Origin of the sequence: Acidovorax sp. T1 (assembly GCF_002176815.1) — a bacterium.
GTDB lineage: Bacteria > Pseudomonadota > Gammaproteobacteria > Burkholderiales > Burkholderiaceae_C > Acidovorax.
Genome location: NZ_CP021648.1, coordinates 451,090 through 565,046, shown reverse-complemented (window position 1 = coordinate 565,046; position 113,957 = coordinate 451,090). Strand labels below are relative to the sequence as shown.

Below are 113,957 nucleotides of genomic sequence, written 5' to 3'. Positions count from 1 at the left end.
CAAAGCGAGATGCTTACAGGCACTTGGTCGAGAGACAATCGCCGACTGAGCGGACGCACCATAAATCTTAGAGTACAGCAAGCATGTGATTTCCTCACGTGGATGAGTGACAAGGGATTCCGCGCACCGTTCGAAATACCACTCTTCAACATTAAAGTTAAAGGGGCAACCGCGAATAATTCCAAGGGTCACATCCTTAGGGATGTGGCAATACGTGCGGGAAAGGTCCGACAGGACAAAAGGCACCTTCAGATGCCAACAGATAAACAGGTGAAAGATTGGCTGAATTCTATCTACGCGTCCGCGGGCCAAACAATCGGATTAATGTGCGAAACAGTCCTTTGTACAGGATTACGCCGCGAAGAAGTTTCATGTTTCCGCATTGACACTCTACCGCTCGATCCAGACGACTGGCATGTGAATCGACTGGATGCACCAATAAGTGAACAAGCAGTACGCATCAAGATTAAATTTGGCACCAAAGGTCCAAGCTACGGCGTTGATCACGAAGACAAAATAGGCCCCGCGAGGTCAATTTGGATTCCAAAGACAATTGCTGATCGAATGCATATTTATAGAGCTAAACGGCGGCTGCAAGCCCTTCGCATTTTGCTTCGACAGGGACAAACTGCTTCGGAGCAACGAGCTCTTCGTGATGCTTCAGTTCACCTGTTCTTGAACGAGTCGACTGGTTCGCGCATTACTGGCAAAAATCTCTATAGGGCATGGACCAGTGTTCCCCTACCGTTTAAGGGCTGGAGCCCTCACCTTGGGCGCGATTGGTGGGCATGCTCTGTTCTTTGGGAAGAAATTAAAAGGCACGATCACTTTCGCCAGACGAATCCTAACGTTTTGGCGTCAGTGCTTAGTTCTGCAGCCGTGGACATAATCCGATTACGTATTCAACCGCAACTCGGTCATTCACATGAAAGCACCACGCATATCTATCTAACTTGGATAAGCGACATGCTGGGCGTCGGTCTAACTACTACCCAAACCCTCTACGACCCAAATATGACCGATGACTAAAAATTATATTGTTACCCATGGGAATTCGAAACAACAACAAAAACCGCCTTAGCCCAGACGCTACAGGCAAGAACTCTCATGGCCAAGAAATTCCTGTAGCGACCACTTCGATTCAAAGCCCCCTCATTTTCTGGACCAAGGGCCACACAGATAACAGCTCAGTCCTTGTCAATTTAACTGTCTTTGGCACGGGTGAATCATCTCGCCGCGCTTCTGGGAGATGGGCAGGACCTTTTTCCGGCCGCCCTCAGCTCATCCTTGAGCTTGCTCCAATCATTGCCAGCTTCCTAGAGTACCGATCTCCAAGTCTCGTCTCTACATACATAAAATCTCTTCGAGAGTGGTGGCGAGTTTTTGATCTAGTTGAATTGAGAAGCTCAGGGTCTAAAAAATTTATAGTATCTACCGTAGCAGATATTAAGTTCATACACCGACAAACGGCCATAGATGGAGGCATGGCAACAGGCGTATTCGGTGTCTTCGTCCGCGTGGCAAATGCAAGGCTCACAGCAGACGGACTGCCTCAGCTTCATTGGATACGCCCGAGGACCGAACCGAAACCGCGTCACATACCTGCTCCATGGCAGGTCGACAAAATTCGGTTAACACTCAAGGCACGGTGGTTTAAGACTTTAGATACTTGGCAGAGGGCCGACCGGCTAACTTCTGGAGGGAATCCATCCTCTGAAGAGGAACACCGCCTAATTAAAAACTATCGTTTTTTGCAGGATGCTGCAATTGCATACGATCATCCTCGACCCAGCTTTTTCGATGGCGAAAATCCCATCAAGGCTCGTGATTTCCATTCGCAGGAGCTCAATCTAGCAGATATGCTAGCGGGTTTTTATCCGAACGCACAGTCTGTACGAGTTGCCTTCCATCTGTGCCAACTACAAAGCGGTTGGAATGCGGCGGTATTGCTTTCCTTAGATGTAAACGACGATTTAATCGAGCCGCACCCTAAAGACCCCAAGCGATACATTTTACGAGGCTTTAAACATCGTGCTAAAACACACCAGATCTCCGACCCTGATGGCCACCCAAATTCCCCCGTCTATGGCCACCTCAAACTCCCCCACCTGAACTGATCGGGGATAGGGGTTAAACGCCGGCGCCGTCGGCACCTGTTGGCAGGACATTGATCCGGTCTTCCTCGAGGGAAGGCCAAGGAGTGAATGTCTTGAAGTCCAACCAACGCGCCACCATAGAGACACTGCTGGAGCGCAATACATCGCAACGCGAGATCGCCCGCATCACGGGCATCGACCGCAAGACGGTCAGGAGCTATCACCAACGCTGGCTGGAGCAACTGCAGTCAAATTCCCCCGGGGTGGCCACCGGCTCGGCCCAGCAAATTCCCCCACCCTGGCCACCGGCTGCTGTGCCGGTGGCCACCTCCCTGTGCGAACCCTGGCGCGAGTTCATCGAAGCCCAGTTGCGTCTGAAGCGCAACGCCATGGCCATCTTCCAGGACCTGGTCGACCAGCACGGATTTACTGGTCAGTACAACTCGGTCAAACGCTTCTGTGCAAAGCTGCGCCACAAGGAGCCCGAGCAGTTCGACCGCCTGTCCTTTCTGCCTGGGGAGGAGATGCAGGTGGACTACGGCGAGGGCGCGCCCACCCGCGTGCCGGGCAGCGAGCGGTACCGCAAGCCCCGCCTGTTCGTGGCCACGCTGCGCTACTCGCGCGCCAGTTTCCGCTGCGTGGTCTGGAAGTCCAGCCAGCAAATCTGGGCCGAGTTGCACGAGCAGGCTCTGCGGTACTTCGGTGGCTGCCCGCAGTACGTGGTTCTGGACAATCTGAAGGAAGGCGTCTTCAAGCCCGACCTGTACGAGCCCGAACTCAACAAAGTCTACGCCGCCACCCTGGCGCACTATGGCGTGGTGGCCGACCCGGCGCGGGTGCGAGACCCCAACCGCAAGGGCACGGTGGAGCATGCCATTGGCCACACCCAGGCCACGGCCTTGAAGGGCCGGCGCTTTGAGTCCATCGAGGCCCAGAACGAGTTCCTGGCGCACTGGGAGAAGAGCTGGGCAGCCAAGCGCATCCACGGCACCGAGCGGCGCCAGGTGCAGGCCATGTTCGAGGAGGAGCGCAGCCACCTCAAACCTCTGCCGCTCCTGGGCATGCAGTATTTCGAGGAGGCGGTGCGCACCGTCTGCGACGACAGCTGCGTGCGGGTGGATCACAGCAGCTACGCCGCTCGCCCGGCGAACATCGGCTCCAAGATGCTGGTGCGCATCTATGCCCAGCGCATCGAGATCCGCGATCTGCAAACCGGCGCCTTGCTGCGCACCCACGCCAAAGCCGAGCGCCCCGGCACGGTGGTGCTGCCCATGGAGGAGCGGGTATTCAATCCTTCGCGCGAGACCCGTCTGATCCTGCGTCAGGCTGGCGAGATCGGTGAGCACGCCAAACGGCTGTGTGAGCTGCTCTTTGCCATCGAGGGTCGGGTGGGCCAGCGCAAGCTCTGGGGCATCGTCAGCCTGGCCAGGCGATACCCAGCGCACTGCGTCGACACCGCCTGCGCACAGGCCCTGGAGCAGGGGATTTACAGCTACAAGCGCGTGCTGGCTTTGACCGAGGCCATCTTTGCCCAGGCGCTCAACGCCATCGAGACCCAGTCCAGCGGTGCGCCCGCCGGCGGCGGGCGCACGCTGACCCAGCAGCACGAGCTCATCCGCGACGCCGATGAGTACGCCGATCTGTTCGCGCACGCTGCGGCCGTCACAGCCACGAGCACGCTCGAGTCCGCCACGGCGAACACCACCACCAACAACACCAACAACGCACCTGGAATTCAGCCATGAACATGATCGAGATCGAACGCGCGCTGCGCGAGCTGCGTCTGTCCGGCATTGCCGAGACCCTGTCCACCCGCGTGATGCAGGCCCAGGCCGCGCAGGAGCCCTTCCTGGAGACCTTTGGGGCCATGCTGCAAGACGAACTGGACCGCCGGCGCTCGCGTCTGACCGAGCGCCGCTTCAAGCGCTCGGGCCTGGATGAGCGGCCCTCGCTGGCTGACTTCGACTGGCGTTTCAACCCGAAGCTGCCGCGCAGCGCCTGCTTCGAGTTGCATACCCTGAAGTTCATCGGCGAGGGCGCCAATGCGCTGATCATCGGCAAGCCCGGTACCGGCAAGAGCCATGTGGCCAAGGCCGTGGCCTACCAGGCCACGCTGCAGGGATACGACGCGCGTTACCTGGAAGCCGACACCGAGTTTGCTCGCTACGCGTTGGCCAGCGACTCAGAGCGCACCGAGCTGCTCAAGGACTGGGTCTCACCGGACCTGATCATCCTCGATGACCTGTTCCTGGCCAGACGCATCAGCGAGCACGCAGCCGAGGTGCTGCAGGCCATCGTGCACCAGCGCTACAAGCTGCGCCGCTCCATCGTCATCACATCCAACCGCGTGGTGCAGGACTGGGGCAAATATCTGGGCGACGCCACCATGGCCACCACCATCCTGGACCGCCTCATGCACCGCTGCGCAATGCTGGAGTTCGAGGGCAAGAGCTACCGCCTCAAGGAGGCTGCCGCACGCATCGCCATCACGCCCGAGTCGTCATAATCCGACCGTCCTGCCTGGGGGAATTTGGGGTGGCCAAGGGTGGGGGAATTTGACCTGGCCATCGGGGCCGAAGGTCTTTTCAAGACTCAAGGCTCTCCTGGCGGCATCATCAGTGAACTCATTCGACGTACGGAGCCTCTTCGGAACAAACTAAAAAATGAGCTCAATTTGCTTGAGCGCAGAATAAATGAATTAGGTTTTTCTAATAAATCCCCGGAGACCCTTCATAGCCTTCGCCTTCAAACTCAGAAACTTCGTTTAGGTATTGCATCACCTTGGCTTTTTGTCACTCGTCATTCTCAATCTATTCAGTGGCTGAACGAGGCCTCGGCAATCAGCAGTGGAAAATCTGGTGGAAGCACATTTCTTGAAGAATTAGTTCAAGATATAAATCAAATGCAGCCCGAAGACATGAAAATTCACAGAATAAATGGCAGTGATTTTCGAGATGCATTCGCGGCATCCGTATACAGTGGTAGCGGCGGCCTGGTTTTGCATGTCATGAAAGCGCTTGGTCATCGGAGCCTTAAAAGTACTCAAGTATATTTGGACAACAATATTATTAACGAGCAGGCAGACAAGCTGTATAGCAAATTTAGCGACTCGCTCTGGCATGAAATTAAGATTTCAAAAAGAGTTGAACCATCAGTGCTAGCGAAATGGGCACGCGACGGGCAACCAAGCGACGATGAGCGGCTTAGGCTTAATTCGTATCGCATGCTTTTGCGGAGCCGACTTGATATCGGCTGCAAAAATCCCACCCAACCTCCAAAGACCGTTGCTCCAAATTTCACCGCTGACGGAAATACACTTTGCCCCGTTCAACGTTGCACGCTCTGTGAGCATGCGGTTGTCTTTCCAGAAAGTATTCAAGGCCTCGCAAAGCGAGTTGCGGAGCTCCGATATATAAAGAGCAGAATGTCAATTGCATTATTCCTGAATTCGTCCTTCGATGAAGAACTGAATAATACAGAGGAAATTCTTAAGTTCTACGACAGCGAAAAAGCCGATACCGAAATCGAAAAGTGGATTGATCTGATTAGCAAAAACAAGCACCGCGCTATCGAATTTGACGGCCTTTAGATAACTGGAGTAAAGCAAAATGCGATCAGCCAGTAAAAATTCATCTCCTACAAAATTAGCGATGAATTTAGAGCCTTCACTCCTGACCTCTACCTGTGACGATGCATTGAGAGCCACTGATCTCCAAAGCATCCAACATTTGGGCGTATCTGAGATTGTTGAACTGCAATCTATTCTGATGCATGGCAACACCTTCGGAATTTGGGAGACTCCGGCTCATTGGGCACCATTTATTCAAGAGGGTCTCAGAAGAATTGACTTATGGCGACGGATCCTAAGTTATATTCCAGTCGAACATAAAGCTCACTTTAGTTTGTTTTCTAATGCGGATTCCGCAAAAAGATACCAAATTAATAGGGCACAGGGGGGTTATGCATTCGCATTCCAGATACTCATCGGGGCCGTACTGTTTCTTAAAAAATATCTGGTTCTTTGCAGAATCGGGCCATCAGGACTGGGGAATCGTGGGAACGGAGCGCCCCTTGACGTTACAACCCTAATTATAATCGCCTACCAACATTTGCCGGCGTTGCTAGCTGACAGCATCACCCGCCATCTCATAGCAAGTCGAAGTTCCCAGAAATCATTGTTTTTTGGTATCGAATCTTCAAAACCCATAAAATATTTTGAAGGATATACTCCATTCAATCTTCAGACCTTTAGTTCATCTGCGCGAGGATGCCTGCTCACTGAAATTAAGCGAATGAAAAAATTTAGGGATCTCGGCTTTTGGCATGACGCGCCCCTAAGCAAGCCGCATCTGAATAAACCTACCGCTGTAGCAGGATCGGCTGAAAAGGTAGAGGCAGAAAAAATAAGTCACCCTCATTTGCCGCTGCCGGATGATTTTATAGCGCACATGGGAACGTGTAGCCTTTGGCTAACTCAAGAGCTTTCCGGAAGTATTCTTACCGCCGCCGACTTCGTTTATTCGATGTTCTCGAATCTAGAACATGAATTTTCTCAACTGAAAAAGTATCACCAGTATTTGCACCAAGTTGAAAAATTTCTACAGAACTTCAAGTGGACGGATAGTAAGGGTGTTGAAATTGGCAGTCTACCCTTCGAACTATCCCTTTCGAAATTCGGCAGTAATTCACATTTAAAGCGCAAGGAAGTCAGGGTAGATAACGTTTGGCCACCCAGAAACTTCAGCCAATTCATGGGGCTTATGAATACACTGCAGGCCGCCCATTTATTTATCATATCTATGTCAATGGCCGCCAGACGTTCGGAGCTACTGCATCTACAGAGAGATTGCCTAATTCACTCCAAAATGGCCTTTCGTATGCAATTGGCAAGACTTTCAAGCTCGTAGATGCATTCGAAGGTGAGGAGCGTGACTGGGTACTTCCAAATGCCGCCGTAAACGCAATAGAGCGGCAGAGGAAATTAGTTTGCATTGGTGAAAAAATCGGTTCACGCGACGCTCAACCCCCGAGCAAGTCCCCACTTTTTGGAAATCACCTATGGGCTCAACTGGGAACGTCGGCGTCAAGTCGCCGGACAGAGCCATTGATAGATATTAATAAAGCACTTGTAAAGTATGCAAAAGATCTTGGGTTAGAAGCTAACCCAGGAGGCCAGCGAATGCGAAGCCATCGGATCAGAAAAACTATTGCACGGCTTGTCGCTCTAGCGCTGATTGAGGCGCCGAAAATCTTAATGCAGGTTTTTGGGCACAAGTCCATCGAAATGACATTGACGTACATATTGAGCGATGAGAATCTTCGCGCAGATATTGAGGTGGTATCTCGCGAACTTCGAATAATGCGAGCAAAAGAGGCTGTCGAAGCGATGATGGAAGCTGAGGCGAAGGGAAGAGGTTCACTTCAGTTCGGCGGTTACGGAGGTCCGGCAGCTCTCGCACTACAGAGAGCTGTAAACCAAACTACTAAGCGTGCCCGCGAGTCTGGGGTAGATTGGGGCGCTTCAGATGCACTTGAATTAGCAAGCATTCTTACGCTCGGTGGGAAAGCTTGGCAATTGGTGCGCCAAGGAGTGGTTTGCACTAAATTCCCTGGTACCGAATCAGGGCCGTGCAATAAAAGTAAGGGACATCCCGAGCCTGCAAGCTGTAGCTCTTTATGCCATCATCGACTAGAGGAGGGCTTTCTTCGCGAAGATGTGGACGCAAGTATTAGCGCTGCTATTGAAGGCTATAAGTCGTCGGCTTTGTCAAAGGATTTTTTGGTGCAAGCACACTGGGCCGGGCAGATCCGGACAAATATCTCGAGATTTTCAGATCTTCATAATAAATGGATGGAAGATCCCACGGTTCGAGAGATACTACAAGGAAACTTGCAAATGAATTGGATTTCAGATTGAAAAACTTGCAGGCTGATAATCTGTCATTAAGCCAATCGCTTTCCCTGCCAGATGGGAAAGCATCGAGCTTGACAGCTCGACGATCCGGCGAAGTCAAAGATCGCGTGCGTGCCGCGTTAGCCACCATAGAAACTGAACTCGCCGAAAACCACGGAAACTATCCGCATAACAAAGGGCGTATTTCTTTTGCAGAAATAGCAAGACGGGCGAAAATTCACCCAACAACTTTTTATACAGAAAATCAGAAGGATGTTTTCAACTGGGTTAAACAATGGAGATTAGCCAATAAATCGTCTATTTCCGATGATGTTCCAATAGAACGACTAAGTCTAGCGAAGCGAGTTGCCGCTTGGGGAAAATTGTATGCTGGACTTCAACAGTCTCACAGAGACACCGAGCTTGATCTGCAACAGGCACGAGCTGAACTTGTTGATCTGCAGCAGGAACTAAATAGAGCAAATTTGGAGAAAGAACAGTTACTCCACCTACTCGACATTTCCTCTGCGAATAAAATACATCCGATACTTAGCGCGCGCACTCGCAAGCCGTAGAGAAATCACTTTTACCTCCACAATTACGTCAGCAAGCATTTGTTAGGCCGGGCAAGTTGGACTTGCGCTGGGAGGGGCCTGATGACTCCAACGATGACATTGCGAATTAGCGAAGCAAAAAATCGAATTCACCTCAGAATGAGTTAAGTTGGTCGGGCCACTGGTCGGTCGCTGTTTCCGCCACCGTCTCTTTGGCTGCATCCAGCATGGTGTTGACCGGCTCAGCATCTGGGCTCGTGCCAATGGTCTAACTCACCACATGCGATATAGGACGCAGTCTGGGGGACTGGCTTTATTCGAGCCGCAGGCGCATGAACGGTCCGCTTCTTGCAGATTTCCACGCAAACCTAACCCACCGGGGGTGCGGACGAAAACTTGGACTACCAGGAGGTAGTTCATGTATTCCTACGAAGATCGAATCCGAGCCGTTGAGCTCTACATCAAGCTGGGCAAGCGCGTCAGGCCCACCATACGGCAGCTGGGCTATCCGACGAAGAATTCTTTGAAGGGTTGGTACAACGAGTACCAATTCAAGCTCGACTTGTCCGCTGGCTACGCAGGCCGTAAACCGAAGTTCTCGCAGGCGCAGAAGACTGCAGCCATCGAGCACTACCTCACCCATGACCGGTGTATCGCGGCCACCATGAGGGCGCTGGGCTACCCCGGTCGTGGGACGCTTACCAAGTGGGTGCGTGAGGCATTCCCTGAGGCCAGGAGGGCTGTCGTTGGCAGTGTGGGCCAACGAAGGTATCCCGAGTCCTTGAAGCAAGCGGGAGTGATGGAGCTTTGCACTCGGCAGGAAAGTGCGCAGGCAGTGGCTGACAAGCTCGGCGTGTGCCGGCCAACGTTGTACAACTGGAAGAACCAGCTTCTGGGACGTGAGGCACCCGCATCCATGAAACACACCAATCAGTCCCCACGGGCTCAAGAGCGCGACGAGCTCGAGCGCGAGGTTGATGCGTTGCGCCGCGAAGTCAGGCAACTGCGCCTTGAGCAGGACCTCTTGAACAAGGCCAATGAACTGTTAAAAAAAGGCCTGGGCGTCGATCTGCAGCTCCTGTCCAACCGGGAGAAGACACTGCTGATTGACGCCCTCAAGGAGCACTATGACTTGCCAGAGCTCCTTGGACAGTTGGGTCTTGCACGTAGCTCGTACTTCTACCATCGGGCCCGCGCAGCGGTGGGTGACAAGTACCTCCAAGTGCGTCAGTCCATCACCGAGATCTTCGAGTCGAACCACCGTTGCTACGGCTACCGCAGGCTACAGGCCTCGCTGACCAGGCAGCAGGTCAACATCTCGGAGAAGGTGGTGCAGCGGCTGATGAAGCAGGAGCGCCTGGTTGTTCCAATGCACAAGAAGCGCAGATACGCCTCGTACCTGGGGGAGATCAGTCCAGCACCAGAGAACATCATCAACCGCGACTTCCAGGCTGCGGCACCCAATGAGAAGTGGCTCACGGACATCACAGAGTTCCAGATCCCCGCCGGCAAGGTTTACCTGTCGCCGATCATCGATTGCTTCGACGGCATGGTGGTGAGCTGGACCATTGGCACGAGCCCCGACGCTGAGCTGGTCAATACCATGCTGGATGCAGCCATCGAGACGGTGACGGACACCGCTGACCGGCCTGTGGTCCACTCCGACCGCGGCGGCCACTATCGCTGGCCAGGCTGGCTATCAAGAATGAGCGATGCCAACCTCATCCGCTCGATGTCCCGCAAGGCCTGTTCTCCGGACAATGCGGCTTGCGAAGGCTTCTTCGGTCGCCTCAAAAACGAACTGTTCTATCCTCGGGACTGGAAGGGCACGACCATCGAGCAGTTCATTGAAGTGGTCGACTCGTACATCCGCTGGTACAACGAGAAGCGGATCAAGATCTCCCTTGGCTCTCTCAGCCCCATCGAATACCGGGTGAGCCTTGGACTTGCGGCATAAAACCAGTCCAAGTTTTTATCCGCACCCCCACCCTGCCGGTTGAACTTTGACCCGGGGACGGAGGCCGGCATCGTTGATGCTGGCTGTGGACAACTGTAGCGCTTTCCTCCTTTTCACTTGCTTGTTGATGTTCGGTCCCATAGGGCGCGAAGGGCGAAGCCCGCAGCGCCTTGTCCCTGCGTGCGGTTGATCAGGTGAGGTCGTTGGGTGGCGCCTTGGCCTCCTTGAGCTCCTGCTCGCGAGCCCTGATGCGTTTCTTCGAGTTGGCCGTGGCGTGCGTGATGCGGTAGCTGTCGTTGCCCGTCTCCACGATGTGGCAGTGATGCGTGAGCCGGTCCAACAGCGCGGTGGTCATCTTCGGATCTACGAACACGCTGGACCACTCGGCGAAGTCCAGGTTGGTCGTCACCACCACGCTGGTGTGCTCGTAGAGCTTCGACAGCAGATGGAACAGCAGCGCCCCTCCGGCCTGGCTGAAGGGCAGGTACCCCATCTCGTCCAGGACGACCGCATCCAGGCGCAGCATGCTCGCCGCAATGCGACCCGCCTTGCCTTGGGCCTTCTCCTGCTCCAGCGCGTTGACCAGGTCCACCGTCGAGTAGAAGCGCACGCGCTTGCCATGCTGCACGATGCCTGCCACGCCGATGGCCGTCGCAAGATGGCTTTTTCCGGTGCCGGGTCCGCCCACCAACACGACGTTGTGCGCCTCGTCAGTGAAGGCCATCTCGGCCAATTGCGCCACCAGCTTGCGGTCCACCGGGGAGACCTCGAAGTCGAACCCCGCAAGATCCCGATGCACCGGGAACTTGGCCGCGTTCAACTGGTGGCTCACCGATCGCGTGGCGCGCTCTGTCGTCTCGGCGCGCAGCATCTGCTCGACCAGCCAGCGCGATCGCTCCAGCTCGGCATTGTTCTGCTCGATCAGATCGGCCCAGGTCCCGGCCATCCCGTGCAGGCGAAGCGCCTTGAGTTCGGCAATGACGTCACGCATGGCCGGTCTCCTGGATGTCGCGCAGCCGGTCGTAGCGAGCCGTATCGGCGATCGGCGGCGTCAGCACCTGCAGCGAAGTTTGCACGTTGGCCGGCCTCGGCGCAGCGTTCAGACGCGCCAGCACGTTGATGACGTGCTCGACGCTCACGCGCCCCGACGGCGGCGCGCCGTCCAACGCCAACTCCACGGCCACCAGCACCGCCTCCAGTCCCGCCGTCGGCACCAGGGCTAGAACCCGCGCCATCAGGCGGTCGCCGCCGCTCTCGCGCAACAGCCCCCGGCGCAGCCGCTGCAATGATTCCGGCAGATCCGTGAACGGCGCTCCATTGCGCAACGCCCCCGGCTTCCTCTGCACCAACGGAATGTAGTGCTGCCAGTCGTAGAGCGTCTTGCCCTTGTCCGTGAGCCGCTCGTGCTCGGCCACGACCACGTCGCCGGCCACCACCGTTACGCGCGTCGGATACAGGTGCGAACTGACCATCTGCCCGGCCAGCTCGCATGGCACCGAGTAGCGATTGCGCGCCACCGACACCAGGCAGGTGCTGCTCACCCGTGCCACCTCCTCGACGTAGCCGTCGAAGGCGGCGGGCATCGGCATCAACTGCACCCGTTCGTGCTCGAGCACCTCAGCCACGCTGAACTGCTTGTGTTCGGGATGCCTGATCTCCTCCCACAGCGCCCGGCAGCGCTCGCCCAGCCAGGCGTTGAGCTCGTCGAAGCTGGCGAAGCGCCGCTCACGCGCGTCGATCCAGATGCGCCGGCGGCTGTCCTGCACGTTCTTCTCCACCACCCCCTTCTCCCAGCCCGAGGCGACGTTGCAGAAGTCGGGGTCGTACAGATAGTGCGCGCACATCACCGAGAAGCGGGCGTTGACGGTGCGGCCCTTGCCCTTGTGGACCTTGTCCACGGCCGTGCGCATGTTGTCGTAGATCCCGCGACGCGCCACCCCGCCCAGCGCCGCGAAGGACCGGGTGTGGGCATCGAACAGCATCTCGTGCCCCTGGCCCGGATACGCCACAAGGAAGAACGCGCGGCTCGCGCACAGTTTCATGTGCGCAACCTGCAGCTTGCGGTAGATCCCGCCGATCACCAGCGCCTCATCGCTCCAATCGAACTGGAACGCCTCGCCCAGCTCGAAGGCGAGCGGCACGAATGCCTTGCCGACTGCGACACCTCCTTGCTGCGCTCTCCAAGCGCGGATGAAGTCGGTCAGCTGGGTGTAGCCGCCTTCATAGCCGGCCGCCGCAATCTGCTGCAGCAGCGCTCGCGCGGTTCGCCGCTCCTTCCTCGGGCGACGCGCGTCGGCCAACAACGCCATCTTCACCATCTCGACGAACGGCGTCAGCTTCGTCGAGGCCGCTCGGCGCACGTACTTCGGTGGCTGCGCCACCGGCACGCGCAGGTACTTCCTCACCGTGTTGCGCGACAGGCTCGTCGCCCTCGCGATCTCTCGCACCGATTTGTTCTCGCGGTGGTGCATCCGCAGGACCTTGCCAATCATGGCCATGGTGATCAATCCTCATTCCCCCACCGCTTAAAAAAGCAGCAGGGTAGGCTGAACACCCGGGTCAAATTTGAACCGGCACAACCCTCACAAGTGGGTCAAATTTCGGCCGGCGCCAACACCCCAGACCACCGGGATGTCGCCCAGCTGCACGACGCCGAAGATCAGCGCGATCACGGCGCCCAGCGACGCGCTCCAGCCGATGCCCAGGCCTCTGGGCTGCCAGATGACCAGGACGAGCGTGAAGATGAAAATGAGGATGGCCGTCAGCATGGGGGCTGCTCGCACACGGCGCGTTTCTTGTGGGTGCGGAGGATCAGGACGATCATCTTCACCGGCGGGTCCCGATCTCGCGCACTTCATGCTGGATGGCCATGCGCTCCAGCTTGTCCATCGGCAGCGACAGCATGAACTCGATGCGGCGCTTGAGCGTCACCGCCGTGTCCATGAAGGCCCGCCTTTTCTCTTCCTCGGTGCCTTCCACTGCGGCGGGGTCTGGCAGGCCCCAGTGCGCGGTGATCGGCTGGCCGGGCCACACCGGGCACATCTCGCCCGCGGCCTGGTCGCAGACGGTGATCACGAAGTCCATCGGCGCAACGCCCTCCTTGGCGAACTCGTCCCAGCTCTTGCTGCTGTAGCCGCGGTCTTCGATGTGGAGCGTGCGCAGCGTTTCGAGTGCCAGCGGGTTCACGGCGCCCTTGGGATGGCTACCGGCGGAAAAGGCCTTGAACCGGCGGCCGCCCAACTGGTTGAGCAGGCCTTCGGCCAGGATGGAACGCGCGGAGTTGCCGGTGCAGATGAACAGCACGTTGTGGAGGGTGTCGGTCATGATGGTCGGTGGGTTGGTGGAGATCAACAACGAAGGGAGCCGTCCGAGGCCATGCAAGCCTCGCCCTGGCAGCAGTTGTCCGTGAGGTAGCCGAGCAGCGCCTTCATCTGGTCGAAGGCAGCGCGGTAGATGAGATTGCGGCTCTGGCGCTCCTGCGTGACGAGGCCGGCATGCGTCAGCTCCTTGAGGTGGAACGAGAGGCTGGTGTTGGGGACACCGAGGGCTTCGACCAGCGCCCCGGGCGTCATGCCGTCGGTGCCGGCGATCACCAGACTCCGGAAGACCTGCAGCCGCAGGGGTTGGGCAAGCGCGGCCAGCGCACGGACAGCCTCATTTGTTTCCATTATTCAATCATAGTCGAATGATTGAATTTTAGATGACAGCAGCAAGTCGAACTCACCGAAAGCAAGTCCGATGGGGCTTCGTCAGAAGGCCGCGTCAGGAAGACGCGACGGGCGGCGGCGTGGTGGCCAGCGGCAGCTTGCGCCAGCGGCGGTGATGCCAGCTCCACAGCTGCGGATGCTGGCGCACCTGCTGTTCGGTGAGCTGAACCAGGCGCTCGACATCCGACGCCAGTGACCCCTGACCCAACAGCACCGGCGGCTGGATCTCGAAGCGCCAGACCGGCTCGGCCGCCGTCGTGGTCACCGGCAGCAGCGGCGCACGCGCCGCGCGGGCGAGTTGCGCGGGGCCGGCCGGCATGGCGGCGTCCTTGCCCAGGAAGCGCTGCATCAGCCCGGTCTCGGCCTGCTGCACGCCCTGGTCCATCATGACGAAGACGATGCGGCCCTGCTTCAACGCCGAGACCATCTGGGCGTAGGCGCGCAGACCGGTGTTCGCGAGGATGCCTTCGATGCCGTACTGCTCGAGCCCGTTCTGCAGCAGGCCCGCCGACATCATCCGCGCCTCGCGGTAGACCACGCTCACGCCCCAGCCGGCGCGGGCCAGCTTGATGGTAAGCAGCGCCGCATTGCCCATGTGCGTGGCCAGCAGGATCGCGCCGCGCCCGCCGGCCATGGCGGTGCGCAGGTGCGCGAGGCCGTCGACCTCGCAGCGCGCGATGAGCATGTCCTCGTCCTGGCGCTGGTCGAACATCGCCAGGATCTCGAGCACGGCAGTGTTGTTCACGCGGTAGGCCTCGCGCAGCAGCGGCGCGATCGACGGGTCGCCGGGCGGGCGGCCGAGCGCCACGGCCATGTCGTGCGCGATGCGCCGGCGCTGGCGCCAGGCCAGCCGGTACTGCAGCGCGCCCGTCAGTTGGCCGAGCAGGCGCACGCGCTGGAAGCCAGCCACGCGCAGCACCGTGCGCAGGCCGAGGAAGAGCGCGCGACGGCGGGCGCGCCGCAGGCGGCGGCCGAGGTCGACCGGGCGTTCCGCGTCGCTCACAGGAGTACCTTCGTGCTGCGCACTGCGGTGCGAGCTTTCTTGGGGCGGCCCGGCGCGTCGCTCATGCGTCCCCCTCTGGCTCCTGCGGACCGCGCACCAGACTCACCTCTGCATCGGCCAGCCGGTAGATCCGGTCGGCCGCGTCGATCAGCAGGCCCTGATGCGCCACGGCCAGGATGGTCAGGTAGCCCTTGAGGCGCCGCACGGTGTCGATCACCACGGCCTGGGCCTCGGCGTCGAGGCTGCTGGTGGCTTCGTCGAGCACCAGCAGGCTGGGCTTGTGCACCAACGCCCGCGCGATGGCCAGGCGTTGGCGCTGGCCGCCGGACAGGCGCGATCCGCCCTCGCCCACCCGCGTCTGCAGGCCCTCGGGCATGGCGTCGACGAAGTCGAGCGCATCGGCGGCACGCAGGGCATCGCGCAGGTCGGCCTCACTCAGGTCCTGCTCGCCCAGCGCGAGGTTGTAGGCGATGGATTCGTTGACCAGCACCGAGTCCTGCGGCACGTAGCCGATCTGCCGGCGCCAGGGGCGCAGGGCCAGCTCGGGCATCGGCACGCCATCGACGCGCACGCTGCCGGCCTCCGGCTGCAGCAGGCCGACCACCAGGTCGAGCATCGTGGTCTTGCCGGCGCCCGAGGGGCCGACGACAACGGTCAGCTCGCGCGCGTGGATGGTGAAGGACGCGTCCTCGAGCACCAGGCGGCCGTCGCCGTGGCGGAAGCGCACGCCGTCGAACGCGATGCCGTCGGACAGCGTCGCCGTGCGGTCGCCGCCCTTCGGCTCGGCCTGCGCATGCGCGGCGTCGATGCCGTCGATGAGGGCCCAATAGGCGCTCTCGCGCACGACGATCTGCTGGTACGCGCGCTGCGTCTTCGAGAGATAGCTCACCACCCGCGCCAGCAGGAAGAGCATGACCAGCACCGACGCCAGCGGCATCTTCAGCACCACCAGGCTCAGGAAGAAGCCGGTGCCGACCATGATGGCGAGCAGCGGGTCCTGCAGCGCGCTGAGCGCTTCGCGGCTGACCACCTGGCGGCGCAGCGCGCGGCGCAACTGCTTCATCTGGTCCGACAGCAGCGCATCGACGTGGTCTTCGCGCGCCATCGCCTTGAGCGGCTTGGCCGCGGCCAGCTGCGCGCCGATGGCCGACAGCAGCGAGGTCAAGAGCTGCGTCTGGTGCTGACCCGCGCGGCGCGAGCTGCGGATGAGCGTGTGCAGCAGCGTCAGCAGCAGGCCGCCGGCAATCGCCGTGGCCACGCCCGCCTGCCACGAGATCGCCAGCGCGATGCCCATGTAGATCAGCGAATTGAGCAGCATCGCCGCCATCTCGGCGCTGTACTGGAAGGCTTCGGAGGCACGCTGCGCCTCGGTGGCGACCGCGTTCGACAGCCGGCCGACCGACTGCTGCAGGTAATGGCTCCAGCGCGCGCCCATCACCGCGCGGATCAGCGCCAGGCGCAGGTCGGTGGCGATGTGCGCCACCGTGTAGCCGACCTGCTTGTTGGCCACCAGCGTGAGTCCGGCACGCAGCGCGATCAGCGCGATCGCCAGCGTGAGCATGACCGGCGCGGTCGGCTGCAGGCCGAGGACATCGGCGATGCGCGTGGCGACCTGCTCGGGCATGGAGGGCTTGCGGCCCGGATCGTCGGCGGTCGTGAGCGTGAGCATCGACAGCAGCATCGACATGCCGAGGCCGTCGAGCAGCCCCGCGACGAAGACCGCGGCGAGCGCGGCCAGGCTGCGACCGGGATAGGCGCGCACGAAGGCGGCGATCATGGGCACCGCGCCGCGGGCGCGGGCGGCGGTCACGGCGTCGATGGGCTCACCGCTCATGCGGCAAAGAACCGAAGAGAGGGGCCGCGACGGATCACGACCGGGCGCGCCGGGTCGGTGTCGTAGGCCTCGCCGTCGAGCGAATAGCCGCCGAGGCCCGTGATCTCGACCTGCGCACAGCCGCCGCTGAGGAAGCCGTGGGCGGTGTCCATCGCGCGCGAGAAACGCCCCGTGAGCAGGCGCGGCAGCGAGCGGTAGAAGCGGCTGGCATGGCGCGACACGGCCGTCAGGCGCATGCCGCCATCGGCGCGCGTGGCGTAGGGGTCGAACAAACCCTGGCGGTGCTGCAGCGTCGTCGCCAGCAGCAGGTTCACCTTGCCCTCGAAGCGGCCCAGCGGACCGGCATCGATGCGCAATGTCGGACACGACAGCCCCGACCGACCGCGCAACGCGAGAACCACCAGGCGCAGCAGCGACGACAGCGTGCTCAGGTGGCCGGTGCGCAGCGCGCCGTCACCACCGATGCGGTGGGCGTGCGTGCGGCGGATCACGCCGTCGATCAGCGCCGCGCCCACCCACAGGCCGCGGCGTGCCGGTGCCGGCCCCTGCTCGATGCACAGCGTGGCGCGCTCGACGACGGCAGCATCCCAGCGCTTGTCCGCGACGGCCGCCAGGCCGCGCTCGAGCAGGCGCATCGCGTCGATACCCGGTGTCAGGTCGGCGGCCGTCAGGTTGGTGCGGCCGCCGGGCAGCACGAGCAGGTCCGGCATCCAGGCCCCCGTGGGCAGGCTGGCCAGCTGGTCGATGACCGCGCGCACGGTCCCGTCGCCGGCCAGCACCATCACGTGGCGCTGGCGACGGGCCAGGATGGCCTCGACCGCGGCGGTGAGCGATGCGGGCCCGTCGACCACGACCACCTCCGCGCCCTGCGCCTTCGCCACGGCCTGCGCCTGCTCGGCCAGGCCGCGCGAGGCGCGAAAGCTCAGCGGGTTGACGATGAGGCACGGCGGCAGCGCGGCGTTCGCCAGCGACTCGATCACTTCGGAGAGAGGCGTCCCTCCGGGTACGCTGGCGATCAAGATCGGCCGGACCGCGGCAGCCACGCACGCATCGCCGATTGCTCGTGCGGCGTCTGCCGGGCCGACTGCCAGAGCTCGCGCACGGCGGCGAAGAAGCTGTCGCGGTTGGTGATGCGGTACGACGCATCCGCCGGCAGGTTCTGCATCAGGCGGCGATGCGCTTCGTCCATGTTGTGGTACGGCAGCGCCGGGAAGAGATGGTGCAGCGCGTGGTAGCGCAGGCCCACCGGGAAGAAGGCGATGGTCAGCCAGGTCTGGCCGGTGATGTTGATGGATTCCTCGACCTGGCCCGCCAGGTCCATCGGCGTGCCGTCGTTGACGTACCGGTGCGCCGCCAGGTTGCGCACCCAGTTCAGCCCCAGCGTGAAGGCCAGCAGCAGGTAGCCCATGGCCACGTGCTTGAAGCTGATGACGTCGCGCCAGACCAGCACGGCGAGCGCCACGATGTACGCGAAGCACAGCGCCTCGACGATCTTCAGGTGCTTCTCGAAGCGCTTGGGGAAGCGCTCGCTGTAGTACGGGTTGGACACCGCCGCCGACGCGCGCGTCAGCACCCAGTGGCGCAGCCCGCCGTGCAGCCACGACAGCGGCCCCAGCACGCCGAAGCGCACCACCATGAAGAGCGGCAGCAGCGGCGCCTGCGCCAGGTACTTGAGGGTTTCCTTCACTGGCGACGAACCGAGCGGCAGGTATTCGCCGTCCGACGGGGTGCCGAAGCGGCGGTGGTTGTGGTGCTCGATGTGGTTGCTGTACATGATCCACGGCATCAGGAAAGGGATGCCCAGCAACAGGTTCCACGCCCGCTTGAACCACACCATCTGCTGGTTCGGCATGTGGATGATCTCGTGGATGAAGGTGCCCGAGCGGAAGAACAGCAGGCTGGCGACCACGAACGCGGCGATCTGCACGGCGCTCCAGGGCGTCGCCAAGAAATAGACGGCCGTCAACGCCCAGCCGATGCCCGTGCTGAGCAGGAAGTCGGTCCAGTAGATGGCCGGTGAGCGTTCGAACAGGTCGTCGATCAGCGCGCGCGCCTGCCCCCGCCATGCGAAATTTCGTGCAGCCGCTGAGGCGGCGGGAGCCCGTTCAAGGGGGGTGGAGGTGGCAGTCACGGCTCTGCGGAAGGAATCGGGAGGGGGCTAAAGCATACCGGTTGCGGGAAGCCCCCGGCGGGGGCTCCAGTTCCGCAGCGTTCTGCAGGAAAACGGCTATCCGCTCACGTCGGCCAGCGTCATGTCCAGCGGCGCGTCGAAGGGCGGCAGCGTGAGGCGGATGCGCACCGGCAGGAACTGCCGCGCCGGCTCGACCCAGACCTCCGCCCGGGTGTCGTCGGGCTGGCGCAGCACGCGTGTCAGCTTCTGGGTCCGCAGGTTGCCTGCGGGGGTCTTGACCGTCTCGGCACCCGAGGCTTCGAAGATCCAGGTTTCGGCTCGGCCGCGCACGCCCACCACGGGCATCACGACCCGCCCGCCGGCCTTCGCCTTGGCCGGGTCCGCCGTCAGGATGGCCTGCAGTTGTACCAGCCAGCTCACGCGGTCCTGGGCGCCCGGCACCAGCGGGATGTCCGGGGCGGAGCCCGAGAAATCGATTTTCGATTCGCTGCGCACGAAAGTCGCCTCCCGCGCGGACTTGCCCAGGCGTTTCTCCACGTAGCTGCCGGGGGCCACGCCCGCGGCGTCGAAGCCGCCCTGGCTGCCCCAGTTGATGAGCGCCAGGCCGGCGACCGTGCCCTTGAGGTGCGCCTCGTAGGCATCGGCCGTTCGTTTCCAGACGAACTCGCCGCTGCCCCGGATGCCGCCGCGCTGCATCTGGTAGAGCACGGTGAAGGAGCGCGCGATGCGGGTCGGGTAGACCTTGGCCTCGGCGTCGCGCGGCGGCGGCGCACTCGGTTCGGCGGCGAACGCAGTGGATGCGAGCAGGGCCGCCGTGCACAGCCAGAGGCGATGCCGGGAAAAACTCAGGGGAAAGAAGGGCATGGGCGAGAAGGCGGGAAAGATCCCCCCATTCTCGGCGCATCAGCGCAGCACGCCGCGGCGGCGCAAGCGCCAGTAGATGCCCGGCGCCGCCAGCAGCGGATGCCGCCGCTGGAAGGGGGTGGGCTCGATCCTGTAGCCGCTGTGGCGCTCGACCTTCCACGCGACATAGTCGGTGGCGTTGTCGAAGGTCAGCGCCGCCTTCAGCAGCCGCAGCAGGTTCAGCACCGGCCCCAGCCGGCGACGCCTGCGCCAGCGGTGCTCGGCGGTGGTGCGCTCGTCCGGCGCGAGCACGGGTGCCACTTCGCCCGGCGCCGTGGTGAAGGCCAGCCCGCCCTCTTCCCAGGCCAGCGGCAGCAGGCGCGCATAGCGCGGCCCGTCGTGCGCGAGCAGGTCTGCGCCGCGCGTGCTGCGCTCGACCCGCAACTCCGCCGCGTAGGTGCGCGCATAGAGGGCGCGCCAGAAGGCGACCGGCTCGGCGCGCAGCGGCCCGAGCATCGCCGCCCAATGCGCGGCGGCCACCACCGCGTCGCACACCGCATCGCGCATCGTGAGCCGGTCGGCCTCGCTGCGCGCATGAATGCAGGCGCAGGGCTGCGAGAAGCGGGCCCACAGGGTGGTGTCGATGCGCTGCACCGACATCGCCCGCCGGAACTGCGCGACCGTCATCACCGCGTACTTGGCGCGCAGGCTGCGGCCATCGACCGACTCCTCCAGGTAGCCGACGTTCGGCGGCAGCACGCGGTTGGCACAGGCCGCGAGCCACGAGCCCGGCCAGTCGCCGACGCGGTCGACCAGCACGTAGAAGTCGAGCACGCCGTCGAGCGCGCTGTCGCGCAGGGCCGAGCCGTAGAACAGCACGGCGGCCGCCCCGCCTTGCGCGCGCGCGGCCAGCCGCTCGGCCAGCGTGACGACGGCGGGCGACACGGCGCGCCGCAGCTCGTCGTCGATCAGCGCGCGCAGGTCCTCGCTCACGTCGAGGCCGAAAGCCAGGAGCGCAGCGGGCCGCGGCGGCGCGCCACGGCGGCCTGCAGCAGCCGCACGGCATGCACGGCCAGGCAGGCGACGGTCCAGATCGCCACGGCGAGGATGCCGAGGTCGGGACGGCCGAAGGGAAGGGACGCGGTCAGCAGCAGCAGGTTCGGGTTGCGGCGCGCGGTGATGAGCCGGAAGCGGCTGTCGAAGCGCTCCCACACGTGCATCTCGATGCCGAAGCACGCGATGAACAGGCCTTCTTCGAGCCGCTGCAGCACGTAGCCCGCGACGATGGCCGTGAGCGCCAGCGCGGCATGCGTCAGCGGCAGGCCGACGGCCGCCAGCCCGACGATCCAGGCCCACCACCAGAACGGCGGATGGACCAGGTCGATGGAATGGTCGAAGAAGTCGCCGAAGCGCGACGAGTTCAGCGTGACGCGCGCCAGCTTGCCGTCCACCGTGTCGAGGAAGGTCATGCCCCAGGCGGCCGCCAGTCCCCAGCCGTAGTGCCCGGTCCAGAACAGCCACATCGCGGCCAGCACCAGCACCAGGCTGAGCGAGGTCACCTGGTTCGGCGTGATGCCGGCTTCGGCGCACAGCCGCGTGACGTAGCGCGCCGGCCGCGGCCAGGCGTAGAGCGTGACCAGGTCGGTCACGCCCTTGTAGGCGCCGCGGAAGGTGCGCCACTCGATGGCGTCCATGCTTTCCGCGGTCAGCGGGAGCAGGTACGGCGGTTCGCGCTTGCGCAGTTTGTCGTTGTAGCCGTCGGCGATCTGCGCCGGCGAGACGGTGCGTGCGCCGGCCAGCGCTTGCCGCTCGGCCAGCCGCGTCGCGGCTTCGGCGGCCTGCGCAGCCGCGACCGACAGCGCGACCACCTCGCCGTCGCCCTCGCCCGCCCGCAACGCGACGTCGTCCGTCGCACCGGCGAGGCCGCGCACCAGCGCTTCGTCGAAGACCCAATCGGCCCGCAGCAGCACGACACGGTCGGCATCGGCCGGCGTCGCCGCCATGCCGGCCCGCGCGAACTGGCGCTGCAAGCGGGCCTCCGACGTGAGGCCCCAGACACGCAAGGGCGATTGGCCGACGACGATCCCGGCAACGCGCTGGGTGGGCACCTTGTCGGCGCTCATTTGGGCAGCCCGGCACGCGGGGTAAGAAGTTTTGGCATGATCGAAGCGAGTGTCCAGACAGAAAGCAGCGGGCGATTATCGATGAGCGGATTGACCTTGGCCCACGTGTCGGACCTGCACCTTCCCTTCGAGCCGGTGCTCTCGCCACGGCAACGCCTGTCGAAGCGCCAGCTCAGTGCCTGGTCGTGGCAGCGGCGGCGCGCGCTGCACCGCACCGACATCCTCGACGCGCTCGCGCAGGACCTGCGCGCCCATGCGGTCGATCACATCCTGGTCACCGGCGACATCACCAACTTCTCGCTGCCCGGCGAATTCGAGCAGGCGGCGCGCTGGCTCACGGCGCTCGCGCCGCCAGAGCGCATCAGCATCGTCCCGGGCAACCACGACGCCCTGGTGCCCGTGCCGCACGCACAGGGCCTCGGGCTCTGGCAGGGCTGGACTCGCGCCGACGACGGCTGGCCCGTCGTGCACCACCGCGACGGTGTGGCGCTGATCGGGCTGAACTCGGCGCTGCCGACCGCGCCGCTGCTGGCCCGCGGCCGGCTCGGCGACGCGCAGCTCGCGCGCCTCGAACAGCTGCTGATCGCTGAAGGCCAGGCGGGACGGACCCGCATCGTCATGCTGCATCACCCGCCGGCCGCAGGCGCCATCGGCTGGCGCAAGGCCCTGGCCGACGCCCCGGCGCTGCGCGCCGTGCTCAAGCGTGCCGGCGCCGAGCTGGTACTGCATGGCCACGCCCGCGACGCCCGCATGGACGTGGTCGCTGGCCCGTCGCTGCCGATCCCATGCCTCTGCGTGCCCTCGTCGTCGGCCGTGCCGAACCCGAAGGACCAGGGCGCGCTCTGGCACCGGCTGAGACTGATGGACGGCGCCGGTGGCCCCCAGGTCATGGTCGAGGTGCGCCGCTGGTCGACCGAGGCCGAGGCCTTCGTCGCCGACGGCGCCTACGCGCTGGCCCTGCCGCGCGCTCGCTGAAGCGACTCAGGCGAGAATGTCGCCCGCTGAGCACAAGCAACACACGACCCTGGACGACTGCGATGGCCAATGCCACTGAAACGAAATTCGGCGATCCCGCCACACGCCTCGCGCAGACGGACTGCTGGACGCTGCTGCTGCGCCCCAAGCAGCCCACGCTGGGGGCACTGGTGCTGGTGTGCCGGGAGCCGGTCCAGGCCTTCGCCGATGTGAGCGCGAAGGCCTTCGCGGAAATGCAGGGAATGGTCCGCCGCATCGAGGCCGCGCTGCACGAGGTGGTGGGCTACGAACGCATCAACTACCTGATGCTGATGATGGTCGACCCCGACGTGCACTTCCACGTGATCCCGCGCTACGACGGCACGCGCAGCTTCGACGGCGTGGCCTTCCCTGACGCCGGCTGGCCCGGCCCGCCGGCGCTGGACGCGGCCGTCGCGCTCGACGCCGCGATGACCGCCCAACTGAGCGTCGCCCTGCGCGAGGCCCTGCAGCGCACCGCCCCCTGAGAGACTGAGGCATCGTCCCTTGCGCTTTTTCTCGTTCGATCGGCTCGACCGCTACGCGGTGCGCCTGTTCGCCGTGCCGCTCTTCACGGCGCTGGCGACCATGCTGCTGGCGACCATGCTCCAGCGCCTGCTGCGTCTGTTCGACATCGCGGCGTCCACGGGTGCATCGATCGCCAGCGTGCTGTTCCTCGCAGCCGACCTGGTGCCGCACTACCTGGGCCTCGCGCTGCCGGTGGCGTTCACGGCCGCCATCTTCATGGCCGCCGCGCGCATGGGCGACGACAGCGAGCTCGACGCGATGCTCGCCACCGGCCGCTCGATCGCGCGCATCGCGGCGCCCTACTTCATCCTCGCGCTCTTCCTGTGCGTGTTCAATCTCTACCTCTTTGGCCGGCTGCAGCCGCTGGCGCGCTACGACTACCACGTGAAGATGGACGCGGTGCTGCAGACCAACTGGGACGCGAAGATCGAAGAGAACCGCTTCATCGACATCGCCCACGGCTTCAGCTTCAGCGCCGACCGGGTCGAAGACAACGGCCGCCGCTTCACCGGCGTGTTCATGGAACGGCGCCAGAACGGCATCGAAGAGATCACGACCGCCGTGCGCGGCCAGCTCGAAAGCGACCCCGACACGCGCAAGATGCGCCTCAAGCTGGAGGATGGCCTGCGGGTGCGCCAGACGCCCGACGGCGCGATCGCCACCACCCGCTTCGTCGACGGTTACGTGGAAGATTTTTCGAAGACGCGTGCGCCCTACCGCGATCGCGGCGAGACGGCCACCGAACGCACGCTGCCCGAACTCTGGCTGGCCATGTGCAAGACCTGCGACCCCGACTCGGCCGCCGAATTCCACAGCCGGCTGGCACGTGCGCTGCTGCCCCTGCTGCTGCCGCTGCTGGCGCTGCCGCTGGGCATGGCGTCCAAGCGCGGTCGCCGCACGCCGGGCGTGGTCTTCGCGTCGCTGGCCTTGCTGCTGCTCAACCACACGCTCCAGTTCGGCAAGAGCCTGGCCGAGAGCGGCCGCCTGCCCGCTGCATTGGCGGTGTGGACGCCCTTCCTGCTCTTCGCGCTGCTGAGCCTGTGGATCTTCCGCGGCAGCCTCGCCTGGCCCGGCGACAACCCGGTGTCGCGCACCGTCGGCGTGCTGGAGCGCCTGATCGAACGCCTCAAGCCGCGGCGCCTGAGCAACGTGGCGAAGGCCGCGCCATGAACCGCGCGATGGCTTCGTACCTGCGGCGCCGCGTCGGCACGCAGATCCTCGTGCTGCTGCTGGTCATCACCGCGCTGATGCAGGTGCTCGAGCTACTCGACGTGACCACCGACGTGCTCAAGCGCGACCAGGGCTTCATCGGCATCGTCTACTACGGCCTGCTGCGCCTGCCGGCCGAGCTGGTGATGGCCTTGCCGCCCGCGGTGCTGCTCGGCACATTGATGGCGCTGGCCAACATGGCGCGCAACCTCGAGATCGCCACCATGCGCACGGCGGGCCTGAGCATGATGCGGCTGCTCGGCTACCTGCTGCCGCTGGCGGCGGTGCTGGCCGTCGCCCAGTTCGTGCTGTCCGACCATGTCCTGCCGCCGGCCGAGAACGGCCTGAAGGAATGGTGGAGCGCGAGCGCGCCGGCCGACGACACGCCGACCAAGCGCTGGGCGCACACCTCCGGCGGCACCGTGTCCATGGAAAGCACCAGCCCCGATGGCCGGCGGCTGATCGACGTCCGGCTGTATGTCCGCGACGACCGCGGCCTGATCCAGAGCCGACTCACCGCCACCGAGGCGCAATGGGACGGCCAGGTCTGGCGGTTCAAGGGCGTCAACGAATTCGTCTATGGGGACCGGCGCGTCGAACGCATCCAGGTGGCCGAGCGCGCCTGGGACACCAACCTGCGGCCCGAGGACGTGCTGCGGCTCGACGTCGCGCGGCCGAACCTCTCGACCGCCATGCTGGCCGAGGTGATCGCCGGCACGCGCACCGGGACCCAGCCCCACCGTTACTACCAGAGCGTGCTGTACCGTTCGTACGCCGCGCCGCTGGCGATCTTCGTCATGCTGCTGCTGGCGCTGCCGACGGCGGTGTCGCTGCCGCGCGGAACGGGCGGTGGGTCGAGAATGGCGATGGCGCTGATCCTGGGCCTGGGCTTTCTTCTCTGCGACGGGATCGTCGCAGCCCTGGGGCTCGCCGCCCGCTGGCCCCCCCTGGTCATCGCGCTCGCCGCGCCGGCGCTGTTCGCCGCGATCGGCCTCCTGCAACTGAGAGCCTCCGAGCGTCTATGAATCTTTGGATCGACACCACCGGCGCCACCCGCGCCGAACCCCTCTACGGCATCCCGCCGGTCGAGCGCCTGCGGCGCAGCGTGAAGCACCTCGATGCCGGGGTGCAGGTCGTCCTGTCCGGCGTCGACGCCGGGCGCACCGCCTGGCCCGCTGCACGACCCGAGGTCGACACCGCAGCGCTGGGCGCGCGCCTGCGCCAGGCGCTGGCCGGCGGCGCGCTGGTGGCGATCGACGGCGGCAATGCGGTCGACCCGCGGCTGATCGACGTGCTGCTGCGCGGCACGTCCCCGTGCGTCGCCACCCGCGGCGAGGGCGCCGAACGCGCCGTCGTGCTGCGCCTCGAGCCCGCGCTGATCGACGCCATCCCGGCCGACGCACAGACGCTGCGCGAGGTGGCCGACGCCCTGCTGGCCGCAGGCCGTATCGCGCCGTACGACGAGCAGGACTTCCCCGCCTACGTCAACAAGCTGCGGCGCTCTCTGCCCTACTGGATCTACGCGGTGAACGACAAGGCCACGCGCCGCCGGCTCGAGCGCCAGATGTTCTGGGACAACTACAAGGGCTCGACCGACCTGCTCACGCGCTGGGTCTACCCGCCGCTGGTGTGGCCGCTGGTGCGCCTGTGCACCCGTTGGGGCATCCACCCCAACACGGTGACGGTGCTGTCGATCATCCTGACGGTCGTGGCCGTGCCGCTGTTCGCGCGGGGCGACTTCCTGCTGGGCTTCCTGTGCGCCTACGGCATGAGCGTGCTCGACAGCGTCGACGGCAAGATCGCGCGCGTGACGCTCACCGACTCGGCCATCGGCAACGTGCTCGACCATGGCCTGGACATCGTGCACCCGCCCTTCTGGTACTTCGCCTGGGCCTGGGGCCTGGGCGGGCGGTCGATGGACGATCCGCTCTACGCATCGGCCGTCTGGCTGATCGTCTTCTACCTGGGCGACCGCATCGTGCTCGGCGTCGCCAAGGCGCGCCTGGGCTTCGCGCTGCACGCGGCGACCCGGCTGGACGGCCGGGTGCGCAGCTTCATCGCCCGCCGCAACATCACCATGACGATCATGGCGCTCGCGCTGCTGATCGGCGCCGGCCCGGCCGGCTTGTACCTCGTCACCGCCTGGCAAGGGCTGACGTTCGCCTGGCACGGCGTTCGCACGCTCTGGCTCGGCTTCCTCGCACGCAACAAGGCCCGCCCGGCTGTCTGAAGTCTGATGACCACGCTCGAAATCGTTCCGGTGCGCACACCGGCGGAACTGGACCGCTTCATCCAGCTGCCTTCGCGCATCCATGCACGCGACCCGCACTTCGTGCCGCCGCTGATGATGGAGCGGCGCGAGGCGTTGTCGCCGCGCAAGAACCCCTACTTCGCGCATGCCGAAACGCAGTTCTGGCTCGCCCGCAAGGACGGGCGCGACGTCGGCCGCATCAGCGCACAGATCGACAAGCTCGTGAAGGACCCTTCGGTCGGCCACTTCGGGATGATCTGCGCGGAAGACGACGCCGAGGTCTTCGCGGCGCTGTTCAAGGCCGCCGAAGCGTGGCTCGCCGCGCGCGGCAAGACGAAGGTGCTCGGCCCCTTCAACCTGTCGATCAACGAGGAGACGGGCCTGCTGATCGATGGCTTCGATACGCCGCCGATGATGCTGATGGGCCACGACGCCCGCTACGTCGGCGCACGGGTCGAGGCCGAGGGCTACGCGAAGGCGAAGGACACGATCGCCTACCTCTACGACATCGAGCACGAGATGCCCGCCGCCGCGCGCCGCATGATCGGCCCGCGCAAGCCGTCGGCGCTGACGGTGCGCAACCTCGACACCAAGCGCTACCTCGAAGAGTTCGACACGGTCACCGCGATCTTCAACGACGCCTGGTCGCAGAACTGGGGCTTCATCCCGTTCACCGAAGCGGAGATCGCGCACATGGCCAAGAGCCTGAAGATGTTCATCGACCCGACCTGCGTGGCCATCGTCGAACTCAACGGCAAGGCCGTGGGCTTCGGCATCGCCCTGCCCAACCTCAACGAGATGATCGCGGACTTCGGCGGCAAGCTGCTGCCCTTCAATTGGGCCAAGCTGATGCTGCGTCTCAAGCGCGGCACGAAGACGGCGCGCGTGCCGCTGATGGGCATCAGCCGCAGCATCAGCGGCGAACTGGCCGGCGCCATCGCGCCCTTCCTGGCCATCGACACGATGCGACAGGGCCTGCGCGCCAAGGGCGTGAAGCAGGTCGAACTGTCGTGGATCCTGGAGGACAACCGGCCGATGCGGCACATCATCGAGTCTCTCGGCGCCGCCCCGTACAAGACCTACCGCGTGTACGAGAAGACGCTCTCCACCTGACATGGCAGCCCCACTCACCGCGCTGGTGCTGGCCGGCACACGGACCGGCGGCGACCCGCTGGCCGACTACGCCGGCGTGAGCCACAAGGCGCTGATCGAGATCGGTGGCACGACCATGATCGAGCGCGTCGTCGCGGCACTGGTGGCTGCGCCGGCCGTCGGGCGCATCGTGATCGCGATCGACCGACCCGGACTGCTGAACGACCTGCCCGGTCTCCAGCCTGATGTCTGCGGCAAGCCTTGGACGACCATGCCGACGCAGGGAGGCCCGAGCGCCACCGTCGCCGCCGCACTCGCACAAGAAGGCACGCCCCTGCTCGTCACCACGGCCGACCACGCGCTGCTGCAGGCCGCATGGATCGACGAATTCCTCGCCGCCTGCCCGCCCGAGGCCGACGTGGCCGCCGCGCTGGCACCGCGCCAGGCGGTCGAAGCGGCCGCGCCCGCCACGCGGCGCACCTGGCTGCGCTTCTCGGACGACGACTTCTCGGGCTGCAACCTGTTCCTGCTGGCACGGCCGAAGGCGGCCGGCGTGATCGTGTTCTGGGGCGAGATGGAACGTCTGCGCAAGGAGCCGCTGCGCATGATGCAGCGCCTGGGCTGGTGGTTCGCGCTGCGCTATCGGCTGGGCTGGCTCCGTTCGGCGGCAGCGGCCGAGCGGCTGGGCGCGTTGTCCGGCGGTGCGCGGCTCGCGCTGGTGTCGATCCGCGACGGGCGCGCCGCGATCGACGTGGACAAGGCCGCGGACCTGGACCTGGTGCGCCGACTGGTGGCGGCCGAGGGCCCGGGCCTGAATGGCCCGTCCACCTCAGGCGGTCGCTGAAAGCTTCGCTGTCTGCGGCGTCGCGCTGGCGCCGAGCCAGCCGGCAGCCAGGGTCCGGACGTACGTCAGGTCGGCCGGGAAATCGAGTTCGCCCCACTGCAGGCCTTCGATCGAGGCCACGCGGATGTCCGCCCCCGCACCGGCCAGGCGATGGATCGCCGAGAGGTACCACAGGCCCGGGCCTTCGGCGGTACGCATCGTGCGTTCGAGCTCGGCGACGAACAGCGCCGCACCCTCGGCCTCGAAGCGAAGGAAGCCAATCGATTCGCCATTGACCCGATCGGCCGACAAGGTCTTGCCGATGGCGCGCAGGCGATCTCCCTCCACCTCGACCTTCATGTCGTCGGCGTCGTAGCCTGCCTTGCAGTCGATGGTGACCGTGATCGGCGCCGCGGGTGCCGCGAGCAGACGGCGCGCGATCTCGGGCTCGAACAGGGTGTCGCCGTTGAGGATGAGGCAAGGCGCCCGGAGTTCGGACCGGGCCATCCAGCAGCTCGCGAGGTTGTCGGCCAGCTTGTAGAACGGATTGAACAGGGTGCGCACCGTCATGCCGGCCGGCGTGATGCGTTGCAGCGCCTGCTCGACCAGGTCGGAACGGAAGCCGGTCACGACGACCGCTTCGCCGATGCCCGCCTCCATCAGTCCGCGCAGTTGCCATTCGAGCATGCTGCGGCCATTGCCCAGGTCGAGCAGGCACTTCGGGAGTTGTTCGGTCAGCGGCAGCAGGCGGCTGCCTTGGCCGGCGCCGAGGATGAGGGCACGCTCAGGTCTGGACACGTTGGTTCACCAATCAGAAAAGGAAGGACGGTTGGGGGTGGGTCGGCGATGCGGGTCGGGGAATCAGGCCCGATCGATGCACAGGTCGAGTTCGAGCCATGCGCTGGACACCCGTGTCGCGCACCGGTTTCGAAACGCGAGATGCGCCACGTGGGCGCTTCCCATATCGAGCGCCGAAGTCTGCCAGAGTTGGCCGGCGAATGCAGCGTCCTCACCCGCCGGCCGGGTATCGATGTCGCGAAGCTTGTCCAGGCTGTCGGCGCCCGCAGCCTTGGCCACCGCCTCCTTGCGCGTCCAAACCGCACAGAAGCGCCGCGGATCACGACCGGCCCAGGCACGCTCGCCGTCGTTGAGGTAGCGCGGGAAGTCGTCGCCCGTCAGCGTGCCGATCGCCTCGACGTCCACGCCGATCGAGCCGTCGGTCGACACGGCGCAGACGACGCGCCCTTCGCAGTGGGAGATGCTGAAGTCGACCGGCAGATCGAGCGTCGGTCGGCCGCGCGGGGTGTAGCGCAACGACGCGAGCACGGTGCCGCGGTGACCGAACTGCCGAAGCCCTTCGCGCAGCAATCGGCTGGCGATCAGCGAGCGGTGCCGGCTGCGAACGCTGGGCCAGCGGGAGATCTGGATCCGGCGGTCGAGCGGCAATTCGTCCATCCAAGCAGCCTCGAGCGCCGTGGAAAGCACGAAGTCATGGGCAATCAAGACGGAGATGGGCATGGGCGCAGCATTGGCGCGCACATGACATAATCGAAGGCTCACCACCAAGGGTAATTTTGGATTATGGCACAGGGACATTTGGCGCCGGGCCCCGACCAGGGCTACGACCTCGACGCCAATGATGAGACCTTGCCGGTGCTGCAGCAATTGCGTTCACGCTACGGCCCGATCTGTCGCGTTCCGTCGCTGACGCGCCCGGGCGACGGCCTCGTCATCCACGACCCCGACGACATCCGCCGCGTGCTGCTGACCAACCGCGGCAACTACGTCAAGGGCGCGGGCCTGGAGCGTGTGCGCGTGCTCCTCGGCAACGGCCTGATCGTCAGCGACGGTGACCTGTGGGTGCGCCAGCGCCGCATGATCCAACCGGCCTTCCAGGGCCAGGCCACGCGCGGCTTCGCACCGGTGGTGCGGCAGGTCAACGCTGACCTGCTGACGCGCTGGAGCGCGCATGCCGACAGCGGCGAGCCCATCGACCTGACGCACGAGCTCAGCAGCGTCGCGCTCGAGATCGTGCTGCGGGCGCTGTTCAGTGCGGACTTCGACCGACTGGTCGAGACCGAGGGCGGCAGCCCCTTCGACCTGCTGACCGAAGAGAGCCGTCGCGATCTGCAGTTCGCGGCCCGCTTCCGCGGCCTGGCCCGCTTCGTGCGCGCCATCATCGAGACCCGCCGCCTGGAGGCGCGGGTCGAGTCCGACTGGCTCTCGATGCTGATGCAGGCCCGCGACAAGGCCAGCGGCGAGCCGATGCCCGACCGGGCCTTGCTCGACGAGGTCATGACGCTGATCGTCGCCGGCCACGAGACCACCGCCAGCACGCTCAACTGGACCTGGTACCTGCTGGCCCGGCACCCCGAAGCCGAGGCGGCGCTCCACGCCGCCATCGCCAATGCGGCGCCCACCGAAGCCGCGCCGGACCAGGCCTTGGCGACACCCTTCGCATCGGCAGACTACGTCGAACAGGTGCTGCAGGAAGCGCTTCGGCTCTACCCGCCGGTGTGGCTCTTCAGCCGCCGAGCCGTGCAGGACGACACCCTGGGCGGCTACCACGTGCCGGCTGGCACCGACATCTTCATCTGCCCCTACCTGCTGCACCGCGACCCGGCCCAGTGGGAGCGCCCCGAGGCCTTTCATCCCGCACGCTTCATGCCCGATGCGGCCGCGGGCCGGCATCGCTTCGCCTACCTGCCCTTCTCGGCCGGCCCGCGTTTCTGCGTGGGTGCGGGTTTCGCCATGGCGGAGATGGCCACGCACCTGACGATGGTGGCGGAGCGCTTCCGTTTGGTTCCCGTCGGCACCGAGCCGGCCGAAGCCGAGTTCCAGATCAACCTGCGCACGCGCCATCCCCTGCGGATGCGGCTCGTGTCGCGCCGCTGAGCGGCACCTCCTTCATGCGATTCGATACCCTCCACGCCATCCTGCCCGCCACCACGCGCGACGACCGCCAGATCACGCTCATCGAAGGCGACAAGGAGCAGCGCGTGCTGAGCTTCCAGCGGCTGCGCCAGCGCGCGCTCGCCGTGCTCGGGGCACTCCAGCGCCAGTCGATCGCGACCGGCGACACGGTGGTCCTGTGCCTGGCAGACAACGAGCGCTTCCTGGAAATGTTCTGGGCCTGCGTGCTGGGCGGCATCGTGCCGGTGCCGCTCGCGCCCGGCGCCACCGATGCGCACCGCCAGAAGCTGCTGCGTGTGTTCGCGCAGCTCGGCCCGAAGGCGTCGGTCTACATCGACCGCACGTCGCTGGAACGGCTCGACGGCTTCGCCGCGGCACAAGGGCTGGCCGACCAGGCGGCGGCGCTGCGTGCCCGCGCCCTGGTTCCGGGCGGCCTCGACATCGGCGGCGAACCGGGACAGCCCGTGTCGCCGCGTCCGGACGACCTGGCGTTCATCCAGTATTCCTCCGGCTCCACCGGCGAACCCAAGGGCGTGCTGCTGACGCACCGCAACCTGTGCGCCAACATCGCCGCGATCATCGAAGCCGCGGCCTTCTCCGACCGCGACGTGGCGCTCAGCTGGATGCCGCTGTCCCACGACATGGGCCTGATCGGCTTCCACCTGAACATGCTGGCCTGCGGCGCCAGCCACGCGATCATGCGCACCGACCTGTTCGCGCGCCGCCCCCTGCTCTGGCTCGAGCAGGCCAGCCAGCGCCGCGCCACGGTGCTCTGCTCGCCCAACTTCGGCTACCAGCATTACCTGCGGCAGTTCGCGCTCAAGCCGCCACAGGGCTTGGACCTGTCTGCCGTGCGCTTGATCTTCAATGGCGCCGAGCCGATCTCCGCCGAGTTGTGCCGGCGCTTCACCCAGGCCATGGCGCCCCACGGACTCAGGCCGAACGCCATGTTTCCTGTGTACGGGTTGGCCGAAGCCAGCCTGGCGGTCAGCTTTCCGCCCCCCTCGACGCCGCTCGAGACGATCGAACTCGACCGGACAACCCTTCGCGTCGGCGCGCCGGTGCGGGCTGCGGCACCTGGGTCGACGCATGCCATCGAATTCGTCAAGCTCGGCCGCGCCGTGCCCGGATGCGAGCTCGGCATCGTGGGCGACACCGGCGACGGGCTGCCCGAGCAGACGGTCGGCCATGTGCGGATCCGCGGCGACAACGTATCCCACGGCTACTTTCCCGGCGGACGCACCAGCGCCGATTCGGGCGCGAACCCAGGATGGCTGGACACCGGCGATCTGGGTTTGATCCTCGACGGCCAACTCGTGATCACCGGTCGGGCCAAGGACCTGATCATCGTCAACGGCCAGAACTACTACCCGACCGACCTCGAGGAAATCGCCCAACAGGTGCCTGGCATCGAGGCCAACCGCGTGGCGGCGGTCGGTGTGCGCGATGCGATCGAAGGCACCGAGTCGGTGGCCCTCTTCGTGATCCACCGCGGGAATCTGGCGGACTTCGTGCCGAAGGCGCAGGCATTGCGGCGCATCATCGGCCAGAAGACCGACCTGGCGCTGAACAACGTCGTGCCCGTGAGCGCCATTCCGAAGACCACAAGTGGCAAGCTGCAACGCTATGCCCTGGCCGCCGCCTTCGAACAAGGCGAATTCGCTACAATACTCGCGGAATTGGCAGGGTTTATGTCAGCGAACGCTGCGATCGAACCTGCCGAGGCGAAGCCGAAATCCACGGCCCTGCGCCTCAAGGAGATCTGCGAGCCGTTGATTCCAGACCAGCAGATCACGGTCCAAACCAACTTGCTCGAAATCAACCTCAAATCGCTCACCCTGGCGCGTATCCATGAAGCGATCGAGCGCGAATTCCCCCAACGGATCGAAGTCACGGATCTTTTCGATTACCCGACGTTGGTGCAGTTGGCGAAACTTCTGGACGAAACCCAGACCTGATCACTGTGCATAGCATTTATGACAGTTTGACGTTTCCGGATTTTACAATCCCGCGGCGGTCGAGTTTTTTCCATGGGGTGCGCGGCCTGCGGGTAGCCAAAACCGTACAGTATCGTACAGTTCAGTCAAGTTATAGAGTGAAGCAGTGCATGCCCAAAATGTTGTGTTCTAGCGTTCTCCCGAGAGTTCAGGAGCACGGGAAGCGGGAGGGTGCAAGGTGACGCAAGCAATGCTCCTCGGTACGACACCGACGCCGACGGCCAGTGGCATTCCGCTGCGCAGCGCGCTCTTCTCCACCCTGACGGAAGCCCTGGACTATGCCGCGACCGGCGAGACCGGGTTCAATTACTACGATGGCCGCGACAAGCTCTCGGCCGTTCTGCCGTACCGTGAACTGCGTCGCCGCGCCCTGGAGATGTCGCGCCACCTGGCGCCGCTCGGCCGCGGTCAGCGGCTGGCCCTGGTTGCGCAAACGCACCCGGACTTCGCCGTCATGTTCTATGCGTGCCAGTACGCCGGGCTGGTGCCCGTGCCGCTGCCGGCCGCCGTGCACCTGGGCGGCCGCGAGGCGTACGTTCGCCACCTGCGCCAGCTGATGCGCGACTGCCAGGCGGTCGCTGCCTTCGCACCGTCCGAATTCGTCGGCTTCCTGAACGAAGCCAGCGAAGGTTTGCCGCTCGCGCTGTCCGGCACGCTGGACGACTTCCTGGCACTGGACGCCCAGGAAAAGCTGCCGCCACCGCCCGCGCCGACCGACCTGGCCTATCTGCAGTACACCTCGGGCAGCACCCGCTTCCCGCGCGGCACGATGATCACACAGTCCGCGGTCATGGCCAACCTGGGCGCCATCTTCAACCATGGCTTTGCGCTCACCGCGGACGATCGCTTCTGCTCCTGGCTGCCGCACTACCACGACATGGGGCTGGTGGGCATCGTGCTGGGGTGCATGGCCACGCAGCGCTCGGTCGACTACCTGCCGACGCGCGAGTTCGCGATGCGCCCGCGCCTCTGGCTCAAGCTGATCTCGCGCAACCGCTGCACCATCTCTTACAGCCCGCCGTTCGGCTACACGCTGTGCGCACGCCGCCTGCGTCCGGCGGACATCGAGGCGCTCGATCTGTCCTCCTGGCGCATCGCCGGCGTGGGCGCCGAGATGATCCACCCTGATTCCCTGCGCCAGGTGTCGGAGATCCTGGCACCGGCCGGCTTCGACGAACGCGCCTTCCTGCCCAGCTACGGCATGGCGGAATGTGCGCTGGGCGTGAGCTTCGCGCCCGTGGGCAGCGGCTCACGCAGCGACCTCATCGACATCGACAGGTTGTCCCGCACGGGCGAGGCACGTCCGCCGATCGAGGGTGAAGCCGCGGTCAAGGGCAAGGCCTTCATCGACTGCGGCCGGCCACTGCCGGGCTTCGAGGTCGAAGTACGGGGCGACCGGGGCAACGCGCTACCCGAACGCCGGTGCGGCGCCATCTATCTGCGCGGGCCCAGCGTGATGTCGGGCTACTTCGGCAACCCCGAGGCCACGCAAGAGGTGCTGTCGGACGATGGCTGGCTCAACACCGGCGACCTGGGCTACTTCGCCGACGGTTCGCTGTTCGTCACCGGCCGCGCCAAGGACCTGATGATCATCAAGGGCCGCAACATCTGGCCGCAGGACCTCGAATACCTGGCCGAGCAGCAGCCCGAAGTCCGGCCGACCGATGCCTCCGCCTTCACGGTCGTGGACGAGGACGAGAACGAAACCGCAGTGCTGGTCGTGCAGTGCCGGGAAACCGATCCGATCAAGCTGGCCTCGCTGTCGGTGCGCCTGAAGCAGGCCATCAACGCCGAGTTCGGCATCCATTGCCTGATCGAACTGGTGCCGCCGCACACCCTGCCGCGCACCTCGTCGGGCAAGCTGTCGCGCAGCATGGCGCGCAGCGACTTCCTCAAGCGTTGCGGCGAGGAGCCGCAGGTCGGCTTCGTCAAGGACGATGCGCGCGTGCAGACCCAGCACGCGAGCATCGGCCGCGACATTGCCCTGACGACCCCTGATTGAGCCCTCACCCGTGACCGAATTGAATCTGGCAACCATCGAAAGCGCCATCCGCGAAGCACTCGACGCGATCCGTCCCGGCACGGCGAGCCTGGGCGGCAATGCCGACCTGATGCAGGAGGCAGACCTCGACTCGATCGGCGTGATGGACCTCGTCATGGAGATCGAGGACCGTCTGGACCTGTCGATCCCGGTGGAGACGCTGGCCCAGGCGCACACCATCAACGGGCTGCGCGCCGGCATCGCCCAACTGACCGGCGGTGCGGCGTGAGTCTTCTCAACAAGTTCGGCGCGCAGCGCCAGCTCCAGGCGAGCTTGGACGCGATGGGTGGCGTGGCACCGATCGCGACGCCGATGGACGAGATCCATTCAGCCACCTCAGCGACCATCGGGGGGCGCCGCATGGTGCTCGCGGGGACCAACAACTACCTCGGCCTGACCTACGACGCCGCCTGCCGCGCCGCCGCCATCGCGGCCATCGAGACCCAGGGCACCGGCTCCACCGGTTCGCGCATGGCGAGCGGCAACTACGCCGGCCACCGCGCCCTCGAACGTGAACTGGCAGACGCCGTCGGCTGGCCGTCCTGCATCGTTTTTTCCACCGGCTACCAGACCAACCTCGGCGTGATCTCCGCGCTGGCCGACACCGGCGACTACCTGCTGGTGGATGCCGACAGCCATGCCAGCATCCATGACGGCTGCCGTTTGAGCAATGCGACGACCATCCGCTTCCGGCACAACGACCCCGAAAACCTCGACCGCCGCCTGGCGCGGCTGGGCGACGATGCGCATCGCGCGCTGATCGTGGTCGAAGGCGTCTACAGCACGCTGGGCGACCGCGCGCCGTTGCAGGAAATCGCCGAGATCAAACGGCGCTATGGCGCCTGGCTGCTGGTCGACGAAGCGCATTCCTTCGGCGTGTTCGGCGAACGCGGCCTCGGCCTGGCAGAGCAACTGGGCGTGCTCGACGACGTGGACTTCATCGTCGGCACCTTCTCCAAGAGCCTGGGCGGCGTCGGCGGCTTCTGCATCGGCCGGCACGCGGAACTCGAATACGTTCGGATGGTGAGCCGACCGTACATCTTCACGGCCTCGTCGTCGCCGCCCTCGATCGCGGCCACGCGCGAAGCGCTGCGCCAGATGCTGGATGGCCATGCGTTGCGCGAACGACTGTGGCGGCACGCCGAACGCCTCTACGCCGAAGCAACGAAGCTCGGCTACCGGCTGGGCACCACGACGCCCGGCCCGGTCGTGGCCTTGGTCTTCACCGAACGCGCCGAAGCACAGGCCCTGTGGCAGTCGCTGCTGGACAGCGGCATCTACACCAACCTGATGATCCCGCCTGCCACGCCCGCCGGCCTGAGCCTCGTGCGCATCAGCCTCAGCGCGGCGCACAGCGACGACGACATCGGGCAGATCATCGCCGCGCTGGCCAGTGCGCGGCGTTGAGCGCTCACGACGCGCCCCAAATACCCCATCGTCGCTTGGCCGTCGTCGCAACGGCTATCGATGGTACCTTGGAAATTTGGAACTCCGACCGCAGCCATTGAAGGTACGTAGCGGTGACGCTATCGATGCTGGGAGCAGCAGCGCGTAAGACTTGCGCAGTTGATCGCCGCGCCTCGGTGGACTCCAACGCATCCAGTGCCGCGGCGAATTCAGCTTCGTCGTCGGCCCACTGTTCAGCCCCGCAAGCCGTCTCAAGATACCCCGCCTCGCGATTGCAGATCACTGGCGTCCCGCTTCCCTGTGCGTTGGCCAGCTTGACATTGCTCTTCCAATTCCTTGGGGCATAGCCATCGCAGTCACGCAGCGCGACCAAGACGTCCACGTCCGCCACCTCTGTGGGATTGATGACGAACCGCAATCCGCGTGCTGAGCACTGACGTTTGATGATCGGCAGCCAGCGTCCCAGGTACTTCTCCCCGCCTTCATACCCCAGCACTTTCAGCGGCCGGATCGGGTTCTGCCGCAGGCCCGGCCGTGCGTGGTGCGGTAGCGCCAGCACCGGCACGCCAAAGCCCTCGCAGTCCCGAGCCATCGCTCGTGTCGCCGCGACGATCCCCGCAGGCCGGATCGTCTTCACTTCGCCGGCCAGCCACTCCAAGCACCGGTCTTTCTGCCATGCGTTTCCAATGGGCTGAGGCCATGCATCGACCACATCCCAGATCAGCGGGACCTTGGACTGATGGAATCTCTCCAGCAAATCGGTTGTCTGCCGCTTCACGAGCACTGCCAAGTTGTAGGGTGCAAGATCTTTGGCGTTCGGGACCACGGCTGCCCGCAATGTCTGCCCCAGTTGAACGCCCCGGATTTGCCAACTGCCGCTGGCGCCCTTACCGGTCATCAGCAAATGCATGCTGAACTCCCCCATGCAGCACCGACTCGGACGTCGACAGCCATTCGGATTGATTGCGGAAAATGTGGCTCGTGTAGGAGATGTACTACCTTCATGCGGCGCCAGTGTATCCCGGCGGTCGAGTCGGCTCGGGTGACCCGAGATGGATCGTTCTCGGCTAGGGTCGTGCCAGAGGTGAAAATACGGCATGCGCAACGCCGTCTTCATCCACACCAACCCCAAGCAGATCGTCGGCGCCCTGGTGGCGCAGCACGCGTTGCGCAGCCGCAGCGCCGCGCCCGAGCGCTTCGACGTGCGCATCCTCCAGACGACGGACTTCCCGGCCTTCGAACGCTTCGAGGGTCGCCGCTACCTGCGCGAAGGCCAGCAGGTGCCGTGGCGCAACGACGACCTGCAGTCGTTCACGCCGCTGCGCTTCGCCGTGCCCGAGCAGATGGGCTATGCCGGTCGCGCGGTGCTGATCGACCCCGACATCTTCGCGCTCGGCGACATCAACGCGCTGCTCGAGCGCAACATGGGCGGCGCTGCTGTGATGGCGCGGCAGATGGACGGCGATTTCCGCCGCCCGCTGCACTACGCGTCGAGCGTGATGCTGATGGACTGCGCGCGCCTCAAGCACTGGCAGTGGGAAGCGGACTTCGAGCGCACCTTTCGCGGCGAGCGTGATTACCGAGACTGGATGTGGCTGCTGCTCGAGCCGCCCAGCAGCGTCGCGGCACTGGAGCCCGAGTGGAACGACTTCGACCGGCTCACGCCCCAGACCAAGCTGCTGCACAACACCCATCGCCGCACACAGCCGTGGAAGACCGGCCTGCCCTCGGATTTCACGCCGCGCGGCACCACGCTCACCTCGCGCGCCGGCATCTGGCTGCGCAAGCTGACGGGGCGCGGTGCCGGGCGCTACCGCCGGCACCCCGATCCGGCGCAGGAAAAGCTGTTCTTCCGGATGCTGGGCGAATGCCTGGACAACGGCGCGATCGACCGCGCCCTGGTCGACGCCGAGATCGCGCGCGGCCATGTGCGCAGCGATGCGCTGGATTGCGTGGCCCGCGCCTCGCGCGCCACGGCCTGAGCAGGCCCCCCCTGCCCGATCCAGCCGATCAGGGCCGATCGATCAGTGCGTGGATGCGCGCCAGCGTGGCCTCGCGCTCCTGCCGTGCCAACGCGAGCACCTGCCCGCCGCCGTCGAACGCACCGGCGGCGTCCAGCGCAGCGTGCAGCAAGCCCAGGTCGCGCAGCGACGAGAGCAATCCGAGGTCCTGCAGGGCATCGAAGCTGCGCGCCACCAGCGACCCTGGCCGCCGTGCCGCGGCGGCGCGCCAGGCCGTCGCCAGGCGCCAGCGCCAATCCGGTTGCCGTGGCAATGCGAAGGGCGCGACCGGCCGTCCGGTGAGCAGCGCCTCGGTCAGCATCGACGCGCTGTCGGTCGTGACGATGATGCGGTCGGCGCGCTGGCGCAGGGCGGCGTAGGGGTTCTCGCCCTCGCCCCAGCGGACGACATGCGCAGGCACGTCCAGGCACTGGGCCAGCACATCGATTGCAGCGGCTGGCGTCCGCGGGCTGCCGAGCACCCAGGCACTGCCACCTTGCGCTCGCACCTGTGCATTCACGAGGCGCGCCAGGCCAACGGCTGCCGCGTCGTCGAGCACGAAGGGCCGGCTGTCGCCACCGACCATCACCAGCGTCCAGGGCCGCGGCATGCGGGCCGCCTGCGCCTGCCATGCGGACGGCAGGAGCACCTCGCTCGCGGACGGCGGCTGCATGAAGGGCAGGCGATGGCTCAGCACGTTGACGCGCTTGGGCACCGCGTACTGCGGCGTCGTCACGATCAGGTCGAACCACGACAGCGGCGCCCACGGCCGGTTGACGTGGACCAGCTGCGTGCGCCCGCCCGACCGCTGCCGGATCCACCGCGCCGCCGGCACGCTCTTGCGCCCGGCCGCCAGCACCACGCGCGGCCAGGGCGGCTGCAGCACTGCCGCATCTTCGCTGCGCCAACTCAGCCGCGAGGCGCCCAGCAGAACCGGCGGCAGCCCCGCAGCGGTGTTGAAGCGCAAGGGCACGGTGCGGTACGGCACGCCCAAGGCATCGGCGATGGCCAGCAGTTGCTGGTTGTCGCCATGGCGCGCGCCGAGCAGCACCCAGACCGGGACTGCGCCGGAATCGGACGATGTCACCGTCACCCCGGCAACCAGCCGGCCGACCGGTACCAGGCGACCGCATCGGCGAAGCCGGTGTCGATGTCGAACTGCGGCGACCAGCCCTCCGGCCGCGCGAGTTCGGCCGGCGAAACGCCCCAATCCGCATGGCGCAGCTCGCGCAGCTTCTGCGAATTGAGCATGGCCGCCGAGCCGCCGAGGCGCGCCACATCGCCGACCCATGCGATGCCACGCAGCAGCCCTTGCGGCGCCTGCAGGAAGCGCGGCGTCGGGTTGCCGACCGCCCGCGCCGCGGCACCGAGCAGTTCGTCCCAGCGATAGCCCGCTGGCTGGCCATCCGCCGCCGCCAGCACCTGGCCCTGCGGCGTCGACGCGACGAGCATGACGATCAGCCGGGCCACGTCGCGCACGTGGATCAGCGCGGCGCGCGCGTCCGGCCCGCCGAGCAGGGGCACGCGCGGCCAGCGGGCAACCTGGAAGAAGCGCAGCGTTTCGCGGTCCCCCGGGCCGTAGACAGCCGGTGGGCGCAGCACGGTGGCGCGCGCGCCCATCGCGTCGAGTGCCGCAGCCTCGCCGGCACGCTTGCTGGCGGCGTAGTCGGAAAGCAGCGGTTCGCGCGCGGCCAGGCTGGAGACCAGCAGGAAATGCGCGTCGGGCGACAGTTGCTTCGTCGCCCGCGCGATCCGCGCGACACCCTGCTCGTTCACCGCAAAGAAATCGGCACGCCGTGCCGCCTTGATGAGTCCGGCCAGATGGATCACCGCATCGACGCCCTCCACGAGACGCGCCACTGCGGCCTCGTTGTCGAGCGAGCCGGCCACGACTTCGGGCGTCGACTGGCGCCATTCGGCGCCGGACGGTTCGCGCCGCAGCAGCAGCCGCACCCGCCAGCCCGCCTGCACCAGCGCGGCGATGAGATGCCGGCCGATGAAGCCGGTCGCGCCGGTCACGGCAACCAGGGGCGCGCGCGCGGTAGCGACATCGGAATTCGGGAACGGCAAGTGCATCTGAGAAGTGAGAAAGAGAGCGGGCGACAACGTGCGGCACCCCGCGCGGCAGCCGGATAGCATAGAGCACCGCGGCCCGGGCGCCGCGGCCTTCCACCATGACCAAGACCCTTCTTCTTTGCCTCCTCTTCGCCGCCCTGCCCGGCATGGCCGACGCCCGCAACAAGCACCGCGACCACGCCGAGCAGCGCGCCTTTCGGCAGGAACACCCCTGCCCATCCACCGGGCAGGCCGAAGGCGCCTGCCCCGACTGGCAGATCGGCTACGTGGTCCAGCTCTGTGCCGGGGGACAGGACACGCGCGAGAACATGCGCTGGATCACCTCGGAGGACAAGCGCTTCGTCAAGGAATCGACGGGCAAGGACTGCAAGAAGCTGCGGCATACACCGCTGCTGCGCTGAGACGCATCCGCGCGCGCCTCAGCGCGATGCCCAGAACGCCCGCTGCATCGCCACGGTTTCCTCGGCGATTTCCGGCACCGGGCCGATGAGCTCGACCGGCTTCTGGCAGTGGTCGAACACATAGCGCGACGGCACGCTCATCGTCGGGTTCTCGGCATGGCTGCCGGTCTCGGCCAGCAGTTGCGCCTCGGTCATGCCGTAGACGACGCGCCCGATGTTGGCCCAGTAGGCCGTGCCGGCGCACATGCAGCAGGGCTCGACCGCGGTGTAGAGCGTGCAGCCCCACAGGAACTCGGGCGTGAAGTTGGTCGCCGCCACGCGCGCGAGCGTCGACTCGGCATGGTTGACCGTGTCGATGTTGCACTGCTCGAGCAGCACCGTCTCCTGGTCGGGGCCGACCAACACGGCACCGAAGGGATGGTGGCCGAGCGAGACCGCGCGCTGCGCCACCGCGTTGGAGCGGCGCAGGTGCTTGAGCATCTGGTCGTGCGTGGGGCGCAGGCCCTGTGCGGGCAGGTCGGGGTCGAACATGGCCGGGCTCGTCAGTTCACGGGGTCTCCTCGTTTTCAGTGCAATAAGTGACGGTACGCAAAGCTAGCACTGGCGCGGGGGTGGTCTGGGTAGACCGTTGATTTCATTGACTTTCCTGTTCGCTTTGTAAACGGGTATGGTGGCCTCCCACTTTTGAGGTTCACGATGCAGGGTTGGCACACAACGTTTTTGGGGATGCGTGGGCTCCCCCGCGATATCAGCGACTTCGAGATGAAGGCATTTTTCACCTTCGATGGTGCCGAGCGCGACGCAATCAATGCACGCCGAGGTGATTCCCACAAGCTTGGTCTGGCGCTCCATATTGGTTTCCTGCGCATGAGTGGGCGTTTGCTCGGTGCCTTTCGGGTAATTCCAGTAGCCTTGTGGCGCCACCTTGGCAACGAGCTTGGCATTGCAGCACCAGAAGTCGCCTCGCTGAGAGCCATGTATGAACGCGGGCGCACGCTATTCGATCACCAACAAGTAGCCTGCACGGTCCTTGGATTCCAGTGGATGAGCGAGCACCAGCGCCGCTCACTGGTACGTGAACTGCGCGACGAAGTGGCGCGCTGCGCCGACCGCGATCAGCTACTCGTGCGGGCGCGTCAATGGCTGTACAAGAACAAGCTGGTGATCGTGCACGAGCGGGCAATTCGGACACTGATTGCGGCGGCACTTGCCCAGCTTGAAGTTGAAACAGGCACCGCCATCGCCGCCAGCGTTGATCCAGCAACACTTGATCGCTGGCGAGCCTCAGTTTCAGAGCTGCGCCCAGATGGACAAACCCAGCAGAGTTGGCTATGGGCTGCACCGGCGAAACACTCAACCCGCCAAATCAGCGAGGTACTGGAGCGCATCGACCTGCTTTACACGCTGGACGTTCATAAGCACCTGGCAGACATCCCCGATCTCATCTTGCGCCGCTACGCGCGCCGACTTGTCTCCAGGCCGCCCTCAGCCGGAGCCAAGATCAAAGAGCCAGCGCGCACCGTGGAGGTCGCATGCTTTCTTCGGTATTGCCTGTTCACCACCACAGACCAGTTGATCCTTATGGTGCAGCGCCGGATCGCCGATCTGTGGCGTCAGGCTGCCGCCGATGTCCCCGCTACCGTCAATTGGGCCGCAATGTACAAAACGCTGCTCGGCGAACTTGTTGCCTTGAGCGCGCAAGGTGCGGTGCCAGATGCTGAGTTGCGTGCCCGTCTTGAAGCCTTGATCACCGAAACCCAGAAACGCAAACCACCGAGCAGGGCCTCCCTGGTCCGCGAGGGATTGATTGATGGAATTCGCCCCGTGCGGTCGTTGCTCGTCGCCATTGCAAAGCTGCCCTGGCAGGCCACCGGCGAGCATCCTGCCATCGAGTACCTTGCCAAGCTGCAAGCTTTATATCTCAAAGGATCCAGAAAGCTGCCAGTTGAAGTGGTGGCACCAAGTCTGGGAATGATCTGGCAGGTTTCGATCTCCAGCCCAGACCGGGAACGGGCGTTTCAGGCGTTGGAGGTGGCCACCCTGTTTGCCCTGCGCCGCGCGGTGCGCAATGGCTCGGTCTGGATTGAGCACAGCCTGAGCTTTCGGGGTCGTGCGCGCTTGTTCTTCACGGACGAGCGTTGGCAGGCAGAGTCCAAGAAACACTATGCCCGTCTATCGTTACCCAGCAAGGCTGCCACTTTCTTGAAGCCTTTGCTGGCCAGAGTAACTGCCGGTGTCGATGCGGTGGCCGCTGCAGCCCGCAGTGGCGTACTGCGCGTGGATGATGAACTCCATTTGTCGCCATTGCCCGCAGAGGACGAAGACCCAGAAGTGACCAAGCTGCGCGCGGCTTTGGATCACCGCATCGGTGAGGTTCAATTGCCGGAAGTGATTCTGGCCGTTGACGCCCAGGTGCGCTTTAGCTGGATCATGCTCGGACGTGAGCCGCGCTCTACCGACGAGCTGCTGATGGTCTATGCCGGCATCATGGCCCACGGCACCAGTCTGACTGCGGTCGAATGCGCGCGCATGATTCCGCAATTGTCTGCCACCAGCATTCGCCAGGCCATGCGCTGGGCGCGGGACGAACGGCGTCTGAGCCAGGCCTGCCAGGCTGTGCTGGAATTCATGCAGCGACACCCGATTGCCGCCACCTGGGGGCGGTCCGATTTGGCATCTTCTGACATGATGAGCATGGAGACCACCAAACGGGTGTGGCAAGCCCGGCTTGATCCTCGGCGCAACACACCTTCCATTGGAATCTACTCCCATGTAAAAGACCGGTGGGGCATCTTCCATGCGCAGCCCTTTGTGCTCAATGAGCGCCAGGCGAGCGTGGCCATTGAAGGTGTCATCCGCCAAGAAAAGCTGGAGACCAGCCAGCTTGCTGTGGATACCCATGGCTACACCGACTTTGCCATGTCACATGCCCGTTTGCTTGGTTTTGATCTTTGCCCGCGGTTGAAGGAACTCAAACAGCGCCACCTCTTTGTGCCACGCGGCACCAAAGTGCCCGCAGAAATCGCTGCGGTGTGCGAAGCCAATGTCGACGTCGCTTTGATCGAAAAGCATTGGGATAGTCTGGTGCACCTGGCAGCCTCGGTCATGAGCGGACATGCCAGTGCGGTGGCAGCTCTTGCGCGGTTCGGTTCTGCCGCCCAGGGCGATCCAATCTATGAGGCTGGCGTGCAATTGGGGCGGTTGCTGCGTACGGCGTTTTTGGCTGACTACTTTGTCAAGGACGCTTTCAGGAACGAGTTGCGCCGGGTGCTCAATCGGGGCGAGGCTGTTAACGCCCTCAAGCGCGCCATTTATACCGGCCGGATCAGCCCGGCGCAGGCCAAACGTGTCGATGAAATGCAGGCTGTGGCCGATGCGTTGAGCCTGATGGCCAACATCGTGATGGCGTGGAATACCTCACAGATGCAGGCGGTCCTGGATCGCTGGTCGAACCGCCGCCAGGTCATTCCACCGGAACTGATCGGGAAGATTGCGCCCACCAGGCTGGAGAGCATCAACTTGCGGGGTGTGTTTCGCTTCCCGGTTGACCGCTATGCTGACCAAATCCTGCCTTCGCGGCCAAATGCATCGATAACTGGCACCAATGGATGAAACCGACCACGGTTTGACGCCACGAATCGCAGATTTGAAAGTGAACAGGAAAGTCAATGAAATCAACGATCTACCAACACCACCTCCGCGCCAGTGCTAGCTTTTCGTACCGTCACTTATTGCACTGAAAACGAGGAGACCCCGGGCACAACTGCACAGCATGGCCTGTGCCGCAGACCAGGCCATGGGAAGCGAAAACCTGCAAGCCTTCGCCGACCGAGGCTACTTCAGTGGCCCGCAGCTCAAGGCCTGCGAGGACGCTGGCATCACGACCTTCGTGCCCAAGCCGATGACATCCAACGCGAAAGCCGAGGGGCGCTTCGACAAAGGCGACTTCATCTACATCGCCAAGGATGACGAGTATCAGTGCCCGGCAGGTGAGCGTGCGATCCATCGGTTCAAAACGATCGAGAAAGGCCTGAGCCTGAGCATCTATTGGTCAAGTGCCTGTCCGCACTGCCCGCTGCGCGAGCAATGCACGACCAGCAAATACCGACGTATCCGGCGATGGGAACACGAAGAAGTGCTGGAGCGCGTTCAGCAACGGCTGGACAGCAACCCCGAGGCGATGACATTGCGCAGGTCCACCGTGGAGCATGTCTTCGGAACGCTCAAGCACTGGATGGGCTCAACGCACTTCCTGATGAAGACCCTCAAGCACGTGGGCACCGAGATGAGCCTGCATGTCCTGGCCTACAACCTCAAGAGGGTGATGGGCGTGATGGGTATCGTGCAGATGATGAAGGCGATGCGGATGGCGAAGGCTTGAGGCCTTTATGGCATTTTTTAAAGGCCGAGAAAGGCGTCAGGAACGCGTCAAAAGGTCCAGGTGCGCCAGAAACGGCTCGACCGAAGCGCTGGTGGAAAATGCGGCTCGGTGCTGCGGGATGGGGCTGGCACGTATGCTCGGTGAGCGTTTCCACACAGCCTCGACCGACAGCGGCCATAGTACCGGAGACGCAATGGCGGCCTGCGTCTCATACTTCTGCGCTCTCCAGCGGTGAGGCAACAGTTCGCCGATCAAGCTGGCCCGGTGATGTCCTTCAAATCTTTTCGAGGCAGGGTTCAGCAACGAGGCGTCCGCGCAAGTCGCCAACGGGCACGAAGAACTGGCGCGTTTGGTTGGCTGATCGGCGCTTTCAGCGAGTGCGCGCATCCGCCAGTACCGGCACAGTGAGGTGCACCACCACCAAGGAGTACCCATGCCTGCCATCTCATCCACTCGTCCCGACGCTTCTGCAGTCGGCTTCCCCGCCGCGTCCCGCCGACATGCCCTCCTGGGCGGCGCCGGGGTCCTTGCCGTGTTGGCCATTGCTGTGCCAGCGGTTGCGAAGGCTGCAGGCGCAGGATACGCCGACACGCTGTTCGTTGAAAGCGGTGGCCGCAAGCTGGCCTACCGCAGCGTCGGCAAGGGCAAGCCGATCGTGCTGGCCCACCGCTTTCGGGGCGTGCTTGACCTGTGGGACCCGGCGTTCATCGACGCGCTTGCTGCGCAGGGCTTTCAGGTCATCACGTTCGACCATTCCGGTATGGGCCTGTCGACCGGTGAACGCTCCTACAACCCCAGCGCGCTGGTCAAGGATGCCAAAGATCTGATCGATGGCCTGCGCCTCAAGGATGTGGTCATCGGCGGCTGGTCCTTCGGCGGCATCGTGGCGCAGATCTATGTCGCCATGTTCGGCGCCAGCGTCAGCCATGCAGTCCTGATCTCGACAACACCGCCCGGCAAACTCGTCAAGGCGGGCGAGCAACTCTTTTACGACTTGGCAGCACAGGGGCCTGCAACGCTGGAGCAGTACACGACGATGTTCTTCGAACCCAGCGATCCGGCCAGCCGGGCCGCCTCGCAGCGTTCCTTCGAGCGCATCTTTGCCCGCGAGACGGGCCGCAGCCCCGACGTGTCGGTGGACTGGGCCTTGGCCATGTTTGCAGCGGCTTTGGCGGGCATGGGCATTACCGGGCTCCCATCGTTTGTGGTGGCCGACGCACTGCGCGGCAAAGCACTGGAGCGCGTGCGCCCCGGATGGCACATGCTCACCACCACCTTGTATGCCGCCATGCCCACCCGCAAATACGTATCCGTCCGGCCACCCCATCTACCTCGAATGAGCAATTGCAAGCACCATCGTGTCCACGTAAACCATCGTGCACACCATGTCTCAAGAGATCCCCAACTCGCGCTCCCGTGTCCCCCGCACACGCCGGGTCTACAGCGCGCAATTCAAGGTTGAACTGATCGCCGCGTGCCAGCAGCCCGGCGCATCAATTGCCGCCACAGCACGTGAACATGGCATGAATGCCAATGTGCTGCATCGCTGGCTCAAGGAGCATCGTCTGGGCCTTCACCAGCCCACCTGCGATACCGCGCATGCTGTGGCGTCCGGCATCGCCCCGCACTGCGACGATGCAGCGGCTGAGCCAATGGCCAATGCACAGCCTGTTCGTGCCCCGGCGCATCTGCCTCATGCCAGCACCGTGCCCGCCTTCATCGCGATGACGCTGGGCTCGCCGGCGATGGGGCCTCAGCCAGCGGGTGCGCAAGCTGCCCCAAGTGCTGCATCGGCAACTCCCTCATCAGACATCCGCATCGAGTGCTGTCATCACGGCACCCTCGTGACGGTCAATTGGCCGGTGGCCGCTGCTGGCGAGTGTTCCCGCGCATTGCAGGGTTTGCTCCAGGTGCTGCGGCAATGATCCGTATCGACGCTGCCTGGCTTGCCACGGCCCCGCTGGACATGCGCGCCGGCACCGACACGGCGCTGGCCCGGGTGGTCAGCGTGTTCGGTGCTGCCCACCCTCATCACGCCTACCTGTTCGCCAACAGACGCGCCAACCGCATCAAGGTGCTGGTGCACGACGGCATCGGCATCTGGCTGGCCGCTCGCCGCCTGCACCAGGGGAAGTTCGTCTGGCCGGCGCCAGGCAATGAGCAGTGGCAGTTGGAGCCTGTCCAGCTTGACGCCCTGGTGCTGGGCCTGCCCTGGCAACGCATGGGAAACGCCGGCATTATCACCATGGTCTGAAGCCGGCGCGCAATCGGTGGATCTGCGCATGGCAGCGCAGGGCCTTCCTTGGCACACTGGCTGCCATGGTGGTGCAGCAACAATCCCTGAACAATCTCAGCGCAGAGCAACTGCGCGAGATGGTTGCCAGCCTCATGGGCCACGTGAGCGACAAGGACGCGCAAATCGCCCGCCACCAAACCGAACTCAAGCACAGCCAGGCGCTCAACGCCAAGCTCACCCACGAGAACGCGCTCTTGAAGCGCATGAAGTTCGCGGCCCAGTCCGAGCGCTTCAACGCCGAGCAGCGCAGCCTGCTTGAAGACGAGATCGAGGCCGACCTGGCAGCGGTCGCCGTCGAGATCGAGCAACTGCAGCCGCCTGCGCCAGCGCCCCAAGCCAAACAGCAACCCAAGCGCCAGCCGCTGCCGGCCAACCTGCCGCGGCGCGAGATCCGCCACGAGCCTGAGTTGACTACCTGCGCCTGTGGTTGTGCGATGAAGCGCATCGGTGAAGACGTGGCCGAAAAGCTGGACTATGTGCCCGGCGTGTTCACGGTGGAGCGCCACATCCGTGGCAAGTGGGCCTGCGCACAGTGCGAAACCATCACCCAGCCGCCGGTCGAAGCGCATGTGATCGACAAGGGCATCCCCACCACGGGCCTGCTGGCCCAGGTGCTGGTGGCCAAGTACGCCGACCACCTGCCGCTATACCGCCAGGAAGCGATCTTTGGACGCGCCGGTCTGGCCATCCCCCGCTCGACTCTGGCGCAGTGGGTCGGCACCTGCGGCGTGCGGCTGCAGCCGCTGGTCGATGCGCTGAAGGCGGAGATACTCAGCCGCAGCGTGCTGCACGCCGACGAGACGCCGGTGCAAATGCTCAAGCCTGGCAAAGGCAGCACCCACCGGGCTTACCTGTGGGCTTACGCACCAGGCGCCTTCGAAGACATGAAGGCCGTGGTGTACGACTTCTGCGAGTCAAGAGCAGGCGAGCATGCCCGCAACTTCCTCGGAGACTGGCGCGGCAGCCTGGTATGCGATGACTTCAGCGGCTACAAGGCTGGGTTTGCCAATGGCATCACGGAAGCGGGTTGCCTGGCGCACGCGCGGCGCAAATTCTTTGACCTGCACGCGGCCCACAAAAGCCAGATCGCCGGGTTCGCGCTGGAGCAGTTCGCCAAGGTCTACGACATCGAGCGCGAGGTCAAGGAATTGAACACGGATCAGCGCCAGGCCATCCGGCAGCAGCACACCAAGCCATTGCTAGCTGCACTGCACGAGTGGATGCTGCTACAGAGACAAAAACTGCCCGACAGCTCGGCCACGGCCAAGGCGCTGGATTACAGCCTGCGGCGCTGGACTGCACTGACGCGCTTCGTTGGTGACGGGCAACTGCCGGTGGACAACAACTGGATCGAGAACCAGATCCGGCCGATCGCCATTGGCCGCAACAACTGGCTGTTCGCCGGCAGCCTGCGAGCAGGCCAACGTGCGGCCGCGGTGATGAGCCTGGTGCAGTCGGCGCGCATGAACGGGCATGACCCCTATGCCTACCTGAAGGACGTGCTCACGCGCTTGCCCACGCACCGGGCCAGCAGGATCGAAGAATTGCTGCCGCATCGCTGGCAGGCCCCGAACTCCTGATCAATACCTGTGCGGCCGGCTGCGGTCAACATGGGATTGCCGCGCGCTTACGCAAATACGTGCCGGCACGCACGCGTGCTTTCATGGACTATCTCGTCGAGTCGTTCGACGGCCGGGGCGGTACCGTCGACCCCTGGTTGCGCGGTGCACTTGCCGATTAACAACGTGCCGTGTTTTCGGCATAGTTTGGGGTTGTTGCCACTTACTCGTTCAACCGCTGCAATGCGGTCACTCAAGTAAGCCTGTGCAAAGTCAGATTTGGGCGCCCAAAGCGGGTGCTCGCGGCTATCCAAAGCTGTCGGTCAAGATGGGATCGCCGCGCGCTTACGCTGCAGCTGCGCCAGCAGGCCGGCGAGCCCTGCTTCACGCAAAGCAGTTTGAGACGGTGCTCGCCCGTTTCCTCTACGCCTCAGCCAACGGCCGAGTCAGCAGCGCCAACAATTGGTGCCACGTTCAGGAACTTGCGCCCGCTGTATCAAACCATGGAGATCACCTCGGCGCATCTAGCGGCACTGCAAGTTGCAAGATCGCATGGTGATCTACAGTTTTCCGGATTGCTTCCATCGACGCGGCAGCCACCACCATAGGAGAAATATCAACCCGGCGACCAGCGCAGCTGCCAAGCTCCCGACCACATGTCCAAATATTGTGGACAGTACAAGCTGCGCGCCGGAAACGAGAGCGCTCGCGAGCGCGACCGCTCCCACCAGAATCTGGCGGGAAGCAAGCGACTTGAATCGAGGTCGATCAAGCAACGGCCGAATCAAGCGATGCTGCACAGCCGGCGCACTCAGAAGTACCAAGCCGACAACAGCCAGAACAAACGTCGCAAGGAAGACCCATTTCTCCGCGTTGGCGATTGCACTGAAGCCGGGGGTAAATGGCACAGTTATCAGGAAAGCAGAAAGTAGCTGCGCGGTCGGCAATAGAACCCGAAGCTCCCCCAGCATGTCCGTCAAGTCGCCATCGTCCGAAAGTTCATCTGGCTCGTTGCCAAATCCTTCTGGTTTCGACATCAGTGTCCTCGTTTCTTGGCCAAGCTTCACGATAGTGCGTCGTCAGATTCGCCTTGCGCTATGCATGGCCTTCTGCTTGTCTACCAACGTGCTTTGCCGGCGCCGTAAAGGTGTCCATCTCATCCGCCAGACGACAGGAAACCGACTCCATCTGTAGGGTCGTATGAAAAACTGCGAACCTGTCAGCAAGAATCGCATTGATGGCTTCCCGCACGATCTCAGGAGTGGACGAAGGGTCGTGCACGACATGTGCCGTGAGGCTGGGTTTGCCACTGGTCAGGGCCCAGATGTGCAGGTCGTGAACCGACGTCACGCCGCTTACTTTGGCGATGCTGTTCCTGACCTCGGCAATGTCCATCCCATTTGGCACACCCTCCAGCAGGATGTTCAAGCTTTCCTTAAGAAGAACCCACGTGCGCGGCAAGACCCACAGTCCAATCAGCACGGCGATGATTGCGTCTACCGTCGTCCAGCCCGTGTAACGGATGATGATCGCTCCGATGATCACACCCAGTGAGCCAAGCATGTCGCTCCAGACCTCGAGGTAGGCACCTTTAACGTTGAGGCTTGCATCCTTGCCGCTCTGCAGCAACTTCATGCTGATCAGATTTACGACCAGGCCCAGGATTGCGACCAGCATCATCGCGCCGGTCTGTACCTCCGGTGGATTCTTAAAGCGAGAGTAAGCCTCTATCAGGATATAGATCGCAACCCCAAACAACATCAGGCAGTTGAAAGCTGCCGCCAAAATCTCAAATCGGTAGTAACCGAAAGTCCGGAGAGAGTCTGCCTTCCTCTTGCCGATTTGTACTGCAGCAAGGGCGATAGCCAAAGCGGCCGCGTCGGTCAGCATGTGTGCCGCATCGGAAATAAGCGCGAGGCTGTTGGTGAGAATCCCCGCAACAACCTCGGCGATCATGAAAGACGCCGTCAGCCCAAGAGCGATCCAAAGCCGTCGCTCATTCCCAGTTGTTGGTAATGCATGTTCGTGTGAGGCACTCATACCGGTACATCCTATGTTTTCGCTTATTTAAAAAGCATTTGCACTACCACTATCTCAGCATCAATGGCGGCGGCGCCTATCGATGTTCTTTCCCTGCCGGGATTGCAACTGCAGCACCCTACGATCTCTGAGCCGCTTGGCCAAGCGCTGGCTGTACTTGAGGCCCTTGTCCCGTTCTGGATGCCGTTTTAGCCACATGTGGCGGACCCGCCAGAATGTGATCACTGTCACGATCAGGCTGATCCAGATCCAAAAAAGCTTTGCGGCGAGTCCGTAACCCATCTTTGAAACCGTTCAACGTGCTGACCACACCTGGACCCTGTGCGACGAGGTGCATCGCCAGGGGCAATTGCAACGATGACGGCTCATCGCAATTGGATTACTTCAAAGCGAAGCGGACCGATGCGACGGACTTGCCGCCTTTCGAGACTACTGCGACGGCTTTTGTGCCTGCGGCAAGCTTGAAGCTTCCCGACGCCTCCAGCTTTCCATCCACCGGCAGCAACTCGACGTCCTGCTTTTCTGAGCCTGTCAAAAGCGTTATCTTCGCAGTCATTCCGGAAACGTCGGCAGGCTTGCCATGATCCCGTACGTAAAGCTGCAACTTGGCTGCGCTGGTCACCAGTTCGTAGTGGATGTCTTTTGCCTGTGAAACGATGCCTCCGTGCATTGGTTTTGCGTCATGGTTGTCCGCGGCCATCGCAGTTCCAGAAATGGACAAGGCCAGCGCGAGAAGGATATGCATTGCTTTCATGGTGTTTCCTGAGTAAGTGAAAGAAAAAAATGGGCCCCGCAATTTGCGGAGCCCGAAGGCCCACTTGTCAGTGGGCGGAGGGAACAGAGTGCACGGGCTCTGCCGACACGTCTTCGTCCTTCTCGTCGGGCTTGTGAGCCAGTCGATAGAGGATTGGCAGCACCAACAGAGTGAGCAGAGTGGAGGAAAGAATGCCGCCAATAACCACGGTTGCTAGTGGGCGTTGAACCTCAGCGCCGGTGCCTGTTGCAATGGCCATTGGAATGAAGCCCAGAGACGCCACGAGAGCGGTCATAAGCACAGGTCGCAGACGTGTCAACGCTCCATCGCGGATGGCATCGTCCAGCGGAACGCCTTCCTCTCTCAACGTCCGGATGTATGAAATCATCACAAGCCCGTTAAGAACAGCAACGCCTGAAAGCGCGATGAAGCCAACGGCCGCAGAGATCGACATGGGTATGTCGCGAAGCCATAGTGCCAAGATGCCACCAGTTAGCGCGAATGGAATTCCGGTGAAGACCAGCAGCCCGTCCTTGGCATTTCCAAACATTGCGAACAACAGAACGAAGACCAGCAGCAGTGAGACGGGCACCACAATCTGCAAACGCTTGGAGGCAGATTGCAGGTTTTCGAATGTTCCGCCCCAGCTCGTCCAGTAGCCCGTTGGTATCTTGATCTGAGCCAGGCCTTGCTCTGCCTCCGCAACGAAAGATCCCACGTCGCGGCCACGCACGTTGGCGCTGACCACTATGCGGCGCTTTCCGTTCTCGCGGCTGACTTGATTGGGGCCAGGGGCGAGTTCAAAAGAAGCGACCTCGGCAAGCGGGATGAAATTGGTCCGTGCTTCGGCGGTACCCGCTGAGCGAGGCAGCGGGATAGGCAGTCGCTTCATGCCTTCCATATCATTGCGGATCGCTTCGGGCAGGCGCACCAGGATGTCGAATCGCCGATCACCCTCGAACATCGTTCCCGCTTCACGTCCACCAATGGCTGTGGCCACGGTGTCCTGGATGTCGGCCACATTCAGGCCATAGCGAGCAGCCTTCTGGCGGTCGATATTCACGGTGAGCATCGGCAGCCCGGTTGTCTGCTCCACCTTCACCTCCGATGCCCCTTGGATCTTCTGCAGCATCGACGAGATCTCTTCTGCAGACTTGTTCAGGACGTCCATGTCGTCCCCAAAGATCTTGACCGCAACGTCGCTGCGCACACCGGAAATAAGCTCGTTGAAGCGCAATTGGATCGGCTGAGAGAATTCGTAGTTGTTGCCAGGGATCTTGCCAACCACTTCCTGGATCGCGGTAAGCAGTTCGTCGCGGGTCTTTCGCGGCTCGGGCCACTGGTCCATGGGTTTGAGCATGATGTATCCGTCCGAGATGTTCGGCGGCATCGGGTCCGAGGCAATTTCTGCAGTCCCGGTTCTGGCAAATACCCGGTCTATCTCAGGGAACTTCTCTTTCAGCGTCCCTTCGATCTGACGCTGCATGGCGATAGATTGCGAGAGGCTGGTACCGGGGATGCGCAGCGCCTGGATGGCGAGGTCGCCTTCATTGAGCTGGGGAACGAACTCGCTGCCCATTCGGGTCGCGATCAATCCGCAGAGCACTACGGCCACCGCGGCAATGGAGAGCACCAAGGCCTTGGCGGACATGACTCGATCCAGCAGGGGCGCATAGATTCGCTTCGCATGACCGAGCAGGAAGTTCTCCTTCTCGCTGACCCGGTTGCCGATGAACAGCGCGACTGCGGCGGGGATGAACGTTACCGACAGGATCATTGCGCCGACAAGCGCTGCCACCACGGTAAACGCCATCGGGTGGAACATCTTTCCTTCAACACCTGTGAGGGCGAAGATCGGCAGATACACCACCATGATGATGAGCTGACCGAACAGCAGGGCGCGGCGTGATTCTTTGGATGCCAAAAACACTTCATGGAAGCGCTCGGCTCGGGTCAGCGGCCGACCGTGATGCGCTTGTGCATGCGCCAGGCGGCGAACGCAGTTCTCGACGATCACAACCGCTCCGTCAATGATGATGCCGAAGTCCAGCGCTCCAAGGCTCATCAGGTTGGCACTTACCTTGTAGTTCACCATCCCGGTGAACGTGAAAAGCATCGACAGCGGAATCACCGTTGCCGTGATCACCGCAGCCCGGATGTTGCCCAGGAACAGGAAGAGGATCACGATCACCAAGATCGCGCCTTCCATGAGGTTCTTCTTCACCGTACTGATGGCCTTGTCCACCAGGACAGTCCGGTCGTAGACCGTGACCGCGTGCACGCCTTCGGGTAGGTTGCGGTTGATCTCCACCATCTTCTTGTCTACAGCTTGAGACACAGTACGGCTGTTTTCGCCGATAAGCATGAAGACTGTACCGAGCACGACTTCACGGCCGTTGTCCGTGGCGGCGCCAGTGCGCAGTTCCCGGCCGATGGATACGTCGGCGACATCCCGCACACGCACAGGCACACCGTTGGCGCTGCTCAGGATCACATTGCCTATGTCTTCCATTGACTTGACTTGGCCAGGTGCGCGAACCAGGTACTGTTCGCCGCGCTTCTCGATGTAGCCGGCGCCAACATTGCCGTTGTTGCGATCTAAAGCAGTGACGATGTCTTGCAGCGTCACGCCGAGCGAGGCCAGGCGCTCGGGGACTGGCGCAATCTGGTACTCCTTCGCAAAGCCGCCGATGGAGTTGATTTCGGTGACGCCAGGCACATTGCGCAATTGCGGCTTGATGATCCAGTCCTGAATCTCACGCAAGTCTGTCGGGGTGTAGGGGTTGCCGTCTGGCTTCTTGGCGCCATCCTTGGTTTCAACCGTCCACAGGTAGATTTCTCCGAGGCCGGTCGAGATCGGTCCCAGCGCAGGGGTAATGCCTGCCGGCAACTTATCTCGGGCCTCCTGGATGCGTTCATTCACCAGTTGGCGCGCGAAGTAGATGTCCGTGCCGTCCTTGAAGATCACGGTGACCTGGGAAAGTCCATAGCGAGACAATGACCTTGTCTGCTCAAGATTGGGCAGGCCCGCCATGACTGTCTCGATGGGGTAGGTCACGCGCTGCTCAGTCTCAAGCGGCGAGTAACCAGCTGCTTGAGTGTTGATTTGGACCTGGACGTTGGTGATGTCCGGGACGGCGTCGATGGGAAGCTTCTGGTAGTTGAAGACACCTAAGGCGCCCATTGCAAGGGCGGCTAGCAGCACCAGCCACCGCTGCTCGATCGAGAATCGAATCAGTTTTTCAAACATGTGTAAGGCTCCGTGATCAGTGCGTGTGCTCGGCGGACGCCTTGCCCAGTTCGGACTTCACTACGAAGCTGCCGGACGCTGCATAAGGCGTTCCAGGCTTGATGCCTTGCAGGACCTCGATCCGTTTGCCGTCGCTGCGCCCCAGTTGCACTGGTTGGGCAATGAAGCCTCCATTGACCTTGAGGAAGACAACCGGCTTTTCTCCAACCGTCTGGACCGCGTCTGCAGCGATCGTCACGGGCACTGTGGCTTCATCAGCCACGACCTCGACGTTCACGAACAGACCTGGCCGCCATGCCCCCTTGGGGTTATCCAGTACCACCCGCGCTTTGGCGGTTCGGGTTTGCTCGCCTATGAGCGCGCCCACGAAGGCCACTGTGCCCGTCGCTGAAGCGTCGAAAGCGGTGGCCTTGATAGTGACTTTCTCGCCAACTCGCACCTGAGGCAAATCTTTGGCTGGCACGTTGATCTCAGCCCAAACTTGGCTCAGGTCCGAAATCGTGAACACAGCAGCGTCTTCCTTGACGGCTTCACCAAGGCTCAGATGTTTCTCGATGACGATCCCATCAAAGGGCGCACGCAGTTCAATCCGGTTCAAACCAGAGGCGGATGAGGACGAAAGGCCCAGTGCACCCAGCTTCTGGTTAGCGTTTGCGACGGCCACTTCGGCTTCGCTGAGAGCCTGTTTAGCTTGCAGGTAGTCCTGCTCTGCCGAAACCTTCTGCTCCCAGAGCTTTTTCTCCCGCTCGTAGGTCGTCTTTGCCAACGCCATGCGCTTTTGGACCGTCTGCAGCTCGCTGCGTTGCTCCGATGCTGTGGGACTTGCGATAGCGGCCAGCACCTGCCCCTTCTTGACAACCTGGCCCAAGCTGGCGTTGACGCTTTCCACCACGCCTGCAAGGCGCGGGACCACGTGCGAAGTGCGATCTTCGTTGAGACGGATCTCGCCGGGCAGCAGCAGCGCAGACTTGATGCTCGCAGGGGATGCCGAGTCAATGCTGATAGCTGACGCCTTAATCTGGGCATCTGTCAGCTCGACCTTGCCTTCTTCCTTGCTCATCACGAAAAGGAAAGGCTCATTGCCCTTTTGCGCAATGATCTCAATGTCAAACACATGCGGTTCTGCCACGTTCTCGCGGCTCACCCATCCAGCCTTTTCCTGAATGAATGAGAGCGTCTGCTTTTCCCCCGTCGGCCGGGTAATTGTTGCGGCGACAGTGGCGGCGCTCTGGGGCAGTGGCTTTTCCTTGTCGAACATCCAGACGCGAAGGCGTGGCTCGCCGCCGTCTTCTGCGAGCAGGGCTTCCAGCCCGAAGTCGCCTTCCTTGAAGAGGCTGCCGCCGTTCGCACCCTTCGACTCACTTTTCTCGTGATGCTCCCCGTCGGCATGACCTTTGTCGTCGTCGTGGCCTTTGCCATCCGCTTTGCCATGGTGCTCGCCGTCTCCGTGCCCCTTGGCTTCAGTGTGTGTGCCGTGGCCGTGGCCATCTCCCTCACTGGCTGCTGCCTTCGTCTTGCCACCCTGCAGAATGAGGGCGCCAGCACCAACGCCCATCGCGATGACGACGGCGATGGCGATCAGATGCTTCTTGCTGATGCTTGATTTGATGGAGTTCATGGTCGATCTCAGTTTTGCTGGTTGGTCGGTGCATTGGGCGTCGGGTTGCCCAGCAGGCGGTCGATCTCCGCGGCTGCTCGATGGGCCTCGGCCAACGCCTTGAGGTATTGCGACTTGGCAGTGAAGTACGTGCGTTGTGCGTCTAGAACTTCGAGAAAATTGAATTTGCCGTTCTCGAACCCAATGGTTGCCGCGTCGTAGGCTGACTTGGAACCGGGAAGCACGTCACTCTGCAGCACCTGCACTTCGGTACTGATCGTTGACAGTCGATCATGGGCTTGGGTCACCTCGCTGTGCAGCCGCACGGTGGTGCCTTGCAGCTCGTCCCTGGCTTTGTCTTCAAGCTTCAGGGCCTCCAGCAGGTTGCCTTGGTTGCGGTCGAATACCTGTAGAGGTACCGACACTCCGAGCAGGAGCATGTTGCGCTGTGTCTCGTTGCTCCGCTGCATACCTGCGCTCACAGTCACGTCCGGCACGCGCTTGCTTTGTTCCACCTCGGTCAAAGCTTTGCGCCGATCCACTTCAGCCTTGGCGACAACAACGGCTGGTGATGACGCGACCAATGATTGCAGCGCAGCAAGATCAGGAACGGTTGGAATGCTCTCGGCATCGCCTTCCAGCTGGAGAGTGACCGCGGTGCTGCGGCCCAACAATGCATAGAGGCGGGTCAGCGCATTGCGCTCTTCGCTCGCCGCCTGCGTCAGCTCCACGCGTATTCCAGCTTCAGCAACGCGTGCCTTTGTCTCCTCGACCGGGGAGACCTTGCCAGCCGCGACACGCTTCGCAACGGTGTCAGTGGATGACTTGGCAAGCGTTGCGCTGTCCTTTGCCAGTGCCAGCCGCTCTCGGGCAGTCAGTGCGTCAAAGTAAGCGGCAACCACGCTGGCGCGTACCGTGGATTTCACCTCGGTGAGCTGAGCTTGTGCTTGCTCCCGAGCACTTTGCGCGGCTTTAGTCCGTGCAGCACGCTTCCCGCCAAGTTCGATCGGAAGGTTGAGCTGCCAGCTTTGCGTGCGCGTTTTCGAGCGTGTGTCTTCGAGCGAGTACGCGAACTCTGGGTTTGGGCGCGCGCGTCCTTGAATGACTTGCCCTTCCGTCGCCTCAACCTGACGCGTGGCCGCAGCAACGTCTGCATTTCCCTCCAGCGCCAAGTCGATGGCCCTGGCCAACGACATCGGAGCAGCGGACGATGCCGAGGCGCTGTGAACAACTACCGGCTGGCTTCCCACGGCGCCCGAAGACACGCCCTGGGCGAGCGCGATTGATCCAGCCGCAAACAACGTGGCTGCAACGATCGTTGTGACCGCAAAATTCTTCCGGCCGGGCGCAGCGACCAGGCCATTTGAAATATGAATTCCCTTGAACATCCGATTCTCCAGTGACCTTGAAACACGAGGAAATCGGCGGTACGGCACCGACAAAGATGCCTGGCTGTTCAAGTCCATTTCGGCCACGGCGCGCGCGGCGATACCGCCTTATCGAAGGCGGATGAAAAATGGATCGAGTAAGAAGCCCCGCCGACTAGGCGAGGGAGGGCCACTGAGGGCGATCGGGCGGGATGGGGCTGATGCCAGCTAACGGTGACAAGACCGGAGCATTCATGCCGCTGCCGCGATTGGCAGGCATTTTGGCAACTGGCACGTGGACTGCACCGAGTCCAAGGCCATGGCATGAGCGGCAATCGGGGTCGAACTTATCGAGGTTCTTTTCGCCTGCTTTGGTTTTGCCGCCAGAGGCACCTGAATCATGCTGGTGTTCGTGGTGACCTACATGCTGCACGGTAGAGGCGGACGTAAATCGCTCATGCTGGCAATACGTAGCTACCGCTGCCCAGCTAAACTGGAGCGGTAGCAATGCGAGCATCAAAGCGACGACCCAGCGACTCATTTTTTTATTCTAGCATGGCAGCCAGTCTTCTCGACTGCCTGCGTCAAAGAACGGAGCCAGTCAGCGCCTTAAAGACTTTGGGAGTGGCCCGTGAAGCCACGCTCAGTGGCAACGTCAGTGTGGCTACCACGGTAGAGGCCAGGAAATACTTCCTTGACCGAGCGGCCGTCTTCGCCGTTTGCCATCATCTCGCCGTGGACGATGGCTTCCTCCAGTTCGTGGCGAACCTCGTCTCGCGTCTTGGCCTGTGCGGTCACTGCCTGCGATGGATAGCTGCCGGGTGCAATTTCGTTGAGCTTGGCACCGGACTCACCGGCGGCCAGAATTTCTCCTGTCCGCATCGCCTGGTTCAGTTCCTGAGCCACTTGCGAGCGTGTCTTTGAAACAGTGGCTGCGGGGGCTGGGTAAGCACGCGGATTGATTTCGCGCAACGTCATGCTTGCCTCGCCGCGGGACAACATCTCGCCGCTACGCATCGCCTGCGAGAGTTCTGCGCGAACCTGTTCACGGGTCAGAGGTGCCGACTGGTCGGCAGCGAATGCGGGTGCGGCGCCCAACGAGAGGATCAGCAGTGCGGTCTTGAAGTTCATGGTGGTTCCTTTGAATGAATGAGATTGATTGGATGGTGTTAGGGCAACTGTCGGGCGTTGACCCATCCAGCTTCGCCGCCCATGTCGCGCATACCGTCAGCGGTAACGGGGTTCTTGCGTGAGTACTCCAGTTCTTGCCTGACCTGCTCGCGGGTCTTGCTCAGGGCAGGAGCCTTCACGAGCGGATAGGTGGCGGGATAGCCACGGCTGATCCATTGGAGCGAGCCGTCTTGCTGCGCTACGAGCACAGCGTTGCGAACTGACTCCCGGCTCACGGTGTTGCCCAGATGGTCGGGAGTAAAAACTGCTCCCTGCTCCTGCACTGGGCTGGCGTGATACGCCGACCCGGCGAACGAAGCGGTAGCGACGGTGGCCAGGCCAACAATGATGAGTGCGTTGCGAACTTTCATGAGAATCTCCTGTTGCACCGGCTGCCTCTTGGCAACCGGGAGATGCTTTTTTTGCACCACGGAGAGAAGTCTAAAAATCGCGCACCATCGAGGCAGTGACTGCAAGATTACGTTTTTGACAGATTTGTAAAGTGCTGCGCACTGTGTGTCGGTTCGCGTGTGGCTAGCCTAGAATCCGGCGTCATGTCCCACCGCGTGCAATCGGCCATGCTCGTGCTTGCCCTTCTCTGGCAGGCAATTAGCATGGTCAATCCCTTTGCAGGAGCACCCCGCGCCGACCAGTTTGAGCACCTGGTAGTTTTCACACACGTGGCGCACCAAGCTAATGAAGACCGGTTCATGCATGAAAACGCATCAGCCTCTCATCTGCATACAGATGAGGGGCTGATGCTTGCGGGGCTGATCCTGACATTGGCGCTCGGAGTTCCGAGCGTGCCTCGGGCGGACCTAATTCCTGAGCAGGCACCACGCTATTCGCCGCCCTCACTGGACGGCCTGCTGCGTCCCCCGATGGCGCTGGCCTGAATACGCGTCCTCGGCGCGCGTCTGCCACCAGTGTGCGGTGGCCCCCCAAATATCCCTTTCTGCACGAAGCCTTCGCGTGACTGCCCCTGTGCGCGGCAGTCCGCGCGCAGGCGGTAAACCATCAAACGTCCCGTCGTGACTCGATGCGCAGTGAGGTGCCGGACCGCGCCGCTAGTTCGCAGCGGCACTCGTCCGAACATTTCCCTATGGCTCCTTCTTTGAGGACCCCCTTATGAGTTCGCAACAAGTCCTGACCATTGCGCAGGCGGCACTGCACATGTTGCTGATGACCGCCGCGCCTATCCTGCTCGTAGTGTTGCTGGTGGGCCTGATCGTTAGCACCTTCCAGGCGGTGACGCAAATCAATGAAAACACGCTGTCGTTCATCCCCAAATTGGTGGCCGCCATCGTCGTGCTGCTCATTGCCGGACCATGGCTCATCAGCACCTTCGTGGACTACTTGCGAGAGGTGCTGCTCTCGATCCCAGGTATGGTTGTATGACTGTGCATTGCCAACTGTGCCAGCGCAGGCCAAGAAGGCGCGCGAACTCGGCAGATTCATTGGTCCTGGCCATTGAGGCTGCTACCATTAGTTACGAGCGCAAAGCACTTGTATTCATCATTCTGGTGCTGCTGCCAATCCAGTGTTGACGCCGACCGAAAACTGAGCCACTTTTTGGTGTGATGCCGACCTAAAACTGAGCCAGGTGTTTTACCTACCCTGCTGTTTTGTGCAGCAAGGGAATGAAGAGGGTGATCACCATGGACATGATTGGCAAGATACGGCGGATGCATCGCCGGGACAAGAAGACGAAGCGGGAGATATCGAGGGCCACGGGTCTGTCGCGCAACACGGTGGCCAAGTGGCTGGACGAGGCGCAGCCGGTCGAGCCCAAGTACCGCCGGGAGGCGGCGAAGGCGACCAAGCTGTCGGCGCACGAGGCGGAGCTCAAGCAAGCCTTGAAGGCCGATGCCAAGCGGCCCAAGAAGGAGCGGCGCACGGCCAAGGCCTTGTTCACGCAGATCAAGGCAGCGGGCTACGAAGGTGGCTACACGCGGGTGACGGACTTCATCCGCAAGTGGCGCCAAGGTGAAGGCCAACAGGCGGCCTGCAAGGCCTTCGTGCCATTGACCTTCGAGCTTGGCGAGGCCTTCCAGTTCGACTGGAGCGAAGACGGCTTGCTGGTGGGCGGGGTGTACTACCGCATGCAGGTCTCGCACATGAAGCTGTGTGCCAGTGGGGCCTTCTGGCTGGTGGCCTACCCCAGCCAAGGCCACGAGATGCTGTTCGATGCGCACACCCGCAGCTTTGCAGCGCTGGGTGGCGTGGCACGCCGTGGCATCTACGACAACATGAAGACGGCGGTCGACAAAGTCAAGAAGGGCAAAGGCCGCGTGGTCAATGCGCGCTTTGCAGCCATGTGCGCGCATTATCTGTTCGACCCTGATTTTTGCAACCGTGCCAGCGGCTGGGAGAAGGGGCGCGTGGAGAAGGATGTGCAAGACAGCCGCCGTCGCATCTGGGTGGAGGCGGGGCAACGGCGCTTTGGCAGCTTTACCGAGCTCAATGCGTGGCTGGGCGAGCGCTGCCGGGCTCTGTGGCGAGAGCTGCGCCACCCGCAGCACAAAGCGTTCAGCATCGCCGAGATGCTGGAGCTGGAGCAAAGCCACCTGATGCCGATGCCGGTGGCCTTTGATGGCTATGTTGAGAACCCGGCCAAGGTGAGCAGCACCTGCCTGGTGACGGTGGCGCGCAACCGCTACTCGGTGCCCTGCGAATGGGCGGGGCAAATGGTCAGCACACACCTGTACCCGGCGCAGATCGTGGTGGTGGCCGGCGATGCTATGGTGGCCACGCACGAGCGCCTGAGCGATCGCAACCAGACCCGCTACGACTGGCAGCATTACGTGCCGCTGATCGAGCGCAAGCCGGGCGCGCTGCGCAACGGCGCGCCCTTTGCAGACCTGCCCGAGCCATTGCAGCGCATGCGCAAAGGCTTGCTGCACCAGGAGGGCGGCGACAGGGTGATGGCGCAGGTACTGGCCGAGGTGCCCAAGCAAGGGCTGGACGCCGTGCTGGTGGCGGTGGAGTTGGCCCTGGAGAGTGCGCCGCCATCGGGGCGGGTGAGCACCGAGCACGTCATCAACGTGCTCGGCCGCCTGCAAGCGCAGCCCCTGCCCGAGACGGTTGCGACCAACCTGCAAGTGAGCCAGACACCCCTGGCCGACACGGCGCGCTATGACAGCCTGCGCGCTGGCAGCGACATGCAGGAGGCCGATCATGCGTGAGCTGGACAAGGAGTTCAAAGAGCTGCGCCTGTACGGCATGGCCGGGGCCTGGGAGGACCTGGTCAAGCAAGGCGGCCACGCCACGCTGGAGAGCTCGCGCTGGCTGCTGGAGCACCTGCTGCAAGCGGAAGTCACGGACAGAGCCATGCGCTCAGTGAGCTACCAGATGCACACGGCGAAGTTCCCCGTGCACCGCGACCTGGCGGGCTTCGACTTCGAATGCTCGCCCGTGGACAAAAAGCTCATCGAGCAGTTGGCCAGCATGGCGTTCACCGAGCAGGCGCACAACGTGGTGCTGGTGGGTGGCCCCGGCACGGGCAAGACGCATCTGGCCACGGCCATCGGCGTGGCGGGCATCACGCGCCATGGCTCACGCGTGCGATTTTACTCCACGGTGGACCTGGTCAACGCACTGGAGCAGGAGAAGGCCCAAGGCAAGGCAGGCCGCATCGCAGCGAGCTTGCAGCGCATGGACCTGGTCATCCTTGATGAGCTGGGCTACCTGCCCTTCAGCCAGGCAGGCGGCGCCTTGCTGTTCCACCTGCTGAGCAAGCTCTACGAGCAGACCAGCGTGATGATCACCACCAACCTGGACTTCAAGGAATGGTCCAGCGTGTTCGGCGACGCCAAGATGACCACGGCACTGCTGGATCGACTCACGCACCACTGCCACATCGTCGAGACGGGCAACGAGTCCCACAGGTTCATGCACAGCACAGCCGTGGCCAAGAAACGCATCAAGGCACGCGAACAGGCCAAGAAGGCTGAGCCGTTCTGAGCGGTTCAAGGGCAAGCCGCTACGGGCTTCGCCCTGCGCGGCTTGCTCTCAACGGACGACCACCGAGCTCGATCACCAAGGAGACCAAAACCGACCCAAGGCACTACACTTATCCACAGCCGACCTTCACAGGTTGGCCATTAGCCCTGGCTCAAAATTCAATCGGCACGGTGGGGGTGCGGACGAAAACTTGGACTACCAGGAGGTAGTTCATGTATTCCTACGAAGATCGAATCCGAGCCGTTGAGCTCTACATCAAGCTGGGCAAGCGCGTCAGGCCCACCATACGGCAGCTGGGCTATCCGACGAAGAATTCTTTGAAGGGTTGGTACAACGAGTACCAATTCAAGCTCGACTTGTCCGCTGGCTACGCAGGCCGTAAACCGAAGTTCTCGCAGGCGCAGAAGACTGCAGCCATCGAGCACTACCTCACCCATGACCGGTGTATCGCGGCCACCATGAGGGCGCTGGGCTACCCCGGTCGTGGGACGCTTACCAAGTGGGTGCGTGAGGCATTCCCTGAGGCCAGGAGGGCTGTCGTTGGCAGTGTGGGCCAACGAAGGTATCCCGAGTCCTTGAAGCAAGCGGGAGTGATGGAGCTTTGCACTCGGCAGGAAAGTGCGCAGGCAGTGGCTGACAAGCTCGGCGTGTGCCGGCCAACGTTGTACAACTGGAAGAACCAGCTTCTGGGACGTGAGGCACCCGCATCCATGAAACACAACAATCAATCCCCGCGGGCTCAAGAGCGCGAAGAGCTCGAGCGCGAGGTTGAGATACTGCGCCGCGAAGTCAGGCAACTGCGCCTTGAGCAGGACCTCTTGAACAAGGCCAATGAACTGTTAAAAAAAGGCCTGGGCGTCGATCTGCAGCTCCTGTCCAACCGGGAGAAGACACTGCTGACTGACGCCCTCAAGGAGCACTATGGCTTGCCAGAGCTCCTTGCACAGTTAGGTCTTGCACGTAGCTCGTACTTCTACCATCGCGCTCGTGCTGCGGTGGGCGACAAGTACCTCTCTGCACGTCGTGCGATCACCGACATCTTTGAGTCGAACCACCGCTGCTATGGCTATCGCAGGCTGCAGGCCTCGCTGACCAAGCAGGACATGACCATCTCCGAAAAGGTGGTGCAGCGCTTGATGAAGCAAGAGAGCTTGGTCGTTGCAAAGCCCAAGCGGCGGCGGTATGCGTCTTACCTTGGCGAGATCAGCCCGGCACCGGAGAACATCATCAACCGTGACTTCCAGGCTGCAGCGCCCAACGAGAAATGGCTGACGGACATCACGGAGTTCCAGATCCCAGCAGGCAAGGTCTACCTGTCACCGATCATCGACTGCTTCGACGGGATGGTGGTGAGCTGGACCATTGGCACGAGCCCTGACGCTGAGCTGGTCAACACCATGCTGGATGCAGCCATCGAGACTGTGACGGACACAGCTGACCGACCAGTGGTCCACTCAGACCGCGGTGGGCACTACCGCTGGCCTGGCTGGCTATCGAGAATGAGCGAGGCGAACCTTACCCGCTCCATGTCCCGCAAGGCCTGTTCTCCGGACAATGCGGCTTGCGAAGGCTTCTTCGGTCGCCTCAAGAACGAACTGTTCTATCCTCGGAACTGGAAGGGCACGACCATCGAGCAGTTCATTGAAGTGGTCGACTCGTACATCCGCTGGTACAACCAGAAGCGGATCAAGATCTCCCTGGGGGCCCTCAGCCCGATCGAATACCGGGTGAGCCTTGGACTTGCGGCATAAAACCAGTCCAAGTTTTTATCCGCACCCCCGGTGGCTCAATTTTGAATCGGCGCCAACATCCTGTGCTCATCGCACCGCGTTCGATGGTAATTCTCCGCAATGAGCTGTCCAGGGCCACCACAGGCCTCACAGACTCTTTTGGATAGCGCTTCAACGTACGACACCATCGAAGCGTCTGCCGGGTCGAGCCCGTGGAAACGAAGGCTTAGATATCCCCACTTTTCACGAGCTTGCAATGCGACGGGCTGCAGGCCGCTTTCGTCGGCGCGCGCTTGAAGCCGGGCGCACAGCACCTCAAGCAACGCACTCCACCCTGGCCCACCGCGGGGCTGCCCCTGTGTGAAGATCAGAGGATACTTCGCCTCAAGGTCGGCGAGACTCACAATGGCGCCTCGATGCGCCGAAAGAACTCTTCCAGACGTTCTCGCTCCTTGTCTCTTTCCTCCACAGTGAGCGCGAAGTTGCGCCCCATCTTGGACAAAAGCCAATAGTGACTACGCAGATTGTCGAGGCCCTTTTGACGCAACCGGCTCACCCTAGTGTGGCATTTCGGACACGTCTGAGCTTCAGCCGTTTGATCCTTGGTGCCAAGCCAGTCGCAGCGTGGGCAAGCAACTGGGCTCATCTCGTCGCCGCTCGGTGTGCGGTCTGTGTTGTCCGCCAGTGAATTCTGAGGTTGCATGACTTTCGCGTTCCCTTCCAAGCAAGAATCCTGACAAGATGACACCGAGCGACCTGAAAAACATCGTAAAGACCTACCGCTACACAGACGCGCTCTATGTGGTGGTGGACTCGTTGCCTCAACCCTACCAGGATGGCTTTGCCAACTTTCTGGTTGGCTCGACATGTCCGATCGCGGATGGTCGAAATCGCTACGCCTATGTCGCCGATTTCGATAGGTGGATCGCATCTTTGTCCCAAGGCGAAGAGAGCACGTCCGGGCCGGGCTGATTCAGTAGTCGGTTGAAGGCACAGCCAGCAGGGTGTACACGCCTTCCTCATCGCGGAACCCAACACCGATATCCAGCTTCGAATCCCGTGACGCCACATAGGCACCTGTCGCTTTGAGCTCGCTGGAGCACAGGTGGCCGGTGAAGATCTTGTGGATCGGTCCCAGGATTCTGTTGTCCATAGCGGTTTCCTCCCGCAGGAAGGCGATGAACTGCTGTTGCTTGATAGCTAAGTCGTCGCGTAGAAATTGGGGGCAGCCATCCTCATTCTCCACCCCATAGATGCTCACGGTTGCCTCGTCTTCGACGAAAAATATCGACTCAAAAACGTGGCTGCCACCGCCTGTTCGACTCGCAATAAGGTCGGCTGACCAAACCTGCGCCTCGTCATTAGGGAAGTTGGCGATAAATCGCGGGTTGCTAGCGCTAAAGACAATAGGGCCCGAGAACCCTCCCTCTTGGTCAAACATTCCGTGCAAGTGCTTCACAAGGCCTCCGATCTGCCGGTGAGTGAGTAGCCACCACCTGCATTGAGCACGTTTCGAGGCCCCGATGGCCAGGTCAAATTCCCCCACCCTTGGCCACCCCAAATTCCCCCAGGCAGGACGGTCGGATTATGACGACTCGGGTGTGATGGCGATGCGTGCAGCGGCCTCCTTGAGGCGGTAGCTCTTGCCCTCGAACTCCAGCATCGCGCAGCGGTGCATGAGGCGATCCAGGATGGTGCTGGCCATGGTGGCGTCGCCGAGGTATTTGCCCCAGTCCTGCACCACGCGGTTGGACGTGATGAGAACAGCGCGGCGCAGCTTGTAGCGCTGGTGCACGATGGCCTGTAGGACTTCAGCGGCATGCTCGCTGATGCGTCTGGCCAGGAACAGGTCATCGAGGACGAGCAGGTCCGGCGCGACCCAGTCCTTGAGCAGCTCGGTGCGCTCTGCCGTAGTGGCCAGCGCGTAACGGGCGAACTCGGTGTCGGCTTCCAGGTAACGCACGTCATAGCCCTGCAGCGTGGCCTGGTAGGCCACGGCCTTGGCCACATGGCTCTTGCCGGTGCCCGGCTTGCCGATGATCAGCGCGTTGGCCCCCTCGCCGATGAACTTCAGGGTGTGCAACTCGAAGCAGGCGCTGCGCGGCAGCTTCGGGTTGAAACGCCAGTCGAAGTCAGCCAGCGAGGGGCGCTCATCCAGACCCGAGCGCTTGAAGCGGCGCTCGGTCAGGCGAGAGCGCCGGCGGTCCAGCTCGTCTTGCAGCATGGCGGCGAAGGTCTCCAGGAAAGGCTGCTGGGCGGCCTGGGCCTGCATCACGCGGGTGGACAGGGTCTCGGCGATGCCGGACAGGCGCAGCTCGCGCAGCGCGCGTTCGATCTCGATCATGTTCATGGCTGAACTCCCGGTGCGTTGGTGGTGTTGTTGGTGGTGGTGGTGGTGGTGGTGGTGTTTGCCGTGGCGGCGGCGAGCGCGAAGAGATCGCTGTACTCCTCAGCGTCTCGGATGAGCTCATGCTGCTGCGTCAGCGCGTGGGCACCGGCGGCGGGTGCTTCGCCGCAGGTAGCCTCGATGGCCGCCATCGCCTGGGCAAAGAGGGCTTCGGTCAGCGCCAGCACGCGCTTGTAGCTGTAGACCCCTTGCTCCAGGGCCTGGGCGCAGGCGGCATTGATGCAGTGCGCCGGGTAACGGCGCATGAGTCCCACAATGCCCCAGAGCTTGCGCTGCCCGACACGACCCTCGATGGCAAAGAGCAGCTCACACAGCCGGCTGGCGTGCTCACCAATCTCGCCGGCCTGACGCAGGATCAGGCGGGTCTCGCGAGACGGATTGAACACCCGCTCCTCCATGGGCAGAATCACCGTGCCGGGACGCTCGGCCTTGGCGTGGGTGCGCAGCAAGGCACGGGTGTGCATGTCACGAATCTCGATGCGCTGGGCGTAGATGCGCACCAACACCTTGGAGCCGATGTTCGCCGGGCGAGCGGCGTAGCTGCTGTGATCCACCCGCACACAGCTGTCGTCGCAGACGGTGCGCACCGCCTCGTCGAAATACTGCATTCCCAGCACTGGCAGGGGTTTGAGGTGGCTGCGCTCTTCCTCGAACATGGCCTGCACCTGGCGTCGCTCGGTGCCGTGGATGCGCTTGGATGCCCAGCTCTTCTCCCAGTGCGCCAGGAACTCGTTCTGGGCCTCGATGGACTCAAAGCGCCGGCCCTTCAAGGCCGTGGCCTGGGTATGGCCGATGGCATGCTCCACCGTGCCCTTGCGGTTGGGGTCTCGCACCCGCGCCGGGTCGGCCACCACGCCGTAGTGCGCCAGGGCGGCGGCGTACACCGGGTTGAGATCGGGCTCGTACAGGTCGGGCTTGAGGACGCCTTCCTTCAGATTGTCCAGCACCACGTACTGGGGGCAGCCCCCGAAGTACCGCAGGGCCCGCTCGTGCAGCTCGGCCCAGATCTGCTGGCTGGACTTCCAGACCACGCACCGGAAACTGGCACGGGAATACCGCAAGGTGGCCACGAACAGGCGGGGCTTGCGGTACCGGTCGCTGCCGGGCACGCGGGTGGGCGCGCCCTCGCCGTAGTCCACCTGCATCTCCTCGCCGGGCAGGAAGGACAGGCGATCGAACTGCTCGGGCTCCTTGTGCCGCAACTTTGCACAGAAGCGTTTGACCGAGTTGTACTGGCCATCAAAGCCGTGCTGGTCGACCAGGTCCTGGTAGATGGCCGTGGCGTTTCGCTTCAGCCGCAGCTGGGCTTCGATGAACTCGCGCCAGGGTTCGCACAGGGAGGTGGCCACCGGCCCAGGAGCCGGTGGCCAGGGTGGGGGAATTTGACCTGCCGAGCCGGTGGCCACCCCGGGGGAATTTGACTGCAGTTGCTCCAGCCAGCGCTGGTGGTAGCTCCTGACCGTCTTGCGGTCGATGCCCGTGATGCGGGCGATCTCGCGTTGCGATGTGTTGCGCTCCAGCAGTGTCTCTATGGTGGCGCGTTGGTTGGACTTCAAGACATTCACTCCTTGGCCTTCCCTCGGGGAAGACTGGATCAATGTCCTGCCAACAGGTGCCGACGACGCCGGCGTTAAACCCCTATCCCCGATCAGTTCAGGTGGGGGAGTTTGAGGTGGCCATAGACGGGGGAATTTGGGTGGCCATCAGGGGAGGTAATAGCGGCAGCGTCCTTTGGGCCATGGTCGGCCCTCATCCGCTGTCAAAAAACGCCTGAAGTTTGCTTCGTGCACAACGGGATCATTTAGCACGTTCGATCACAGGCCCAAGCGAAAAAATGCGATTTTCGCATATTCCAAGATCGCATGGAAGCTCATGGGCTGACGTTGCCCATGCAGAAGACTCTCTATTCCCGCGAATATCGGCAGATGCTGAAGCTGCTGCGTGAAAAGCGCGTTGCGATTCAGGTCAGCCAAGCAGAACTAGCCAAGCGTCTACACTGGACTCAAGCTGAAATAAGCAAATGCGAGACCGGAATTCGGAGGGTAGACGTAGTGGAGTTAAAGCTGTGGCTTCAAGCTTTAGGTTCTGATCTCCCCGGCTTCGTAGCCGAGTTGTACGGCGACGCTTAACTAGAAAACATTGGGCTGTCGGCTCGCTTCACCTCCCCCGCTCACTTTCGCTAGGCTTCGCTCTTCGATATGGCTACCAGTTACTTTAACGTTTTGGTGGTCGCAGTGTGGGCGTCCGGTACCTTCACATGGAGGGGCTTTTGGTAAGTGGTCCTCCACATAGCGGGAATAGTGGAGGTAATGAAACAAAACAGCCGCTGACAGCCGCGACCCAAAAATAAGACGCTGTCGAATCCACCGCGTTCCAAGCAAAGAGCATACGCAAACAGTGTTGCCTCACCTTTGATCGCAGTCATCTCTACCAGATGGGAGGCGACCACCTATACCCAATGACTGCCTGCCATTCTTGTTTTGCGTGAGCAGATACATGGCCAGGTACCACACCGTCAGGGGCAGCTTGGTGTTCTCCAAAATCGTTCCAACGATCGGGGAGGACTGGTAGCCGTACAGGAAACATTCCCATAGCAGAACGCCTTTGCCGTTGCGGGTGCGGAAATAGCGCGAACAGCTGCAGTCCGCGCAACGCCGGCCCAAGGGCTAGCGTGCCTTGGCCAGCGCATCCTCGCACTGCCACTCAGTGCCAAAGTCCTTGAGGAATTCGGGCAACGACAGGCCCCCCTTGAAACTGGATCTGGTTGATGGGCATGACAACTCCTAAAACTGTGTTTATACACATCTAGTGGTGCCATCCTCATTCATCAAGGGTTGGTCTGAGACTCGTTGCTAATCAAGTAACCACAATAGCGGCATGAGCTCGGGTTAGTTGCATCCAACATTCGTCTGGACAGCCGGCGAATGGTCGGTAGGCTTGCGGCCGCGACTTATAGCAATCATTGCGATCTCAAGCAAGCTCGGTCTACACGATCTGGTAGAAAAGTCTGTGGACGACCTTGGACGAGCAAGCCAATACGAGTAAAGGCAGCGCTTCCAATGCCCTGCCTTCAAGTTAAGCAACCCGTGAGCAGTGCTGCTGCACGAGGCTTGCAGCTTCGGCATGCACAGCTATTCGCACGTCACGGCGCGCCGGCGGCGGATGATGGTCGCCCCTCGCCGCCCCCGAGATACGTAGATCAACCCAGCTGTCTTTCGACACACAGAAAAAGTCCACGCTCAATCGAAGGTAGATGAGCTAAGTCTATGACTTAAAAGCTCTTTTCGCCTCATCTAACGGTTTTCCGGCTGTAATTTCCGAGACCTTTGGCGACTTTGGCTACACCATGAAGGCGCGCATGGAGGTCAACCGCACCTTTGGCGGCGTGCTCTCGCCCATGAACGCGTGGCAGCTGCTGCAGGGCGCCGAAACGTTGCACCTGCGCATGCGCGAGCACTGCCGCAATGCGCTGGCCGTGGCGAAGTTTTTGCAAAGCCACCCGCAGGTGGCCTGGGTCAACTACCCCAGCCTGGCGGATTCGCCCTATTTCGACCTCGCGCAAAAGCAGTTCCGTGCAGTGGATGGCACGCCCGGCGCTTCGGGCATCCTGACCTTCGGCGTGAAGGGTGGCGCTGCGGCGGGCGAGAAGTTCATTGACGCGTGCGAGTTCCTGAGCCACCTGGCCAACATCGGCGACGCCAAGACGCTGGTGATCCACCCGGCCTCGACCACGCACCGCCAGCTGAGCGACGAAGAACTCGCCCGCGCCGGTGTCAGTGCCGATATGGTGCGGCTGAGCGTGGGCATCGAGGACATCGACGACATCCTCTGGGACATTGACCAGGCCTTGGCCCGCGCCACGGCCTGATTCCATTTCCCTTGCTATCGATTCAGCCCGTTGGCGTCTCCAGCGCCTTTCGGGCTGAGCGCATCCAAACCTGTTGGTCAATGCTCCGCAGGCGGCCTGGTGCAGCCTGCGGTGCGGCAGCGCTGCCAGCGGCGCCCGCGCTGCACAGCCGGAGCCAGCCACAGGATGTGCACGGCCACATAACCCAGCGCCGCCAGCAGCAAGCCCAGGGTGGGCAACCCCACCAGCAGGGGCGTGCCCAGGGCCTGCATCCATGCGGCCAGCGCCTGCACGGAAAACACTCCGTCCGGCGCCACGGTGCCCCAGGCGGGCATGACCTGCTCTCCCGGCATCGCCAGCGCGCCCAGGTAAAAGGCCAGCGCATACAGCGGCACGATCGTCAGGGGGTTGGTATAGAACGTGGTCATGCCCCCCGCCACCACATTGCCCCGCAGCCAGGCGCAAGCCAGCAGGGTGCCGGGCAACTGCAGCGGGCCGGGAATGAGCCCGCAGAACATCCCCGCTGCCACGCCCCGGGCCAGGGGCTGGCGCTGAAAACGGAACAGCGCGCGCTGCTCCAGCCAGGGCTGCAGGCTCAGCAGCCAGGGCCGGTCCATGTGGCCCCGCACGCGGGGCTCCAGCCCCCGCAACCAGCGGCGCAAGCTGCACAGCATCTGCATGGCGGCCAAAGCTCAGCCCTTGGGAGGCAGGGCAGGCGAGCCTTGGCTCGACGCCCGCAGCGACAGCACGATGGAACCGGCAATCAGCGTGGCCGTGACCAGCAGCGCGTAGCCGATCGGAATCTTCACCAGGTCAATCAGCAGCATCTTGCCGCCGATGAACACCAGCACCAGCGCCAGGCCGTAAGCCAGCAGGTGGAAGCGGTTGGCCAGGTCGGCCAGCAAAAAGTACAGCGCGCGCAGGCCCAGGATGGCGAAGATGTTGGCCGTGAGCACGATGAACGGGTCGCTGGTGATGGCAAAAATCGCCGGAATGCTGTCCACCGCAAAGATGATGTCGGTGGTGCCGATCAGCACCAGCACCACGAACAGCGGGGTGTAGTGCTTGACGCCGTCGATCATGGTGCTGAGCTTTTCGCCGTCAAACCGGTCAGTGATGCGCATGCGCTTTTTCAGCAGGGTGAGCACCGGATTGGTGGCAATGTCGGGCTCCTGCCCTGCAGCAAACCACATTTTCGCGCCGGTAAACACCAAAAACGCGCCAAATACATACAAAAGCCAGTGAAAGGTGGCCAACAGCCAGGCGCCCACCAGAATCAGCAGCGTGCGCAGCACGATGGCGCCGATGATGCCGATGATGAGCGCGCGCTTCTGGTACTGCGGCGGCACGGCAAAGTAGCTGAACAGCATCAGAAACACGAAGATGTTGTCGATCGACAGGCTTTTTTCCACCAGATAGCCGGTGATGAACTGCATTGACACCGTGTTGGCCACCTCACGGCCCTGGCTGCCGTCCAGATACCACCACAGGATGGCCACAAACACAAAGGCCAGCGAGAACCACAAAAGACTCCAGCGCACGGCCTCTTTCATCGTGACCTTGTGCGCGCCCTGGCGCTCCATCACCAACAGGTCGATGGCAATGGCCACCACCACAAAGACGGCAAATCCCGCCCACATCCACCAGGTTCCTATCGTTTCCATGCTTTTTCTCCGAAAGGGAATTTGTTTTGCCCACCGCTCGCCTCGGGCACAGGGCTGCACTGTAGGGGCGGCATCGATTCTTAAAAACCTGTCATATTGGTAGCATTGGTTCGGTTTTTACGAACCCCACCGCTTCACCCACCGAAAGCCCCCCATGAGCCAAAGCTTCAATTACCGCCATCTTTTCTACTTCTGGGTGGTGGCCAAGGAAGGCGGCATTGCCCGCGCCGCCGAGCGGCTGGACATGGCCGTGCAGACCATCAGCGCCCAGGTGCGCGAGCTGGAAAAATCGCTGGGTGTAAGCCTGCTGCGCAGTGAGGGGCGCAACCTGGTGCTGACCGACGCCGGCGTGGCGGCGCTGCACGAGGCCGACCTCATCTTTGCGCTGGGTGAGCTGCTGCCCGTGCGCGTGCGCGAGGCCGCCAGTGGCCAGACGCTGCGGCTGAACCTGGGCATCTCTGACGGCATTGCCAAGCTGGCCGTGCACCGGCTGCTGACGCCCGTGCTGGACGAGCCCCACCTGCGGCTGCTGTGCCATGAGGGCGAATTTCAGCCGCTTTTGGGCGAGCTGGCACTGCACAAGCTCGACGCGGTGCTGGCCGACCGCGCGGCGCCGCCCAACCCCACCCTGCGCACCACCAGCCAGCTGCTGGGCAGCAGCGCCATCGCCTGGTATGCCCCGCCGCTGTGGGCCGAGGCGACAGCCAACGGCTTTCCGCACAGCCTGGCCGTGGTTCCCGTGCTGCTGCCCACCGACCACGCCGCCATGCGCGCGCGCATCGACCACTGGCTGGAGCGCGAGCGCATCCGCCCGCGCATTGCCGGCGAGTTTGAAGACAGCGCCCTCTTGAGCACCTTTGCCGCCACCGGCATGGGCGTGATGCCCGCGCCCGTGTCGCTGGGCGAGCACCTGGCGCAGACCCATGGCTTGGTGCAGGTGGGCAGCACGCCCGATGTGCAGGAGCAGTTCCACCTGATCTACAGCGCGCGCAAGGTGATGCACCCACTGCTGACGCGGCTGCTGGCGTCGGGGCAGAGTGGCACGCTACTGAATCAATAGCTGCCAGCGCTTATCCATCAAGCGCCGGATGCCAAAAACACCTCAAATGGTGCCAACCCACACCAGCGCGCCCCGGCCATCCAGTCCACCACCACCCGCAAGCACATCCACCCACGGCAGCGCAAACCGGGCATCGCGGCTATCCTCGCAGCACGTCGACCGCATGAACGGCAGCACGCTCGACTGCCGGCTCCACCCGAACCTTCATCGGCCCCATCCAACCAGCGCTCATGTCCTCGCCCTCAACCTCTTTATGGAGCCCCCTGCGCCAGACCGCTTTCCGGGGCCTGTGGATCTGCGGCGGGGTGTTCTTTGTCGGCAACGGCATGCAGACCATGGCGGCCGCGTGGCTCATGGTGGAACTCACGGGCTCGTCGTTCCTGGCGGCGCTGGTGCAGACCGCCGTGTTCATGCCCATGTTCTTGCTGGCGCTGCCCGCCGGCGTGCTGGCCGACACCACCGACCGCCGGCGCCTGATCTCTGGCGCGCTGCTGGCGCAGACCGTGGCCTGCGCGCTGCTGGCCCTGCTGGTGCTGGGCGGATGGGGTGGCCCGACGTCGGTGTTGCTGCTGGTGTTTGTGTGCGGCTGCTGCACGGCCATGCTCACCCCCGCCTGGAACTCGTCGGTGATCGACCCGGTGCCGCGCGACGGGTGGCCGCAGGCCATCACCGCCGTCAGCATTGCCTACAACGCGGCGCGCGCCGTGGGGCCCACGCTGGCGGGGCTGCTGTTTGCGCTGCTGGGGGCGGGCTGGGTGTTTGCCGTCACGGTGGCCACCACGCTGGTGATGTGGGAGTCGATCCGCCGCTGGCCGCCCAAGGCGCACCCGCCGTCCAAACTGCCCGCCGAGCGCCTGTGGGGCGGCACATTGAGCGGCCTGCGCTTTGCCTGGCATTCGCGCATGATCCTGGCGCAGCTGGTGCGGGTGACGGCCTTTAGCGCGGCGGGCTCGGCGCTGTGGGCATTGCTGCCGGTGATTGCGCAGCGCCTGGGCACCGGCGCGCAGGGCTTTGGCCTGCTGATGGGCTGCCTGGGCACGGGCGCGGTGCTGGTGGGCCTGGTGCTGGGACGGCTGCGCGCGCGCTTCGGGCTGGAGGCCATCGTGGGCACCGCCGGCGGCGTGTTTGCCGCGGCCATGCTGGTGGCGGCGCTCACGCAGCGGGCCTGGTTTGTCTATCTGTGGCTGCTGCTGGCGGGCGCGGCGTGGATGTCGGCCATGTCCACCTTCAACACCGCCACCCAGGCCAGCGCGCCGCAGTGGGTGCGCTCGCGCGCGGTGGCCATGCACATGGTGGCGGCGCTGGGCGCGTTTGCCATGGGCTCGGCGTTCTGGGGCGCCTCGTCCGACCTGATCGGCATCACGCCCACGCTGTGTGTGGCTGCGGCCCTCATGGTGGCCAGCCTGCTGCTGGCCCGCTCCATGCCCCTGCGCATAGGCGCCCTGCACGAGGTGACGCAGGCCACGCCCTGGGACGAGCTTTTCATCGAGGCCGAGCCCCTGCCCGAGGCCGGCCCCGTGGCCGTGGAGGTGGGCTACCGCATCGCGCCGGGCACCGACGCGGCCTTTCTGGACGCCATCGGCCGCATGAAGGCCCCGCGCCGGCGCGATGGCGCCACCTTCTGGCGCGTGTACAAGGACCTGGGCGAACCCTCGCGCTATGTCGAGCGCTTCATCGTCGAATCCTGGGCCGGCTACCTGCACCAGCGCGCCCGCGCCACCCTGGCCGACCAGGCGCTGGAGACCGAGGTAAGGGCTTTCCTCGCGCCCGGCGAAATCGTGCGGATGTCGCACTACATCGCTGAACGGTGACCCCCCCTGAGCCGCTTCGCGCCTTCCCCCCTGAGGGGAGACGCTCCCAGCGGCCTGGCAAAGCCAGTTCCGCGGGCGCACTGGCTTGATGCGCGTCAAATTTCCACCGCCGGGTCGAGTGTCGAGGCGGGTGGTCCGCCTGCGACAATTGCGGGATGACCTTCGCGCCCCTCTCCAACGACACCTTCCTGCGCGCCTGCCGCCGCCAGGCCACCGACTACACGCCCCTGTGGCTCATGCGCCAGGCGGGGCGCTACCTGCCCGAGTACAAGGCCACGCGTGCCCAGGCAGGCAGCTTCATGGGCCTGGCCACCAACGTCCAATACGCCACCGAGGTCACGCTGCAGCCGCTCGATCGCTTCCCGCTCGACGCCGCCATCTTGTTCAGCGACATCCTGACCGTGCCCGACGCCATGGGCCTGGGCCTGTCGTTTGCCGAGGGCGAGGGCCCGCGCTTTGCCCAGGTGGTGCGCGACGAGGCCGCCGTGGCCCAGCTGGCCGTGCCCGACATGGACAAGCTGCGCTACGTGTTTGACGCCGTCACCAGCATCCGCAAGGCCCTCAACGGCCGCGTGCCGCTGATCGGCTTTTCGGGCAGCCCCTGGACGCTGGCCTGCTACATGGTCGAGGGCAAGGGCAGCGACGACTACCGCCTGGTCAAGAGCCTGATGTACGCGCGCCCCGACCTGATGCACCGCATCCTGGCCGTGAACGCGGACAGCGTGGCGCAATACCTGAACGCCCAGATCGACGCAGGCGCGCAAGCCGTGATGATTTTTGACAGCTGGGGCGGTGTGCTGGCCGATGGGGCATTTCAGGAATTCAGCCTGGCCTACACGAAGCGTGTGCTGGCGCAACTGAAGCGCACCGGCGTGGACGGCACCGACGTGCCGCGCATCGTCTTCACCAAAGGCGGCGGCATCTGGCTTCAAGATATGAAGGACATCGACTGCGAGGTGCTGGGCCTGGACTGGACGGCCAACCTGGGCAAGGCCCGCGCCATCGTCGGTGGCCAGGTGGGCGGCCCCGGCAAGGCGCTGCAGGGCAACATCGACCCCAACGTGCTGTTTGCCCCGCCCGCGCAGATCGTCAGCCAGGTGCACAAGGTGCTCGACAGCTTCGGCGCGCCGCACACCGACCGCACCACCACCGGCCCCACGCACATCTTCAACCTGGGCCATGGCATCAGCCAGTTCACCCCGCCCGAGCATGTGGCGGCGCTGGTGGAGGCGGTGCACGGTTACTCGCGCGCGCAGCGCCAGCGCTGAAGGGACGGGGCCGCCGCCCCATGCACCACGCGGTGGCGTGCAGGCCACGGTTATGCACAAAATGGGGCGCCCCCAGTCGCTCGGCGGCGGCGCTTGCACACCGTTCCAACGGTCTGTGCCATTTCTAAAAATTTCCGCTAAGTGATTGATTTTGAACGATTTAATCCAAATGCCTTTTTTGTAAGCAAACCAGCCGAAACGCGTCATTTCAAGGACTTGCAGGCCAAACCCCCGAGATATCAACAAAGTTATCCACAGAAATTCTGGATTTCTTGCAAATCCCCCATGAAATCAATCACTTGCAGGTCAAATTGAAGAATTTTTTGAGGAGCAGCATCGGTGGCTAGCACAAATCGGGGGCATTTTTCCCTCTTGACGAACCCGGGCTGTACGACTTATGCACACAAATCGTGGTGCGGCGCAGCAAATATCCGGACGACCGTGCTAACACAAAAATTCCCCCTGAAATTCTTCAGACGATTGATTCATAAGGATTTTTTGTTCATGCCCTTTTTCCGGGCAATCTGTTGCAGGCCAGCATTCATGCGGCCTGGCAGGGCATCCTGACAGGATGTCAACAAAGTTATCCACAGAAAACCGGGATTACCTGCCGGCACCAGCCAAATCAAGCACTTAGCCGCCACACCCCCACATCACATCAAGATGCGCCCGTAATGTCCGCCCACCCCACCATCGTCCATGTGGCCCTGCAGACCCCGTCGCACAGCGGTGTGGGCGACCTGTTGAGCTACGCCAGCGAGCGCCCGCTGGCGCCCGGCACGCTGGTGCGCGTTCCGCTGGGCGCACGCGAGGTGCTGGGTGTGGTGTGGGATGCCGACGCGGCCACGGGCGAGCTGCCCGACGGCGCCACCCTGCGCGCCATTGCCGGCGTGCTCGACGGCGTGGCCCCGCTCGATGGGCCCTGGCGCCGCCTGGTGGCGTTTGCGGCGCGCTATTACCAGCGCGCCCTGGGCGAAGTGGCCTTGGCCGCCCTGCCCCCGCAGCTGCGCGACCTGAAACCCGAACAGCTAGCGCGCCGCCTGCGCCGCCCGGCCCAGGCAGTGGGCGACCACTCAGACGCTATTCAAACCATAGCACTTAGCGCAGAGCAGGAAAGCGCCAGAGCCAGAATTGCCTCTGAAAAAGGCCCCTTCCTGTTGTTTGGCAGCACCGGCAGCGGCAAGACCGAGGTCTACCTGCGCTGCGTGCAGGAAATGCTGGAGGCCGACGCCACGGCCCAGGCGCTGGTGATGGTGCCCGAAATCAACCTCACGCCCCAGCTCGAAGAGCGCTTTGTCGGCCGCTTCGCACCACGCTTTGGCGCAGGCGCCGTGGTCTCGCTGCACAGCGGCATGACGAACCCGCAGCGCCTCAAGAGCTGGCTGGCCGCGCACAGCGGCAGCGCGCGCATCGTGCTGGGCACACGCATGGCGGTGTTTGCCAGCCTGCCGGGGCTGAAACTCATCGTGGTGGATGAGGAGCACGACCCGAGCTACAAACAGCAGGAGGGTGCCCGCTACTCGGCGCGCGACCTGGCCATCTGGCGTGGGCGCGAACAAGGCGCCAAGGTGTTGCTGGGTTCGGCCACACCCTCGCTGGAGAGCTGGCACGCCAGCCGCCCGCCCACGGCCGAAGACCCCGAGGGCGGGCGCTATGTGCGGCTGCACATGCCAAGTCGGATCGGTTCAGGCAGCGACGCCGGCGCCCTGCCCCGCGTGCGGCGCGTGGACATGAACCAGCAGCCCCGGCGCACCGTGTTCAGCGCCCCGCTGCTGCAGGCCATCACCGAGCGCGTGGCGCGCGGCGAGCAAAGCATGGTCTTGCTGAACCGCCGTGGCTACGCCCCCGTGCTGCACTGCGCCGACTGCGGCTGGAAAAGCGACTGCCCGCACTGCAGCGCGCACCAGGTCTTCCACAAAACCGACCGCACGCTGCGCTGCCACCACTGCGGCTATACCGTGCGCGTGCCCTACCACTGCCCCACCTGCGGCAGCCCCGACATCCACCCCATGGGCCGCGGCACCGAGCAGCTCGAAGAGCAACTTGGCGCCCTGCTGCGCAACGTGCAGCGCCCCGACGGCGCGCCCGCCCGCATCGCCCGCATCGACGCCGACACCACCCGCGCCAAGGGCGCGCTGGAGGCACAGCTGGCGCAGGTGCATTCGGGCGAGGTGGATGTGCTGGTGGGCACGCAGATGATTGCCAAGGGCCACGACTTTCGCCGCATCACGCTGGTGGCCGCCGTGCAGCCCGATGGCGCCCTGTTCAGCAGCGACTTTCGCGCGCCCGAGCGGCTGTTTGCGCTGCTCATGCAGGCCGCCGGCCGCGCCGGGCGCGACGCCGCCTACATGGCCGCGCAGGGCACGCCGTGCGAGATGTGGGTGCAGAGTTTTCACCCCCAGCACGCCGTGTTCGAGGCGCTGCGCACGCACGACTACCCGGCCTTTGCCGCCCAGCAACTGAAGGAGCGCGAAGAGGCCGCCATGCCGCCGTTCTCGTACCAGGCCCTGGTGCGGGCCGACGCGCGCACGCAAGAGGTGGCGCAGGGTTTTCTGACCGCCGCCACCGCCGCCGCCCATGCGGCAGGACTGCCGGGGCTGGAGGCGGTCACCCTGTTCCCGCCCGTGCCCCTGACCATCCAGCGCGTGGCCAATGTGGAACGCGCCCAGATGCTGATGGAAAGCCCCAGCCGCGCCGCGCTACAACGCTTTCTGGCCGCGTGGCAGCCGGTGCTGCAAACCACCCGCAGCCAGCCCGAGCACAAGGGGCTGGTGCGCTGGCTGGTGGATGTGGACCCGCTGGCGATTTGAAGTTGCCTGGGGTAGTTTGAGGTGTTTTATGGCTCAAGCGCTTGTAGATAAAGCGCCTTAAGCTATCAAAAGAGAAGCAGGCCGCAGCGTCGCCGGAAACCTGCATCTGGCCCTGTCGTTGCTCAGCGCGCTTTCGAGCGGCGCGAGGCAACGCCCAGACCGGCCAGCGCCAGGCCCATCAAGGCCAGCGAGCCAGGCTCGGGCACCGGGTTTGCCGACACATTCATTACATAGGCACCGCTGTTGCCCAGCGCGCCGCCACTGACGGCAAAAGCGTTTCCAAAGCCGCAACCGAAGCGGCACACCCCGATGAAGTAGTTACCCGCAGCCACGTTGAAGTTGACGATGGCGGCATCCAAAATAGAACCACCAAAGTCGTAGTTGTTGTCATCGTTCGCCGCCAACAAGGTGCCCGCAGCGTTCCACAGGCCGACTTCCATGTCCGTGTCGTTGACGCTGTCAAAGTCGATCGTGACGAGTCCACCAGACGTGCCAAAGGTGTAGAAGTCATACGCCGTCCTCAACCCGGTTGACCGTGTGACCTCGACGTGCGGCTGCGTGGTCGAGTTGGTCACTGTAGAGACGAAGTTGGTCGAAAACAGGCTTGCACCAAGGACTTGTGCGGTGGCAACACTGCCAGCGCCGATGGACGCCACCGGCAAGGCATGGGCCGCGACCCCGGCAACACTGATGGCAGCAGCAAGCGCTATTTTGGAGAACATGGTCATAGAACTTCCGATTGTTTTGGGTGAGGTAAATGGAGCCCCATGGGTTCGTTCCGCGCGATTGCCTTGGGTCTGGGCACTTAAGAGCAAATTACGCGCCATGCACGTGTTTTGTTGTTTTATTCGTTACAGATCAAACACTTACAAATGTTTCGGCGTGCGATCCCGATCTAAAAGAGCCGCGAGTGTAAAAAAACCCGACACTTCGACGGCCAAGACTACCTGGCTGGCGCCAGAAGCCCGGACGAACTGACTCGCCCTGTGCTGGACATACCGAATCAGGCCAGCCCCTTGCAGAGAGTTTTCGACCACAAGAAAAGCGCATCTTTTTAACCTCTGGCGCTTATGGACAAAGCGCCACCAGCTATCAAAATAAAAGCACTCAGGTCAACAGCGCCACCGCCCCCGAAAAGCTCAAGAACGCCAGCGCCGTGGACACCAGGATGATCCGCGCGATGCGCCCGTTGTGCGCGCCAAAGCGTTCGGCCAGCAGCGAAACATTGCTGGCGCTGGGCAGCGCCGCCAGCAACACCAGCACCGTGAGGGCGAACGGCGTGAGCGGCACCCCCAGCGCGATGGCGGCCCGGCCCACGGCCCACACCAGCAGCGGGTGCAGCAGCAGCTTGGCCAGGGCGATGGGCACGTAGTCGCGCACCAGCACGCGCTCGTGCGGGCTCATCGGCGAGCGGGCCAGCACGGCGCCAATGGCGAACAGCGCCACGGGCGAGGCGGCGTCGGCCAGCATGGCCACGGTTTTGTTCAGCGGGCCGGGCAGCGTGAACTGCAGGGCCGAGGCCAGCGCGCCCAGCGCAATCGACCAGGGCATGGGGTTGGTGGCGATGCCCCTGAAGGCATTGCGCAGCGCCACGCCCACGCCGTGGGTGCCGGCGCCATCGAGCCGCGACAGCGCGATGCACAGCGAGCTGGTGATGACCATGTCCACCACGATGGCGACGATGGCCGGGCCCGCGCTTTGCGCACCCAGCAGCGCCACCAAAAGCGGCACGCCCATGAAGCCGGCGTTGGGGAAAGCCGCCACCAGCGCGCCAAAGGCGGCGTCGTTCCAGCCCATGCGCGGCCCGCGCGTGAGGGCCACCGTGCCGCCCACCATGACCAGCGCGCACAGCAGGTACACGCCGGCCACGGCCGGGTCGAGCAGTTGCGCTATGGGGGTGCTGGCGCCAAAGCGGTACAGCATGCAAGGCAGCGCAAAGTACAGCACGAAGGCGTTGAGCCCGGAAATAGCGGGTTGCGGCAGCACGCCGCTGCGCGCGGCCAGGTAGCCGCAGAGCACGAGCGCGAAGAAAGGAAAGGTAACAACCAGAACAGACAGCACGGCGGGCATTCTCGCAGGACAGGGCGAAGCGGGGATGGGTGGCCGCCGCTTCGCCATGTGAAATTTTTTGCGCCTGTGCAGGGCGCAGCCGCTCGACCCGGCTCTGTATCATTGCGCGCTCTGTCGTCCCCCGCTTCGCGCTCTCGCTTTCTCCTCCCCATGTCTGCCGGTCTCAACCTCGCCCAGCTCCAGGCTGTCCATTACACCGACGGGGCCTGCCTGGTGCTGGCCGGCGCCGGCTCGGGCAAGACGCGGGTGATCACCCACAAGATCGCGCACATGATCGAGCGCGGGATGGAGCCCAGGCGCATTGCCGCCATCACCTTCACCAACAAGGCCGCCGCCGAAATGCGCGAGCGCGCCAAGGGCCTGATCGGCCGGCGTGCCAAGGATGTGCTGGTGTGCACCTTTCACGCTTTAGGCGTGCGCATGGTGCGCGAAGACGGCGCGGTGCTGGGCCTCAAGCCCCAGTTCAGCATCATGGATGCCGACGACGTGGCCGGCATCTTGAAAGACGCCGCCGGCGGCACCACCGACCTGGCCACCGCGCGCCAGTGGCAGTGGACCATCAGCAAATGGAAGAACATGGGCCTGACCTCCGAGCAGGCGCTGGCCCAGGCAGCCGACGACAACGAGCGCAGCATTGCCGTGGTGATGGCGCGCTACGAAGAGCGCTTGGCGGCGTATCAGAGCGTGGACTTTGACGACCTCATCGGCATGCCGCTCAAGCTGCTGCGCGACTTTCCCGAGGTGCGCGCCAAATGGCAGGCGCTGCTCGGCCATGTGCTCGTCGATGAATACCAGGACACCAACGCCACGCAGTACGAGCTTTTGAAGCTGCTGGTGGGCGAGCGCGGTCACTTCACGGCCGTGGGCGACGATGACCAGTCCATCTATGGCTGGCGCGGCGCCACGCTCGACAACCTCAAGAAGCTGCCGCTCGACTACCCCGCGCTCAAGGTCATCAAGCTCGAGCAGAACTACCGCTCCACCAGCGCCATCCTGCGCGCGGCCAACAACGTGATCGGGCCCAACCCCAAGCTGTTTCCCAAGACCCTGTTCAGCGAACTGGGCGAGGGCGAGCCCGTGCGCGTGGTCGATGCCGACACCGAAGAGCACGAGGCCGACCGCGCCGTGGCCCGCATCCAGAGCCTGCGCGCCGCAGCCAACCCGCCGCCTGCGTGGAAGGACTTTGCCATCCTGTACCGCGCCAACCACCAGGCCAAGCCGTTCGAGAAGGCGCTGCGCAAGGCGAACATCCCCTACAAGGTGTCGGGCGGCACCAGCTTTTTTGACCGCGCCGAAATCAAGGACCTGTGCGCCTGGTTTCGCCTGTGGATCAACAACGACGACGACCCGGCATTCTTGCGTGCCATCGGCAGCCCCAAACGCGGCATCGGTCACACCACGCTGGCCGCGTTGGGCGCGTTTGCCACGCAGCACAAGCAAAGCATGTTTGGCGCGCTGTTCAACGGCATGCTGCCCGCGGCCGTGCCCAAACGCGCGCTCGATGGCCTGCACGAGTTTGGCCGCACCATCAACGACCTGGAGCACCGCGCCCGCCACACGCATGGCGCCGAAGCCTCGCGCGCCTTTCTGGTCGACTGGCTCAAGGACATCGGCTACGAGCAGCACCTGTACGACGGCGAAGACAGCGAGAAAGTGGCCGCCGCCCGCTGGACCAACGTGCTGGAGTTTTGCGACTGGATGGCCCAGCGCGCGGGCGGCCAGATCGACGACACCGCCGGTGCCGTGGTGGCCAAGGAGACCAAGGAGACCAAGAGCCTGCTGGAGGTGTCGCAAACCATTGCGCTGCTGTCCACCATCAGCGAGCGCGAGCAGGAGCAGGACATGGTCACGCTCTCGACCCTGCACGCCAGCAAGGGGCTGGAGTGGCCGCATGTCATTTTGGTGGGCGTGACCGAGGGCATGTTGCCCTTCAAGCTCGACGACGACGAGGGCCGCCAGCTCAAGGTGGCCGACGACACCCTGCAGCGCCTGCAGGAAGAGCGCCGCCTGATGTACGTGGGCATCACCCGCGCCCAGCGCACCCTGGCCGTGAGCTGGACCAAAAAGCGCAAAAAGGGCCGCGAGATGGTGGCCGCGCGGCCCAGCCGCTTCATTGCCGAGATGGGCCTGGACAAGGCCACCACGCGCGAAGACCCGCGCGAAAAGCTCAAGGCCCTGCGCGCCGAATTTGCCGCCAAGGCCCAGGCCGCCAGCGCCGCCAATGCGGCTGCGCCCACCCACCCGGCGCCTACCGCCTGAGAAGGTTCACGCACCATGGCAACACATCCCGTCACCGCCCACGCCACGCCCTGCCCCACCGCGCCGCGTGCCCGCAGCGCCTGGGAAATTGCTGCGCTTTTGATAGCTATCAGCGCTTATCCTGCAAGCGCTATTGGCCAAAATGACCCAAAATCCACGGCAGCGTGCCCGGCTGCGGCCGACATGACGCACCAGCACCTGCAGGGCCGCTGGCACGCCACGCTGCAGCCCGCCACACCCGATGCGGCGCCCCAACCCGCCACCACGGCCGTGCTGCAACTGGGCTCCCATCCCGAGCTGGCCGAAAGCGTGCGCGGCACCGTGCAACGGGGTGAAACCCGTGCGCAACTGAGCGGCGATGTGGATGCGGGCGATCTGACCCTGGAAGAATCCATCAACGGCACCAACATCAGCGCCACCTGGACAGGCCAGGTGGTCGAAGGAAGTTGTGGCAAGGAAATACACGGAACATGGACCAACGCCCAACCCCCCACCGCCCTGCCTTTCGTCCTGCGCAAGCAGGCGGGCTGGCAATGAACGCGCGCCACGGCGCCGCCCTGGCGCTGGCGCTGCTGGCCCCAGCCAGCGCCGCCCTGGCCCAGCAGGCGCCCGCCGCCCGCAACGCAACCACCAGCGCCACACCTGCCAGCGCCGACACGGCATGGCGCCGGTGCGCGGCCCTGGCCGACGACAACCAGGCGCGCCTGGCCTGTTTCGACCAGTGGGCCAGCCAGCAGGCCTGGCAGGCGCCCAGTGCATCGGCCAAAGCAGGTGCAGTGGATGCACCGGGTGCTGCCGTCCAGCAGGGCGCAGACGCCTCGGCAGTGCCGCTGCCGGTGGACACCCGGCTGCCAGCCACCCGCATCATCGAGGTGTCGAACACCGCAGGTTGCCGTGACACGCAATACAGCGACATCTCGCGCTTTTGGGAACTGGAATCGGGCAGCGACTGCGGCACCTTCAGCTTTCGCGGCTACCGGCCCATCACCGTGTCGGTGGTGGCCGCCAACAGCGTGAACCGCCAGCCCAGCTCGGATGCCGAGGGGCACACCGCCACCGAAGCCACGCCCTACCGGCGCACCGAAACCCGCATCCAGCTGTCGGTGCGAACCAAGCTGGCCCAGGGCATGCTCACGCGGGGCCACCCCACGCTCAAGGATTCGCTGTGGTTTGGTTACACGCAACAGTCGCACTGGCAGCTGTTCAGCCCCGACCTTTCGCGCCCCTTCCGCACCACCGACCATGAGCCCGAGGTGATCTACGTCTATCCCACCGATGCGCAGCTGCCCTTTGGCTGGCGCTGGCGCTACAGCGGCGCCGGGCTGGTGCACCAGTCCAACGGCCAGAGCAACCCCTTGTCGCGCAGCTGGAACCGCGTCTATCTCATGACCGGCATGGAGCTGGACAACCGCTGGAACGTGCGGGCGCGCGTCTGGAAGCGCCTGTCCGAAAACAGCACCAGCGACGACAACCCCGGCATCAGCGACTACGTCGGCCGGGGCGAGTTGCAGGTGTTCTGGAACCTGGACAAGGACAACACCCTGGGCGCCACGGTGCGCCACTCGCTGTCCAGCACCGGGCGCGGCTCGGCCCGGCTGGAATGGCTGCAAACCCTGGGCACCGGCCTGGGCGGCAGCAAAAGCAACCTGCGCCTGCACACCCAGCTGTTCAGCGGCTATGGCGACAGCATGATCGACTACAACCACAAGCGCACGGCGTTCAGCGTGGGGCTGAGCCTGGTGGATTTCTAGCGTACATCCCCCTGAGGCGCTTGCGCGCCTTCACCCCTTCTCTCGAATTGCTGCGCAATTCGAGAGAAGGGGGACGCAGCCAGTGCGGCGGGGCGGCCCTTGCACGGCTGCCCTGGCTTGGGCCGCGCCAGTGTCACGCGCTGCAGGTAGCGCGCAGCGCCGGAGAGGGCCAGGGCCATCACTGCCGCCCTCGTCGCCTCACAACTCGTTACGACATCGCCCTCAAGTTTGGCCCTCACGCGCCGGGACGCCGCCACAATGGCACGCGCACCAACGCCGGCATGGCCCCTGCGAAAGGCGCCAGAAAAGAGCTGCTTTCCAGCCCTTTACCCGCCTTTGCCCGCACCGTGCGCCCTCGACAATGCCGCTAAAGAGGAAACCCCATGGACATGCAATACCAGCTCAAGGCCGGCAGCTATTACCTGTACGACATGCGTGACACGCCCAGCGCGGTCACGGGCGAGCGCCGGTTCAAGCTGAAGACCGACACGGTGGCGATTGCGTTCGATGCGCACACGGGCCAGGTGCACCAGCATGGCAGCCCCACGCGCATCCAGTCGTGGGCCAACAACACGCGCCGGCGCCTGCGCGCAGCGGGCGCGCAAGACATGGCCAATGACATCGTGGTGGTGTCGGGCCCGCTGCCGGTGGACGAGCTCAACAAATGCCTGTGGGTCAATGGCTATGCGCGGCGCATGTTCAAGCGCCTGGCCAGCCTGCCGCACGGCAAGCTGCAGCGCACGGCCGAGCCGTTTCGCAAGGCGGCCTGAAGCCGCCGAAGCCCTCTGCTTCTTCCAACGCCAAGGGCCGCAGCAAGCGGCCCTTGGCGCATCTGCGGCTCAGAGGCTGAGCGTTTTTCGGCCGTGCCCGAAAGGCGCGTCAAAACGCGCCGGGTCTAGGCGCAAAACACAGCCATAGCTCGGGCTATGGCGAGTATTTGCAACGACGAGCCGGTGTGTTTTGGCGTGCTAGGCGGGCATGGATGAAAGACTCTCAGCCTCTCAGGCTGCCAGGTCTGCGACGCCTTCCCCATCATCCTCTTGCTCTGGTAGCTCGGCGTGCTTCACGATGGTCACCGGCACCGGGCTGGCATGGGCCAGCTCTTGCGATACCGACCCCAGCAACGCACTGCTGATGGCGCCCTGGCCGCGCGCGCCGATGATGACCATGTCGCAGCCCGAGCTTTCGATGATGTCCACCAGCACATGCGCCGGGTCGCCCACGCCCACGGCGGTTTCGCAGCTGAGACCGGCCGCCTGCAGCAGCACGCGGGCCGGGGCCATCAGGTGCTCGCCCGCCTCCACGCTGGCGGCGGCGATCAGGTCGGGGTCGCGCGACACCACCAGCTCATACAGCGACGCGGGTTCTTGCACGTTGGCCAGCACCACGCTGGCGCGCAGGCCGTCCTGCACCAGACGCAGCACATGGTGCACGGCGTCAAGCGAGAGTGCCGAGCCATCCACGGCGATGAGTATCTTGATCATGGCAACAACTCCTTTTGATTGAACGGTTCGAACCAGTGTAGCGGCGCGTTGGCGGCGCGCGGGCCAGCGGCAGGGAGATGGCCCCATCTGGGACAATCGCGCCCATGCTCCAGTTCGACCTTCTCACCACCGACCCCACCAGCCACGCCCGCCGTGGCACCCTCACGCTCAACCACGGCGTGGTGCAAACCCCCATCTTCATGCCCGTGGGCACCTACGGCACCGTCAAGGGCGTCATGCCGCAAAGCCTGCACGACATGGGCGCGCAGATCATTTTGGGCAACACCTTTCACCTGTGGATGCGCCCCGGCCAGGAGGTCATGCAAAGTTTTGGCGGCCTGCACGGCTTTGAGAAATGGGACAAACCCATCCTCACCGATTCGGGCGGCTTTCAGGTCTGGAGCCTGGGCGCCATGCGCAAGATCACCGAAGAAGGCGTGCACTTTGCTTCTCCCGTGAACGGCGACAAGCTCTTCATGTCGCCCGAAGTCAGCATGCAGATCCAGACCACGCTCAACAGCGACATCGTGATGCAGCTCGACGAGTGCACACCCTACGAAACCAAGGGCCACCTCACCACCGAGGCCGAGGCACGCAAGAGCATGGAAATGAGCCTGCGCTGGGCCCAGCGCAGCCAGGACGAGTTCCACCGCCTGAACAACCCCAATGCCCTGTTCGGCATCGTGCAGGGCGGCATGTACAAGAACCTGCGCCAGGAGTCGCTGGAACGCCTGGTCGAGATGGACTTCCCCGGCTACGCCGTGGGCGGCGTGAGCGTGGGCGAACCCAAGGACGAGATGCTGGACATCATGGCCCACACGCCCCACCGCCTGCCTGCGCACAAGCCGCGCTACCTGATGGGCGTGGGCACGCCCGAAGACCTGGTGGAAGGCGTGGCCCAGGGCGTGGACATGTTCGACTGCGTGATGCCCACGCGCAACGCGCGCAACGGCACGATGTTCACGCGCTTTGGCGACCTGAAGATCCGCAACGCGCGCCACAAGGCCGACCACAAGCCCATGGACACCAGCTGCACCTGCTACGCCTGCGCGGGCAGCTCCGGAGTATCGTGGGACGACGGCGGGCGCGAAGGCTTCAGCCGCGCCTACCTGCACCACCTCGACCGCTGCGGCGAAATGCTGGGCCCCATGCTCACCACCATCCACAACCTGCACTACTACCTGAACCTCATGCGCGAGGTGCGCGCGGCGCTGGATGCAGGGCAGTTTGCGCAGTTCCGGGCGCAGTTCAAGGCGGACCGGACGCGGGGGGTGTGAACATGGGGTGATGGCGGCACCCTTTCGCTATTTATTTGATAGCTATTAGCGCTTATCACGCAAGCGCAAGGCGCCAAAACCATTCGTAAATTTCTGCACCATCTGCTGCGCTGGCCCGTGCGTGCCCTGACTGGCCTGGGCAGCGGGCTGCTGGCGCGCATTGGCCCCTGGCCCGGCCTGCGGTGGGTCGAGGCACTGTGGTGCGCAGCCTGCCGCCCTGGGCGGCGGTGGCGGTCTTTCTTTTGCCCACGGCCCTGCGGCTGCCCGTCAAGCTGCTGGCCCTGTAGGCGGTGGGGCGCGGGCTGGTGCTGCTGGGCATGCTGGTGATCGTGGTGACCAAGATCGTGAACACCGCCGTGGTGGCGCGGCTGTGCACGCTGACGCAGCCCGCACTCATGCGGTTGCGCTGGTTTGCCTTGAACTATGCACGCTGGATGCGCTTCAAGCATGCCGTGCTGGCGCGCGCGGGCATCGTGGGCATGGCGCCTGGCGCGAGTAATCAAGCGCCAATGGCGGCAGCGGTGGCGCAGGCGCTGACGCAGACCGGAAAACCCACACCCGTACATGGCAATACCAGGGCGGTGCGTGCCCAACGACGGGACTGCGTCGCCAACACGGCGCCAGAAAAAAGGCCCCTGCCATGCGAGATGGCAGGGGCCTGCTGAGGCGGAACCGAAGGCGCGCCGCGGATCAGTCGCGCAGATCGGCCGGCAGCGTGCCGCCGTTGGCGGCAATGCTGCGCATCACCTGCTTGTGCAGCCCGATGTTCCATTCGGCCGAGCCGGGTTCGCCGTTGCCGCTGTAAAGCAGCTCGCCGGCCAGTTCCTTGCGGGCGGCCAGGCTGCTATCGAGGCCCAGCAGCTTGAGCAGGTCGACGATGGAGGTGCGCCAGTTCAGCGCGCTGGCGCCGGGCATGGCGTCGAGGATGGGCGCCACGTCACCCAGCGGGATGGACGCCGGTGCCGCGGGGGCGGCCGGTGCGCTGGCGGCGTCTGGCGCCGATGGCGCGGCCACTACGACTTCGGCAGCGTTGGCCGACGGGAAAATCTTGGAAAAAATATTGGAAAAGAAACCCATATGTGCTCCCGGAGTGACGTTGAGGTTGCTGTGAAACGCGGCACGCGGGGGGGGAAGCCCTGAGCGCCGCCTGCCTTTGTATCACGCGGATGTGGCAGGTGGGATTGCCGGTGCGGTTGCGGCGGGCTGGCTCGACGTGCCGCAGGCGTGGCAAAACCGGGCAAAGGCGCTCTTGCGCGTGCTGCAGTGGCCGCAGTGGTCAAACAGGCCAATGCCGCAGTGGGGACAAAAATCGATCTTGTCGTTCTTCAGATCGACCGGGCGCTCACAACCGGGGCACACGCTTTTGGCCAGGCGCGCCAGGGCCACGTCGTAGCCCAGTTCCTTGCGGCGCTGCGGGTCGGGCAGGGACTCGGCCTGCTTTTGCCGCTCTAGATAGCGGTTGAGCGCCACGATGGCGTAGCGCCCCACCAGCGCCGTGATGGCAATGCCCACCACATAGCGCACGTAGCCGCCATAGCTGGGCAAATACGGCACCAGTTCGACAAAAAAGGCGAACAGCGCAAACCAGATGAAGCCCCACACAAACGGCCACCAAGTGCCCTTGCGCTTTTTGACAAACAGCCAGCCGGCGATGGCCAGCAGCGGCAGCGTGAGCGCCAGGCGGTACAGGAACACGCGCAGTTCGACCTTGCGGCGCTCGGTGCTGAGCTTTTCGTAGCCGGCGGCTTCGAGCTGGCCCAGGCGTGCCTGGGCGGCGGCTGCGGCCTGGCGGGCATCGAGCGCGGCCTGCTGCTGCGCCTCGACCGCCTGCTGGGTTGTGCGCTCGGCCTGCTTGAGCGTGTCCAGCGCCTGCGTGCGGGCCAGCACCTCGGGGTCATGCTCGGCGCGCTGGGTCACGCTGCGCGCGGCCAGCCAGTTGCTGAAGGTTTCGCGCTCGACCTGGCTTTCGCTGCGCGCCTTGCTGCGCTGCAGCTGGGCCTGCTCCAGCGCGGTCTGCGCCTCTTGTTCGGCCTGGCGCGCGTCCTTGACCTGGGCGCGCAGCTTGTCGGCTGCGGCGCGGTCCAGGAAGTCATCCACGCGCAGCGGTGTTTCGACCTTGGGCAGATCGCCCACAATGGTGCCGCCCAGCCCGATGAGGAAGCCGGCAAACACCAGCGCCACCAGCCACAGGCCTCGGCGGAACCATTTTTCGGACAGGCGCAGTGATTTGCTCATGGCCCCTTCTCCCCGTAAATGCTATGTATTTAATAGCTATTGACGCTTTCAAATAAAGCGCTAGAGCCCGTTTTTACCATTATTCCCGCCCAACGATGCCGCTACACTGTGCACCGCGCTCCCGGCCTGGCGTCTGCTTCATGGCAGCGAGGGTGCCCGGCCTCGTGGCGGCCATGCCAGGCGCAGGGGAAGGAACTTTTGCCCCGGCATGGCCCCCAACAACATCCATACAGATCACCAAGGTGAAATCATGATGCGGCAAAAACTGCGGCCTCTCGCGCTGGCTGTGACGGCCCTCACCGCGCTGGTCGCCAGCGGTGTGGCGTGGGCCGATCGGGGCGGGCACGGCCATGGACACCGGGGTGGTGCGCGGGTCGGCATCGGCCTTTACCTGGGCCCGGGTTTCGGCTATCCCGTTTACCGCCCTGCCTACCCTTACTACTATGCCGACCCATACGGCTGGTCGCCCCCGGTGGTTGCGGTGCCTGCCGAACCGCCCGTTTACATCGAGCGCGGCAACGACACACCGGGCTACAGCGGCGGCACCACCGGGCAGCCGCCCCAGGGCTACTGGTACCGCTGCAACCAGCCCGATGGCTACTATCCCTACATCACCCAATGCCCCGGCGGTTGGCTGCAGGTGCCTGCCCAGCCACCGGCCAACGCCAACTGACGGACACCCCGGCCACCGACGGCCATGGCCATGGCGCCTGGCCGGCGCCCCATCTCCTACCTGAGGACGCATGATGAGAACCCTTTCCCTCGCAACGTTGCCGCTGCTGGCGCTCACCTTGACCGCCTGCACGGTGATGCCCACCGGCCCCAGCGTGACGGTGCTGCCGGGCAGCGCCAAGAGTTTTGAGCAGTTCCGGTACGACGACGTCAACTGCCGGCAGTACGCACAGGTGCAGGTGGGTGGCGCCACCGATGCCATCAATCAGAGCACGGTCGGCAGCGCGGTGGTGGGCACGGCGGTTGGCGCCCTGGCCGGCGCTGCGCTAGGCGGCAACCACCAGGGTGCAGCGGCGGGCGCGGGCATGGGCTTGCTGATGGGCTCCACCGTGGGCGCTGGCAATGCCCAATCTGCCGGCTACGGCAGCCAACGCGGCTACGACAGCGCCTATGTGCAATGCATGTATGCCCGCGGCCATCAGATCCCGGTGTACGGCCGCATGCTCACCAGCCCGGGGGCAACCGGCCCGGCCTACGGCGCACCCACGGCGCCGCCACCGCCGCCCGGTTACTGGCACCGATAGTCCTTCTTCAAGCCTCCAGCAGGCGCGCCACCCGCTCGCGCAGCAGCGCGGGCTGCACCTGGCGCGCTGGCATGGGGCGCCCCACGTTGAGACCCACGCGGTTGAACATGCCGCGCCGCAGTGGCCGCACCATGGCAGTGCCGCGCTCGATGCGGCTGAAGAATGAGCCCCACAGATTGGTCAGCGCCATCGGAATCACGGGCGCTTCCACGCCCTCTTGCTGCGCGCGCTCGATGATCTTCATGATGCCGCCCTTGAACTCCTGCAGCTGCCCATCCTGGGTGATGCCGCCTTCGGGAAAAATGGCCAGCAAATCGCCGCCTTGCAGCACCTGGGCGGCACGCTCGAACGCCGCGGCATACACGCGCGGGTCGTCCTTTTGCGGCGCAATCGGAATCGCCTTGGCGAGGCGGAACAATGCGCCCAGCACCGGCACCCGAAAAATGCGGTGGTCCATCACAAAGCAGATAGGGCGCGGGCTGGCAGCCATGAGCAGCACGGCATCGACAAAGCTCACATGGTTGCAGGCCAGGATGGCGGCGCCGGTGGTGGGCAGGTGTTCGTCGCCCCGCACCTTGAAACGGTAGACAAAACGCGATGCCACCCAGGCCACGAAGCGCAGCAAGTATTCAGGCACCAGCATGAAGATATAAAACGCCACCACCGCGTTCGCAATGCCGGTGAACAAGAAGATTTGCGGCACCGTGAAGCCCGCGCCCAGCAGCACGCCGGCAATGACCGCGCTGCCGATCATGAACAGCGCGTTCAGGATGTTGTTGGCCGCGATGATGCGGGCGCGGTGCGTGGGCTGGCTGCGCATCTGGATCAGCGCATACATGGGCACGCTGTACAGCCCGGCAAACAGGCTGAGCAGCGCCAGGTCGGCCATCACGCGCCAGTGCGCGGGCTGCGCCACGAAGGCGGCCAGGTCCATGACGTCGGAAGGCGGCAGGCCCCGCGCGGCAAAGTAAAGGTCGATGGCAAACACACTCATGCCGATGGCGCCCAGCGGCACCAGGCCGATCTCGACATGGCGGCGCGACAGCACCTCGCACAGCAGCGAACCGGTGCCGATGCCGATGGAAAACACCACCAGCAGCAGCGAAGCCACCTGCTCGTTGCCATGCAGCACCTCTTTGGCAAAGCTGGGGAACTGGCTCAGAAACACCGCGCCAAAAAACCACATCCAGCTGATGCCCAGCAACGAGCGGAACACCACGATGTTCTGGTGCGCCAGCTTCAGGTTGCGCCAGGTCTCGGTGAAGGGGTTCCAGTTGATCGCCAGGCCCGGGTCGGTGGCGGGCACCGGGGGGATGAACTGCGCCACGGCCCGCCCTAGCAGCGCCAGCAGCACACAGGCCACGGCCACGGTGGTGTGGCCCCCTGTCAGCCCATTCCCGGGCAGCGCCACCAGCAGGCCACCGGCCACGTTGCCCAGCAAGATGGCCACGAAGGTGCCCATCTCGACCATGCCGTTACCGCCCGTGAGCTCGCGCTCGCTGAGCACCTGGGGCATGTAGGCAAACTTCACCGGGCCGAACAGCGTGGAATGCACGCCCATCAAAAAGGTGCACAGCAGCAGCACCGGCACATGGCCCGCGATGAACCCACCCGCCGCCACCAGCATGATGGCGATCTCCAGGTTCTTCACGAAGCGGATCATGCGCGTCTTGTCGTACTTGTCGGTCAGCTGGCCCGAGGTGGCCGAGAACAGCAAAAACGGCAGGATGAACAGCGCCCCGATCACCAGCCCCGCCATGGCCGGCGGCAGCCACGACACGCTGAGCTGGTAGGTCACCATCACGGTGAAAGCGAACTTGAACAGGTTGTCATTGGCCGCGCCCGAGAACTGCGTCCAGAAGAACGGCGCAAAGCGGCGCTGGCGCAGCAGGGCGAACTGGTTGGGGTCCGCGTGCGCCGGATCGCTCTTTTCATTCGCCATGAAGACTGCTCCTGGGTGTTGCTGTGGGTGCAATTTTGCACAGTCTCCATGGCACCCAACCTGCGCCGGCACCGGCTTGCAGGGCGCGTGCGTGCCAGCGCGCTGAAACACAACTTCACAACACTTCGCACAGCACCTACATGCGCTTGACGCGGCGCCCCCACGATCAAGGCTCCCGGTTCCGCACGGAATCATTTCTGAGGAGAACACCATGGCACGCATTGCCCTCGCCGCCGCTTCCATCGCCCTGCTGTCGCTGAGCGCCCTGACAGCGGCGCACGCACAGGTCGGCGCCACTGTCGTCATCCAGTCGGGCAGCCCCCACTACCAGCAGCCTGTGCCGGCGCGGGTGCAATACCAGGCCCCGCCGCCACCGCGCCATGAGGCGGTGCCCCGCCCCCGACGCGGCATGGTCTGGGTACCCGGCCACTGGGAATGGCGCAGCCACCGCCATGTGTGGATGCAGGGCTACTGGGTGAAAGCCCGCCCCGGCTACCACTACCGCGAACCCCGCTGGGTGGAGCATGACGGCCGCTGGGCCATGCAGCGCGGCGGCTGGGACCGTGACCGGGATGGTGTGGCCAACCGCCACGACCGGGACCGCGATGGCGATGGCGTGGCCAACCGCCGCGACCATCAGCCCGACAACCCGCGCCGCAACTGACGCCGGCGCCCTTCGCCCGCGCCGGGCGCGGCACATCAGTGCAGCTGCAGCTCGGCGCGGCCCAGACCGGCGAAGTCTGCCACCACCACCGTGCCCGGCGCCACCAGCACGGTGCCGGTGCACGAGCCGGTGGTCACCCACTGGCCCGCCCGCAGCCCGCCCAGGCTGCGCGCGCCGTCGTTGGCCAGCCAAGTCAGCAGCCGCAGCGGGTCGCCCGCCGGGTTGCCCCAGGCAGAGTGCTGCACGGCCACCGCGCCATTCACCGACAGGCTCACCCCTTGTGCCAGGGACTGCACGGAAGCCACATCGACCGTGCCCGAACCCACGATGAGTGCCCCATGGCAGGCCTGGTCAGCCAGGCGGCTCCATTCGCCCTGCTGCGCCCAGGCGGCATAGCGCGTGTCGCACACTTCGATGGCGGCGCGCACCGATACCACGGCCGCCAGCACCTCGGCCGCTCTGTAGGGCGTTGCGCGGCCCGGCAGGTCGGCGCCCAGTTCGTACACCAGTTCAGCCTCCACCCCCATCACAAAAAAACCGGCGGCAGACAGGCGCACGGGCTGCCCGGCCGTCGCCACCCACACCGAATCGTGCGTGAGTGGCGCACGCGCGGGCTGCGCCTGGGGCGATGCGGCGCCCACCTTCCAGCCGGCGATCTCGCCGCGCTCGCGCACCACGGCGTCCTGCACGGCATAGGCCTGGACCGCATCCTGCGGACGCAGTGCGGCGGGCAAGTCCAGCGGCCGGGGCGTGCGCCCCAGGCGGGCCATGGTGAGCAAGGCCGCGCTGACAAAGGGATCAAAAGCGGTGTCGGGCATGGGGGGGCCTGGGTTGGGATCAGCGTATCGACCGACAACGGGCACTGCGGCCCGGCCACTCCTCAACCGCCGAGTGCGCCAAGTCAGTGACTGCCACCGAGGTAGGCGGCCTTGACGGCCGGGTCATCGCGCAGGCGCTCAGCCGGGCCTTGTACAGAAATACGGCCGTTTTCCAGAACATAGCCGTAGTCGGCAACCGCCAGGGCGGCCGCTGCAAATTGTTCCACAAGCAGCATGGTGACACCCTCTCCCTTGAGGCGTTCAATGATGCGAAAAACCTCCGCCACCAGAATGGGCGCAAGGCCCATCGAGGGCTCATCGAGCAGCACCACTTCAGGGTTGAGCATGATGGCACGGGCCATGGCCAGCATCTGCTGCTCGCCACCGGACAGGGTGCCTGCCAGTTGGGTGCGGCGCTCCTTGAGGCGCGGAAACAGCTCCAGTGCCCGCTCCAGGTCACCGGCCACATCGCCCCGGGGGCGGCTGCCCGTCAGGCGGGGGAACGCCCCCAGGGTGAGGTTGTCGGTCACCGTCATGGTGGCAAAAACGCGCCGCCCTTCCGGGGAGTGCGCCAGCCCCTGCTTGGCAATGGTGTAGGCCTCCTGGCCATCAATGCGCTTGCCGTTGAGCGTGATCTGGCCCGCCGTGGGCGCGATCATGCCGCTCACCGCCCGCATGGTGGTGGTTTTGCCGGCGCCGTTGGAGCCGATCAGCGTCACGACCTTGCCCTTGGGCACTTCGATGGAGATGCCGTGAAGCACCTGTACCTTGCCGTAGCCGGCCGATAGATTCTGGATGGTCAGCATGTGTTGTGCGTCTTGTATCGTCGTTTCTGGGTGCGTCGGGCTCAGGCGGGCTGGGCCACGATAGTCTCGGCACCACCGCCCAGGTAAGCCTCAATCACCTTGGCATCGGCCTGGACCGCAGCGGGCATGCCCTCGGCAATCTTCTGGCCAAAGTCCAGAACCGAGACCGTGTCGCAGATGCTCATCACCACATCCATGTGGTGCTCGATCAGGATCACCGTCACGCCGTGGTCGCGAATCTTCTTGATGATGGCGATCAACTCGACGATGTCCGGGGCGGTGAGACCGGCGGCGGGCTCATCGAGCAGCAGCAACTGGGGATCCAGCGCCAGGGCGCGGGCAATCTCCAGCAAGCGCTGTTTGCCATAAGGCAGGTTGCGCGCCTGTTCCGCAGCCAGGTCTTCCAGGCCGACCAGACGCAACAAGCCCATCCCCCGGGCAATGGAGGCATCGCTTTCACGGCGATAGCGCCCCGTGTGCACGGCCACATCAAACAGGTTGCTCGCAAAGCTGTGGTGCAGGCCCACCTGCACGTTTTGCAGTGCGGTCATCTCACCAAACAGCTGCACGTTCTGAAAGGTTCGTGCAATACCCGACAGCGCAATGTCCGACGAGGTGCGCCCCACCACAGAGCGGCCATCAAAGTTGATCGAGCCAGCGGTCGGCACGTAAATGCCGGTGAGCACGTTCATCATGGTGCTCTTGCCCGAGCCGTTAGGGCCGATGAGGCCGTGGATGGTGCCCCGCTGGATGCTCAGGTCCACATTGTTCAGGGCCTTGAGACCGCCAAACTGCATGAGCACGCCGCTGGCTTGCAACAGTTCGGTCGATCTACCCGCCTTGGCGGCTGTGGACACCGCATCCGCCTGCGATGCACCGGCGGGTTGCACGGGCAACTCGGGAGGTGCCGTGCGCAGGTTGAGCGCGTTGCGGACAAAACCAACAATGCCATCCTGCAGGTAGTACACAACAAACAGCATGATCACGCCGAAGATCGACAAACGCCAGTCGGTCATGGTCTGCAACCAGAAAGACAGCGCTGCCAGCGCAATACTGCCCACCACCGGAATCACCATCTGGGATACGGTGGAGCGCCCGCTTCGGATGGCAACCACGGCGGTAATAGCCACCAACACCGCCAGGCCCACCGACACGTAGCGGAACAGTTCCACATCATCGAGCAGCTTGGGCAGCAGCACGATGATGGCAGCGCCCACCAGCGAACCAATGCGGCTCTTGCGCCCCCCCATGATCACCGCCAGCAGGAACAGCACCGTGAGTTCAAAGTTGTACGAGTTGGGGGAGATGTACTGCTCGGAATACGCGTACAGACAACCAGCCAACCCGGCAAAACCGGCGCTGATCACAAAAGCGTAGACCTTGTAGCGGTAAACCGATACGCCCATGCAATCGGACGCCACGGGGCTGCCGCGCAGCGCCTCGAAGGCCCGGCCCAGGTGGGAGCGCAAAATGCGGTGCGACACGATGAGCGACAGCACCATCATGGTGGCCACCAGCCAGAAATACTCGCGCTTGGCCAGCTGAAAACCGCCGATCTCGGGCTTGTCCAGCTTGATGCCCATGGGGCCTTCGGTCAAAAAACTCATCTCGTTGATGAGAATCTGGATGATGGTGCCGAACGCCAGCGTCACCATGGCCAGATAAGGGCCGGAGACGCGCAGGGCGGGCAGCGCCAGCAGTGCACCAAAGCCCGCGGTCAGCACAATGGCGGCCGGAATGGTGACCCAGATGGGCGCGGCCAGCTTGAACACCAGCACACCCGCCGTGTAGGACCCCAGGCCAAACAGACCCGCATGGCCCAGGGACACCTGCCCGGTGTAGCCCACCACGATGTCGAGACCAAAGAGCACGATCGCGTAGATCATGATGGTCTCCAGCAAGTGGATGTAATAGGGATTGCCGACCACCGTGGGAAACGCCAGCAGCGCGGCGAAAGCCAAAACGGACAAGACCAGCCGCAGCACCTTGGTGCCGTGGGACGTTGGCGATACAGCGCCGGGACCGGCCAAGGAGGTAGTAGAGGATGCAGCCACTTTGTCAGACCTTCTTGATCACGGATTTGCCGAAAATTCCCTGCGGACGCACGGCCAGCACGATCAGCAGGAGTACCAGGCCAGGAACATCCTTGTAGCCGGTGCTGAGATAAAAACCGGTGGTGGTCTCTGCCACACCCAGGATGATGCCGCCCACCACAATGCCCAGGCCGCTGGTCAAGCCACCGATGATGGCGACCGCAAACGCCTTGAGCCCCAGCACGGCGCCCATCGTGGCGCCCGTCAGCGTCAGCGGAGCAATCAGCACGCCTGCAAACCCGGCCGTCAGGGACGACAGTGCATATGAAAAAGTAATCACCAGCCCGGTGTTGATGCCCATCAGCTTGGCGGCATCGCGGTCATTGAAGGTGGCCACCACGGCTTTGCCGAAGATGGAGCGGCGGTTGAACAACTCCACCGCCAGCATCATGGCCAGCGCACCGCAGACCACCAGCACTTCCATCGGCAAAATGTTGGCCCCCAGGAACTGGAACGGAGCCTCCGGCAGTGGCGAAGGGAACTTGAGGTCATCGCGGCCCCACACGTTTTCTGCCACGTTCTTGAAGATGATGCCCAGGGCAATGGTGGACATGATCCAGCCGAACTCCGACTTGATCTTGATGGCGGGCCGCACGCCGATGCGCTCCACTACCGCGCCCTGCAGCGCGCCAAACAGGCACACCAGCGGGATCATGAGCCAGTAATTAACACCGAGGCCTACGAGCGTCAGACCAACCAGGGCGCCCAGCATCAGCGCGTCGCCCTGACCAAAGTTCAGGGTGTCCGACGTGGCAAAGGTGAGTTGATAGCCGAATGCAATAACGGCATAAATCATGCCGAGCGCAATGCCGCTAAAGACGAGTTGGGTAAAAATTTGCATGCGGGGAGCCCTCGCGTACGGATCGGCCGAATGGCGTGAAAAATGTCAGTGAACGAAAAAATACCGCTGCCAGGCGTTTCTGGCAGCGGCAGCGGGTGGCGAACCGCTTACTTCTTCAGGCGAACTTCAGAAGCCTTCTTCTGGTCTTCGGGATAAGCGTAAACAACGCGCTGGCCCTTGACCTCACCAAACACCGGGATGTTGGCGGTAATGGCTTCGTGGTCGGTCTTGGAGAAAGGCTTCACGTAGGTGGTGACAACGCCTTCCACCGGAGCCTTCAGGTCCTCCAGGGCAGCCTTGACCTTGGGGCCATCCGTGCTACCGGCCTGCTTGATCGCAGCAGCCAGCAAGTAGATGGAGTCATACCCCTGGGCAGCAGACACTGGCGAATCGATGCGGCTGTTCTTCGGGTTGAAGGTTTTCAGGTAATTCACAATGAACGCCTGGCGCTTGGGCGTGGTGGGTTCCTGCACAAAGGTTTGCGGCATGCGCGCACCCTCGCCGCCAGGGCCGGCGTTGTCGATGTAGTTGGCCATGGACAGGGTCCAGCTGCCGACCATCGGGACTTTCCAGCCCAGCTTGGTCATGCCGTTGGCGATCTGGGCCAATTCAGGGCCGATTCCGTAGGTCAGGATCGCATCAGCACCTGCAGCCTTGGCCTTAAGCAATTGGGCCGTCATGTCGACGTCCTTGATGTTGAACTTTTCAACGGCCACCGGCGTGACGCCCTTGGCTTTCAGCGCTTTCTCCAGATCTTCGCGGCCGAGCTGGCCGTAGTTGGTGGAGTCCGCCAGGATCGCCACTTTCTTGAAGCCACGGCGTGTCACGGCTTCTTCAACAATCATGGGGGCCTGGATGCTGTCGTGCGCGGCATTGCGAAACACGTAGTTCTCAGACTCTTTTTCGAACTGCTTGGTGATGATGGAGCCGGTGGCCACGTTGTTCATGACCGGAATCTTGGCTTCCTGAAAGAAGCGCTGTGAAGCCAGGGCCACACCGGTGTTGATATAGCCCACCACGGCGACTGCGCGCTCCTTGTTGACCAGCTCCTGGGCAATCTGCACGCCACGCTCATTCTTGGCTTCGTCATCGCGCTCAACCAATTGCAGCGGACGCCCCAGCACGCCGCCAGCCTTGTTGATTTCTTCAGCGGCCAGACGCACGCCATCCCGCATGCTGACACCCATGGAGGACGAACCGCCCGTGAAAGGACCGTCCACACCGATCTTGATAGGGTCTGCAGCGAAGGCCGCAGTGGACAGTGCGACAGCACCAGCGAGGGCAGCAAGTTTGAAGGTGAATTTCATGGGGTCTCCTGAATTTAGACGGTTCGAGCCTGACGTAACAGAACCAAGTTGCGCGGCTAACCAGGACGTTAGTGACTACCGCCCTACCCCCTCGACAGTGAAAATCCTTGAACGCCCGTCATTTTGCTGACATATCGCTGACCACCGATATATCAGGCACCCCTCCCCCAGAAAGTCGATGGACTATGCGCTGGCCGTGAACACGGTCAGCACGCCCGTATAACCGTACAGGTGGTGGCGCGCGATTTCACCGCCAGCGAAAAAGCCCACCAAAGGCACATCGCCCAGCGCATGCCGCACGATCTGCAACTCGGCACTAGGCCCACCAAAGTGCGGGCCACCACGGCCGGAGCAGCTCACGTAGATGGCGCCCCGGATAGACCGGGCCGGTTGGATGACAGCTGGCAGCCCCGCCGTGCCGGGCGCCATGCGCGGTGCTCCCTGCGCATCGCTGGCCAGCGGCGCTGGCTCCAGCTCTTGCGGCGACAGTTCTTCGCGGATTTCGGCGCAGATGCGCATCAAGTCGGCGCGGGCCGCAGCCACATTGCGCTGACAAAACGACAGGTGCATGCCAGGCTCCACATGGTCGGCCAGGGCCACGCCCCGGCGCGCACCATCGAGGCCCACGATGTGGCGTACGCGGGTGTCGGTGCCAAAGTGGCCGGTGCGCTGCGGCCCTTGCGCCGGTTCGCCGACATCGACCAGGCCCGCCAGCGTGGCCCGCACCTTGCGCAGCGCCGTCTGCGGATCGCCGTCCAGCGACACATCGAGCGTGGACAGCAGCACATCGAGCGCGGGCTCGCCGTCGAGCTGCAGCACCACGTTCTCGTGTGCGGCGGTGACGGTGTGCAAGCGCCCCACCGGCTGGCAACCCTGGGTGACCCGGGACAGCAGCGCCACGCCAGGCCCAAAGGCCACGCCCGACAGGCCGCCATCAAACACGCCACCGGCCGCGCCGTGGCCGGCAATGTTGCCGTTGCCAGCCACGGCGAACTGCACGCTGGCGCCGCGGCTGGCGCTCAGCCCCCCAAACAGGTAACCCGTGGTGGTGCGTGCGGCCATTTCGCCCAGCAGCTCCGCCAGTTCGGCGGTGTGGCCATCGGCGTGCACCAGCGCGGTGGCGGCCTCGAACCCGCTGGCAGGGTTGCGCGGCAACGGGGCCACGCCCGAGAACACGCGGTACTGGTCGGCAGGAATATCGAGCAGCATCACCGACAACGCGGGTTCGTCAAAATACTCGGCGTTGTTGGCCGATACACCCACGCCCACGGTGCCGCTCCAGTCGGTCACTTCGGGCAGTTCGCCGCTGACATAGTCGAGCAGCGCTTGCGCCTCGCTGGCGTAGTGGTCGGTGATGTAGAGCAGGCCCAGCGTGGGGGCGGATGCATAGCCGGGCAGGGCCATCTGGGCGCGCAATTGCGCCAGCACCAGAGCGGCAGCCATGCGCCACTGGGGGTGGGTGGCATGGCCGGTGGGAAAGAGTTTCATGGCGTGACTTTACCGGCTGTGGCGGGCACTGCAGGCAGCAACGCCAGATCAGCCTGCTGGCTTGCGCGGTGCGCGGCGAGCCGTGGCTTTTTTGGCGGCGGGCTTGGCTGCAGAGGGGGCGGGTGCCTTTTTGGCGGCGGCTTTTTTGGCAGCGGGCGCCTTTGCCGCGCTGGCGGCGGTGCGCCGGGCGCCCTGCACAGCCTGCATACCCTGGGCAGCAAACTGGCTGGCCACCTCGGTGGCCGTCTTGATGGCCTCGGCGGCCATGGTTTTGGTGGTGTCGATGGCGGCGGTCTGCTGGGCGGCGTCTTTCAATACGTTGGCCGCGATCTGCTGGAACTGGCTGGTCAGCGCGCCCCACCATTGCATGGGGTCCACCACGCTGGGTTCAGCCTCCTTGGTGGCCTGATCGCCGTCAGCCGGGGCGGGCTTGGCCGGTTCTGCGGGTTGTGGCGCAGGGGCGGCCGGAGCGGTTGCAGCGGCCCGGCTGGCAAAGCTGTCGGCCGCCTTGTCCAGGCCACTCTTGCCGCTGTCGGTCGCCTTGACCTTGAAGGCGTTGGCCACGTCGCCCATGCTGAAGTTCATGCCCTTGAGCGTGGCCAGGGTCATCTTCTGCACTTCCAGCGCCTGGACGGTGGCCGTGAGGGCGCGCGAGTTCTGCTCCAGCCAGAACTGCACGGCCTTGAGTTCGTCGATGCGCTTTTCCAGCTCTTCGACGCTGATGGTGGGCGCCACCCAGTTCGACAGGCTTGGCATCTGGGGAATGCTGCTGGAGGCACCTTTCGCCAAGCTTTGCAGAAAGTCAAAGCCGGGGACGAATTTGCCGAAACCAAAGTTGGATGTGTCGCTCATGGCCGCTCCGCAAGAGGTGGTCTGTAGTGGAGTCACAGCTTACTCCAATGCGTTACGCCCGCGAAGGCGCTGCGGCGGCGGTTACCTCAGTGTTTATGCCCATCCATCATGCCGCCCGCCATGGCGCCACCAGGGGCCGTCGTGCCCACGGGCACCGTCAGGTTGAGTTTGCTTTCCACGCCCTTGGCGTCCTGGAACACCAGGGTGAGCGGCACCGAGCTGTCCTTGGCCAGGGGCGCCTTCAGGTCCAGCAGCATGACGTGGTAGCCGCCGGGCTTGAGGTCCACCATCTTGCCCGCAGGCAGGTCCAGCACGGGCACGGCGCGCATCTTCATGATGTCGCCTTCCATCTTCATCTCATGCACTTCGGTCAGACCGGCGGCGGGCGACTCGACGCGCACCAGGCGGGCGCCGTCCTTGGCGGTCAGGCGCATGAATGCGCCCGTGGCCTTCTGGCCCTGCACGCTGGCACGCGCCCAGGCGCCTTCGACCTTGACGGCGGCGGTCTGGGCCCATGCAGGGGCACTCAGCAGTGCGGCAAAGACGGCGGCGGTGTGAAGCAGTTTTTTCATGGTGAATGTCTTTCAGTGTGCGAGAGGAAAAAGGGAAGCAGCAACAGGCTCTGGGCCCGACTGTCAATGATTGTGGGCAGCGGCGCCACCGGTGGGCAGAATCTCCAGCGCTGCCGCTGGGGACTTCAGGTCCGACAGCTTCTGGCCCGGCTTGGGCACCTCGGTCCAGTCGCTCTGGCCCTCGGCGCAGACCTGGCGCACCGGCCAGTACACGGTGCCCGCCTGCTCCGGCGCCTGGGCGACCAGCACAAACTCGTCATAGTGGGCGCTCTGCAGCATGTCATCCGGCGTCTTGGCCGTCCAGGTGATGCGCACCACGTCTTCGGTGATGCTGCGGCCGTGGCTGGTGTAGGGCTGGGCCAGCTTGTCGCGCTGCACCTCCAGCGTCCAGCCCGGCTTGGGCATGGGGTGTGCGCCGCGCATGCCTGCGGGGATGTCCACCACCACCTGCCGCGTGGGCGACGCGCCGCAGCCGTGGCCGACCTTGAAGGTGGCCTTGTAGCTGGCGCCCGCAGGGGCCACCTGGTATTCGAGCACCACATGGGCCGATGCAGAGCCAAACAGGGCTGTAGCGCTTATCAACAAAGCGGTAGCAGCTATCTTTTTCATAGTATTCAGAGACATGGGATGTTTTCCTTTCAGAGGGTTACTTTCAGTTCAGCCATGTAGCTGCGCTGCGGGTAGGGGTGGAAGTTCCAGAACTGGTAGTTGTTAAGGTTGTCGATGCCCACAGCGGCGCTGACCTGCTTGGTGACTTGGTAGCGCACGCGCACATCGGTGGTGAAGTAGCGGCTCGCGCCCTGGTAGGCAAAGCCGTTGGGGTCGGTGTTGTCGAGCGTGCTGTACTGCTTGCCGCTGTAACGCGCGCCCAGGGTGTACGACCACTTGTCGTCCGGCCGGTAAGTGGCCACGGCAGTGGCGCGCCATTCGGGGATGCGCGGCTGCCATTTACCGACGCTGGCGGGGAACTTGTCGTTGCGCGTGATCTTGGAGTCCGTCCAGGTCAGGCTGCTGCCCAGATCCAGCCCGCGCACGAAGACGTTGGCGGCCTGGTACGACAGCTCAATGCCCTTCGTGCGGATGGCGTCCACGTTCTGCACGTTGGTGACGTTGGGTGTGACGAGCACATTGGTCTGCGAATACAGCGCGTCTTTGGTGCACTCAAAGAAGGCCGTGAGGCGCAGCAAACCATTCCCCATGTCCCGCTCGGCGGTCAGCTCGGTGGTCCAGCTTTTTTCAGGCTTCAGGTTCGGGTCGTTGTTGATGAGCGTGCCGCTGCCGCTGATGCCGCCCTGGTACAGCTCGGCCACGGTGGGCATGCGCACGGCGCGGCCCGTCGATGCCTTGAGCACCCACAGCCCATTGGCCTGATAGGCCACGGCAGCCTTGGGCGAGACATAGGTTTCGTTGCGCTCGGGGTGGCTCAGCGTGGTGGTGGCGTTGCCGGTCTGGCCGTTGCTGGCGCTCCAGCGCTCGGCGCGAGCGCCCAGCACGGCTTTCCAGCGCGGCGCGATCTTCCAGGTGTCTTGCGCCCACAAGCCGATGAGCTGCGTGTCACCGTTGAAGGCCTGGTTGCGGGCGCCTGCATCACCGCTGATCCAGTTCGTCGTAGCGTTTTCGATAGTGCGCAGTTGGTAGCTGTCGCGCTGCAAGCCAAAGTCCACGATGTGCGTGCCCTGGATGCCATCCGGCCGCCAGGTGCCCTTGGCAGCCAGCGTGTTCCAACCCGTGCCTTTGCTGTTGACGATGCGCCCTGCCCCGCCGTTCAGCGCCGCAGGCAGCGCGACGGTGGCGGCGCGCAGGGTGTCGGTCTGGTAGTCGTACAGGCTGGCGGCCACCTCCCAGTCAAACACGCCTTGCGTGCGGCTCTTGACCGACAGGCCGTGCATGAAATGCGTGAGGTCTTCGTTAGACACATTGAAGTCCGTAGGCGCGAGCGCAAACCAGCGGCCATTGATGTTGACCGTGCCGCTGTACACCGCATTGCCATTGGCGTCCCGCAGGTAGCTGGTGGGCCGCCCTTCGGATTCGTTGTGCCACCAGCCAAAGGTGTAGGCCGCGCGCACGTTGGGCGAAAAGTCGTAGGCGATTTTGGCCTTGATGTGGTCTTGCTGCGTGTGGTACTGCGTGGCCGTGCCCAGCAGGTACCAGGGCTGGTTGCTGCGGTTGTTGCCCAGCACCGCGCCCGTCACGGGTGTGCCCGCGCTGCCCACGGTGCCTGCAGACACCAGGCGCGTGGGGAAGGTGAGCGGCTGGCCTTCGCTGTCCGTCTTGTTGAAGTTGAGGAACCAGGACCAGTCGCCATTCTTGTTGCCCACCGAGGCGCTCACCTGCTTGCCGCCGTAGGTGCCGTTGGTGCTGTACAGGTCAAAGGGTTGGTGCTGGTAGCTGACCTGCCCATGCGCCTCGAACTTTGTCGGCATGCGGGTGACGTAGTCCACCACCGCGCCCACCGAGTTGCCTGCGTAGGCGGCCGAGAAGGGGCCGTAGAACACGTCCACGCGCTCGATCTCCTCGGGCGTGACCAGCATCCAGCGCGGCGCATTGGTGGGGCCGTTGCCCAGGTAGTTGCTCAGCAAAATGCCGTCGGCAAACACCATGGAACGCGCCGGGTTGCCCGTGCCCGAGGCGCGCGTGGACAGCACGGCGTGGTTGTAGTCGCCGATGTAGCGCTTGCGCACCAGCAGGCTGGGCAGGTACTTGAGCGCGTCTTCGCTGTCGGTGGCGTTGATCGAGTGCTCGATCTGCTCGCGCGTCACGCCCTCGATGGTGGTGGGGATCTGCGTGGGCAGCGAGGTGGCTGGCCGCCGGTGATGGTGACCACGCCCAGTTCCTTGACCGGGGCAGGGCTGCTGCCGGTGCTGCTGCCATTGCTGTCAGCGGTCTGGGCGAATGCGGAGGAAGCCCCGGCATACGCGATGCCCAGGACGATGGGAAAGGCACTGGCCACGGCCAGCGCCATGCGGCTTTTGCGCATGGAAACTCCTGAAAATCAAGCCAAATAGGCCGCTAGCGCTTATTCATCAAGCGCAAGCAGCTATCAAACAAATAGCAATTTCAGGAGAAAGCCGGGGGGCCGCGGGGCGGCAGCGGCGCGGCGGTGCGCGCAGCAATGTGCGCGGCGGGGATGGGGCGCAGGGCATGCGCCAGGGGGTGTGCCACAGGCAGCTGGGCCTGCGAGGTGGGCAGTGGTGCCCCCACATGCGCGCACAGCGGACAGTCGAGCGTGTGGCTGGGCAGCTCCTTGGCGCCGTCGTCGGTCTTGACCAGCAGCTTGATGGCGCCCGAGCCCGAGCAGATCAGCTCCATCGCCTGCGGGTTGACCAGGGGCGACGCCACGGCCACGCCGATAGACAACACAAACCACGCCAGCACAAGGCGGGCGAGCCAACGGAGGCCGCGAATGGTTTGCAGGGAGGGCATGGGTGCGGATTGTAGGGGGCCGGGGTGTGCAGTCCTTGACCGGGGTCATCTACGCGACGGACAGCGGTCTCACCCGCACCTAGGATGCGTGCTGCATCCACCACCACAACGGAGACAACACCATGCTGACACTCTGCGGCTTTTCGGCCAGCAATTACTACAACAAGGTCAAGCTGGCCCTGCTCGAAAAGGGCCTGCCGTTCACCGAAGAACTGGCCTGGGTGGGCGAGACCGACCCCAGCGCCAGCCCGCTGGGCAAGGTGCCCTACCTGCGCACGCCGCAGGGCGCACTGTGCGAATCCGCCGTGATGGCCGACTACATCGAAGCCGCCCACCCTGAGCACCCGCTGATCCCGGCCGCCCCCTTCCAGGCAGCCAAAGTGCGCGAGCTGATCACCTTTCTCGAGCTGCACCTGGAGCTGGTCGCACGCAGCCTGTATCCCCAGGCTTTCTTCGGCGGCACGGTGAGCGACACCGCACGCGAAAAGGTGGGCGCCCAGCTGGAGAAGAACATTGCAGCCTTCGGCCAGCTGGCGAAGTTCAGCCCCTACGTGGCTGGCGACACCTTCACGATAGCCGACTGCGCGGCCATCGTGCACCTGCCGCTGGTCAGCGCCGCCACCAAGATCATCTATGGCCGCGACTACTTGGCCGACCTGCCCGTGCGCGAATATCTGGCCCGCATGGCCGAGCGCCCCCATGTGCAGCGCGTGAACGCTGACCGCAAGACCAACACCGCAGAGATGCTGGCGCGCCCGCCCAAGCGCTGATCCCGCCGAGCGGCGCACCCAGGGCGGGGGGCACCGCGCACCATCCCTTGACCCTGATCAACCCAGGGCACCGCGCACAGGCGCACCATGCAGGTATCCGATCACCCTGAGGAGTCCCCGCATGGACAAGACCCAAGCCGCACCATTGCGCCAGCAGTTATTGGCCCAGCAATCCGAACTGCTGGCCCAGCTGGCGGCACAGCGCGGCGGTGTCGTCGGCCGCGCCGAGGCCGCCGCCGACCATTTCGGACAGCCCGAAGACCCACGCGCCCAGGTCGCCACCGAGCGCGAGGTGGAGTTTGCCCTCGACGAGCGCGAGACCGCGCACCTGGCGACCATCGAGTCCGCCCTGGCCCGCATTGAAGCGGGCACCTATGGCGAGTGCACGGACTGCGGCAACCACATCACCGCCGCCCGCCTGCACGCCACGCCCGAGGCTGCACGGTGCGTGCATTGCCAGGAAAAGGCCGAGCAATACCACCGGGCTGCGTGAGTTCGCTCACGCATTCAGTCCCCTTCCCTCCCCCGTTTTTGTCATCACTTCAAGAAAGCCGATTCATGAGCACTTTTCACGCCGTTGTCTGGATGGACCAATCCGAAGCCCATGTGGTGATGTTTGACCGCGAACACGCCGAAGCCCAGCGCATCAAGTCCCGCAGCCACCACAAGCACCAGGGCAAGGCCGACGACCTGACGCCATTCTTTTCCGACATTGCCCAGGCGCTGACGCATACCCGCGAGGTCCTGCTGGCGGGCCCAGGGCTGGTGCGTCACCAGTTCCGCGACTGGGCAGCAAGGCACCATGCTGCAGTTGCAGGCGTGGTGGTGGACTCGGTGGCCGCAGACCACCCGACCGACGCCCAGCTGGTGGCTATGGCACGCCAGTACTTCAAGAAGTTTGACAACATGGCCGCCGATCCATCCATGGCCTGACCGCTGCGAGACCCCATCGGGCCCGCCCAGGCGGTGCCCTTGGCTGCTATCCTTTGCGGGATGCGCAGCCTCTTTCACCTCGCCTTTCACGTCACCGACCTGGATGCCGCCCGCCGCTTTTACGGCGGCGTGCTGGAATGCCAGGAAGGCCGAAGCACCGACACCTGGGTGGACTTCGACTTCTTCGGTCACCAGATCTCGTTGCACCTGGGCACCCCGTTTGCCAGCACCCGCACCGGGCATGTGGGCGACCACCTCGTGCCCATGCCGCATTTCGGCGCCATCTTGGAGCTGCCCGACTGGCATGCGCTGGCCGCGCGGCTCAAGGCCGCCGGCACCGCATTTGTGCTGGAGCCCCAGGTGCGTTTTGAAGGCCAGCCCGGAGAACAGTGGACGATGTTCTTCCACGATCCCAGCGGCAATCCGATTGAGATCAAGGGCTTTCGCTCGCTAGACACGGTGTACGCAGCGTGAGCTATACCTTCGCGTCCGCCACCATCCTGCTCCTGCTGATCACCGATCCGCTGGGCAACATCCCCATCTTTGCCAACGCCCTGCGCGGCGTGGCGCCCGAGCGTCGGGCGCGCGTGATCCTGCGCGAGGTGCTGATCGCCTTTGCGCTGCTGCTGGTGTTCCTGTTCTTTGGCGCTCAGTTTTTGCAGGTAATGAACCTGAGCGATCTGTCGCTGCAGATAGCGGGTGCGGTGGTGTTGTTTTTGATCGCACTGCGGATGATCTTTCCGTCGGCGGACGGACCGCAAGCAGAGTTGCCGGGCGAGCCGTTGATCGTGCCGCTCGCCATCCCCGCGCTGGCTGGCCCCTCGGCACTGGCCACTGTCATGCTGCTGGTGGCCCAGGCACCGGAACGCCGGTGGGAATGGGTGGCCGCACTGTGCGTGACCATGGCCGTGTGCGCCGTGGTGCTGCTGCTGGCCGAACGCATCCAGCGCCTGGTGGGCGAACGCGTGGTGATGGCTTTTGAACGCCTGATGGGCCTGATCCTGGTCGCAATCTCGGTGGAGATGCTGATCCGCGGCATCAAGCAGCTCGCGCAGCAGCTGTAGGCCACATGCCCTGGGGCCGGCCTCAGGGCTTTCGGCTGGGATGTAGCGTCCCGGTCGCCGCGCGCAATTTCATTTGCGGGCCAGTGCCGGCATGGCGCCCAGCGCAAAGACCGAATTGGGCACACCGGCGCGTGCCATCAGCGGCGCCGGACGACGGGCCAGTTTTGCGCGCGCCACCACCGGCGACTCAACCCGAACGCCCCGGGCCTGCTGCTCGGCCACAAGATCGCGCAGCGTAACGGACTGGAGGTATTCCATAACCCGCGCGTTGAACGCCGTCCAGAGCGATCCGGTCATGGACACCATCTGCGAAGACACGTGCGCCGCTGGCACGGACTCTTCGCCAGGCTTGTGGTTCTCTACCGCCACCACGATGTCAGCCACCGACACCTGCTCGGGCTTGTGGGCCAGGGCATAGCCGCCCCCGGGGCCGCGTGTGCTGTCAACCAGCCCGGCCCGCTTGAGGGCGCTGAAAAGCTGTTCGAGGTACGACAGTGATGTGCCCTGGCGCGCGCTGATGGTGGACAGCGCAACGGGGCCGGTGTTCTGGCGCATTGCCAGATCGGTCATCGCAGAAACGGCAAGTTGACCTCTGGTGGTAATTCGCATCTTCACTCCTTGTGAACATTGATCCCTCCGAGCGCCGGCAAACCCCGTGCAGCTCGGTCCATCAAACCAATGTAGCGCATCAAACACTTCGCGTATATTCGTTTTATTGTTAAAAACATTGCGGTTTTTTCGAACTATTTCGTACCCTTTGATGAACTTCAAGCATCTCAAATATTTCTGGACGGTGGCCAAGGCCGGTGGCGTGGTGCGCGCGGGCGAGCAACTGCACACCACGCCCCAGACCCTGTCAGGGCAGATCAAGCAACTGGAACAATGGCTGGGCCACGACCTTTTTCGCAAACGCGGCCGGGGGCTGGAGCTGACCAGCGAAGGGCGGATTGCGCTCGGGTATGCAGAGCAAATATTTGCCCTGGGCGACGAGCTGGAAAAATCCGTGCGCCTGTCACGCGGTCAGGCAAAGACGCTGGAATTTCGCGTGGGCATCGCCGATTCGGTGGCTAAGCCGGTGGCCTACCATCTGCTGGAGCCGGCGCTGGGCCTGCCCGATCGCGTGCACATGATCTGCCACGAGGGCAAGTTTCCGGAGTTGCTGGCGCAACTCACCCTGCACCGCCTTGATCTGGTGATTGCCGACGAGCCGGTGTCCCGCAAGGTAGGGGTAAAGGCCTTCAACCACGCGCTCGGAACCAGCGCCATGAGCTTCTTCTGCGCTCCGTCGCTCGCCCGGCAGCTGCAAGGCCCCTTTCCCCAATGCCTGCACGGCGCACCGATGCTGATCCAGGGCCCGCAGTCTTCCGTGCGCCAACAACTCGATCACTGGTTCAACAAATACCAGCTACAGCCGCATATCGTGGGAGAATTCGATGACAGCGCTCTCATGAATGCCTTTGGCCGCGAAGGACGCGGCGTCTTCACCTTGCCCAGCGTGCTCGAAGACGAAGCCATGGGGCAGTTCGGCGTGGAGGTGGTGGGCAGAACCTCCGAGCTGGTGGAGGAATTTTTCGCCATCTCCGTCGAGCGCCGCATCACCCACCCCTGTGTTTCAGCCATCACGCGAGCGGCCAGGGCGGAGTTGTTTGCGCGGTGAGACATCGCAGAACAGCAGGTGTCCGGGCACATCCCCTCGCGTTTTGCCAAGCCCGACCCCTCGCCGTGCGCGGGGGCCGATCCCTCCATGCTTGCCCCCACTGCGGTGCGCCCGCCGGGAGGCTCAGGGCCTGGGCCGACTCTTGCGCCCCGGTTTGGCCGTAGAGCGCAGGGGCTTCGCGCTCGCCTGCTCCAGCCACAGCAGCGAATCCACCTGCGACAAAAAGCGCCGCAGGTAGTCAGGCGACAGTGACTGCATCAAGCTGAGTGATCGCAACATGAGCCTGTGCGAGTTGAGCGGCCCGGCATTTTCGGGCCCACGATCCAGCGCCTGCGCCACCTGCCGTTGTGCAGAAATCTTGGACCAGACTTCGCTGAACTGGCGCACGCTCTTCATGTCTGACAGGCTGCCGCCATCGCCCGCACGAACGACATCTGCATCGGCCTGTGCGCGGGCGCTCAGGTCACGGTTCAGTTGCACCAAGGGGGAGATCGCTGCAGGTATTGCAGGCCGACCCACCTGCTGGGCCGCATCCGGACTCGACCGGGCTCGCTCGGCATAGTCCGCTACAGCGGCATGCAGCCGCCCCTCCAGTACCTGCCGCACGGCCACAGGCTGGCCTGGCAGGCGCCGTGCCAGCACCTCCAGAAAGTGAAAGCGCGCCGGGTCGTGGCGGTCGGCGCCGTCGGCCCGCAAGGACCCCAACGTGGGTTCGCTCGGCTCACTCATTGCGGGCGGGCTTGGCATTGGGAGCCTTGGGCACCGGGGCCATCTCCACACGGCGGTTTTGCGCGCGCCCCTTTTCATCGGCGTTGTCGGCCACGGGTTGTTCGGCACCAAAGGCTGCGGCAAACACCTGCGACGAGGGCATGCCTTCGTCAATCAGGGCCCGAGCCACGGTGAGGGCCCGCTGGGCCGACAGCTCCATGTTGTCGGCAAAGCGCTGCTGAGGCCCTTGCAGCAGCGTGGTGTTGTCGGTGAAGCCGCTCACCATGAGCATCTCGTCGCGCTCGCGCAGGTAGACCTGCAGGGGCTGCACCAGGCTCTTGAGGAGCTGGCGGCCTTCGGAGCGCAGCTCGTCGGAGCCTGCGGCAAAAAGCACGCTGCCGCTGATGCCTATACGGCCGTTGTGCACGGTGACCCGGCCGCTGGCCAGTGGAATGGCCAGCGCCTTCTCCAGCGCCATGCGGCGCTGCTCTTCCATCTGGCGCTTTTCCACCTCCTGCTTGAGGCTGGCCACCAGGTCGATCTGCACCACAAGCACGCCCACCAGGATCAGTACAAACGCGCCCAGCAGACCCGCCATAAGGTCGCCGAAAACAGCCCACACGGGGGCCGTCTGTTCGGTGGCATCGTCCAGGGTGTCGTCAACGCCCATCACGCAGCCACCCCTTGTGCCGAGGACGCCTTGCCGTGCAGCCGGCGCAAGTCTTCCACGATGCCCTGCTGCGCGCTGATGCTCAGGTCGATCACCTCGCGGGCCTGGGCCACGTAGTAGGCCAGTTGCTCGTCACTTCGGCTCATCGACTGGCTGATCGCGCCTTCGATG

General features: G+C 64.0%; 105 protein-coding genes and 5 pseudogenes (2 of these 110 only partly in view). 56 read left to right on the top strand and 54 right to left on the bottom strand.

Translation table 11 applies throughout. The features are described from left to right. The 9 genes from CCX87_RS20660 to CCX87_RS02695 form a co-directional block, all read left to right on the top strand. On the top strand, positions 1-1,029 hold the 3' portion of the coding sequence (locus CCX87_RS20660) for a site-specific integrase (protein WP_143218440.1). Its footprint begins 309 nt before the window's first position; only the last 1,029 of its 1,338 coding nucleotides appear in the window; its start codon lies off the left edge, out of view; its stop codon occupies positions 1,027-1,029. Between the two features lie 17 nt (positions 1,030-1,046). Then, on the top strand, positions 1,047-2,117 hold the full coding sequence (locus CCX87_RS20655) for a hypothetical protein (protein ID WP_157667099.1): 1,071 nt from the start codon (positions 1,047-1,049) through the stop codon (positions 2,115-2,117). Between the two features lie 83 nt (positions 2,118-2,200). Beyond that, entirely contained in the window at positions 2,201-3,841 is a 1,641-nt protein-coding gene (gene istA / locus CCX87_RS02705; protein ID WP_087743140.1) for an IS21 family transposase, read from the top strand. Next, the gene (gene istB, locus CCX87_RS02700; protein WP_060983853.1) at positions 3,838-4,602 is read left to right on the top strand and encodes an IS21-like element helper ATPase IstB; all 765 of its coding nucleotides are present in this window, start codon (positions 3,838-3,840) and stop codon (positions 4,600-4,602) included. Before istA (CCX87_RS02705) ends, istB (CCX87_RS02700) begins: the two co-directional genes overlap by 4 nt. Before the next feature lie 39 nt (positions 4,603-4,641). Then, positions 4,642-5,685, top strand: coding sequence for a hypothetical protein (locus tag CCX87_RS20650; protein WP_157667098.1), 1,044 nt, complete (start codon positions 4,642-4,644; stop codon positions 5,683-5,685). A gap of 61 nt (positions 5,686-5,746) precedes the next feature. Next, positions 5,747-7,003 carry a hypothetical protein gene (locus CCX87_RS20645; RefSeq protein ID WP_143218444.1) on the top strand — a complete coding sequence of 419 codons (1,257 nt, stop codon included), beginning with the start codon at positions 5,747-5,749 and terminating at the stop codon, positions 7,001-7,003. Further along, on the top strand, positions 6,943-8,013 hold the full coding sequence (locus CCX87_RS20640; RefSeq protein ID WP_157667097.1) for a hypothetical protein: 1,071 nt from the start codon (positions 6,943-6,945) through the stop codon (positions 8,011-8,013). The genes CCX87_RS20645 and CCX87_RS20640 overlap by 61 nt, the downstream gene beginning before the upstream one ends. Continuing rightward, positions 8,010-8,564, top strand: a complete 555-nt coding sequence (locus CCX87_RS20635) for a hypothetical protein (protein ID WP_143218446.1) — start codon at positions 8,010-8,012, stop codon at positions 8,562-8,564. Before CCX87_RS20640 ends, CCX87_RS20635 begins: the two co-directional genes overlap by 4 nt. Before the next feature lie 397 nt (positions 8,565-8,961). Continuing rightward, on the top strand, positions 8,962-10,500 hold the full coding sequence (locus tag CCX87_RS02695; RefSeq protein WP_087743513.1) for an IS3 family transposase: 1,539 nt from the start codon (positions 8,962-8,964) through the stop codon (positions 10,498-10,500). Positions 10,501-10,690: 190 nt separating this feature from the next. Here CCX87_RS02695 and istB (CCX87_RS02690) read toward each other — a convergent pair whose 3' ends face one another. The 12 genes and pseudogenes from istB (CCX87_RS02690) to CCX87_RS02635 form a co-directional block, all read right to left on the bottom strand. Continuing rightward, entirely contained in the window at positions 10,691-11,491 is an 801-nt protein-coding gene (gene istB / locus CCX87_RS02690) for an IS21-like element helper ATPase IstB (RefSeq protein ID WP_011806186.1), read from the bottom strand. Further along, positions 11,484-12,998, bottom strand: a complete 1,515-nt coding sequence (gene istA / locus CCX87_RS02685; protein WP_087748140.1) for an IS21 family transposase — start codon at positions 12,996-12,998, stop codon at positions 11,484-11,486. Before istA (CCX87_RS02685) ends, istB (CCX87_RS02690) begins: the two co-directional genes overlap by 8 nt. Before the next feature lie 114 nt (positions 12,999-13,112). Continuing rightward, positions 13,113-13,268: pseudogene (locus tag CCX87_RS02680) on the bottom strand (ArsB/NhaD family transporter); the annotation flags it as partial. A 58-nt stretch (positions 13,269-13,326) separates the two neighbouring features. Then, positions 13,327-13,827, bottom strand: coding sequence for an arsenate reductase ArsC (locus CCX87_RS02675; protein ID WP_041836362.1), 501 nt, complete (start codon positions 13,825-13,827; stop codon positions 13,327-13,329). A gap of 20 nt (positions 13,828-13,847) precedes the next feature. Next, positions 13,848-14,168, bottom strand: coding sequence for an ArsR/SmtB family transcription factor (locus tag CCX87_RS02670; RefSeq protein ID WP_011806189.1), 321 nt, complete (start codon positions 14,166-14,168; stop codon positions 13,848-13,850). Between the two features lie 94 nt (positions 14,169-14,262). Continuing rightward, complete coding sequence (locus CCX87_RS02665) at positions 14,263-15,210, bottom strand: lysophospholipid acyltransferase family protein (protein WP_011806190.1); 948 nt, start codon at positions 15,208-15,210, stop codon at positions 14,263-14,265. Positions 15,211-15,271: 61 nt separating this feature from the next. Further along, positions 15,272-17,044: an ABC transporter ATP-binding protein gene (locus CCX87_RS02660; protein WP_083766767.1), complete on the bottom strand. Its 1,773-nt coding sequence runs from the start codon at positions 17,042-17,044 to the stop codon at positions 15,272-15,274. Further along, positions 17,041-18,024: a diacylglycerol kinase family protein gene (locus tag CCX87_RS02655; RefSeq protein WP_011806192.1), complete on the bottom strand. Its 984-nt coding sequence runs from the start codon at positions 18,022-18,024 to the stop codon at positions 17,041-17,043. Before CCX87_RS02655 ends, CCX87_RS02660 begins: the two co-directional genes overlap by 4 nt. Before the next feature lie 35 nt (positions 18,025-18,059). Beyond that, positions 18,060-19,175 carry a fatty acid desaturase family protein gene (locus CCX87_RS02650; protein ID WP_087743509.1) on the bottom strand — a complete coding sequence of 372 codons (1,116 nt, stop codon included), beginning with the start codon at positions 19,173-19,175 and terminating at the stop codon, positions 18,060-18,062. Between the two features lie 96 nt (positions 19,176-19,271). After that, positions 19,272-20,039 carry a DUF3108 domain-containing protein gene (locus tag CCX87_RS02645; RefSeq protein ID WP_087743506.1) on the bottom strand — a complete coding sequence of 256 codons (768 nt, stop codon included), beginning with the start codon at positions 20,037-20,039 and terminating at the stop codon, positions 19,272-19,274. Positions 20,040-20,078: 39 nt separating this feature from the next. Continuing rightward, positions 20,079-21,011: a hypothetical protein gene (locus tag CCX87_RS02640; RefSeq protein ID WP_198314757.1), complete on the bottom strand. Its 933-nt coding sequence runs from the start codon at positions 21,009-21,011 to the stop codon at positions 20,079-20,081. Then, on the bottom strand, positions 21,008-22,141 hold the full coding sequence (locus tag CCX87_RS02635; protein ID WP_087743503.1) for a CDP-alcohol phosphatidyltransferase family protein: 1,134 nt from the start codon (positions 22,139-22,141) through the stop codon (positions 21,008-21,010). Before CCX87_RS02635 ends, CCX87_RS02640 begins: the two co-directional genes overlap by 4 nt. A gap of 36 nt (positions 22,142-22,177) precedes the next feature. Here CCX87_RS02635 and CCX87_RS02630 point away from each other — a divergent pair, with 36 nt between their 5' ends. The 7 genes from CCX87_RS02630 (at position 22,178) to CCX87_RS02600 (ending at position 29,058) form a co-directional block, all read left to right on the top strand. Then, positions 22,178-23,116, top strand: a complete 939-nt coding sequence (locus tag CCX87_RS02630) for a metallophosphoesterase family protein (protein WP_232476466.1) — start codon at positions 22,178-22,180, stop codon at positions 23,114-23,116. A gap of 62 nt (positions 23,117-23,178) precedes the next feature. Next, complete coding sequence (locus tag CCX87_RS02625) at positions 23,179-23,622, top strand: HIT family protein (protein ID WP_087743500.1); 444 nt, start codon at positions 23,179-23,181, stop codon at positions 23,620-23,622. Positions 23,623-23,641: 19 nt separating this feature from the next. Next, on the top strand, positions 23,642-24,832 hold the full coding sequence (locus CCX87_RS02620) for an LptF/LptG family permease (RefSeq protein ID WP_157667096.1): 1,191 nt from the start codon (positions 23,642-23,644) through the stop codon (positions 24,830-24,832). Then, on the top strand, positions 24,829-25,896 hold the full coding sequence (locus CCX87_RS02615) for an LptF/LptG family permease (protein ID WP_011806200.1): 1,068 nt from the start codon (positions 24,829-24,831) through the stop codon (positions 25,894-25,896). The genes CCX87_RS02620 and CCX87_RS02615 overlap by 4 nt, the downstream gene beginning before the upstream one ends. After that, positions 25,893-27,101 carry a CDP-alcohol phosphatidyltransferase family protein gene (locus tag CCX87_RS02610; protein WP_011806201.1) on the top strand — a complete coding sequence of 403 codons (1,209 nt, stop codon included), beginning with the start codon at positions 25,893-25,895 and terminating at the stop codon, positions 27,099-27,101. Before CCX87_RS02615 ends, CCX87_RS02610 begins: the two co-directional genes overlap by 4 nt. Positions 27,102-27,107: 6 nt before the next feature. After that, on the top strand, positions 27,108-28,235 hold the full coding sequence (locus CCX87_RS02605) for a hypothetical protein (protein WP_011806202.1): 1,128 nt from the start codon (positions 27,108-27,110) through the stop codon (positions 28,233-28,235). 1 nt (position 28,236) lies between these two features. After that, positions 28,237-29,058, top strand: a complete 822-nt coding sequence (locus CCX87_RS02600) for a nucleotidyltransferase family protein (RefSeq protein ID WP_087743496.1) — start codon at positions 28,237-28,239, stop codon at positions 29,056-29,058. Here CCX87_RS02600 and CCX87_RS02595 read toward each other — a convergent pair. Together CCX87_RS02595 and CCX87_RS02590 are read right to left on the bottom strand one after the other, a co-directional pair. Continuing rightward, on the bottom strand, positions 29,044-29,835 hold the full coding sequence (locus tag CCX87_RS02595) for a phosphocholine cytidylyltransferase family protein (protein WP_087743494.1): 792 nt from the start codon (positions 29,833-29,835) through the stop codon (positions 29,044-29,046). The genes CCX87_RS02600 and CCX87_RS02595 overlap by 15 nt on opposite strands. 63 nt (positions 29,836-29,898) lie before the next feature. Further along, a complete protein-coding gene (locus CCX87_RS02590) occupies positions 29,899-30,555 on the bottom strand; it encodes a 4'-phosphopantetheinyl transferase family protein (RefSeq protein ID WP_011806205.1) in 657 nt (218 codons plus the stop codon). A 63-nt stretch (positions 30,556-30,618) separates the two neighbouring features. Here CCX87_RS02590 and CCX87_RS02585 point away from each other — a divergent pair, with 63 nt between their 5' ends. The 5 genes from CCX87_RS02585 (at position 30,619) to spt (ending at position 37,395) form a co-directional block, all read left to right on the top strand. Further along, on the top strand, positions 30,619-31,932 hold the full coding sequence (locus tag CCX87_RS02585; protein ID WP_087743492.1) for a cytochrome P450: 1,314 nt from the start codon (positions 30,619-30,621) through the stop codon (positions 31,930-31,932). Positions 31,933-31,946: 14 nt separating this feature from the next. Next, positions 31,947-33,908, top strand: a complete 1,962-nt coding sequence (locus CCX87_RS02580; RefSeq protein ID WP_087743490.1) for a non-ribosomal peptide synthetase — start codon at positions 31,947-31,949, stop codon at positions 33,906-33,908. A gap of 229 nt (positions 33,909-34,137) precedes the next feature. Next, entirely contained in the window at positions 34,138-35,949 is a 1,812-nt protein-coding gene (locus tag CCX87_RS02575; RefSeq protein ID WP_087743489.1) for a fatty acyl-AMP ligase, read from the top strand. Positions 35,950-35,959: 10 nt separating this feature from the next. Beyond that, complete coding sequence (locus tag CCX87_RS02570) at positions 35,960-36,217, top strand: acyl carrier protein (RefSeq protein WP_049756493.1); 258 nt, start codon at positions 35,960-35,962, stop codon at positions 36,215-36,217. After that, positions 36,214-37,395 carry a serine palmitoyltransferase gene (spt, locus tag CCX87_RS02565; protein WP_011806210.1) on the top strand — a complete coding sequence of 394 codons (1,182 nt, stop codon included), beginning with the start codon at positions 36,214-36,216 and terminating at the stop codon, positions 37,393-37,395. The genes CCX87_RS02570 and spt overlap by 4 nt, the downstream gene beginning before the upstream one ends. A 4-nt stretch (positions 37,396-37,399) precedes the next feature. Here the strand turns inward: spt and CCX87_RS02560 are convergent, their stop codons facing one another. Beyond that, positions 37,400-38,305, bottom strand: coding sequence for a hypothetical protein (locus tag CCX87_RS02560; RefSeq protein ID WP_135148047.1), 906 nt, complete (start codon positions 38,303-38,305; stop codon positions 37,400-37,402). A 187-nt stretch (positions 38,306-38,492) separates the two neighbouring features. On the opposite strand from CCX87_RS02560, the gene CCX87_RS02555 reads away from it, so the two are divergent. Further along, positions 38,493-39,377, top strand: coding sequence for a hypothetical protein (locus CCX87_RS02555; RefSeq protein WP_087743487.1), 885 nt, complete (start codon positions 38,493-38,495; stop codon positions 39,375-39,377). A 28-nt stretch (positions 39,378-39,405) separates the two neighbouring features. Here CCX87_RS02555 and CCX87_RS02550 read toward each other — a convergent pair whose 3' ends face one another. Both CCX87_RS02550 and CCX87_RS02545 read right to left on the bottom strand, forming a co-directional pair. Beyond that, positions 39,406-40,488 (bottom strand): ELM1/GtrOC1 family putative glycosyltransferase, encoded by a 1,083-nt coding sequence (locus CCX87_RS02550; protein ID WP_157667095.1) that lies wholly within the window; start codon positions 40,486-40,488, stop codon positions 39,406-39,408. Beyond that, positions 40,485-41,471: an NAD-dependent epimerase/dehydratase family protein gene (locus CCX87_RS02545; RefSeq protein ID WP_087743484.1), complete on the bottom strand. Its 987-nt coding sequence runs from the start codon at positions 41,469-41,471 to the stop codon at positions 40,485-40,487. Before CCX87_RS02545 ends, CCX87_RS02550 begins: the two co-directional genes overlap by 4 nt. A 98-nt stretch (positions 41,472-41,569) precedes the next feature. Between CCX87_RS02545 and CCX87_RS02540 the strand changes: the two genes are divergently transcribed. Then, entirely contained in the window at positions 41,570-41,872 is a 303-nt protein-coding gene (locus CCX87_RS02540) for a hypothetical protein (RefSeq protein ID WP_011806215.1), read from the top strand. 18 nt (positions 41,873-41,890) lie between these two features. On the opposite strand, the gene CCX87_RS02535 is transcribed toward CCX87_RS02540, so the two are convergent. Continuing rightward, positions 41,891-42,403, bottom strand: coding sequence for a nucleoside deaminase (locus tag CCX87_RS02535; protein ID WP_011806216.1), 513 nt, complete (start codon positions 42,401-42,403; stop codon positions 41,891-41,893). A 165-nt stretch (positions 42,404-42,568) separates the two neighbouring features. Here CCX87_RS02535 and CCX87_RS02530 point away from each other — a divergent pair, with 165 nt between their 5' ends. The 6 genes and pseudogenes from CCX87_RS02530 to tnpC all read left to right on the top strand — a co-directional run bounded on the left by CCX87_RS02530 (position 42,569) and on the right by tnpC (position 50,129). Beyond that, positions 42,569-45,484 (top strand): Tn3-like element IS1071 family transposase, encoded by a 2,916-nt coding sequence (locus CCX87_RS02530; protein WP_087743256.1) that lies wholly within the window; start codon positions 42,569-42,571, stop codon positions 45,482-45,484. Positions 45,485-45,632: 148 nt separating this feature from the next. Next, positions 45,633-46,253: pseudogene (locus CCX87_RS02525) on the top strand (transposase); the annotation flags it as partial. Between the two features lie 433 nt (positions 46,254-46,686). After that, positions 46,687-47,715: an alpha/beta fold hydrolase gene (locus CCX87_RS02520; protein ID WP_198314756.1), complete on the top strand. Its 1,029-nt coding sequence runs from the start codon at positions 46,687-46,689 to the stop codon at positions 47,713-47,715. Then, complete coding sequence (locus CCX87_RS02515; RefSeq protein ID WP_087743482.1) at positions 47,639-48,178, top strand: transposase; 540 nt, start codon at positions 47,639-47,641, stop codon at positions 48,176-48,178. Before CCX87_RS02520 ends, CCX87_RS02515 begins: the two co-directional genes overlap by 77 nt. Next, positions 48,175-48,507 (top strand): IS66 family insertion sequence element accessory protein TnpB, encoded by a 333-nt coding sequence (tnpB, locus tag CCX87_RS02510; RefSeq protein ID WP_157667094.1) that lies wholly within the window; start codon positions 48,175-48,177, stop codon positions 48,505-48,507. The genes CCX87_RS02515 and tnpB overlap by 4 nt, the downstream gene beginning before the upstream one ends. Positions 48,508-48,575: 68 nt before the next feature. After that, complete coding sequence (gene tnpC / locus CCX87_RS02505) at positions 48,576-50,129, top strand: IS66 family transposase (RefSeq protein WP_442857482.1); 1,554 nt, start codon at positions 48,576-48,578, stop codon at positions 50,127-50,129. A gap of 539 nt (positions 50,130-50,668) precedes the next feature. Here tnpC and CCX87_RS02500 read toward each other — a convergent pair. The 9 genes from CCX87_RS02500 to CCX87_RS02455 all read right to left on the bottom strand — a co-directional run bounded on the left by CCX87_RS02500 (position 50,669) and on the right by CCX87_RS02455 (position 60,657). Then, positions 50,669-51,145, bottom strand: coding sequence for a DUF6328 family protein (locus tag CCX87_RS02500; protein WP_087743479.1), 477 nt, complete (start codon positions 51,143-51,145; stop codon positions 50,669-50,671). A gap of 58 nt (positions 51,146-51,203) precedes the next feature. After that, positions 51,204-52,148, bottom strand: coding sequence for a cation diffusion facilitator family transporter (locus CCX87_RS02495; RefSeq protein ID WP_087743477.1), 945 nt, complete (start codon positions 52,146-52,148; stop codon positions 51,204-51,206). Positions 52,149-52,208: 60 nt separating this feature from the next. Further along, a complete protein-coding gene (locus CCX87_RS02490; RefSeq protein ID WP_060984176.1) occupies positions 52,209-52,430 on the bottom strand; it encodes a hypothetical protein in 222 nt (73 codons plus the stop codon). A gap of 97 nt (positions 52,431-52,527) precedes the next feature. Continuing rightward, the gene (locus tag CCX87_RS02485; protein WP_087743476.1) at positions 52,528-52,902 is read right to left on the bottom strand and encodes a hypothetical protein; all 375 of its coding nucleotides are present in this window, start codon (positions 52,900-52,902) and stop codon (positions 52,528-52,530) included. A gap of 67 nt (positions 52,903-52,969) precedes the next feature. Next, positions 52,970-56,152, bottom strand: a complete 3,183-nt coding sequence (locus CCX87_RS02480) for a CusA/CzcA family heavy metal efflux RND transporter (RefSeq protein ID WP_087743475.1) — start codon at positions 56,150-56,152, stop codon at positions 52,970-52,972. 16 nt (positions 56,153-56,168) lie between these two features. Further along, on the bottom strand, positions 56,169-57,770 hold the full coding sequence (locus CCX87_RS02475) for an efflux RND transporter periplasmic adaptor subunit (RefSeq protein WP_087743473.1): 1,602 nt from the start codon (positions 57,768-57,770) through the stop codon (positions 56,169-56,171). An 8-nt stretch (positions 57,771-57,778) separates the two neighbouring features. Continuing rightward, positions 57,779-59,137, bottom strand: coding sequence for a TolC family protein (locus CCX87_RS02470; protein ID WP_087743471.1), 1,359 nt, complete (start codon positions 59,135-59,137; stop codon positions 57,779-57,781). 588 nt (positions 59,138-59,725) lie between these two features. Next, positions 59,726-60,247, bottom strand: a complete 522-nt coding sequence (locus tag CCX87_RS02460) for a DUF4148 domain-containing protein (RefSeq protein ID WP_157667093.1) — start codon at positions 60,245-60,247, stop codon at positions 59,726-59,728. A 38-nt stretch (positions 60,248-60,285) separates the two neighbouring features. Next, positions 60,286-60,657 (bottom strand): hypothetical protein, encoded by a 372-nt coding sequence (locus tag CCX87_RS02455; protein ID WP_087748137.1) that lies wholly within the window; start codon positions 60,655-60,657, stop codon positions 60,286-60,288. Positions 60,658-60,840: 183 nt separating this feature from the next. Here CCX87_RS02455 and CCX87_RS02450 point away from each other — a divergent pair, with 183 nt between their 5' ends. The 5 genes from CCX87_RS02450 (at position 60,841) to CCX87_RS02430 (ending at position 66,000) form a co-directional block, all read left to right on the top strand. Next, positions 60,841-61,182 carry a hypothetical protein gene (locus tag CCX87_RS02450; RefSeq protein WP_143218418.1) on the top strand — a complete coding sequence of 114 codons (342 nt, stop codon included), beginning with the start codon at positions 60,841-60,843 and terminating at the stop codon, positions 61,180-61,182. A gap of 232 nt (positions 61,183-61,414) precedes the next feature. Beyond that, positions 61,415-61,684 (top strand): flagellar biosynthesis protein FliQ, encoded by a 270-nt coding sequence (fliQ, locus tag CCX87_RS02445; RefSeq protein ID WP_087743463.1) that lies wholly within the window; start codon positions 61,415-61,417, stop codon positions 61,682-61,684. Positions 61,685-61,944: 260 nt separating this feature from the next. Next, the gene (gene istA, locus CCX87_RS02440; protein ID WP_056637686.1) at positions 61,945-63,471 is read left to right on the top strand and encodes an IS21 family transposase; all 1,527 of its coding nucleotides are present in this window, start codon (positions 61,945-61,947) and stop codon (positions 63,469-63,471) included. Continuing rightward, positions 63,464-64,249: an IS21-like element helper ATPase IstB gene (istB, locus tag CCX87_RS02435; protein ID WP_024815605.1), complete on the top strand. Its 786-nt coding sequence runs from the start codon at positions 63,464-63,466 to the stop codon at positions 64,247-64,249. The genes istA (CCX87_RS02440) and istB (CCX87_RS02435) overlap by 8 nt, the downstream gene beginning before the upstream one ends. A gap of 212 nt (positions 64,250-64,461) precedes the next feature. Beyond that, positions 64,462-66,000, top strand: a complete 1,539-nt coding sequence (locus CCX87_RS02430) for an IS3 family transposase (RefSeq protein ID WP_087743461.1) — start codon at positions 64,462-64,464, stop codon at positions 65,998-66,000. Between the two features lie 379 nt (positions 66,001-66,379). Here the strand turns inward: CCX87_RS02430 and CCX87_RS02420 are convergent, their stop codons facing one another. Beyond that, on the bottom strand, positions 66,380-66,682 hold the full coding sequence (locus tag CCX87_RS02420; RefSeq protein ID WP_087743454.1) for a hypothetical protein: 303 nt from the start codon (positions 66,680-66,682) through the stop codon (positions 66,380-66,382). Between the two features lie 38 nt (positions 66,683-66,720). Here CCX87_RS02420 and CCX87_RS02415 point away from each other — a divergent pair, with 38 nt between their 5' ends. Continuing rightward, positions 66,721-66,951 (top strand): hypothetical protein, encoded by a 231-nt coding sequence (locus tag CCX87_RS02415; RefSeq protein ID WP_087743452.1) that lies wholly within the window; start codon positions 66,721-66,723, stop codon positions 66,949-66,951. Between the two features lies 1 nt (position 66,952). On the opposite strand, the gene CCX87_RS02410 is transcribed toward CCX87_RS02415, so the two are convergent. The 3 genes from CCX87_RS02410 to istA (CCX87_RS02400) form a co-directional block, all read right to left on the bottom strand. Continuing rightward, entirely contained in the window at positions 66,953-67,420 is a 468-nt protein-coding gene (locus CCX87_RS02410; RefSeq protein WP_143218458.1) for a hypothetical protein, read from the bottom strand. 144 nt (positions 67,421-67,564) lie between these two features. Further along, positions 67,565-68,329, bottom strand: a complete 765-nt coding sequence (istB, locus tag CCX87_RS02405; RefSeq protein ID WP_056269326.1) for an IS21-like element helper ATPase IstB — start codon at positions 68,327-68,329, stop codon at positions 67,565-67,567. Beyond that, a complete protein-coding gene (istA, locus tag CCX87_RS02400) occupies positions 68,326-69,951 on the bottom strand; it encodes an IS21 family transposase (protein ID WP_087743226.1) in 1,626 nt (541 codons plus the stop codon). Before istA (CCX87_RS02400) ends, istB (CCX87_RS02405) begins: the two co-directional genes overlap by 4 nt. 324 nt (positions 69,952-70,275) lie before the next feature. On the opposite strand from istA (CCX87_RS02400), the gene CCX87_RS02395 reads away from it, so the two are divergent. Both CCX87_RS02395 and CCX87_RS02385 read left to right on the top strand, forming a co-directional pair. Beyond that, complete coding sequence (locus CCX87_RS02395) at positions 70,276-70,515, top strand: helix-turn-helix domain-containing protein (protein ID WP_087748136.1); 240 nt, start codon at positions 70,276-70,278, stop codon at positions 70,513-70,515. Positions 70,516-71,705: 1,190 nt separating this feature from the next. Then, positions 71,706-72,254: pseudogene (locus CCX87_RS02385) on the top strand (PLP-dependent transferase); the annotation flags it as partial. Between the two features lie 77 nt (positions 72,255-72,331). On the opposite strand, the gene CCX87_RS02380 reads toward CCX87_RS02385, so the two are convergent. Both CCX87_RS02380 and CCX87_RS02375 read right to left on the bottom strand, forming a co-directional pair. Further along, positions 72,332-72,913 (bottom strand): DUF2062 domain-containing protein, encoded by a 582-nt coding sequence (locus tag CCX87_RS02380; protein WP_232476528.1) that lies wholly within the window; start codon positions 72,911-72,913, stop codon positions 72,332-72,334. 12 nt (positions 72,914-72,925) lie between these two features. Further along, positions 72,926-73,897 carry a TerC family protein gene (locus CCX87_RS02375; RefSeq protein ID WP_087743446.1) on the bottom strand — a complete coding sequence of 324 codons (972 nt, stop codon included), beginning with the start codon at positions 73,895-73,897 and terminating at the stop codon, positions 72,926-72,928. A gap of 154 nt (positions 73,898-74,051) precedes the next feature. On the opposite strand from CCX87_RS02375, the gene CCX87_RS02370 reads away from it, so the two are divergent. The 4 genes from CCX87_RS02370 to priA all read left to right on the top strand — a co-directional run bounded on the left by CCX87_RS02370 (position 74,052) and on the right by priA (position 80,846). After that, a complete protein-coding gene (locus tag CCX87_RS02370; protein ID WP_087743444.1) occupies positions 74,052-74,957 on the top strand; it encodes a LysR family transcriptional regulator in 906 nt (301 codons plus the stop codon). 230 nt (positions 74,958-75,187) lie between these two features. Further along, a complete protein-coding gene (locus tag CCX87_RS02365; RefSeq protein ID WP_087743442.1) occupies positions 75,188-76,768 on the top strand; it encodes an MFS transporter in 1,581 nt (526 codons plus the stop codon). A 155-nt stretch (positions 76,769-76,923) separates the two neighbouring features. Beyond that, entirely contained in the window at positions 76,924-78,036 is a 1,113-nt protein-coding gene (gene hemE / locus CCX87_RS02360; RefSeq protein WP_087743440.1) for a uroporphyrinogen decarboxylase, read from the top strand. A gap of 674 nt (positions 78,037-78,710) precedes the next feature. Continuing rightward, positions 78,711-80,846, top strand: coding sequence for a replication restart helicase PriA (gene priA / locus CCX87_RS02355; protein WP_087743438.1), 2,136 nt, complete (start codon positions 78,711-78,713; stop codon positions 80,844-80,846). Between the two features lie 122 nt (positions 80,847-80,968). Here priA and CCX87_RS02350 read toward each other — a convergent pair. After that, positions 80,969-81,433, bottom strand: a pseudogene (locus CCX87_RS02350) (DVUA0089 family protein); the annotation flags it as partial. Between the two features lie 520 nt (positions 81,434-81,953). After that, positions 81,954-82,907, bottom strand: a complete 954-nt coding sequence (locus CCX87_RS02345) for an AEC family transporter (protein ID WP_087748134.1) — start codon at positions 82,905-82,907, stop codon at positions 81,954-81,956. A gap of 159 nt (positions 82,908-83,066) precedes the next feature. Here CCX87_RS02345 and CCX87_RS02340 point away from each other — a divergent pair, with 159 nt between their 5' ends. From CCX87_RS02340 to CCX87_RS02325, 4 genes are all read left to right on the top strand, one after another. Next, positions 83,067-85,175, top strand: a complete 2,109-nt coding sequence (locus CCX87_RS02340) for an ATP-dependent helicase (RefSeq protein WP_087743434.1) — start codon at positions 83,067-83,069, stop codon at positions 85,173-85,175. Positions 85,176-85,190: 15 nt separating this feature from the next. Further along, complete coding sequence (locus tag CCX87_RS02335; RefSeq protein WP_232476465.1) at positions 85,191-85,712, top strand: hypothetical protein; 522 nt, start codon at positions 85,191-85,193, stop codon at positions 85,710-85,712. After that, the gene (locus CCX87_RS02330) at positions 85,709-86,926 is read left to right on the top strand and encodes a phospholipase A (RefSeq protein WP_232476464.1); all 1,218 of its coding nucleotides are present in this window, start codon (positions 85,709-85,711) and stop codon (positions 86,924-86,926) included. The genes CCX87_RS02335 and CCX87_RS02330 overlap by 4 nt, the downstream gene beginning before the upstream one ends. A gap of 383 nt (positions 86,927-87,309) precedes the next feature. Beyond that, on the top strand, positions 87,310-87,696 hold the full coding sequence (locus CCX87_RS02325; RefSeq protein ID WP_087743428.1) for a hypothetical protein: 387 nt from the start codon (positions 87,310-87,312) through the stop codon (positions 87,694-87,696). Between the two features lie 231 nt (positions 87,697-87,927). Here CCX87_RS02325 and CCX87_RS02320 read toward each other — a convergent pair whose 3' ends face one another. Next, positions 87,928-88,410: a universal stress protein gene (locus CCX87_RS02320; RefSeq protein WP_087743426.1), complete on the bottom strand. Its 483-nt coding sequence runs from the start codon at positions 88,408-88,410 to the stop codon at positions 87,928-87,930. 104 nt (positions 88,411-88,514) lie between these two features. On the opposite strand from CCX87_RS02320, the gene tgt reads away from it, so the two are divergent. After that, entirely contained in the window at positions 88,515-89,687 is a 1,173-nt protein-coding gene (gene tgt, locus CCX87_RS02315; protein WP_087743424.1) for a tRNA guanosine(34) transglycosylase Tgt, read from the top strand. A 317-nt stretch (positions 89,688-90,004) separates the two neighbouring features. Continuing rightward, a complete protein-coding gene (locus CCX87_RS21220; protein WP_232476463.1) occupies positions 90,005-90,352 on the top strand; it encodes a hypothetical protein in 348 nt (115 codons plus the stop codon). Between the two features lie 25 nt (positions 90,353-90,377). Here the strand turns inward: CCX87_RS21220 and CCX87_RS02305 are convergent, their stop codons facing one another. Together CCX87_RS02305 and CCX87_RS02300 are read right to left on the bottom strand one after the other, a co-directional pair. Further along, entirely contained in the window at positions 90,378-90,764 is a 387-nt protein-coding gene (locus tag CCX87_RS02305) for a DUF3597 domain-containing protein (protein WP_087743423.1), read from the bottom strand. Positions 90,765-90,845: 81 nt separating this feature from the next. After that, positions 90,846-91,922: a serine endopeptidase gene (locus CCX87_RS02300; RefSeq protein ID WP_087743421.1), complete on the bottom strand. Its 1,077-nt coding sequence runs from the start codon at positions 91,920-91,922 to the stop codon at positions 90,846-90,848. 250 nt (positions 91,923-92,172) lie between these two features. Between CCX87_RS02300 and CCX87_RS02295 the strand changes: the two genes are divergently transcribed. Further along, complete coding sequence (locus CCX87_RS02295; RefSeq protein ID WP_232476462.1) at positions 92,173-92,595, top strand: hypothetical protein; 423 nt, start codon at positions 92,173-92,175, stop codon at positions 92,593-92,595. A gap of 73 nt (positions 92,596-92,668) precedes the next feature. Then, positions 92,669-93,178: a YMGG-like glycine zipper-containing protein gene (locus CCX87_RS02290; protein ID WP_087748131.1), complete on the top strand. Its 510-nt coding sequence runs from the start codon at positions 92,669-92,671 to the stop codon at positions 93,176-93,178. Positions 93,179-93,185: 7 nt separating this feature from the next. Here CCX87_RS02290 and CCX87_RS02285 read toward each other — a convergent pair whose 3' ends face one another. Next, positions 93,186-95,120, bottom strand: coding sequence for an MFS transporter (locus tag CCX87_RS02285; RefSeq protein ID WP_087743419.1), 1,935 nt, complete (start codon positions 95,118-95,120; stop codon positions 93,186-93,188). A gap of 211 nt (positions 95,121-95,331) precedes the next feature. On the opposite strand from CCX87_RS02285, the gene CCX87_RS02280 reads away from it, so the two are divergent. Beyond that, positions 95,332-95,784 (top strand): YXWGXW repeat-containing protein, encoded by a 453-nt coding sequence (locus CCX87_RS02280; RefSeq protein ID WP_087743417.1) that lies wholly within the window; start codon positions 95,332-95,334, stop codon positions 95,782-95,784. Positions 95,785-95,819: 35 nt separating this feature from the next. On the opposite strand, the gene CCX87_RS02275 is transcribed toward CCX87_RS02280, so the two are convergent. The 11 genes and pseudogenes from CCX87_RS02275 to CCX87_RS02225 form a co-directional block, all read right to left on the bottom strand. After that, positions 95,820-96,602: a 2-keto-4-pentenoate hydratase gene (locus tag CCX87_RS02275; protein WP_087743416.1), complete on the bottom strand. Its 783-nt coding sequence runs from the start codon at positions 96,600-96,602 to the stop codon at positions 95,820-95,822. An 83-nt stretch (positions 96,603-96,685) separates the two neighbouring features. Then, positions 96,686-97,408: an ABC transporter ATP-binding protein gene (locus tag CCX87_RS02270; protein ID WP_087743413.1), complete on the bottom strand. Its 723-nt coding sequence runs from the start codon at positions 97,406-97,408 to the stop codon at positions 96,686-96,688. A gap of 41 nt (positions 97,409-97,449) precedes the next feature. Then, entirely contained in the window at positions 97,450-99,393 is a 1,944-nt protein-coding gene (locus CCX87_RS02265; RefSeq protein ID WP_369825275.1) for a branched-chain amino acid ABC transporter ATP-binding protein/permease, read from the bottom strand. Between the two features lie 73 nt (positions 99,394-99,466). Next, complete coding sequence (locus CCX87_RS02260; RefSeq protein WP_026435300.1) at positions 99,467-100,342, bottom strand: branched-chain amino acid ABC transporter permease; 876 nt, start codon at positions 100,340-100,342, stop codon at positions 99,467-99,469. A 107-nt stretch (positions 100,343-100,449) separates the two neighbouring features. Then, a complete protein-coding gene (locus CCX87_RS02255) occupies positions 100,450-101,649 on the bottom strand; it encodes an ABC transporter substrate-binding protein (protein WP_087743409.1) in 1,200 nt (399 codons plus the stop codon). 183 nt (positions 101,650-101,832) lie between these two features. Beyond that, complete coding sequence (locus CCX87_RS02250; protein ID WP_087743407.1) at positions 101,833-103,137, bottom strand: FIST signal transduction protein; 1,305 nt, start codon at positions 103,135-103,137, stop codon at positions 101,833-101,835. Between the two features lie 48 nt (positions 103,138-103,185). Then, positions 103,186-103,989 carry a PhaM family polyhydroxyalkanoate granule multifunctional regulatory protein gene (locus tag CCX87_RS02245; RefSeq protein ID WP_087743405.1) on the bottom strand — a complete coding sequence of 268 codons (804 nt, stop codon included), beginning with the start codon at positions 103,987-103,989 and terminating at the stop codon, positions 103,186-103,188. 86 nt (positions 103,990-104,075) lie between these two features. Next, entirely contained in the window at positions 104,076-104,561 is a 486-nt protein-coding gene (locus tag CCX87_RS02240) for a copper chaperone PCu(A)C (protein WP_087743403.1), read from the bottom strand. Positions 104,562-104,624: 63 nt separating this feature from the next. Continuing rightward, positions 104,625-105,185 (bottom strand): YcnI family copper-binding membrane protein, encoded by a 561-nt coding sequence (locus tag CCX87_RS02235; protein ID WP_198314754.1) that lies wholly within the window; start codon positions 105,183-105,185, stop codon positions 104,625-104,627. Positions 105,186-105,199: 14 nt separating this feature from the next. Further along, positions 105,200-107,538: pseudogene (locus CCX87_RS02230) on the bottom strand (TonB-dependent receptor). A gap of 80 nt (positions 107,539-107,618) precedes the next feature. Further along, entirely contained in the window at positions 107,619-107,984 is a 366-nt protein-coding gene (locus tag CCX87_RS02225) for a DUF2946 family protein (protein WP_087743400.1), read from the bottom strand. A 122-nt stretch (positions 107,985-108,106) separates the two neighbouring features. Here CCX87_RS02225 and CCX87_RS02220 point away from each other — a divergent pair, with 122 nt between their 5' ends. The 5 genes from CCX87_RS02220 to CCX87_RS02200 all read left to right on the top strand — a co-directional run bounded on the left by CCX87_RS02220 (position 108,107) and on the right by CCX87_RS02200 (position 110,751). Then, positions 108,107-108,754, top strand: a complete 648-nt coding sequence (locus CCX87_RS02220) for a glutathione S-transferase (RefSeq protein WP_087743397.1) — start codon at positions 108,107-108,109, stop codon at positions 108,752-108,754. Positions 108,755-108,875: 121 nt separating this feature from the next. Continuing rightward, on the top strand, positions 108,876-109,247 hold the full coding sequence (locus CCX87_RS02215) for a TraR/DksA family transcriptional regulator (RefSeq protein ID WP_087743395.1): 372 nt from the start codon (positions 108,876-108,878) through the stop codon (positions 109,245-109,247). Positions 109,248-109,312: 65 nt separating this feature from the next. After that, on the top strand, positions 109,313-109,687 hold the full coding sequence (locus tag CCX87_RS02210; protein ID WP_087743393.1) for a hypothetical protein: 375 nt from the start codon (positions 109,313-109,315) through the stop codon (positions 109,685-109,687). A 60-nt stretch (positions 109,688-109,747) separates the two neighbouring features. Next, on the top strand, positions 109,748-110,161 hold the full coding sequence (locus tag CCX87_RS02205) for a VOC family protein (protein ID WP_087743392.1): 414 nt from the start codon (positions 109,748-109,750) through the stop codon (positions 110,159-110,161). Next, positions 110,158-110,751 (top strand): MarC family protein, encoded by a 594-nt coding sequence (locus CCX87_RS02200; RefSeq protein WP_087743390.1) that lies wholly within the window; start codon positions 110,158-110,160, stop codon positions 110,749-110,751. Before CCX87_RS02205 ends, CCX87_RS02200 begins: the two co-directional genes overlap by 4 nt. 69 nt (positions 110,752-110,820) lie before the next feature. Here the strand turns inward: CCX87_RS02200 and CCX87_RS02195 are convergent, their stop codons facing one another. Further along, complete coding sequence (locus CCX87_RS02195) at positions 110,821-111,360, bottom strand: Rrf2 family transcriptional regulator (protein WP_087748130.1); 540 nt, start codon at positions 111,358-111,360, stop codon at positions 110,821-110,823. Between the two features lie 151 nt (positions 111,361-111,511). On the opposite strand from CCX87_RS02195, the gene nhaR reads away from it, so the two are divergent. Further along, a complete protein-coding gene (gene nhaR / locus CCX87_RS02190) occupies positions 111,512-112,408 on the top strand; it encodes a transcriptional activator NhaR (protein WP_087743388.1) in 897 nt (298 codons plus the stop codon). A 123-nt stretch (positions 112,409-112,531) separates the two neighbouring features. Here the strand turns inward: nhaR and CCX87_RS02185 are convergent, their stop codons facing one another. The 3 genes in view from CCX87_RS02185 to CCX87_RS02175 are tightly spaced (each overlapping or abutting the next) and all read right to left on the bottom strand, a layout consistent with a single transcriptional unit that may run on beyond the window. Further along, the gene (locus tag CCX87_RS02185; protein WP_087743386.1) at positions 112,532-113,137 is read right to left on the bottom strand and encodes a DUF2894 domain-containing protein; all 606 of its coding nucleotides are present in this window, start codon (positions 113,135-113,137) and stop codon (positions 112,532-112,534) included. After that, the gene (locus CCX87_RS02180) at positions 113,130-113,789 is read right to left on the bottom strand and encodes an OmpA family protein (RefSeq protein ID WP_087743384.1); all 660 of its coding nucleotides are present in this window, start codon (positions 113,787-113,789) and stop codon (positions 113,130-113,132) included. The genes CCX87_RS02185 and CCX87_RS02180 overlap by 8 nt, the downstream gene beginning before the upstream one ends. Then, positions 113,786-113,957 carry the final stretch of a DUF802 domain-containing protein gene (locus CCX87_RS02175; protein ID WP_087743382.1) on the bottom strand. The gene runs 2,252 nt beyond the window's last position, so the window shows 172 of its 2,424 coding nt (coding positions 2,253-2,424); its start codon lies beyond the right edge, outside the window — the gene reads right to left on this strand; it ends in the stop codon at positions 113,786-113,788. The genes CCX87_RS02180 and CCX87_RS02175 overlap by 4 nt, the downstream gene beginning before the upstream one ends.

Excerpts from the sequence above, each read along its gene's own strand:
- CCX87_RS20655 (WP_157667099.1), top strand. The coding sequence starts at position 1,047 with ATGGGAATTCGAAACAACAACAAAAACCGCCTTAGCCCAGACGCTACA.
- istB (WP_060983853.1), top strand. The coding sequence starts at position 3,838 with ATGAACATGATCGAGATCGAACGCGCGCTGCGCGAGCTGCGTCTGTCC.
- CCX87_RS20645 (WP_143218444.1), top strand. The coding sequence starts at position 5,747 with ATGAATTTAGAGCCTTCACTCCTGACCTCTACCTGTGACGATGCATTG.
- CCX87_RS02695 (WP_087743513.1), top strand. The coding sequence starts at position 8,962 with ATGTATTCCTACGAAGATCGAATCCGAGCCGTTGAGCTCTACATCAAG.
- istB (WP_011806186.1), bottom strand. The coding sequence starts at position 11,491 with ATGCGTGACGTCATTGCCGAACTCAAGGCGCTTCGCCTGCACGGGATG.
- istA (WP_087748140.1), bottom strand. The coding sequence starts at position 12,998 with ATGGCCATGATTGGCAAGGTCCTGCGGATGCACCACCGCGAGAACAAA.
- CCX87_RS02670 (WP_011806189.1), bottom strand. The coding sequence starts at position 14,168 with ATGGAAACAAATGAGGCTGTCCGTGCGCTGGCCGCGCTTGCCCAACCC.
- CCX87_RS02660 (WP_083766767.1), bottom strand. The coding sequence starts at position 17,044 with ATGAGCGGTGAGCCCATCGACGCCGTGACCGCCGCCCGCGCCCGCGGC.
- CCX87_RS02645 (WP_087743506.1), bottom strand. The coding sequence starts at position 20,039 with ATGCCCTTCTTTCCCCTGAGTTTTTCCCGGCATCGCCTCTGGCTGTGC.
- CCX87_RS02635 (WP_087743503.1), bottom strand. The coding sequence starts at position 22,141 with ATGAGCGCCGACAAGGTGCCCACCCAGCGCGTTGCCGGGATCGTCGTC.
- CCX87_RS02630 (WP_232476466.1), top strand. The coding sequence starts at position 22,178 with ATGATCGAAGCGAGTGTCCAGACAGAAAGCAGCGGGCGATTATCGATG.
- CCX87_RS02625 (WP_087743500.1), top strand. The coding sequence starts at position 23,179 with ATGGCCAATGCCACTGAAACGAAATTCGGCGATCCCGCCACACGCCTC.
- CCX87_RS02615 (WP_011806200.1), top strand. The coding sequence starts at position 24,829 with ATGAACCGCGCGATGGCTTCGTACCTGCGGCGCCGCGTCGGCACGCAG.
- CCX87_RS02610 (WP_011806201.1), top strand. The coding sequence starts at position 25,893 with ATGAATCTTTGGATCGACACCACCGGCGCCACCCGCGCCGAACCCCTC.
- CCX87_RS02605 (WP_011806202.1), top strand. The coding sequence starts at position 27,108 with ATGACCACGCTCGAAATCGTTCCGGTGCGCACACCGGCGGAACTGGAC.
- CCX87_RS02600 (WP_087743496.1), top strand. The coding sequence starts at position 28,237 with ATGGCAGCCCCACTCACCGCGCTGGTGCTGGCCGGCACACGGACCGGC.
- CCX87_RS02590 (WP_011806205.1), bottom strand. The coding sequence starts at position 30,555 with ATGCCCATCTCCGTCTTGATTGCCCATGACTTCGTGCTTTCCACGGCG.
- CCX87_RS02585 (WP_087743492.1), top strand. The coding sequence starts at position 30,619 with ATGGCACAGGGACATTTGGCGCCGGGCCCCGACCAGGGCTACGACCTC.
- CCX87_RS02580 (WP_087743490.1), top strand. The coding sequence starts at position 31,947 with ATGCGATTCGATACCCTCCACGCCATCCTGCCCGCCACCACGCGCGAC.
- CCX87_RS02575 (WP_087743489.1), top strand. The coding sequence starts at position 34,138 with ATGCTCCTCGGTACGACACCGACGCCGACGGCCAGTGGCATTCCGCTG.
- CCX87_RS02560 (WP_135148047.1), bottom strand. The coding sequence starts at position 38,305 with ATGCATTTGCTGATGACCGGTAAGGGCGCCAGCGGCAGTTGGCAAATC.
- CCX87_RS02555 (WP_087743487.1), top strand. The coding sequence starts at position 38,493 with ATGCGCAACGCCGTCTTCATCCACACCAACCCCAAGCAGATCGTCGGC.
- CCX87_RS02545 (WP_087743484.1), bottom strand. The coding sequence starts at position 41,471 with ATGCACTTGCCGTTCCCGAATTCCGATGTCGCTACCGCGCGCGCGCCC.
- CCX87_RS02540 (WP_011806215.1), top strand. The coding sequence starts at position 41,570 with ATGACCAAGACCCTTCTTCTTTGCCTCCTCTTCGCCGCCCTGCCCGGC.
- CCX87_RS02535 (WP_011806216.1), bottom strand. The coding sequence starts at position 42,403 with ATGTTCGACCCCGACCTGCCCGCACAGGGCCTGCGCCCCACGCACGAC.
- CCX87_RS02530 (WP_087743256.1), top strand. The coding sequence starts at position 42,569 with ATGCAGGGTTGGCACACAACGTTTTTGGGGATGCGTGGGCTCCCCCGC.
- CCX87_RS02520 (WP_198314756.1), top strand. The coding sequence starts at position 46,687 with ATGCCTGCCATCTCATCCACTCGTCCCGACGCTTCTGCAGTCGGCTTC.
- CCX87_RS02515 (WP_087743482.1), top strand. The coding sequence starts at position 47,639 with ATGTCTCAAGAGATCCCCAACTCGCGCTCCCGTGTCCCCCGCACACGC.
- tnpB (WP_157667094.1), top strand. The coding sequence starts at position 48,175 with ATGATCCGTATCGACGCTGCCTGGCTTGCCACGGCCCCGCTGGACATG.
- CCX87_RS02500 (WP_087743479.1), bottom strand. The coding sequence starts at position 51,145 with ATGTCGAAACCAGAAGGATTTGGCAACGAGCCAGATGAACTTTCGGAC.
- CCX87_RS02495 (WP_087743477.1), bottom strand. The coding sequence starts at position 52,148 with ATGAGTGCCTCACACGAACATGCATTACCAACAACTGGGAATGAGCGA.
- CCX87_RS02490 (WP_060984176.1), bottom strand. The coding sequence starts at position 52,430 with ATGGGTTACGGACTCGCCGCAAAGCTTTTTTGGATCTGGATCAGCCTG.
- CCX87_RS02485 (WP_087743476.1), bottom strand. The coding sequence starts at position 52,902 with ATGAAAGCAATGCATATCCTTCTCGCGCTGGCCTTGTCCATTTCTGGA.
- CCX87_RS02480 (WP_087743475.1), bottom strand. The coding sequence starts at position 56,152 with ATGTTTGAAAAACTGATTCGATTCTCGATCGAGCAGCGGTGGCTGGTG.
- CCX87_RS02475 (WP_087743473.1), bottom strand. The coding sequence starts at position 57,770 with ATGAACTCCATCAAATCAAGCATCAGCAAGAAGCATCTGATCGCCATC.
- CCX87_RS02470 (WP_087743471.1), bottom strand. The coding sequence starts at position 59,137 with ATGTTCAAGGGAATTCATATTTCAAATGGCCTGGTCGCTGCGCCCGGC.
- CCX87_RS02460 (WP_157667093.1), bottom strand. The coding sequence starts at position 60,247 with ATGAACTTCAAGACCGCACTGCTGATCCTCTCGTTGGGCGCCGCACCC.
- CCX87_RS02455 (WP_087748137.1), bottom strand. The coding sequence starts at position 60,657 with ATGAAAGTTCGCAACGCACTCATCATTGTTGGCCTGGCCACCGTCGCT.
- CCX87_RS02450 (WP_143218418.1), top strand. The coding sequence starts at position 60,841 with ATGTCCCACCGCGTGCAATCGGCCATGCTCGTGCTTGCCCTTCTCTGG.
- fliQ (WP_087743463.1), top strand. The coding sequence starts at position 61,415 with ATGAGTTCGCAACAAGTCCTGACCATTGCGCAGGCGGCACTGCACATG.
- istA (WP_056637686.1), top strand. The coding sequence starts at position 61,945 with ATGGACATGATTGGCAAGATACGGCGGATGCATCGCCGGGACAAGAAG.
- istB (WP_024815605.1), top strand. The coding sequence starts at position 63,464 with ATGCGTGAGCTGGACAAGGAGTTCAAAGAGCTGCGCCTGTACGGCATG.
- CCX87_RS02430 (WP_087743461.1), top strand. The coding sequence starts at position 64,462 with ATGTATTCCTACGAAGATCGAATCCGAGCCGTTGAGCTCTACATCAAG.
- CCX87_RS02420 (WP_087743454.1), bottom strand. The coding sequence starts at position 66,682 with ATGCAACCTCAGAATTCACTGGCGGACAACACAGACCGCACACCGAGC.
- CCX87_RS02415 (WP_087743452.1), top strand. The coding sequence starts at position 66,721 with ATGACACCGAGCGACCTGAAAAACATCGTAAAGACCTACCGCTACACA.
- CCX87_RS02410 (WP_143218458.1), bottom strand. The coding sequence starts at position 67,420 with ATGTTTGACCAAGAGGGAGGGTTCTCGGGCCCTATTGTCTTTAGCGCT.
- istB (WP_056269326.1), bottom strand. The coding sequence starts at position 68,329 with ATGAACATGATCGAGATCGAACGCGCGCTGCGCGAGCTGCGCCTGTCC.
- CCX87_RS02395 (WP_087748136.1), top strand. The coding sequence starts at position 70,276 with ATGCAGAAGACTCTCTATTCCCGCGAATATCGGCAGATGCTGAAGCTG.
- CCX87_RS02380 (WP_232476528.1), bottom strand. The coding sequence starts at position 72,913 with ATGCAGATGCTGTGCAGCTTGCGCCGCTGGTTGCGGGGGCTGGAGCCC.
- CCX87_RS02375 (WP_087743446.1), bottom strand. The coding sequence starts at position 73,897 with ATGGAAACGATAGGAACCTGGTGGATGTGGGCGGGATTTGCCGTCTTT.
- CCX87_RS02370 (WP_087743444.1), top strand. The coding sequence starts at position 74,052 with ATGAGCCAAAGCTTCAATTACCGCCATCTTTTCTACTTCTGGGTGGTG.
- CCX87_RS02365 (WP_087743442.1), top strand. The coding sequence starts at position 75,188 with ATGTCCTCGCCCTCAACCTCTTTATGGAGCCCCCTGCGCCAGACCGCT.
- hemE (WP_087743440.1), top strand. The coding sequence starts at position 76,924 with ATGACCTTCGCGCCCCTCTCCAACGACACCTTCCTGCGCGCCTGCCGC.
- priA (WP_087743438.1), top strand. The coding sequence starts at position 78,711 with ATGTCCGCCCACCCCACCATCGTCCATGTGGCCCTGCAGACCCCGTCG.
- CCX87_RS02340 (WP_087743434.1), top strand. The coding sequence starts at position 83,067 with ATGTCTGCCGGTCTCAACCTCGCCCAGCTCCAGGCTGTCCATTACACC.
- CCX87_RS02335 (WP_232476465.1), top strand. The coding sequence starts at position 85,191 with ATGGCAACACATCCCGTCACCGCCCACGCCACGCCCTGCCCCACCGCG.
- CCX87_RS02330 (WP_232476464.1), top strand. The coding sequence starts at position 85,709 with ATGAACGCGCGCCACGGCGCCGCCCTGGCGCTGGCGCTGCTGGCCCCA.
- CCX87_RS02325 (WP_087743428.1), top strand. The coding sequence starts at position 87,310 with ATGGACATGCAATACCAGCTCAAGGCCGGCAGCTATTACCTGTACGAC.
- CCX87_RS02320 (WP_087743426.1), bottom strand. The coding sequence starts at position 88,410 with ATGATCAAGATACTCATCGCCGTGGATGGCTCGGCACTCTCGCTTGAC.
- tgt (WP_087743424.1), top strand. The coding sequence starts at position 88,515 with ATGCTCCAGTTCGACCTTCTCACCACCGACCCCACCAGCCACGCCCGC.
- CCX87_RS21220 (WP_232476463.1), top strand. The coding sequence starts at position 90,005 with ATGCTGGTGATCGTGGTGACCAAGATCGTGAACACCGCCGTGGTGGCG.
- CCX87_RS02305 (WP_087743423.1), bottom strand. The coding sequence starts at position 90,764 with ATGGGTTTCTTTTCCAATATTTTTTCCAAGATTTTCCCGTCGGCCAAC.
- CCX87_RS02300 (WP_087743421.1), bottom strand. The coding sequence starts at position 91,922 with ATGAGCAAATCACTGCGCCTGTCCGAAAAATGGTTCCGCCGAGGCCTG.
- CCX87_RS02295 (WP_232476462.1), top strand. The coding sequence starts at position 92,173 with ATGATGCGGCAAAAACTGCGGCCTCTCGCGCTGGCTGTGACGGCCCTC.
- CCX87_RS02290 (WP_087748131.1), top strand. The coding sequence starts at position 92,669 with ATGAGAACCCTTTCCCTCGCAACGTTGCCGCTGCTGGCGCTCACCTTG.
- CCX87_RS02285 (WP_087743419.1), bottom strand. The coding sequence starts at position 95,120 with ATGGCGAATGAAAAGAGCGATCCGGCGCACGCGGACCCCAACCAGTTC.
- CCX87_RS02280 (WP_087743417.1), top strand. The coding sequence starts at position 95,332 with ATGGCACGCATTGCCCTCGCCGCCGCTTCCATCGCCCTGCTGTCGCTG.
- CCX87_RS02275 (WP_087743416.1), bottom strand. The coding sequence starts at position 96,602 with ATGCCCGACACCGCTTTTGATCCCTTTGTCAGCGCGGCCTTGCTCACC.
- CCX87_RS02270 (WP_087743413.1), bottom strand. The coding sequence starts at position 97,408 with ATGCTGACCATCCAGAATCTATCGGCCGGCTACGGCAAGGTACAGGTG.
- CCX87_RS02260 (WP_026435300.1), bottom strand. The coding sequence starts at position 100,342 with ATGCAAATTTTTACCCAACTCGTCTTTAGCGGCATTGCGCTCGGCATG.
- CCX87_RS02255 (WP_087743409.1), bottom strand. The coding sequence starts at position 101,649 with ATGAAATTCACCTTCAAACTTGCTGCCCTCGCTGGTGCTGTCGCACTG.
- CCX87_RS02250 (WP_087743407.1), bottom strand. The coding sequence starts at position 103,137 with ATGAAACTCTTTCCCACCGGCCATGCCACCCACCCCCAGTGGCGCATG.
- CCX87_RS02245 (WP_087743405.1), bottom strand. The coding sequence starts at position 103,989 with ATGAGCGACACATCCAACTTTGGTTTCGGCAAATTCGTCCCCGGCTTT.
- CCX87_RS02240 (WP_087743403.1), bottom strand. The coding sequence starts at position 104,561 with ATGAAAAAACTGCTTCACACCGCCGCCGTCTTTGCCGCACTGCTGAGT.
- CCX87_RS02235 (WP_198314754.1), bottom strand. The coding sequence starts at position 105,185 with ATGTCTCTGAATACTATGAAAAAGATAGCTGCTACCGCTTTGTTGATA.
- CCX87_RS02225 (WP_087743400.1), bottom strand. The coding sequence starts at position 107,984 with ATGCCCTCCCTGCAAACCATTCGCGGCCTCCGTTGGCTCGCCCGCCTT.
- CCX87_RS02220 (WP_087743397.1), top strand. The coding sequence starts at position 108,107 with ATGCTGACACTCTGCGGCTTTTCGGCCAGCAATTACTACAACAAGGTC.
- CCX87_RS02215 (WP_087743395.1), top strand. The coding sequence starts at position 108,876 with ATGGACAAGACCCAAGCCGCACCATTGCGCCAGCAGTTATTGGCCCAG.
- CCX87_RS02210 (WP_087743393.1), top strand. The coding sequence starts at position 109,313 with ATGAGCACTTTTCACGCCGTTGTCTGGATGGACCAATCCGAAGCCCAT.
- CCX87_RS02205 (WP_087743392.1), top strand. The coding sequence starts at position 109,748 with ATGCGCAGCCTCTTTCACCTCGCCTTTCACGTCACCGACCTGGATGCC.
- CCX87_RS02195 (WP_087748130.1), bottom strand. The coding sequence starts at position 111,360 with ATGCGAATTACCACCAGAGGTCAACTTGCCGTTTCTGCGATGACCGAT.
- nhaR (WP_087743388.1), top strand. The coding sequence starts at position 111,512 with ATGAACTTCAAGCATCTCAAATATTTCTGGACGGTGGCCAAGGCCGGT.
- CCX87_RS02185 (WP_087743386.1), bottom strand. The coding sequence starts at position 113,137 with ATGAGTGAGCCGAGCGAACCCACGTTGGGGTCCTTGCGGGCCGACGGC.